Below are 109,256 nucleotides of genomic sequence, written 5' to 3'. Positions count from 1 at the left end.
AACCGGCCGTCGGCGGTCAGCGCGTCGGCGACGGTCGACAGCACGGCATCGTGGTCTGTCCCGGGAATCCAATGGAGTGCCGCATTCGAGAAGACGGCGTCGAACGACCCCGCTGGCGCGTACGCTCGGGCGTCGGCCTGCTCGAAGTCGAGCGATGGGTAGGCCTCGTGGGCCTGCCGGACCATCTCCGCCGAGGCGTCGATGCCGAGCGTCTCGGCGCCGGTGTCGGCGATGTCGGCCGTCAAATGGCCCGTCCCACAGCCGAGGTCGAGGATCCGATCACCCGGTTTCGGGTCCAGCAGGTCCAACATGTCACTGCCGTACTCGTAGACGAAGCCGTGGCCGTCGTCGTAGTCGTCGGGGTTCCAGTCGTTACCGTCGGTCATACACGGACGCACCGAGTCCGAATCGATAAACCTTCTCGACCCGTGATACCGCCACTCGTGACGCGACCGAACGGTCAGAAGCTACCCGTACACTGCATAGGGCGGCTACTTATACGCCAGCACGCGCTACGTTCGACCACGGAATGCTCCCCTCAATTCGGCGGAGTAGCGAACGGCGGACGACCCCGTTCGGGTCGGACGGACAGCGTGGCGACCGACTCGAATGTGAACTCTGCGGGGAAGAACACCAGTGTCTCGACCACTACGGTATCGTCGCGTGCCAGCGGTGCCGGGCACGACTCCTGCCGCGGCCGTCGCTGCTGTGATCAGTCGTCGTCTTCGGTCGTCGTCTTGTCGAGGTCCTTCTCGCCGAAGTAGATCTCTGCGCCGTCCTGTGCCACCTTCTCGGCCAGTACGGCACACTTGATGCGCATCGGGGAGATGTCGACCCCGAGCATGTCGACGACGTCGTCGCGGTCCAGTTCCTGCAGTTCGTCGACGGACATGCCGTGGAGCTTCTCGGTGAGCATCGACGCCGACGCCTGTGAGATGGCACAGCCGTCACCGCGGAAGACGACACGCTCGATCGTCTCTTCGTCCTCGCTGAGGACGACGTCCATTCGTATCTCGTCGCCGCACATCGGGTTTTCACCCACGTGTGTGAACGTCGGGTCCTCGAGTTCGCCGGTGTTGCGAGGGTTCTTGTAGTGGTCGAGAATCTGCTGCCGGTACATGTCTGAGCCGCCGATACCCATTGTTAGAAACAGGTACGGCATTCCGTCGGAAAAGCGTTCCGAGGCAGGTGTTCGCACAGAGAGCGGGCCTCGACGGACCGCCGTCTCCTGTGGGGCGTCCCGCCGCCGTCTCAGTGGAAACTCACGAACGGCGACCGGCGCCGTGTCTCCATCTCGGTATCGGAGTCCGACATATATAATTAATAGTGGGGGTGACTGCAATATATTCGGATGTTCGAGAACATCATCGAGGCATCGAAGCGGACGGTGTCTCGCGGGGAGGGTCCGGGGGGACCGACCGACGAGACGGTCGACGGGCTGTCAGAAACGCTCGTGGACGACGAGACGGCAGCGCACGTCCTGACGAGTTTGAACCCTATCCAGCGGATTCACGAGGGGCGGGCAGAGTCGATAGCGCCGCGACGCGACGGGCGGTCGTTCCTGTTGGCGACCGACCGACGCGTGCTCTTCGTGGCCGACGACGGTGCCCTCTCGTCGGTCGACATCGCCGTGCCGCTGGCCGAGGTCGACGCTGTCGTACACCGGTCCTCGCTGCTCGAATCCGCGCTCGTCGTCGAGACGGTCGACGAGGAGCGCATCTCCATCTCGCCGTCGGACGGGGACGCCGAGGCGGTGGGTGCCTACATAGAGCGAACCGCCGAGAGTTGGCGCGAGATGGGGGCGGCACTGGACAGCGCTCGCGAGACGCTCGAGACGTACCGTGACGAGACGGACCGTTACGAGGACCCTCTGCGGGCGTCCCAGCGGATTCGGGGGCGACTCGCGCTGGCCGACGACGCGCGCTCGCGCTACGCCGATACGCCGTCCGAGCGACTGGCCGAACACCTCCGATCGGTCGCCGCCGAGTTAGCTGACGCGCTCCACACCGAGGCCGAGCGACTGACAGACGGGGTCCACCCCGACGACGAGGGCGCGACTGCCGTCTACGAGCAGGCACGCGGCGTACTCGAACACGCTCGGCAGATCGCCGTCGAACACGCGGACGCCGACACGGAGACGTTCGACGAGTCGATGGTGCGTTTCGACGAGGCCATCGAGCGAAGCCGGTGGGTGTGGGGCGAGACCTGACGGCAGGCCGTTCAGATGTTCTCGTAGGGGCCGGCCTTCGACTCGGCCAGTCGCTCGAACTGTTCGGCGGAGAGGTCGACGTCGGCCGCACCGAGGTTCTCTTCGAGTTGCTCGACCGTGCGAGCGCCGACGAGCGGCACGGCCACGCTGTCGTGGTGCATGAGCCACGCGAGCGACACCTGTGCCGGGGTGGCGTCCACTTCGTCGGCGACGGCCCGTACCTCGTCGACGACGTGAAAGTTCTCGTCGGTGAGATACGACTCTTTCCAGTCCTCGCTCCGGCCGGCCGAGGCGTCGGTGTCGCGGTCAGCGCGGTCGTACTTCCCGGTCAGGACGCCCTGTCCCAGCGGGCTCCACGGACAGACGCCCAGTCCGTAGTGCGCACACATATCGAGGTAGTCGCCTTCGACCTCCCGGTTGACGAGGTTGTAGCGCGGCTGTGAGACGGTGAACGGTTCCAGCCCCTCGCGCTCGGCGAGTTCGTTGGCCTGCGCGACGCGCCACGCGTTGGGCTCGAACGTCGACGCCCCGAGGTAGTTCACCTTGCCGTCGTCGACGAGGCCGGTGAGCGTCCGCATCAGTTCGCGGGCCGGCGTGTCCTCGTCCCAGCGGTGGATGTACAACACGTCGAGGTAGTCCGTGCCCAGACGGTCGAGCATCAGGTCGATGTTCCGGCGGATGTGCTTGCGCCCGAGGCCGCGGCCGTTCGGGTCGTCCTCGCGGGTCGGCCAGTAGATTTTGGAGGCGAGGACGTACTCCTCGCGGTCACGCTCGGTCAGCCAGTCGCCGATCCAGTCCTCGCTGTCGCCGCCGCCGTACACGTCGGCGGTGTCGATGAACCGGCCGCCGGCCGCCTCGTAGGCGTCGAGCAGTTCGTGGGCGCGCTCCGCGCCGATTTCGAGCGTCCCGTCGGCTGTCTCCCGCCCGAACCGCCACGTCCCGAAGGAGAGTTCGCTGACCGAGAGCCCCGTCTCGCCCAGCCGCACGTAGTCGAGGTCGACGTCGTCGAGTGCCATGCCCGGGGTTCGTGCCTCGGCGGTTTGAATGGTCGGGCGGCGGCGCCGTTGACCGGTGTCACGCCCACTGTTCGAGGCCACTCCGAACCCCTAGACGAGCGAGTCGCCCGTCTGTCCGCCCACTGCTGTGTGCCGTCGCCTTACGCGAACAGCTGCCGGGCGTCGTCGATGGCGTCGATGAGTTTGTCGACTTCCTCGCGGGTGTTGTAGACGTAGAAGGAGGCCCGCGCGGAGGCCGCGACGCCCAACTTATCGTGGAGGGGCTGGGTGCAGTGGTCGCCGGCGCGGATGGCGACGGCCGAGTCGTTGAGGATCGAGGAGAGGTCGTGGGCGTGGACGTCCTGGAGGTTAAAGGAGACGAGGCCGCCGCGTTCGACGCCGGCGGGGGGGCCGAGGATGTCGATGTCGCCCTCGCCCTCCAGTTGTTCGATGGCGTACTGGGCGAGTTCGTTCTCGTGGCGGCGAATCGCCTCCATGCCGATGTCGTCCAGATAGTCACAGGCCTCCGCCAGCGCGATGCCCTGACAGATGACGGGCGTGCCGGCCTCGAACTTCCAGGGGAGGTCGTTCCACTTCGAGTCCTCGAAAGTGACCTTAGATATCATCATCCCGCCGTAGAGGTACGGCTCCATCTCTTCGAGGATGTGTTTCTTGCCGTAGAGGACGCCGATGCCGGTCGGACCGGCCATCTTGTGGCCCGAGAAGGCGAGGAAGTCGGCGTCGATGGCCTCCACGTCGACGGGCCGGTTGGGGACCGACTGGGCGGCGTCGACGAAGATGTAAGCGTCGTGATCGTGGGCGATGTCGGCGAGTTCGGAGACGGGGTTGACGGTCCCGAGGGTGTTCGAGACGTGGACGACGCTGACCATCGCCGTGTCGTCGGTGATGAGTTCGCGGGCGTGGTCCATGTCCAGCGTGCCGTCCTCCTGTACGCGGATGTACCGGCAGGTAGCGCCGGTCTTCTTCGCGATCTGCTGCCACGTCACGAGCGAGGCGTGGTGTTCCATCTCCGTCAGCACCACCTCGTCCTCGGGGCCGAGTTCGTTCAGGCCCCACGCGTAGGCGACGAGGTTCTCGCTCTCGGTGGTGTTTTTCGTGAAGACGATCTCCTCGCGCTCCCCGGAGGCGCCGATGAACTCGGCGACGCGGTCGTGGGCGTCCTCGTAGGCGATGGAGGCCTCCTGACTCAACTGGTGGAGTCCCCGGTGGACGTTCGCGTTCGTCGTCCGGTAGTAGTCAGCGATAGTCTCGACGACCGGTTCGGGCGTCTGCGTCGTCGCCGCGTTGTCGAGGTAGACGACCTGCTCGCCATCGAACTCCCGCTGGAGGATGGGGTACTCCTCGCGGATGGCCTCGACGTCGAGCGGCTCGATATCGGTCTGTCCCATTAACGGAACACACGGGCTGGACGGGCAACTTTCCTTCGGTTCGCCTAACCCTTCGTCGGCGAGCGCGTAGTCACCGTCTACTGTGTGGTTAGTTGCCACAATACAATGGTCGCTGTCGGTGTGGGACAGTGCACTATGGGGGACCCAGAGACGGACGAACAAGGACCGGTTACCCGCGTGCGTACCGACCGGGCCGAACACGGCCACGAGTGGCACGGCCGGCGCGACGGCGCCCACGAGCAACCGGAGATGCGCCGGCACGAACTCCCGGGGACGATTCCGGTCGGCGCGTACCGCATCTACCACCACGACGGCCGCTGGCGCTACGACGACGCCCCGCTCGCCACGGGTGGTGACACCGACCTGCTGGTCACCGACGAGTGGCTGACCTACGCCGTCGACGCGCGCGAGGCCGGGCCACACGACGTGACGCTACGGGTCGCCGCGGCCGACGGGTTCGGCGGTGGCGGCGTGGGCATCGCTGTCGACGGGAAGCCACGGACGCAGATCCGGTTCGACCCGACCGGTGGGTGGGACCGGTGGGGAGAGGTCACGGCCCGGGTGGATCTCTCGCGAGGCGCACAGACGATTCGGCTGGTCGTGCTGGAAGGCGGGTGGAAACTGGACAGAATCCGGGTGACGTAGGCGTCGGGACCCGCTCAGAGCCAGAGCAACTGCGCGTGGCGGGTGCCGTCGACGTCGAGGACGTTCGTCTCGTCGACGAACCCGTGTTCGACGGCCACGTGGACGCTTTCCTCGCCGACGATGTTGGCGACGCTACACCGGGCGAGACTGTCGATCACTTCCTCCTCGGAGACGCTGTCCCCGCCGTAGAACTCCTCGTCGACGGTCAGGGAGACGGGGCCGTCCTCGAACGTCTCGCCGATGATGTCCGGGTCACAGACCGAGACGAGCAGTCCCTCGTCGGTTTCGCGCTCGTTGAGTATCATTCCAGCAACTGCTCTTCGGCGTTCTCGCGCATCTCCTTGACCTCGTCGGCCAGTTCTTCGGCCTCCTCGTACTCGCCCAGTTCCTCGAGACCGCGGGCCTTCTCTTCCAGTACGTCGGCGTTGCGGAAGCCGAGTCTGATGGCGTTGTCGAAGGCTTCGACGGCGTCTTCGGCGAGGCCGCGTTCAAGCAGGAAGAAGCCGCGGTTGTACCACGCTTCGGCGAATCGGGGGTCGATTTCGACCGCCCGCTCTGCGTGTTCGAGCGCCTGTTCGGAGCGGCCCGACTCCCAGAGCGCGTACGCGAGGTTCGTCTCGGCGGTGGCGGCGTGTTCAGAGTCCTCCTCGGCGTTCAGTGCCTCCTTGTACGCGCCGATGGCGGCGTCCCACTCCTCCAGTTCGGCGTGGGCCGCGCCCTTGTTCGTCCAGGCCTCCTGTTCGAGGTGGTCGTCTTCGGTGTACTGGGCGACCCGCTCGAACGTCTCGGCGGCCTGTTCGTGGCGGTTGATGTGCATGTACTCGAGGCCGACGTCGAGCAGTTGCTCGGGGTCGACGGCGTCGTTCGAGACGTTCCGCCGGTCGAGCAGGTCCGTCACGACGCGGGAGTCGACGGGGTCGACCTTGTCGGGGTCCACCTCGAACTCCGGGGGTTCGAGGTCGAAGCCCTCGTAGGGGTCGTCGAACCCTTGCCCCTCGGAGAACTCGTGGTCCTCGGGCTCTCGGTCTGTCATAGGTTCCGATTGACGGTCAGGGCGGTTAAGGGCTACGTCCCGGACTCACTCCGGTCTGCCGGGCCGTCGTCGCCGTCGTTCGCCCGGTCCGACTCGGGGACGAAGACGAGGCTTCCGGCCAGATACAGGAGCGCGCCGAACGAGATGGCGACCCCGAACGGCGACGCCGTCGACCCGGCGAGGGCCGCAATCACGAGTCCGAGCATCGTCACCACGACGGCGGTACAGCGGCGGACGGTCCGACGGAGGAGGGTGACGTCGTCCATACCGGTCGGTGGGGGCCCAGCGAGTAAACCGTTCGGTCGCGACCACCCACGACGAAGTGGCCGGCCCGCGTACGGCCGAGTATGAGCAAACGGCTGTTCGTCAGCGTCGACCTCGACGGCCTCGAAGACGCCGTACGCGACGTACAGGGGCGCTTCGAGGGCGCGTCGGGGCTTCGGTTCACCGACCCCGGTCAGGTCCACGTGACGCTGAAGTTCCTCGGCGACACCGACCCCGACCGCGTCGACGACCTCACGGCCGAACTCGAACGGGCAGTCGCGGACAGCGGCGTCGGCCCCTTCGAGGCGCACTTCGGCGGTCTCGGCGTGTTCCCGTCGCTGGAGTACATCAGCGTCGTCTGGGTCGGCGTGCGCGCGGGCCACGGCGGCGCCGAACTGACGGCCCTCCACGAGGCCATCGAGGACCGCACCGTCGCCATGGGATTCGACCCGGAGGACCACGACTTCACGCCGCACGCGACCATCGCCCGGATGGACCACGCCGGCGGGAAAGAGCAGGTCCAGCGCGTCGTCGAGGACGAGGACCCCGACGTGGGACGGTTGCAGGTCGAAGAGATACGTCTCACCGAGAGCGTCCTGCGGTCGGACGGTCCCGAGTACAGTACTGTCTCGTCGGTAACACTATGACTGACCGACCCCGGCTCTAGGCCGACCGAAAAACAATCAGGTTCGTGATAATTGTTATGAGGACGACTCTCGTAGCTCCGGCATGGTCGCCTTCGAGAACGTCGCCTTCGTCTTCGTCGCGGGTCTCCTCACGGCGTTAGCGACGGGGCTGGGCGCGATTCCGTTCTTCCTCGTAGAGGAGTTTTCGGACCGCTGGAACGTGGTGCTGTGGGGACTCGCGTCGGGCATCATGGTCGCCGCGTCGCTGTTTGGCCTCGTCCGGGAGGGGCTTGCCTACGGAGGGGCGCTACTTCTGCTGCCCGGCGTCCTCGCTGGCGTCCTTCTCGTCGAAGGAGCGGACCGAGTGTTAGACGACGTCGACCACAACCCGAAGCAGTTCGAGCAGGCCGACTTCAAGAAACTCCTGCTCATCCTCGGCATCCTCACCGTCCACAGTTTTCCGGAGGGCGTCGCCGTCGGCGTCTCCTTTGCGGAACTCGGACTGGACGGCGTCACTCCGGGCGAGACGTTGCTGGTCGCGGGGACGGCCGTCCCGCTACTGGCCGTGTTCATGACCATCGCTATCTCCATCCACAACATCCCGGAGGGAACCGCTATCGCCATCCCGCTCCGGTCGCTCGGTATCAGCGAGTGGCGGATGGTCTGGTGGGCCGTCTTCTCCTCGCTCCCACAACCGCTGGGTGCAGTCATCGCCTACTATTTCGTCACGCTGGCCAAGCAGTTCCTCCCGTTCGGCTTCGGGTTCGCCGCGGGCGCGATGGTGTACCTCGTCGCCACCGAGTTCGTCCCCGAGGCACTGGAGTACGGTGAGAGCCTGCAGGGCGGCGGGAAGCGCGAACTGGTGGCCGGCGTCGCGACCGGCGCGCTCTCGATGATTCCGCTGGCACTCGTCTAGAGCGGCGAGCGCTTCCGGACGACTTTCAGGTCCACGAAGGCCGTCAGCGGGTCGTCGAACTCCTCGACGCGGGTCTCCATCCGGTAGTTCGAGTGGTCGACGGCGAAGTAGTACGGCCCGGCGGTATCGACGGACTCGCGGTTGCCGCCGTCCGTCGTCGACGCCTCGTAGAGGTCCGACCCGTCCTTTGGCAGTGCCGTCTGGCTGAACTTCGGGTGGCCGGGCGGCGTGCTGTCCGGTTCCCGGCCCTTGATGTAGGTGTCGTACTCGGTAAACGCCGCCTCGTCGGCGAAGAAGTAGACGTCAAACGGCGTCTTCGACCGAACGATGTACTCGATGGACCCGCCCGAGTCCGAGAGGTCGGGGATGTCCTCTTCGAGCCACGCACTCCCCGGGTCGACGGTGACGTCCTGCTGGATACTCACGATGACCTCGCCACCGCCCCCGAGACAGCCGGCTCCGACGGCGGCTAATCCTGCCCCAAACGCTCGTAGTACCGACCGGCGTTTCATCGACTGAGTGTCACTGATTTCACTACTTAATTCTACGCGCCCGCTTACAAGCCCTGATAACGCCGGGTTGCGTTCGAGTCCCGCCACACGGCGCGGCCGGAAAAGGAAGGAATTTAAGTCGTGGCGCGGAACACTCGGGACACCATGAGTAAGAAGTCGAAGGCCAAAAAGAAGCGCCTGGCCAAACTCGACAACCAGAACAGCCGCGTCCCGGCCTGGGTCATGCTCAAGACCGACCGGGAGGTCCAGCGCAACCACAAGCGTCGCCACTGGCGGCGGAACGACACTGACGAATAATGAGCGCGAGTGATTTCGAGGAGCGCGTCGTCACGATTCCGCTCCGAGACGCCCGAGCCGAACCGAAGCACAAGCGTGCCGACAAGGCGATGATACTCGTTCGCGAGCACCTGGCAAAGCACTTCTCCGTCGATGAGGACGCCGTCCGTATCGACCCCTCGATCAACGAGACGACGTGGGCCAAGGGCCGTTCGAATCCGCCGAGCAAGCTTCGCGTGCGCGCCGCCCGATTCGAGGAAGAGGGCGAAGCAGTCGTAGAAGCCGAGACCGCGGAATAACGTTGCTCCGCGCGGCATTCTCCGGATCGTCGTACGTCGGTGTCTTCGCCCGTGCGACCGACGACTGCGTGCTGGTCCGCCCCGACTTAGACGAATCGCTCTGTGCGGACCTCGGCGAGGAACTCGAAGTCCCGGTCGTCCAGACGACGGTCGGCCGCTCGGCCACCGTCGGCGCTCTTGCGACCGGGAACGAGAACGGGCTCCTCGTCTCCTCGCGGGTCCGTGAGACCGAAATCGAGCGCATTCAGGACGTCGTCGACGTCCCGGTGACGGAACTGCCGGGCCGCATCAACGCGGCCGGCAACGTCGTCTGCTGTAACGATTCGGGCGCGTACGTCCACCCGGACCTCTCCCGGGAGGCCGTTCAGGCGGTGCGAGACGGTCTCGGCGTTCCGGTCGAACGCGGCGTCATCGCCGGCGTCAACACCGTCGGCACCGCCGCCGTCGCCACCAACAGCGGCGTCCTCTGTCACCCGAAGGCGACCGACGGCGAACTGGACGCGCTCGAAGACCTGCTCGACGTACCCGCCGACATCGGCACCGTCAACTACGGCGGACCGCTCGTCGGATCGGGCCTCGTCGCCAACGACTACGGCTACGTCTGCGGGTCGGACACCTCCGGGCCGGAGTTGGGCCGTATCGACGCGGCGCTGGGATACATCGACTGACCGTTCGGCTCGCCGTTTCTCACGACGGGTGCTGGTGACTGAGTCGCTCTGCGACGACGCCCGGCACGGGCATCTCACAGTCCGAACAGACCCACGTGCGTCCCGTCCCACTCCGCTCCCGAGTCATGTCCTGCCGATAGCGGAGCGTCGCCCCACAGACGCACTCGTACGTCGTGGCCATGTGCGTTGCTTGGGCCGGGACCGGCTAAACTCGCTCGCCCCCTTCGTGTCAACTGTTAATATCTATCGGCGTGAACGTTCGCCCATGGTCCAGCGAGAGCCGTCTGCGACAGGCCGGAAAGTGCTCGTCTGCCGGAAATGTGAGTACAGGACGGACGTGCTTCGGCCGTCCTGTCCGGAGTGTGGCGGCGACATGATCGCCGCCGCCCGCGAGGAGTGACCGGTCGACTCACACCGACGCCAGCGTCACCGCGTTCGACGCGACGACGGCAAGCGACACGAGGGCAAACGCCGTGAGGACGGCCGTCGCCCGCCGGTCGTCGAACCACGCCCAGCAGACGACGACCACGACGAGCGCACTGAACTTCAGCAGGCCGACGCCGGGCGTGCCGTACGTCTCGATGAACGCCCGTGCGACGGCGTTGCCCTCCGTCAGACCCCGTTCGAGGCCGACCATCGTCGTCACGATGTCGAACAGCGACGCGAGGATGACGACCGCCCAGAGCACGGCGTGTGATTCCGAGAGCCGTCGCTCCAGTGGCAAACGACTGCTCGCGTCGCGCTCGAACGGTGAACGGTCGGGCTCCACCTGTCTCGTCCCGTTCGACGCTACATACGATAATAAAGGTCGACTGTCTCTGCGGGCGGCGTTCGCGAGACACACTGAGCGGTCGGGCAAAACGCGAGGAAAGGGAAGATACTTCCCTGTCCTGCCCGCACCGAATGGTATGAGCACGTACACTGTCCGCGGTAGCTTCCCGGCCCGCGACGGGCCCCAGGAGTTCGAGACAGAGGTCGAGGCACCGAACGAGAACGTCGCCGAGGAGCGCATCTTCAGCAACCTCGGCTCCCAGCACAACCTCAAGCGCACCCAGATCACCATCGACGAGGTGGCAGCATGATGGGTGGCGGTGGCGGCGGCGGTCAGATGCAGCAGATCTCCCAGGAAATCGAGCAGATGGACCAGGAGATCGAGGCGATCCAGAACGAAATTGAGAGTCTCCGACAGGAAAAGACCGAGGCCGACGAGGCCATCGAGGCCATCGAGACGCTCGAATCCGGATCGACGGTGCAGGTCCCGGTGGGCGGCGACGCCTACATCCGTGCGACCGTCGACGACATCGACGAAATCGTCGTCTCGCTGGGTGGCGGCTACGCCGCCGAACGCGACCAGGAGGGCGCCGTTAGCTCCCTCGAAACGAAAAAGGAGACGCTGGACGACCGCATCGAGGACCTCCAGTCCGAAATCGCCGAAGTCGAAACCGAAAAGGAGGAACTCGAACAGCAGGCCCAGCAGATGCAACAACAGCAGATGCAACAGATGATGCAACAGCAGCAAGAAGAGCAGAGCGACGAGTAAGGCCGCCATGTTCGACGGACTGAAGGACAAACTCAGCGGCTTCACCAGCGACGTCGAAGAGGACGTCGACGAGGAAGCCGTCGAGGAGGAACCCGCTGAGGACGACCCCGAGGCGGCGGTCGCCGACGAGCACGTTCCCGAGGGCGGGCCCGGCGAGGAGACGGTCGAACCGACGGCAGAGGCGGTCGCGTCACCCGAGACGACCGCAGACGTCGACACGGCGGCCGAGGAACCGCCGGGCGGCGTCGAACCCGCCGACTCGTCGCCCGAGAGCGACGCACCTGCCGAGGACGACGAACCGGACGAGAGCGAGGCGACCGACGACGGCGATAGCCGCAGTCTGACCGAGAAGGCCAAGATAATGGCCACCGGGAAGACGGTCATCGAGGAGGAGGACCTCCAGAAGCACCTCGACGACCTCGAACTGGCTCTGCTGTCGAGCGACGTCGAGATGAGCGTCGCCAACGAGATTCTGGCCGGCGTCGAGGAGAACCTCACCGGCCAGACCCGCCGCCGCCTGTCGAGTACCGGCAACCTCGTCCGGGACGCGCTTCGCGAGGCGCTGTACGACGTCATCAGCGTCGGCCAGTTCGACTTCGACGAGCGCGTCCAGCAGGCAGACAGTCCGGTCGTCATCGTCTTCACCGGCGTCAACGGCGTCGGGAAGACGACGACCATCGCGAAGATGGCGCAGTACTTCGAGGACCGTGGCATGTCGACGGTACTCGCCAACGGCGACACCTACCGGGCCGGCGCGAACGAGCAACTCCAGAAGCACGCCGAGAACCTCGGCAAGAAGATAATCACCCACGAACAGGGCTCGGACCCGACGGCAGTCGTCTACGACGCCGTCGAGTACGCGAAGGCCAACGACGTGGACGTGGTGCTGGGCGACACCGCCGGGCGTCTCCACACCTCGGACGACCTGATGGCCCAACTGGAGAAGATAGACCGGAACATCGACCCGGACATGACCATCTTCGTCGACGAGGCCGTCGCCGGACAGGACGCCGTCAATCGCGCCCGCGAGTTCAACGACGCGGCGGAAATCGACGGAGCGGTGCTGACGAAAGCCGACGCCGATCCGCAAGGCGGTGCGGCCATCTCCGTGGCCCACGTCACCGGCAAGCCGATTCTGTTCCTCGGGACGGGGCAGGACTACGACGACCTCGAACCGTTCGACCCCGAGCGAATCGTCGACAGCCTCTTCGACGAGTAGCCGCCGCGACGTATCGGCAATTCTTTCCACGACCGACGACGCTGAGCGTCAGGTAACAGCCGGCCCTCGCCCCTGATCGGCCGACGGCAGCGATGGCCGCTCTATCGAACCCCGGCAACATTATCCTCGTCGGGGGAGGTGGGGCCGTATTCGCCGCCAGGGGCGCGTTGATTGTGCGTGGTGTTGTGTACCATACCACGACCCCCAGAGGTGGACTTCCAATGAACACTGTCGAACGATGGAAACAGGAGAAACACCCACTCGACGTCGTCGAGGACGTCAAGCGGTACGCCGACGCGGAGATGAGCTTCGAGGAGATAGCGGCCGCGGCCGGCGACGGCGAGTGGGAGCGCCTGAAGTGGGCGGGGCTGTACGCCCACGGCCAGCAGGACGGGTACTTCATGCTACGGACGAAGGTCCCCGGCGGCCGTCTGACGCCCGAACAGGCCCGCGTCGTCGGCGAGGTGGCCGAGGAGTTCGCCACGGCACCCGAGGAACACGGCGGCGCCGACCAGAACGCGGTCTGGGGCGACGCCTTTCTGGACATCACGACCCGGCAGGACGTCCAGATGCACTGGATAGCAGTCGAGGACGTCCCCGAGATATGGGCCCGGTACGACGAGGTGGGACTGACGACGATTCAGGGCTGTGGCGACTCCGCGCGCAACGTCCTCGGGTGTCCCGCCGCCGGCCTGAACGACCACGAGTGCTTCGACGCCCAACCAGTCGTCGACGCCGTCTCGGCGTACTTCACCGAGAACCGCGAGTACGCCAACCTCCCGCGGAAGTTCAAGATGACCATCACCGGCTGTCGGGCCGACTGCGCCCAGTCCCAGATAAACGACGTGGGGATGACGCCCGCGAAACGCGAGGTGGACGGCGCGCCCCAGTACGGCTTTCACGTCAGGGTCGGCGGCGGCCTCTCGGACGGCCCCCGGATGGCCTCGGACCTCGACGTGTTCGTCCCGCCCGAGGACGCCGTGGAGTTCTGCCGGGCCGTCGCCCAGACGTTCAAGGAACTGGGCGACCGGTCGAATCGGGGCGTCTGCCGGATGCGCTACCTCGTCCAGCAGATGGGGGCCGAAACGTTCGAGGAAGCCGTCAGGGACCGCTGTACCGTCGACTTGCCGACCCGCGGGACCGACCTCACGGAGGGGTACCGCGGCGACCACGTCGGCGTCCACGACCAGCGCGAAGACGGCCTCAAGTACGTCGGCTTCAACGTCATCGCCGGGCGGATGGGCGGCGACGAGTTCGCCGCGGCGGCCGACGCCGCCGAGACGTACGGCACCGACGAGGCGTCGGTTCGGCTGGCGACCGACCAGAACTTCCTCGTCACCCACGTCCCCGAGACGCACGTCGGCGACCTGCTGAACGAACCGTTCGCCCGGAACTACCGGCCCGACCCGGGCCCGTTCTCCCGCGGTGCCGTGGGCTGTACCGGGTCGGAGTTTTGCAACTACGGCATCATCGAGACGAAACAGCGGGTTCGCCGGTGGGCGAAAGCGCTCGACAAACGAATCGACACGCCCGACGACCTCGACGTGGTCCGGATGCACATGTCCGGGTGTTCGGCCTCCTGCGCCCAGCCACAGATAGCCGACATCGGCTTCCGCGGCGAGACGGTCCAAATCGACGACCCCGAAGGGACGACCAACGAGGAGGGGGACAACGGCGAGGCGTCGGAGACGCCTCGTGCAGACGGCGAAGCCGTCGACATCGTCGAAGGGATGGACTTCGGCCTCGGCGGAAGTCTGGGATCGGACAACGAGTTCTTAGACTGGGTCGAACACGCCGTCCCCGCCGACGCCGTGATACCTGCTCTCGAAGAACTGTTCGAGCGGTACGCCGCCGAACGCGAGGACGGCGAGCGCTTCTATCAGTGGTGTCGCCGGGTCGAGAACGACCGTCTGCGGTCGATTATGCAGCGGGCAGACGCCACCGTCGTCGGTGGCGTGGCCCGCGAGGAGGTGGCCGACGATGACTGACGACGAGCGAGAGCGAGGGCAGGTCGCGCCGGCCGACGCCGCTCCGGAACTCATCGAAGGAGCGCCCTCCGACGAGTGTGACGACGACCGTGGCGAGCGCCGACTCGTCACCGACGGTGGGCGGGACACCGGGCCGTTGCCGGGCGTTCCGTCGACGGACTCGGCCGACGCCGGGTGTGGCTGTGGCGACTCGTGTGGCTGTGGCGGCCACGACGAGGCCGTCCGACCCGACGGCGGCGCCACAGCGAGCAACGTCGACGAACGCGGCAAACTCAAGCCCGTGGAGTTCACCGAACCCGCCGCGGGCGTCAGTCAGGACGTCGAGGACGGCCGACCCGACGAGCGCGTGAACGTCCCCGACGGCGTCGAGTTGGACACGCCGGGGTACGGCATCCGCGCCGAGATGAGCGACATCGAGGAACCCGACAGGAAGACGTGGTTCATGGAACTCGACGAGGCAGTCATTCAGAACGACCGGTGTATCCAGTGTGGCACCTGCGTCGCCGCCTGCCCCAGCGACTCCATCGGCATCGGCGAGGACGACCTGCCGAAACTTGTCAAGATGTGCACGGGGTGTTCGCTGTGCTGGGACATGTGCCCGCGCGGCGGCCTGCGCTACGAGCGCCAGTGGAAGATTACTGGCGGCGAGGACAACGTGAAGGGCGCCGGCGACCCCATCACGGAGTTCTCGGCGAAGGTCGAAGACGACTGGCGCGAGAACGCCCAAGACGGCGGTCTGGTCACGTCCGTACTCTGTCACCTGCTGGAGGCCGACGAGATAGACGGCGCGCTCATCGCCACCGAAAGCGACGAGGAGCCCTGGAAGGCCGAGTCGTTCCTCGCGACGACGCCCGAGGAGTGCATCGAGAACGCCGGGAGCTTCTACAACCAGACGCTGGCGCTGGGCAATCTGGACCTCTCGCAGTGGGCGCACAAACTCGGCGTCCCGCTCTCCGAGGCGTCGCTCGCGCTCGTCGGCACGCCGTGTGAAATCGAGGGCATCCGCGCCCTGCAGGACTTCGAGTGGGACTACGCGGCCCAGGAGGACGGCGTCCGGGCCATCGACTACACTATCGCCTTGATGTGTACGAAGAATTTCAACTACTACTCGCTCATCGGCGAGCAACTCGCGGAGAAACGGGACGTCCAGCCGGAGGATATCGGCAAACTGGACGTCCTCGACGGCGAGATGCGGGTGTACGACCACGACGGCGACCCCATCCTCGTCGAGGACGTCGAGGCGTTCCACGACGCCGCGCTCAAGGGGTGTGACGAGTGCGCCGACTTCACGGGCTACTGTGCGGACCTCACCGTCGGCTCCGTCGGGTCGAGCGACGAGTACTCCTCGGTCATCGTCCGGACCGAGCAGGGCCTCCGGGCCTGGGAGTTGACCGAACCGGACCTCGACTACCACGACTTAGAGGACCGCAGTGCCATCGGCGGCCTCCAGAGCTGGGACAAGAAGAAGGCCTTCGAGTCGCTGGAACGCCCGTTCGACCCCGACGCCCCGCGGTTCATCGACTACGCGGACCACGCCGAGCAGTACGGCACGGAACTGCACCCCCACGAGGCCGACCACTGAGCCGGGCGGCCCCGGTCCGGGGCGGCGTCAGTCGTCCGTCTCGCCCCCGCCCAGCGAGGGGCCGCCGGTGAAGACAAACTGGTGTTCGGATTCGGTCTCGAAGCGGTCGAGGACGTCGTACAGCGGTTTGACGTAGCGGACGAGTTCGTCGGCCCGCTGGCTGACCTCGTTGAGTTCGGCGGCCTGTTCCTCGGCGGCCCCGGCGACGTTCTCGGCTTCGGACATCGTGTGGTCGGTGGCGTCGGCCACCTCGTTGAGCGTCCCGGCGACGTCGCCGAGGCTGTCGCGGGCGCGCTCGATGTCGCCGTCCTCGAGAGCGACGACGGCCGCGTCGACCGTCTCGGTGGCCTCCTGCAGGCGCTCGCGCTGGCCGGTAGCGTCCTCGGAGATCTTCTGGATGGACTCGGCCACCTGTTCGGCTGCGTCCGTGACGCTGGCGGCGCTGGCTCCGACCACCTCCCCGGACTCTTCGACCTGTCCGGCGAAGCTCTTGAGTTGACCGGTCGTCTTCTCAAGTTCCGCAATCATCTCGTTGAAGTCAGTCGCGATGGCGTCCATCGCGTCGTGCTGGCCGTCGGTTTCCATGCGTTGGGTCAGGTCGCCGGCGGCGGCCTGTGCCATCACTTCGGAGTACGTGGCGGCCGTCTCCTGCAGATAGGCGTTCGTCTCGACGACCTCTTCGTGGGCGACTTCCGCGCGCTTGCGCTCGCGTTCGGCTTCGTCGATACGGTCCTGTAAGGCGTCTCGCATCGCCCCGAACCCGTCGTAGAGGCGCCCGACAGTGTCGATGCGGCCGGACTCGATTTCGACGTCGAGTTCGCCCGCCTGCATCCGTTCGGTCTTGCGAGTCAGGCGGTTGAGCGCGCTGGCAGTGTTGCGACCGAGGACGGCGCCGATGGCCCCGACTGCGGCGATGCCCAGCACCGTCGCCAGCAGGCCACGGTCGGCGACGCTCCGGACGGTGCCGTAGGCCGTCTGGACGTCGGTGTGGACGAGCACGACCCAGTCCGTGTCAAGCACTTGCGCGTAGCCGACGACGTACTCCTTGCCGGCCATGCTCGCGGAGCCATCGAGCGCCGCGTTCGCGGGCCCGGCCCGGAGCGCACCGGGATCGGCGGGGCCGCTCTCACGGGCCGCGGCCGGCGCGCCGTTGTCCTCGCCGTAGGGCTGGAGGAACAGGTCGGTGTTCAACTGGTGGAACAGGACGTCGTTCGAACCGTCGACCACGAGCGTGGTGCTACTGCCGGTGCCCGAGAGCGTCCCGGTGCGCTGTTGCAGCGGGACGGTGTATACCACCACGTCGCCGGCCCCGTTGTCTGCGGGCGTGACGTAGGCGATGCGTGGCTGTGGCGATTCGAGCGTCGGCGTGTCGGTGTAGGCCTCGGTGACGACCGTCCCGGACCCGCTGTCGAGGGCGGTCCTGACTGTCTCGTTCAGGATGTCGACGGACTCGCCACGGTAGTTCGACTTCGTCGAGGCGGCGACGACGCCCTCGTCGGTGTCGACGTAGTGGAGGTTCGGCTGGTCGTCCCCGTCGAACTCGCGTTCGCGTAGCTCTCGATCGAACTGCGACTGAATCGCCGAGACGTTTCCGGCCCGGACTGGCCGCGAGCGGGCCATCGTCTCGACGAACAACGAGTTCTGCGTGTTCCAATTCGAGAGGCTATCGGCCTCCTGCTTGGCCGTCGTCGCGTGTTCGTCGAGCACCTGCTGTTCGAACTCGGCGGTCATCTGCTGGGTACCGACGGCCCCGACGCTCCCCACGAGAACGCCGATACACAGCAGCGCGATGAAGAACTTGAGCGCGAAACTCCGGCGGACGAACGCCGGCGTCACCGACCGAACGACGCTCAGGATGTCGTCGTCGCTCATCCGCTCACCCGCCGAACTGCGTCTCTTCGCTCGGCTGAACGCCCCGATCTGGTTCCGACGCGACCCCACCGCGCCGACGCTGTTCCCCTGAGTGCTTCGCCATCCGTCACCATGGAGAAGATTTGTGAAATACTATTTCATAATTGTTTCCATACGTTCGGACAGTGAGCGCGAGTGCTGTCCGCTGTCGACGTCGCGACGAAAAAACGGCATCTGCGCGTCCGTCTCGGATCGTCTCGCGCTCCCCGTTCGCGTTCGAGGCTCCGACCACCGGGAGGTGGTTCGCTACTGCTTCGCGGTTCGTTCCGCTCACCGCGTCGCCTGAACGCAGTTCCTCCTTGCAGTCGGAACCACGCTACTCTCTGGCGGCCTCGACGGCTTCGACGAACTCGGCGGCGCTCTCCCGGACCTGCTCCATGTCGTCGTTTGCGATGGCCTCGTAGTCGACGAGCGCAGAGCCAGCGCCGACGGCGACGGCACCTGCATCGAAGTACTCCGCGACGTTGTCCGTGGAGACGCCGCCGGTCGGCATGATCGGGACGTCGCCGAGCGGTCCCTGGAGCGCGCCGATGTGGCCCGGGCCGACGGTCGAGGCGGGGAACATCTTCAGGATGTCAGCGCCGGCTTCCATCGCGTCGGCGGCCTCGGTGGGCGTCATCACGCCGGGGACGCAGACGACGCCCTCGCGGTTGCAGACGTCGACGACGTCCTCGTTGAGGTTGGGCGCGAGGACGAACTCCGCGCCGGCCTCGATGACGTTGCGCGCGGCGGCGGCGTCCATGACGGTGCCGGCGCCGATGACGGCGTCGGTGCCTTCGAGTTCCTTGTCGACGGCCGCGATCATGTCCGAACAGCGCTTGGCGTCGGCGGTGAGTTCGAGCGCTGTGACACCGCCCTCGTGGACGGCTTTCGCCACGTCGACCATCTTCTCCTCGGGAATACCACGGAGGACGGCCGTGACGCCGCTGTCTACGAGTTGCTGCTGGACTGCCTGTTTGTTCGTCATGAGAGGGTCTGGGCGGGGAGGGGGCAAAAGCGTAGGTGAAAGCCGTCAGCCGTCGGCGTCGTAGGGGAGCGCGATGTCCGTCTTCGGCGCGCCGACGCCCAGCACTTTCACGGACTCCGCCGCGTCCGCGGGATTGAACGCCCGATGGGGACTCTCCGGTTCGGCGACGAACACCTCGTCGGCGGGCACGACGAACTCCTCGTCAGGCGTCTCGACGCGGAGCGTCCCCGAAACGACGTAGAACAGCTCCTCGCGTTGCTGGTGGTAGTGGTAGGTCCGGGGCAACTGCTCGCCGGGCGCCATCTCGTAGGTGGCGGCGTGGAGCGTGTGGAGTTCGGCGGCGTCGGAGATGCCCCGTCGGTCACAGGGGTAGTCCTCGGTCTCGGGGAGGTCCTCGGGGTCGAGGTGATGATAGCCCATAGCGGTGGTGGGGACCCCGGCGAGCAAAAGGATGTGGTCACCCGAACAGCCAGACCAGCACCGACAATGTGCCAAGCGAGGCGAGCGTCGTCGTGAAGACGTTCAGCGACGCGAACGCCTCGTCGCCGCCGAGTTCGCTGGTGTAGACGTACGTCGAGACGGCCGTCGGGACGCCGAGCATCACGACGGCCGCGGCCAGCGCCGTCGGACCGAGACCGAGCGCGGAGAACACCAGCCACGCCAGGACGGGCATCCAGACGACTTTCATCGCGACGACGCCGACGCTCTCGTCCAGTGAGGACGGCGAGAGGTCCGTATCGAGGGTGCCGCCGACACAGACGAGCGCCAGCGGGAGTGCGAGCGTCGAGACGGCCTCCAGTCCCGTGAGGACCGTTGCCGGGACGCCGACGCCGGCCAGCGAGGCGAGGATGCCGGCGGCGAGGGCGACCAGCACCGGATTGGTCAGCAGTTCCCGGAGTTCTCCCGCGAGCGACGCCTCGCTGTCGTTGAACCGCACGAGCAGGAAGACGGTGATGGGGACGTGGGTCAGCGCGCCGACGCCGAGGACGACGCTGGCGACGGCGGCGGCCTCGCCTCCGAGCGTCGCGGCCACCAGCGGGAGGCCGAGAAAGCCCATGTTCCCGTGGTAGGACTGCACCATGGCGACGCTCCGGCGGGCGTCGCTGTCGTGGTCGCGGTGGACGACCCAGCCGACGGCCAGCGTCAGCGCGAGTACGAGCCAGAACCCGCCCAGCAGGGCCGGCGAGACGAGTTCGCCCAGCGGTCGGTCGTACGTCGAGGCGAACACGAGCGCCGGGAGGGCGACGTAGAAGGCGACCCCGGTCAGCAGGCTCGTCCGCTCCTCGTTCAGGACGCCGGCGCGGCGCAGTCCGACGCCGGCGGCGAGGAAGGCGAGCATGTACGCTAGCTGTCCGAGAACGGCCATACCGGTTCCAACCGGTTGGCCCTCTTGTCCCTTTCGTCCCCGCCGTGGCCCCGACTCCCGGTGACAACAAGCCTTTACCCGTGCGGTCGCGTACCTCGGCACAACAATGGTACTCGACGATCTTGGGAGTTCGCTCCGCGGAACTCTCGACGACCTCCGGGGGAAGTCCCGAATCTCCGAGGAAGATATCGAGGACGTCGTCAAAGAGATACAGCGGTCGCTGTTGCAGGCCGACGTCGACGTCTCGCTGGTGCAGGAGCTCTCACAGAACATCAAGACGCGCGCGCTCGAAGAGGAGCCACCGGCCGGCACCACCCCTCGTGACTGGGTGCTCCGCATCGTCTACGAGGAACTGGTCGACCTCGTCGGCGAGTCGACGGACCTCCCGCTGGAAGAACAGACGATCATGCTCGCCGGCCTCTACGGGTCGGGGAAGACCACGACGGCGGCGAAGATGGCGTGGTGGTTCTCGACGAAGGGGCTTCGACCGGCTATCATCCAGACGGACACCGATCGCCCCGGCGCGTACGACCAGGCCAAGGAGATGGCCGACCGCGCCGAGGTGGAGTTCTACGGCGACCCCGACGAGAACGACCCCGTGAAGATCGCCCGCGAGGGCCTCGACGCGACGCAGGACGCCGACGTGCGCATCGTCGACACGGCGGGTCGCGACGGGCTGAACGCGGAACTCATCGAGCAGATAGAGCGCATCGAAGCCGAGGTGAACCCGGACCGGAACCTCCTCGTGCTGGACGCGGCGATGGGTCAGAGCGCGAAGAGTCAGGCCGCGGACTTTCAGGAGGCCATCGGCATCGACGGCGTCATCATCACGAAACTCGACGGGACGGCGAAAGGTGGCGGGGCGCTCGCCGCCGTCGACGAGACGGACTCGACCATCGCCTTCCTCGGGTCCGGTGAGACGGTCAAGGACATCGAGCGCTTCGAGCCCTCGGGGTTCATCTCCCGACTGCTCGGGATGGGCGACCTGAAGCAACTGACCGAGCGCGTCGAGCGGGCGATGGAAGAGACGGGCGAGGACGAGGAAGACTGGGACCCCGAGGACATGTTGGAGGGGCAGTTCACCCTCAAGGACATGCGCAAGCAGATGGAGACGATGAACAACATGGGGCCGTTAGACCAGGTGATGGACATGATTCCGGGCCTCGGTGGGGGGCTGATGGACCAGTTGCCGGACAACGCCATGGACGTCACCCAAGAGCGAATGCGTGACTTCGAGGTCATCATGGACTCGATGACCGAGGAGGAACTGGTGAACCCCCGCGTCGTCGGCCAGTCCCGCACCGAACGCATCGCTCGCGGGTCCGGCAAGCCTGAAGAGCGTATCCGGGAACTGCTCCAGCAGCACAAGCAGATGGAACAGATGCTAAAGCAGTTCCAGGGCATGGGCGACGGCGACATGGAGCGCATGATGAAACAGATGCAACAGGGCGGTGGCGGCGGCGGTATGGGCGGCATGGGCGGCGGCGGTCCGGGTCCGTTCTGAGAGCGGCCTCGACCGGCGACTCGACGACGGTTACTCCTCGTTGTTCGCCCGTTTTCGAGCGGCTTCGCTCTCGTTGAACCCCGCTACCAGCGTCTCGAGCGCGGTCGACTGGACGCCGACGGCGGGGGCCGTCAGCGGCGAGACGCTGACCTCCCCGTCGACGAGTGCGCGACGGTCGGTGCCGACCGGGTAGCGCTCGCCGAGGTCGGTGTCGTTCGCGAAGGGATTCTCCCAGCCGACGGTGTCGGGCCAGACCACGTCCCGGAGGGCGATGTCGCCCTCGGTGCCGGTGTTGGCCTGTTCGTCCACGGGCGAGTCGGTGTCGTGTTCGACCTGCAGGTCGTAGTCGTGGGAGGGTTCGGTCGGCCGCATCGCCGGGTCGGTCACGTCGACGGGGACGTTGACGTTGAGGAAGTCCGCCGTCTCGAAGACCCCGCCCGAGAGCGCCCGGACGACGATTTCCGTGGCGATGCGGGCCGGGCGGTCGAAGTCGTAGGCCTCGGGTGGCGAGACGAAGAAGTCCTTGCAGTGGTACGCGGAGACGGCGACGCCGGGGACGCCCAGAAAGCCCGCTTCGACGCAGGCCCCGACGGTCCCCGACCGGCCGACGACGTAGTTGCCGGCGTTGGGGCCGTGGTTGCACCCCGACACCACGAGGTCGAACGACGCGTCGAGGCCGCGCAGGCCGTAAGCGACGCAGTCGGCGGGCGTGCCGTCGAGCGCGTAGCCCCACGGGTGGGACTCGCGAGCGGTCCGATGACTTCGGGTCCGACCGACGCCGCTCTGGTTCTCGGCGGGCGCGACGACCGTCACGTCCGCGACGGCAGTGAGTTCCTCGTAGAGGCTCGCAAGCCCCGGTGCGTCGATGCCATCGTCGTTCGTCAGGAGGACCCGTGGCTCGTCCATCGGGTGTGGATTCGCCCCTGCGAGCCTGAACGTGTCGGTCCGTGGACCGCCCAACCGCGAACACCGTTCTTTTTGCGAGTGGGGCCGGTTGAACCCTACTATGACCGTCCGCGAGGTCGCTATCGAAGCCTATCGGGAGTCGATCCCGGTGTTGCTGCTCAGCGCGGCGGGGGGGCTGTTCGCGGGCGTCGTCCTCGGGGGGATGGACGCGGAACTGGAACGGGTCGCGGGGTTGCTCGTCCTCGTGCCGGCGCTGCTGGCGACACGGGGGAACGTCTACGGATCGCTCGGCGCACGACTCGGCTCTGCGCTACATCAGGGGTTAGTCGAGCCCCGCTTCTCGCTGGCCGACGAGCGCGTGAACGCGGCGGTGGCGGCGGCACTGGCGAACGGCGTCCTCGTCAGCGGCGTGGCGGCGGTGCTGGCCGTCGCCTTGCTGGTGGCGCTCGGCCGCCCGTCGGCCCCGCTGATGACCCTCGTGGGCATCGCGCTGGTGGCCGGTTTCGTCTCCGGCGTTCTCCTCACTATCGCCGTCGTCTCCGTCGTCTTCGTCGGCTATCGGCGGGGCCTGAACCCGGACACGCTGGCCGGGCCGGTCGTGACGACGACCGGCGACGTCGTCGGTATCGCGACGCTGCTGGCGGCGACTCGGTTCGTCCTCGCGCTGGGGGGTGCCTGACGTGGCGGGGTCGGAGTGGCGAGTCAGGGGCATCGTCCGCCGTATGTTCCCGGTGCTGATCGTCCTGACCGCCATCGAACTCGGGAGCGGCCTCGTCCTCGACACCTTCGAGTCGGTGCTGTTGCGATACCCGTCGTTGCTCGTCCTCGTCCCCGTCACGATAGGGATGGCCGGGAACCTCGGGAGTATCCTCGCGGCCCGACTGTCGACGGCCTTTCACCTCGGCCTGTTGTCGTTCGACCCGACGGACGACCGACTGGCGGGCAACGCCGTCGCCACCGTGGCACTGGCAGTCACCGTCTTCCCGCTGGTCGGCGCTGGCGCGTGGGGCTTACAGAGCGCGCTCGGCGGGACCCGTCTCTCGTTGGTGTCGGTCGTGACCATCGCACTCGCAAGCGGCGTCACGCTGGCGGTGCTGGCTATCGCCGTCACCACGCTGACGACGTACGCGGCCTACCGGTTCGAACTGGACCCGGACGACGTGGTCATCCCCGTCGTGACGAACGTCTGTGACGTACTCGGCGTGCTGGTGCTGTTCGGCGTCGTGCGACTGTTAGTGACCTGAGCGCCGTCGTTCTCTGCCCCGACCGACGGACCTTTGCCACCTTCGACCCGATTGCCACCCGTGCTGTCGCTCGTCGCCGACCTGCTGACACACCCGGCCGCGGGCCTGCTGGCCGACGTCGCAGAGCGAGTGGTGCGCATCACCGTCTTCCTCTCGCTGGGCGTGTTCCTCGCGAACCTCGCGGTGGCGTTCGGCCTCGTCGACAAGATAGCGACCGTCTCGCGGTACCTGACCGGCCCGGCGAACCTCCCGGACGAGGTGGGGGCGGCCATCCTGACGACGACGGCCTCGCCCACCGCCGGGTACGGCATGCTCGCGGACTTCCGGGAGTCTGGCGTACTCGACGACCGCGCGACGCTCGTCGCCGTCACCATCAACACCTTCTTCGGGTTCGCCCAGCACATCGTCACCTTCTATGCGCCCATTTTGATTCCGATTCTCGGCGCGCGTGTCGGCGTCCTCTACGTTACCACGCGGGGCCTCGTGGCGCTGGCTATCACGCTGACCGGCATCGCGGCGGGGGCGCTCCTGCTGGACGAGTCGAACGTCGACGCGGCCGGGGTCCCGGCCGACCACGAAGCGAGTCCGGACGGCGGGCGGGACGGCGACGACACGGCGGACGGCCCGAAGACTCGCGAGGCGAAGGTCCGCGAGGCCTACGGTGAGACGGTCGCGAAGGTCCGGGACATCCTGCCGCGACTGGCCGCCATCTACGTCGTCGTCTCCCTGCTCGTGGCCTACTCCGAGGAACTGCTCGCGCTGTTCGGAGCGGGCGGGGCGAGCGTCGTCGGTGCCGCCAGCGACCTGACCGGACTGCTCGGCCTGCCGGGCGCGGCGGTGCCCGTCGTCGCGGCCTTCGCCCTCGATACGACGTCGGGGGCCGTCGTCATCGCACCGCTGATCGAAAACGGGACCTTCACCGCTCGAACGGCCGTGGCGACGATGCTCGTCGGCGGCATCGTCTCCTTCGCCGTCTCGACGTTCAAGCGCTCTATCCCGTTCCAGTACGGCATCTGGGGCCGGGAGTTCGGCTCGAAGGTCATCGCCGTCAACACGGGGCTGAAAATCGTCTGGATCGCGCTCGCGCTGGTCCTCTTGCTGGCCTAGTCGAACGTGTAGGCCATCATCACTTCGTCCACTTCCTCGTCGCCGACGGTGTAGTGGTTCCGGCGGATGCCCTCGGTGTGCCAGCCGTGGGCTTCGAGGAACGAGAGCGCGTTCTCGGAGACGGCCGGGACGCTGTTGTACAGTTTCCGGTAGCCGTTGGCCCGCGCCCACTCCATTCCACGCTCCATGAGTTGGCTGCCGATGCCGTGGTCGCGGTGGTCCTCGACGACGCCGACGGTCAACTGGGCCGTCTCCCGGAGTTTGTCCAGTTGCGGCAGGTCGAGGTGACACCAGCCGACCACCTCGTCGTCGACGGTGGCGACGAAGAACACGCGGGACTGGACGGTGTTGTGCCGGGTGACGGCGTCTTCGTACAGCAACTGCTCGGCGACGCTCTCGGCGACGACGTAGGTGCTCTCGGCGGAGACGTCGCGGATGGCCTCGACCAGTCCCTCGAAGTCGTCCGGTTGGGCGGGTCGGATCACGTAGCTGATACCGTCGTTCTGGTGCGTTTCGACGGAGCCGACGTCCAGCGCCAGCGCCAGCGTCCCGCCGTCGTCTTTCAGGTACCCCTTCGAGAGCAGGTGTTCTAGCGCCTCGTCGAACGTCTCGCTGTCCAACTCGGTCGCCGTCCGCGCCCGGTGCCGGGCCGCCGTCCCGTGTCGCTCGACGTACTGATACACCGTTCTGGCCGCACTCGTCTCGAACGTCGGCCGTTCGAATGCCTCCATACGTATGACACGTACCGGCGCGTGCTTAACGATTGCTACCAGTTAACACGACACGCACACTCACCCGGTCTCTGGGATGGGGTCCGAGATGACGACGGCGTCGCCTTCCACGACGCAGTCGCCGTCGGCGTCGTCGACGGCCGTCGCGAGTCGGAAGCGGTTCGCCTGCAACTGCTCGACCACCTCGCAGTGGGCCGTGACCCGCTCGCCGATGTCGACGGGGCCGCGGTAGCTGAGTTCTTGCGAGAGGTAGATTGTCATGCCCGGAAGGCGGGCGAGGGCGGCGCTGATGATGCCGGAGACGAGCGTCCCGTGGACGATGCGGCGGCCGAACCGACCCGCTTCGGCGAACGCGTCGTCGAGGTGGAGGCGGTTGGTGTCGCCGCTGACCTCCGCGAACCGCTCGACGTCTACCTCCGAGAGGGTCTTCGAGAAGCGGACGTGGTCGCCGACGTCGATGCCGTCGGCGGTGCCGTAGCTCTCGAACTCCCAGTCGTCGTTCTCGTACAGCGTGTCCGGCCGGGTGAACCGTCTGCGCTCCGGCTTCACCTCTCGCGACGGTTTCGGGTGTGCGAGGTGTGGGACGTACCGGGAGATGTCCGTCGTCGTGACGATGCCGACGAGTTCGCCGTCCTCGACGACGGGGAGTTTCTTGACACCGTGTGTGCGGAGGCGTTCGACCGCCGCCTCGATGTCGGCGTCGGGGCCGATGGTGACCAGCGCGGTTGCCATCACGTCGCCGACGGTCAGCGCGCGGGTGTCACCCTCCTCGGCGGTGACGGCGACGACATCGCTCTCGGTGATGATGCCGACGCAGTCGCCGTCTCGCTCGACGACGAGCGAGCCGATACCTTCGTCACGCAGGCGTCGCGCGGCTTCCACGACGGACTTGTCCGGGTCGATAGTCCGTGCCGGTGACTGCATGACCTCCCTGACGGGCAGTGGGACGAGCATCGTTCGAGACCTCTCAGTACAGGACCATAAACTCCGCCCGGCAGACTTGTGGTCGTGGCACGCGTCGCTCCGACGATGCGACGAGTCCCGTCCGGTGTCGTGGTCGCGTTGCTGGTCGTCCTCGCCGGGTGTACTGGGTTCGGTGTGCCTGCGGACTCCGCGAGGACTCCCGATTCGACCGCCGTGGGCGTCCCGAACGCCGGGCCACTCCCCGAGACGACGACCGACGTGTCGGTCACCGCCGTCGTCGACGGCGACACCATCCGCATCGAGTACGCCAACGGAACCAGAGACACCGTGCGGTTGGTCGGCGTCGACACGCCAGAGGTCACCGCCGAGAACGACCCCCCGGAGTTCGAGGGCGTGCCCGACACCGAGGCCGGGGCCAGTTGCCTCCGCGATGCGGGCGTCGCCGCCTCGAACTTCGCGAAAGAGCGCCTGCTGGGCGAGACGGTCGGTCTCGCGTTCGACCCCGACACCGACAGGCGGGGGTACTACGACCGACTGCTAGCGTACGTCGTCGTCGACGACCGACTGTTCAACTACCGTCTCGTCGCCACCGGTCGCGCCCGCGTCTACGACGAGAGTCCCTTCTCCCGGAAAGACCGCTTCCTCGCGGCCGAATCAGCCGCTCGCGAGGCCCGGAGCGGTCTCTGGGGCTGTGTCGACCCCGCCGCCGTCGACCGGACGACGCCGACGGTCACCGCGAGTGAGTCGGGACTGGCCGTCACCGATATCCACGCCGACGCCGACGGCAACGACAACGAGAACCTGAACGACGAGTACGTCGTCCTCGCGAACCGCGGCGACGCCCCGCTGTCCCTCACGGGATGGACCGTCGCGGACGAGGCCGGCCACGTCTACACCTTCCGGAACTACACGCTCGGGGCCGGGGAGAACGTCACCATCCACACGGGGAGCGGCACCGACACCCGGCGCGACCGCTACTGGGACCGGACGGGTGCGGTCTGGAACAACGGCGGCGATACGGTCGTCGTCCGGGACGCCGACGGTCGGATCGTCCTCGAACGCTCGTACTGAAAGCGGTCAGTCTCGTGGCTGTGCGTCTCGCTACTGCCCGGGGCGTCTCGTCGCCAGCGGCGACATCGGCCGGTCCGTGACGCCGCCGACCAGCGTCCCGGCCATCGCGGCGAACAGCGCCGCGAGGGTGAGGAACGCCGCGGCGAACGCGGCGGTCACGAGCGGGGTCGACCCCGCGATATCGGCCGCTACCAGCGTCATCAGGGCGAGTACGTGCCCGCCGAGCAGTCGTGTTTGCAGTGTCTTCATCGTGGATCTAGTTCGGCGCTGAAGGCGGTTAAGCCGCGCGAGACCCCTGTCTACGGGGCACACAGTCACACAGTCGCAGTAAGAGGCCCCTTCCCGCCGTCCCCACTCGCCGACGGCGGTACCGACCGGCAATATAAGCGCGTCGAGGGCCAACACGGGTGTATGGACGCCCGCCGGTACGCCCCGTCGCCGCGAGCGGTCGACTGGGGGCTGTTCGCGTCCGTCGTCGTCCTGCTGACGACGGGCGTGGCGACGATGTTCACCGGCACCCCGAGCACGGCGTGGGTCGTCGACCTCCACGCTATCGCGGGGGTCGTCCTCGTCTGCCTGCTCCCGGTGAAACTGTGGCGGGTCCGCCGGCGGGTCGCGCCCGACCGCCTGACGGGGCGACGGCTCTTCTCGCTCCTGCTGGCCGTCGACGCGGCGGCGGCGCTCGCGACCGGCGTCTGGTGGATATTCGGCGGGTCGCTCGATCTGGGACCGTGGGGTCTGTTTCACCTCCACGTCGGTCTCGGTCTCCTCGTCCCGCCGCTCCTGCTCGCACACCTGCGCTATCGCTTCCACTCGCCGTCGAGCGTGACGCGCCGCGGGCGGCGCGACGCCATCCGCTACGCCGGCCTCGTGACGGCGGGCGCGCTGGTCTGGCGGCTCCAGGGGCAGGTCAACGACGCGCTCGATACGGCGGGCGCCGACCGGCGCTACACCGGGTCCCGCGAGGAGGGGTCCGACGCGGGTAACCGGTTCCCGGTGACCAGTTGGGTCGCCGACGACCCGGACCCCGTCGACGCTGGCGACTGGCGACTGACGGTGACGGGCCGGGTCGAGAGCGAGCGGACGTACACGCTCGACGACGTTCCGACCGGCACGAGCGAGGACGCGGTTCTGGACTGTACGAGCGGGTGGTACTCCGGCCACGAGTGGCGGGGCGTCGGCGTCGGTGCCCTGCTGGACGCGGCCGACGTCGACGACGCCGCGAGGTGGGTGCAGTTCCGCTCGGTGACTGGCTACCGCTGGAGCCTCCCACTCGAAGCGGCCCGCGGCGCCCTGCTTGCGACGCACGTGGACGGCGAGCGGCTCTCGCACGGCCACGGCTTCCCGCTCCGACTCGTCGCGCCGGGGCGCCGGGGGTTCCAGTGGGTGAAGTGGGTCGAGGAGGTTCGGGTGACCCGCCGGCGGGAACTCGGCGAGTGGCTGGCGATATTCGTCAGCGGACTCTAGAGCAGCGCCCCGATGGTCGCCCAGAGGTCCGGCCCCTCCGCCTCGTAGTGGATGGGGACGAACCCGGCGGCTCGCCCGCCCTCTACGTCGGCTTCGTACTCGTCGCCGACCATGACGTACTCGTCGGCGGGCAGGCGCTCACGCAGGAGGTCGAACGGGGCCGCATCGGGCTTGTGCGCGCCGGCCTCGTAGGAGGCGACGACGACGTCGAACAGGTCGGTCAGGTCGTGGTGGTCGAGTTTCCCGATCTGCCACTCGCGGACGCCGTTCGTGATGACGGCGAGTTCGTTGTCCTCGGCGAGGCCTTCGAGACTGCTCCGAGCGGCGTCGGGGACCTCGGTCGCCGCGTAGTCGTTTTCCCGTAGCGTCTCGACCATCGCGTCGGGGTCGGCGTCGATGCCCGCCTCCGCGACGACGGCTGCCATCGCCGTCCGGTGGGGGTCCGGTTCGAGCGCGTCGAAGGCGCGCTGGTAGGCCGACCGCCCGACGGCTTCGAGGCCATCGTCGAGGGCGATACCGTGGGCGGCGAAGGTCGATTCCACCACCTCGCCGTACGGTCGCGTATAGTGGACCAGCGTCCCGTCGAGGTCGAAACAGAGGGCTGTCGTCATCCCTGATCGACGGGCCGACCGTCCTCCGTCGGCGGCGCGACGTAGTCGATGTAGCTTTCGGCGTCCGGTTCACGGACGGTCACCTCGACGTGGATGTCGCCCAGTTCCGAGGGGTCGCCGACGGCGAAGTTGACCCGGCCCTCGAAGGCCGCCTGTTTCTTCAGGTCGAAGGCGAAGGTCTCCCCCGAGAGCGAGTCGAAAAAGACCGAGCGCGCTGTGTCGAGAATCTCCGCGCGGTGGAGTTCCTCGGAGAACCCCTCCATCGTGTGTACCTCCGCGACGAGTTCGCCCTCGCGGTGGTCGGGGTCGGCCTCGGGGAACAGATTCCGAATCGCGTCGGCCACGCGGTCGGTCACCTCGGTGTCGTTGACCGGTGCGGTGATGCGGACGTCGACGCTGTACACTGCGCTCACGACTGGATCGCCTCCGGACCCTCCCGCAGCAGTGTGCGTACTTTCCGCTGGAAGGCCGCCAGCGACTCGGTGTTGTCGAGTTCGAGGTCGGCCATCTCCATGGCCTCGCCCATGCCAAAGCCCAGTTCGCGTTCGTCCCGGTCTTCGAGGGACTCGCCGCCGTCCTCGCGGCCGGCGTCACGGCCGCGCAGGTCCAGTCGCTCCGCGCGCAGTTCGAAGGGAGCGTCCACTTTCACGAGCAAGAAGTCCCCGCCGAAGGCGTCGCGGAACGCCTCGACTTCCACGTCCGAGCGGATGCCGTCGACGAGAACGGTGTCGCCGTCGGTGCGTTCGCGTTCGATGACCGGCAGCGACCGCTCGGCGATGGCGCCCGGCCCGTTCTCCTCGCGCAGGGCCGTCGCGACGTCGCCGTGGTGGGTCGCGGGGTCTAGCCCTCGGTCGCGGCACTCCTCGCGGATGACGTCGCCCATCGTCACGACCGGCACCCCCATGTCGGCGGCGACGTTGGCCGCCTCGCTCTTCCCACTGCCGGGTAGTCCGACGATACCGATGACTGTCATTGCCCTCGGTTTGTCGACAGCGGGCTAAAGACCTGCTGTTCTCGGTGTCGTCGCTTGCTGGTTCGTGGGACCGCTGCGACCAGCACTGCCAGCAACCCCCAGAGCGCGCCGTTCGCTCGCGTGCGTCGTCGTGGTCCGGGAGCGCGGCGCGCTCTCCTCAGCACGACGATCGCCGATTTTCGGCGACGACGAGACGTGGGAGTGCCGGCACCCGGGGCTTTCTGGCTCTCGGGAGTATCAAGCGACGCGATGCCAGCCGCTGTCTCGAAGCGGTAGTCGTCGGGTACTGCTCCTCACCGCTCGCGGACGACGACGAACTCCGCTAGGTCGCGCAGGTATTCCATCGACTGGGAGTCCGGGGCGTTCACTGTCGAGAGGGCGTCAAGCGCCGCGTCGGACTCCGCGCGGGCACGGTCGTTTGCCTCCTCGGTGGTCAGTTCGGTCACCTCGACCAGCGACGGGCGCTCCATCTCGGCGTCGTGGCCCGTTGGTTTGCCCAGCGTCTCGGCGTCGGCGGTGGCGTCTAAGACGTCGTCACGCATCTGGAAGGCCACGCCGACTCGTTCGGCGTACTCGCCCACCGCCTCGACGGTGTAGCCGTCGGCGTCGGCGGCGATAGCGCCCAGTTCCGCAGCGGCCCGAAACAGCGCGCCCGTCTTACGGCGGGCCAGTTGCATGTACTCCTCCTCGTTCGTGGGCTGGGCGACCAGTTCCGTCGCCTCGCCCTCGCCGAGTTCGACCATCGCCTCTGAGACGGTCTGCATCGCCCGTCCGTCGGCCGAAAAGAGGGCGAACGCTTCCCCCAGCAGGCCGTCTGAGGCGATGATGGCCGGGCCGTGGCCGAACTCCGCCCACGCCGCCGGGGTCCCGCGGCGCAACTCGGACTCGTCGATGATGTCGTCGATGACCAGCGAGGCGTTGTGGACGAGTTCGATGCCGACGGCGAAGTCGACGGCGTCGGCCGGTTCCCCACCCAGTGCCTCGCAGACGAGCACCGTCACTGTCGGTCGAACGCGTTTCCCACCCGAGAGCGCGACGTGACGGACCTCGTCGGCGAGTTCTTCTGGCTCGATGCCGTCCAGAACCGCTTCCAGTCGCTCCTCGACGCGGTCACGACGCCGCTCGAGATACTCCATTATGTACCAGTTAGAACCACCCGGAAAAGTACCTGACGACCCGCTTCCGGTGTCGTGTTCGCAGTACCCGCCCAGCGTCGACCTTGGACGGCCGTCTGCGGTCGATCTCGTCCGGGCGGCCCTCAAACACCGGGGCCGTCGAGAGCGACCGACTACAATCAGTAGCAATCCGGAAGCAACTCTTCGATCTGAGATAAGTACTCAGACTCTCGAAATATAGTCAGAAGAAATACAGCATTTCACATTTCATGACAATTCATGAACATCAGTATGCTTCGCATGTTACTTGGAAAGAAAGAATCTAATCCAGCGCTTCAATTAACCTATTCAGCTGTTATCGCGTTCGCTCTTGGGTTTGGATACTCTTTGAACAGCTTCGGTACAAGCTCCTTCGCTCCCCGAGGAGGGCCGGTGCCCCCAACAGTTACGACAATACTTGCGATCTCGTTAGCAGCGGGAGTAGCGTACTTTCACGGAGGTCTCCTTACCGGACTGGTAGGCTCGGTTATGGCCTTCTTCTCGACAGCAATAGTTGATGTCTCCCAATACTCAGGCTACACACTTTTAGAACGATTTCAATTCTTGTCACAATTGCTATTTCTCATTTTCTCGTGGGGCGTCTTGTTCGGTTGTCTTGGCTTTGTTGTTGGAGTTGTACTTAGATCGGTGAGAACCCGCCAGTAATCGAAACGGAGTGGGCGTTCGAGTAGGCGAACTATCTGAGAGGACCGCGCTCTCTCCAGTATGTCCCTACGCGTCATCGATCACGGCAGACCGTTCTGGCGTTCCACACTCGACTGGGCAGTTGTCTCGCTCGCTCGATTGACGTGACTGCTGTGTGCTGGGTTCGATGACGACCTCGGCGATAGGCTGCTAACAGCAAGAAACCCACCGACGAGACTCTGTCGAGACGCCCGAATCGCTACCCACCGAACTCTTCGATGAGTGCGGGCACGACGTCGAACAGGTCGTCCTGGATGCCGTAGTCGGCGATGTCGAAGATGGGCGCGTTGGGGTCGGTGTTGATGGCGACGATGGTATCGCTGCCTTTCATGCCGGCGACGTGCTGGACCGCTCCGGAGATGCCGATGGCGATGTACACGTCGGGCGTGACGACCGACCCTGACTGGCCGACCTGCCGGTCTTTTTCCAGCCAGTTGTTGTCGATGAGCGGTCGGGAGGCAGACACCGTCGCATCAAGCGTCTCTGCGAGGTCGAATATCATGTCGAGGTTCTCCTCCTCTTCGATACCGCGGCCCACCGAGACGAGGACGTCGGCGTCCGTGATGTCCACGTCGCCGCCGCCGACCTCTTCGAATCCGGTGACCGTCGACCTGACCGCCGACTCGTCGATGTCGGCGTCGAACGATTCGACGGTGGCGTCGCCGCTCCCCTCGGCGACCGGCCACTCGGCGGGCCGGACCGTCACCGCCGCGCGGTCGGCGTGGACGTCGATGGTCGTCTCGACTTTCGACCCGTACAGCTCACGGGTCGCGGTGAGTTCGTCGTCGTAGCCGAGATCGACCACGTCCGTCACCAGCGGCCAGTCCAGTCTGCTCGCGACCGCGGGCGCGTAGTCGAGGCCGTTGACGCTGTTCGGCATGACGAGCAGGTCGGGGTCGACGGCCTCGACCAGTTGGGTCACGACCTGTGTGTACACGTCGTGGTTGAACTCCTCGCCCTCGTCGACGGTGTGTATCGCGTCGACGCCCACGCGGTTCAGTCGCTCGGCGAACGCCTCGACGTCGCCACCGATGACGGCGGTGTGCAGTTCGCCGCCGGTCGCGTCGGCCAGTTCGCGGCCCGCGGTCAGCAGTTCCAGACTCACGTCGCGCAGTTCGCCCCGGCGGTGTTCCGCGACGGTGAGGACCGTCATCAGCTACCCACCCCCTTCTCACGGAGCAGACCAGCCAACTCGCTGGCCGTCTCCTCGGCACTGCCCTCGAACACCGTCGCCTCGCTCTCGCTCTCGGGTTCGTAGAGGTCCGTCTGCTCCAGCGAGCTCTCGACGTCCGCCGGCGTCAGGTCGAGGTCCGAGAGGGAGTACTCGGCCAGTTCCTTGCTCTGGGCCTGTCGGATGCCCCGAAGGCTGGCGTACCGTGGCTCGTTGATGCCGGTCTGTATCGTCAACACCGCGGGCAGTTCCACGTCGGTCAGTTCCTCGACGCTGCCCTCCAGTTCGCGGTGGACGTGTGCGACCCCCGCCTCCCAGTCGAGGTCGAGAGCGTTGACGACGGCCCCCCACTCGAAGCCGAGGTGTTCGGCGAGCGTGACGCCGGTCGCACCGAACCCGTCGTCGGCCGACTGCACGCCGGTGAGCACGAGGTCGGGGTCCTCCTCGGCGGCGACGGCGGCGATAAGCCGCGCCTTCGTCTCGGGGTCTAGCAGTCCCGCGTCGGCGAGTGCGTCGTCCCAGATCCGAATCGCGCGGTCCGCACCCTTCGCCAGCGCCTGCCGAATCGTGTCCTCGGTGTCTGCATCACCGATAGTCACGGCCACGACTTCGACGTCGTCGCCGGCCTCCTGTATCTGGACGGCCGCCTCGACGGCGTAGTCGTCCCACTCGTTGAGGTCGTACGTGACGTACCGGTCGTCGATACCGAGTCCGTCTATCTCGAACTCGTCGTCGACGTGGGCCACCTCCTTCACCGTGACAAGGATTTTCATACCACGCAGTGGGGTCGGACAGCGAATAAACGTTTCCGAACCAGAAACCACTACGGTGGGGTTTACGACGACTACTCGTCTATCTCGGTGACGTCCTCGTCGGGGAAGGAGATGAGGTTCTCCCGGCCGATGCGGAGTTTGTCGATGCGGTCGTCCTCGTCCATCGCCGAGAGCAACTGCGACACTTTCGCGTTCGACCACCCCGTCTCCTTGACGATGCGGGCCTGCTTCATCCGGCCCCCGTTCTGTTCGAGGAGGCGCTCGACGCGCTCCTCGTCGCTCAACAGGGTGACGTCGACCTCCGCTTCGTCTGCCTCGTCGACCGCCGCCTCGTCGGCCGACCCGTTCGTGGACGCCCCGGTAGCGACCTCGGCGTCGGGCCCCCCAGTATCGCCGCCTGTCGTGTTCGTCGCTCCGGCCGCCGGCACGTCGTCGTCGTCGTCGCGGTTCATGTACCCGACGGCCACGACGAGTCCGATGACCAGCATGAGGACGGCCCCTATCCACAGCGGCGGGTCGCCGAGTAACTCACCGTTCGGCGTCTCCTCGGATCCCGGAGCCGACGTCTCCTGGTCACCCGTGTAGACGATTTCGAGGTAGCCTGGTTCGAACGTTCGGGGGCCGACGAACCGGAGTTCGCCGTTCTGGACACCCATCGTCGGGGGTGAACTCTGGACGCCGTAGCCCGTCGGCGCCGAGATGACGAGCGTCTGGTTCGCGGTGAGGCTGTCGAACCACGTGCCACTGGGCGTGTCGAACGCGTCGTCGATGATAAGGCGGTCGTCTTCGACCGTCGCGAAGTTGCGCCAGGTGAACTCGAGTACGAGCGTCCCGCTGTCCGCGTTGACGACGTAGTCCCGGTTCATCCCGGTGATGTTCATCTCGCGGCCCGTCGCCGCCGTCGCGGCCTCGTTGGCCTCTCGGAACGCCGTTTCCCACCCCGTTTCGGCCTCACCGTCGACGTACCGTTTGGCGAGTTCTTCGAATGCCTCCGTGTCGTTCCGGTCTTCGAGCGCGTACGTGTCGGTAATCGTCCAGCGCGCGTCACCGTTCGACTGTAACTGGAGGTAGAACGTCGTGTTCTCGGTGACCGGCGTCGGCGTCTCGGTCGGCGACGTCTGGGCGACAGCGACGCCGTCCGACAGGGCCGGTGTCGCCACGGCTGACGCCGTCGCCAGCACCGCGACGAGGACGATGAGGAGGGCGGCAGATATCCGCGAGGACATTTCCACTCGTGGATGCTCAGTCCGTCGGCAAAACCCTTTCCATCCGCGAATAAAACGTCAGCTCCCTTTTTGAAAGGTTTCGCGCCTTCTCTGCCGTCTATCCTCGCTATGGCAATAGGGGGATTTTTGTACTCTCCGCATTAACCCGGTGGTGATGCGACTCCTCCCTGCCCTCCTCGTCGCACTGCTGCTTGCGAGTGCGACGGCAGCCCCCGCTGCTGGCTGGAACACGGCACCGGCGCAGTCGGTCTCGGACGCGTCCGTGTCTCCCCGCATAACGCCTATCGCCAACACGACGAACCATCTCACGATTCCACCCGACGAGATACAGGCGACCGGGTTCAACGAGACGGGTATCGACGTCGGGACGGCGGTCGCCTCCGGCTCCCGACAGCTACACCAACGACACGGAGCGTCGACGTTCGAAAAGCGGTTCCGCCGTGCCGACTCGGAGGCCGCGCGACGGCAACTCGTCCGCGGGACGCTGGCGGCCGCCGAACGCAGAACAGCGCAACTGCGACAGCGCCAGCAGACGGCTATCAGCCGCTACGCGGCGGGCGAGATCTCTGAGCGTGAACTCCTCCGAGTCCGCGTACTCGTCGACGCCGAATCACGTGCCCTGCTCGACACGCTCGACCGTATCTCGGCGGCCCAGCAACTCGAACCCGACTACTCGATGACCAGCGGCATGGAGGCCCGTCTGCGAAACATCGAGGGGGCGTTACAGCTACTGCACGGACCGGTCAGCAAGCGGGTGCGAGCGACCGTCACGGGCGCCAGCGACGCGAGCATCGTGTACGTCGAGGGCTCCTCGGAAGGCTACATGTTCGCGACCGTCGACGGCAGCGAGTACGTCCGTGAGACGTCCCTCGGCAGCGAGCGACAACCCACGCAACCGGACCAGTTCGCCGAGGGCGCCTCCGGGGACACGAACCGCCTCGACGTGGCTGACAACCGCGCCTCGGAACTGTACACCTGGCTCTACGAGCGACAGCGGCCGAGTTTCACCTACTACGGGACCTCCGGCATCTACGAACTGACCGCGAACCACCCCAACGGTCGACTTACCGCGTACCTCGACGGCGGGACGACGAACGTCTTCTACGAACTCCAGCACCGACAGTTGGCTACCGTACAGACCACGGAAACCCGACAGTCGGTCAACGAGTCGCTCCGTCTGGAGGTCCAACGAGCGTACTCGACCGGTCCCCTGTTCGTCGAGGTCACGAACAACGAGACCGGCGCTCCGGTAGATGCGACCGTCCACATCGACGGCCGCCGCGTCGGCACCGGTGGGACCGACGGCGTTCTCTGGACCGTCGAACCGCGCGGGGAGTACACGGTGACGGTGACGACGGCCAACGGCACCCGGACGTCGGTCACCGTACCCGAACGCTAACCGCCGGCGCGCGTCGTCGAACCGATGCCGACTCGGTACACGGCGTGGTACCGAGGGTCGTGTCTCGCCTCGCCCGCTACGGTACCGCCGTCGCTACGGCTTACTCCGGTACGTCGGCGATCGTGGTAATCGCACGCGGGCTACCCGGCCGGGACTGCTGGATGTGGTGCTCGAACCGCTCGAACCCGGCGGCCTCGAACATCCGGTCGGCCTCCGCCTCGTCGTAGAACAACATGATGGCGTCGGCCACCTTCTGGAAGAGCGAGGAGTTGGGGTAGTCCGGCCCGACGATGAGGACCGTGCCACCGGGTTTCGTGATGCGGCGACACTCCTCTAGCGCGTCGACGGGATTCGGCCAGTACTCGATAGAGCCCGACGACCAGACGACGTCGAAGGTATCGTCTTTGAACGGGAGCCGTTCGGCATCGCCCACGTGAAAGCGCACGTTCCCGCGCTTGCCGAACTTCTGGTAGGCTTTCGAGAGCTGGTGGGGGCTCTGGTCGAGACCGTACACGGTGTCGACGTGTTGAAGTAGCCCTTCGGTGGCGAAACCGGTGCCACAGCCGACGTCCAGGACGCGGTCCTCTGGGGCTACGTCCAGCATCTCGATGGCCTCGTCACGCATCCGCTCGTCCCAGATGAATGGGTTGATGGTGTCGTAGACCTTCGAGAGGTACTTATAGAACGTCCGCGCACGGGCTTTGTTCTCGAGGACTCCCATTACCCACTCGTTAGGGGTTCGCGGTCATAATTCCCCGGATTTCGGTCTGGGGCCACACGCCGCCCCGATTCGCCGGTTGCGAGAAACTCTCATGCAGGCGCGGAAACTTCGCAACTACCAAATAGCCGCTCTAGCAACGGGCACACGATTAGAGAATGCCACGGCCAGAAGTTCTAGACCGGATAAAGGAGGCCGAGCAGGAGGCCGACGACATCGTCGCTGAGGCCGAAGAGTACCGCGAAGAGCGGATCGCAGAGGCCCGAGAACGGGCCGACGAAATTCGCGAAGAGGCCGAGCAGGAGGCCGAGGCGACGGCCGAGGAGCGTCTCGAAGACGCTCGCGAGGACATCGAGGCCGAACGCGAGGAACTCATCGCCGAGGGTGAGGAGGCTCGCGCCGAACTCGAGGAACAGGCCGCCGGTCGCGAAGACGAGGTGGTCGACTACGTCACAGACCTCTTCGAGGAGGCGGTACATGCTCAGACCTGAGAAGATGTGCCGCGTCTCGGTGACGGGGTCGAAGCGTGTCATGGGGCAGGCCATCGAGGCGGTCCACGACCTCGATATGCTTCACGTCACCGAGTACGACGGGTCCTGGGACGGGTTCGAGCCCGGTGACCCCGTCAAGGGGGCCGACTCGGCCTCCGACCAGCTCGTCACCGTCCGGTCGCTGCAGTCCATCCTCGACGTCGACGAGGAGGACGCCGGACCGACGCGCCTCGTCACCGACGACGCGCTCGAAGAGGACCTAGAAGAGATCCGGACGCAGGTCAACGAACTCGACGACCGCCGTGACGACATCCGCGACGACCTCCGGGACGTCGAGGAACGCATCAGTACGATGGAGCCGTTCGTCACGCTCGGCATCGACCTCGACTTGCTTCGGGACTACGAGTCGCTTGCCGTCGCCGTCGGCGAAGGCGACGCAGACGAGGTGAAGATCGCGCTCGCGGACAGCGACGTCGACACGTTCGAGGTCCGGTCCGAGGACGACGTCGTCGCCGTCTTCGCTCAGACCGACGAGAGTACGCTCCAGGACACCCTCGTCGGCGCGACCTTCTCGGGACTCGAGATACCCGATGGCGACGGTGACCCGACGGAGTACTTAGAAGAACTGCAACACCAGAAACAGAAGCTCGAGTCCAAGCTCGGCACCGTCGAGGACGAACTCGACGACCTTCGACTCGACTACGCGGGCTTCCTACTGGCCGCAGAAGAGAAGCTCTCCATCGAGGTCCAGAAGGCCGAGGCGCCGCTGACCTTCGCGACGACGGAGAACGCCTTCATCGCCGAGGGCTGGATTCCCAACGAGCGCTACAGCGAGTTCGAGAGCGCAGTCGAGGCCGACGTTTCGGAAGCGGTCGACATCGAGAAGCTCGAAATCGCCGAGTACGACGAGGGCCACGTCCACTCCCGCGAGGAGGTCGAACACGAGGGTGGCAACGGTGGGGTCGAAGAAGACGAGGAAGCGACCATCACAGAGGCCGGCGACACCTCCCAGGAGGCCGTCGCCGACGGCGGACTGGTCACGATGGACAACGACCAGCCGCCCGTCATCCAGGACAACCCCGGCGTCGTCCGACCGTTCGAGGACCTCGTCGAGGTCGTCAACCGGCCGAAGTACAGCGAGTTCGACCCGACGGTCGTCTTCTTCCTGACGTTCCCGGCGTTCTACGGGTTCATGATCGGCGACCTCGGGTACGGTCTGCTGTACTTCCTCGCGGGGTACTTCCTGTACTCGAACGTCGAGAGCGACGTCTTGAAGAGTCTCGGCGGCGTCGCGATGTGGGCCGGCGGGTTCACTGCGCTGTTCGGCGTCCTCTACGGCGAGTTCTTCGGCTTGCACCAGCTCGGTGAAATCGTCTGGGGCGGCAACCCGCCGATCCACAAGGGACTCCAGCCGGTCTACGGTGACTACGCCATCGCGTGGCTGACCATCAGCCTGCTCGCTGGCATGCTCCATCTCGCTATCGGCTGGACGTTCGACTTCGTGAAGAACCTCGGCCACGGGCTCTGGGACGCCGTCACCGAGAGCGGGTCGTGGCTCCTGATGCTGTTCGGCCTGTGGGCGTGGGTGTTCTCCGGCGCCAACGGCGCCGCACCGAACTTCCTCTACACCGCAGAGGAGGGTATCTTCGCCGGGCACCCGTTCGCGCTCGGGTTCGCCGGCCTGCCGGCTATCAACCTGTTCACGATTCCGGGGCTCGGCGCGCCATTCTCGGCGTGGCTGATCCTGTTCTTCGCCGGCCTCGTGCTGCTGGCACTCGCCGACCCCATCGAAGTCGTCGAGTTCCTGAACGTGTTCGTGAACGTCCTGTCGTACACCCGACTCGCCGCAGTGTTGCTCGCGAAGGCCGGGATGGCCTTCGTGGTCAACCTGCTGTTCTTCGGCGTGTACGTCGTCGAGACGGGGCACGGTGCCGAATGGCACTTCGGTATCAATCACTCACCGGCCCATATGCTCGCGGAAGGGACCTATCACGGCCACGAGGTCACCGAAGTGATGTTCGGCGGCCTGATGCACTCGGGCATCGCCGGCGTCGTCGGCGGCCTCCTCGTCCTCGTGCTGGGTCACGTCCTCGTCCTCGTGCTGGGTGTCACCAGCGCGGGTCTACAGGGTGTGCGTCTCGAGTACGTCGAGTTCTTCGGCAAGTTCTTCGAGGGCGGCGGCAAGGCCTACAGCCCGTTCGGTTACGAGCGGAACTACACGACCGACGACTGAGCGGCCGACACCGTTCCTGACGACGCCTTTTTTGACGACGAGCTCCCACGAGGGTAGCGATAGCTCCGGTTCGACACGAGCGACGGCTGGTACCAGCTCACAACCACCGCGTCTACAGCCGCTAAATCGCCCGAATAGCCTATTGACGAAGTGTTTTGGGAAGCTTTATGAACTACGTGGAGTCACATACGCCTGTTCGGACACGAGCAATCTCAGAGAGGACTTCAACAACATGATTGAAAACATCGCACTCGTTGTCAACGCTGTACTGCAGGAAGGTACCACCGGCGCCGCACCGGCCATCCCGGCTGGTGCCGCCGCGGCCCTCGCCGTCGGGCTGGCCGCGCTGGGCTCCGGATACGCAGAGCGCGGTATCGGTGCCGCCGCAGTCGGTGCCATCGCAGAGGACGACAGCATGTTCGGTCGTGGCCTCATCCTGACGGTCCTGCCGGAGACACTCGTCATCCTCGCGCTGGTCGTCGTCTTCATCCTCGGTTAACCACCCACCCCCTTTTCCAACAATGAGCCTTGATACAGTCGTAGAGGACATCCGAGACGAGGCCCGCGCGCGTGCAGACGAGATACGCGAAGCGGCCGACGAGCGTGCCGAGGAGATCATCTCCGAGGCCGAGGCCGACGCCGACCAGATCCGAGAGGAGCGCGAGGCAGAAGTCGACCGCGAGATCGAGCAGGAACGCGAGCAGCGTCTCTCCTCGGCGAAGCTCGAGGCCAAGCAGGCCCGACTCGGCGCCCGTCGCGACGTCCTTCAGGACGTCCGCGAGGACGTCGAACAGGCCATCGCCGACCTCGAAGGCGACCGCCGCGAAGAGCTGACGCGGTCGCTCATCTCGGCGGCAGTCGAGGAGTTCGACGACGATAGCCTCCAGGTCTACGGCCGCGCCGACGACCAGGACCTCATCGAGGATATCCTCACCGACTACGACGACGCAGAGTTCGCCGGGGAATACGATTGTCTCGGCGGTGTGGTTGTCGAGAGCGAGGCCTCCCGCGTCCGTGTGAACAACACGTTCGACTCCGTGCTGGAGAGCGTCTGGGAGGACAACCTGAAAGCAATCAGCGACCGCCTCTTCGAAGCACAATGAGCAGCCAAGGGACGGCAAAACGCGGCCGGAGCTCGAATTACGAGTACGTCATCGCTCGGGTTCGCTCCCGTCGTGCCTCGCTGTTCGACGACGACGACTACCGCAAACTGGTCCGCATGGGAACGGGCGAGATCGCCCGATTCATGGAGGAGACCGAGTACGAGTCCGAGATGAACGCCCTCGGGTCGCGGTACTCCGGCGTCGACCTCGTCGAGTACGCGCTCAACCGCAACCTCGCGAAGCACTTCGACGACCTGCTCCGCTGGTCGGAAGGCGCGCTGTACGACTACATCGCCCGATACCTGCGGAAGTTCGACGTCTGGAACGTCAAGACGGTCATCCGTGGCCTCTACGCCGACTCGGACGCGACCGAGGTCGAAGACGACCTCATCCGTGCCGGCGAGTTCAGTGAGCGCCGAATCGACCAGTTGCTGAACGCCGGCTCCATCGAAGAAGTCGTCGAGCAACTCGATGACACCATCTTCGGCGACTCGCTGGCCGAGGCCTACGAGGTGTACGAGGAGAGCAACGTCCTCGTGCCACTGGAAAACGCCGTCGACCGCGCTTTCTACGAGATGATGCTGGACGGGCTTCCGGACAACCCGGAGATAGACAGCCCGACCGGTCTCTACGTCGAGTTCCTCGAAGCCGAAGTCGACTTCCGGAACCTCCGGAACGCCCTTCGGCTGGCACGGAGCGGCGCCGACATCGACCCCTCCGAGTACTACATCGAGGGGGGCAAGCTGTTCGACGAACAGTCGCTCGCACAGCTCGCGTCGAACTTCGACGGACTCGTCGCCGCCGTCCGTGAGAGCACGTACGGTGACGACCTCGATCAGGCGCTCGGCGCGCTCGAAGACGCCGAGAACCTCATCGAGTTCGAGCGTGCGCTGGACGCGGCGCTATTGGAGTACGCCGACCGACTCTCGAATCGCTACCCGTTGTCGGTCTGCCCGGTGCTGTCGTACATCCTCGCGAAGGAGCGAGAGGTCGACAACATCCGTGCCATCGCACGCGGCCGGGAGGCCGGGCTCGAACCCGACGAAATCGAACAGGAACTGGTGATACTATGAGCCAGGAGATAGCCGTTATCGGGAGCCCGGAGTTCACGACGGGGTTCCGACTGGCAGGCGTCCGCAAGTTCGCGGACGTTCCCGCCGAAGAGAAAGACGAGCATCTGGACGACGCCGTAGAGGAGATACTCACGGACGACGACGTCGGCATCGTCGTGATGCACGACGACGACCTGGAACACCTCTCTCGCGGCGTCCGAAAGAACGCCGAGACGAGTGTCGAGCCCGTGCTGGTGACACTCGGCGGTGGCACCGGCAGCGGCGGGCTGCGTGAACAGATCAAACGAGCCATCGGTATCGACCTGATGGACGAAGACTAACTATGAGTCAAGCAACAGAATCCGACGTCCGCGAGGACGGTATCATCGAAAGTGTCTCGGGACCGGTCGTAACGGCTCGAGACCTCGACGCCCGGATGAACGACGTCGTTTACGTCGGTTCGGAAGGGTTGATGGGCGAGGTCATCGAGATCGAAGGCAACATCACCACCATCCAGGTGTACGAGGAGACCTCCGGCGTCTCCCCGGGTGAACCGGTCGAAGGGACCGGTGCACCCCTCTCCGTGGACCTCGGGCCGGGCATGCTCGACGCCATCTACGACGGCGTCCAGCGCCCGCTCGACGTCCTCGAAGAGAAGATGGGCTCGGCGTACCTCGACCGTGGTGTCGACGCGCCGGGTATCGACTTAGAGAAGACCTGGGAGTTCGAGCCGACCGTCGAGGCCGGCGACACGGTCGAGTCCGGCGACATCGTCGGGACCGTCCCCGAGACGCCCAGCATCGACCACAAAGTGATGGTCCCGCCCGACTACGAGGGCGGCGAAGTCACCTCGGCCGAGTCCGGCAACTTCACCGTCGAGGAGACGGTCGTCGAACTGGACAACGGCGAGGAGATCCAGATGCGTCAGGAGTGGCCGGTCCGCAGTCAGCGCCCGGCCGAGGAAAAGGAGACGCCGACCGAACCCCTCATCTCCGGGCAGCGCGTGCTGGACGGCCTGTTCCCCATCGCGAAGGGCGGTACGGCCGCCATCCCCGGTCCGTTCGGGTCGGGCAAGACGGTCACCCAGCACCAGCTCGCCAAATGGGCCGACGCGGACATCGTCGTCTACGTCGGCTGTGGCGAGCGTGGCAACGAGATGACGGAGGTCATCGAGGACTTCCCGGAACTGGAAGACCCCATCACGGGCAACGCCCTGATGGACCGCACCTGCCTCATCGCGAACACGTCGAACATGCCCGTCGCGGCGCGTGAATCCTGCGTGTACACGGGGATCACCATCGCGGAGTACTTCCGCGACATGGGGTACGACGTGGCGCTGATGGCCGACTCCACCTCCCGGTGGGCCGAGGCCATGCGTGAGATCTCCTCGCGGCTGGAGGAGATGCCCGGTGAGGAGGGGTACCCCGCGTACCTCTCCGCTCGCCTGAGCGAGTTCTACGAGCGCGCCGGCTACTTCCAGAACATCAACGACACCGAGGGGTCGGTCTCGGTCATCGGGGCCGTCTCCCCGCCGGGCGGGGACTTCTCGGAACCGGTCACCCAGAACACGCTACGTATCGTCAAGACGTTCTGGGCGCTGGACGCCGACCTCGCCGAACGCCGGCACTTCCCGTCTATCAACTGGAACGAGTCGTACTCCCTCTATCGGGACCAGCTCGACCCGTGGTTCGTCGAGAACGTCCGCGACGACTGGCCGGAGACGCGCCAGTGGGCCATCGACACGCTGGACGAGGAAGCGGAACTGCAGGAGATCGTCCAGCTCGTCGGGAAGGACGCGCTGCCCGAGGACCAGCAGCTCACGCTGGAAATCGCCCGCTACCTGCGCGAGGCGTGGCTCCAGCAGAACGCGTTCCACCCGACGGACACCTACTGTGAGCCCGAGAAGACCTACCGCATCATGGACGCCATCAAGACGTACAACGACGCGGCCTTCGACGCGCTCGAAGCCGGCGTCCCCGTCGAGGAGATCACCGATATCGACGCCGCACCGCGGCTCAACCGTATCGGCGTCCAGGAAGACTACAACGAGTATATCGACGACCTAGAGGACGACATCACCTCCGAGATCCGGGAGATGTACTAACAATGAAAGAGTATCAGACAATCACAGAGATCAGCGGACCGCTGGTCTTCGTCGAGACCGACGAACCGGTCGGCTACGACGAGATCGTGGAGATCGAGACCGGCGACGGCCAGACCCGCCGTGGCCAGGTGCTCGAATCCGCGAGCGACTACGTCGCCATCCAGGTGTTCGAGGGCACGGAGGGTATCGACCGCAACGCCTCCGTTCGCTTCCTCGGCGAGACGATGAAGATGCCCGTCACCGAGGACCTCCTCGGGCGGGTCATGGACGGGACCGGCCAGCCTATCGACGGCGGGCCCGAGATCGTCCCCGACGAACGGCAGGACATCGTCGGCGCAGCCATCAACCCCTATTCGCGTGAGTACCCCGAGGAGTTCATCCAGACGGGCGTGTCGGCCATCGACGGCATGAACACGCTCGTCCGCGGGCAGAAACTGCCCATCTTCTCGGCGTCGGGGCTGCCCCACAACGACCTCGCACTCCAGATCGCCCGTCAGGCGAGCGTGCCTGAAGAGGAAGAGGGCGACGACGAGGACGGCTCCGAGTTCGCCGTCATCTTCGGCGCGATGGGTATCACGGCCGAGGAGGCCAACGAGTTCATGGACGACTTCGAGCGCACCGGTGCGCTGGAACGCTCTGTCGTCTTCATGAACCTCGCGGACGACCCGGCCGTCGAGCGGACGATTACGCCGCGACTCGCGCTCACCACGGCCGAGTACCTGGCCTTCGAGAAGGACTACCACGTACTGGTCATCCTGACGGACATGACCAACTACTGTGAGGCACTGCGCGAAATCGGTGCCGCGCGTGAGGAGGTCCCCGGCCGACGTGGCTACCCCGGATACATGTACACGGACCTGGCCCAGCTCTACGAGCGGGCCGGTCGTATCGAGGGTCGGGAGGGCTCTGTCACCCAGATTCCCATCCTGACGATGCCCGGCGACGACGACACCCACCCGATTCCGGACCTGACCGGATACATCACGGAGGGCCAGATCTACATCGACCGCGACCTCAACAGCCAGGGCGTCCAGCCGCCGATCAACGTCCTGCCCAGCCTGTCGCGGCTGATGGACGACGGCATCGGCGAGGGCCTGACCCGCGCCGACCACGCCGACGTCAAAGACCAGATCTTCGCCGCGTACGCGGAAGGTGAGGACCTGCGCGACCTCGTGAACATCGTCGGTCGCGAGGCGCTGTCGGACCTCGACAACAAGTACCTCGACTTCGCAGACCGCTTCGAGGACGAGTTCGTCGACCAGGGCTTCGACGAGAACCGCGACATCGACGAGACGCTCGAACTCGGCTGGGACCTGCTCTCGATGCTCCCGAAGGATGCGCTCAACCGCATCGACGAGGAGCTAATCGAAGAGCACTACCGCGAGGAAGAAACAGCGGAAGTCGCCGCGGACTGAGCCGGTCACCGCTCGGCACGGTCGCGGGTACCGTGTCCAGACCGGACAGTTTTTTCCGCCGTGTCGACAGGCTGCCGAGGGTGGTTGCTGGTCGACGTAATATCTGCCGGATTCTGCCTAACTGTTTGGGTACGCTAAACTTCACTTGTGCAGCCGAAACTACAACTGCATTATGCCACAACCAGGAGGCGAATCGGTATGGCTCTGGCTCGGTACTGCAGGCATGTTCCTCGGCATGCTGTACTTCATCGGTCGAGGGTGGGGTGAGACCGACGACCGACGACAGAAGTTCTACATCGCGACGATACTGATAACGGCGATAGCGTTCGTCAACTACCTCGCGATGGCACTCGGGTTCGGGCTGACGATAATCGAGTTGCCAAACGACCCCGAAGCGCCCATCTACTGGGCACGGTACACGGACTGGTTGTTCACGACACCGCTGTTGCTGTACGACCTCGGACTGCTCGCCGGGGCCGACCGCAACACCATCGCGACGCTGGTCAGTCTCGACGTGCTGATGATCGGGACCGGCGTCGTCGCGACGCTGTCGGCCGGGAGCGGCGTGCTCTCGCCCGGCGCCGAACGGCTGGTCTGGTGGGGTATCAGCACGGCGTTCCTGCTCGTGTTGCTGTATTTCCTGTTCAGTTCGCTGTCCGGTCGGGTCGGCGACTTACCGAGCGACACACAGAGTACGTTCCGAACGTTGCGGAACCTCGTGACCGTGGTCTGGCTGATATACCCCGTGTGGTGGCTGATCGGCACCGAGGGCCTCGGCCTCGTCGGCATCGGAATCGAGACGGCCGGGTTCATGGTCATCGACCTCGTCGCGAAGGTCGGGTTCGGGTTCATCCTGTTGCGGAGCCACAGCGTGCTAGACGGCGCCGCCGAGCGCGCACCGACCGGTGCGACGCCCGCCGACGACTAGGGAGGCCGAGCGTAACGAGGCCGCTCCCCTGTGAGTGGAGTGACACTCCGCATCGCAGGTAGCGGGGGTGGCGATACGCGTCGCCCGACCGCCTCCGCACGACGAATCGCGCCGTCGTTCGGGGGTGGATCGACCACAGTGGTTGTGCAGTGTCCGTCGAAAGCTCACACCCCCGTTTTCACAGCTATCCCCGGGGAGCCACTGCTGTCGGCCCGGGACGACTGAAAACGGTTAACTGGCTCGGCCCGAAACGGCCCGGTAATGGCGAAGGACGTCAAACCCACCCGGAAGAACTTGATGCAGATAGAGGACCGCATCGAGCTCTCCGAGCGTGGGCACGACACGCTGGAGAAGAAGCGTGACGGCCTCATCATGGAGTTCATGGACATCCTCGACCAGGCACAGGACGTCCGTGACGACCTCGACGACTCGTACGACCGCGCACAGCGTGCCATCAACATGGCCCGTGCGATGGAGGGTGACGTCGCCGTCCGGGGCGCGGCGGCCGCGCTGAAAGAGCACCCCGAACTGACCACCCAGTCGAAGAACATCATGGGCGTCGTCGTGCCACAGATCGACTCGAAGGGCGTCCGTAAGTCCCTCGACGAACGCGGGTACGGCGTGATGGGGACCTCCGCCCGCATCGACGAGGCCGCCGAGGCCTACGAGGAACTGCTGGAGAACATCATCCTCGCGGCCGAGGTCGAGACGGCGATGAAGAAGATGCTCGAAGAGATCGAGACCACCAAGCGCCGTGTCAACGCGCTGGAGTTCAAACTCCTCCCGGACCTTCACGACAACAAGGAGTACATCGAGCAGAAACTCGAAGAGCAAGAGCGCGAGGAGATCTTCCGGATGAAGAAGATCAAGGCAAAGAAAGAGGAAGAGGAAGCCGCACTCGCCGCCGAGGAAGCCGAAGACGAGGAAGTCGAGCCGCTGGCGGCAGACGACTGACTCGCCGCTCTCTCCCGGCCGGTACGACTATCCACACGCCGTCCGTCTGTTCTCTATGTCCTGTGCCGAGTGTGGCGGCGAGACGCTCGCCGTTCCGGTTCCCGACGAACTCCGCGAGTACCTCCCCGGTGGCGCTGCGGGTGCGACCATCTGTCGGACCTGTTTAGCGATGGGGCCGACCGAGTCCCCGCCCGAGTCGACCCCCGATCTGACGGTCCTCGACGACGCGATGCCCAGCGACGCCGCGGCCGCCGTGCCGATGGTGCTGTTGCTCGGTCTGCTGGACTCGCTGGCGTTGCATCGACAGGAGATAACGGCGTTGCTCGAACGCGTCGAACGGGCCGGGACGGACCCGCTGCTGGTCGTCGACCGACTGGCCGAGAGCTACGGCGACGACGCGCACGTCGACCTCGCGCGCCGCCGCCACCAACTCGAACAGCTCCTCTGACAGTCTCCTCACTAGTAAGGGACAACGAGTTAGTAGCGACCGCGGTTGGTTTCGAACGCAGTATCCGAGCGTGTGTATCCGTTTCCGGACGGATGGCCCCCACTACGCCACCCCGTCCACCTCGTTCCCCACTCTGACCCACCGACCAGCGCCGTGGCCGTCGCGTCTCAGTTCGTGTCGGCACTACTGGACAGGACGGCGACGATGCCGTCGCCACTGACCGACCCCGAGACGGTACCGGTACGCTCGTCGACGGTCACGTTCGATAGCCGGGTCCAGTTTCCACCCGTCCACTGCCAGAGTGCGACGCGCCCGTCCGTCTCGCTCACTGCCTGTCGGTCGTAGCCGAGACGGACGTCGGCCGTGGCGTTGTGTCCCTCGTACGTCTCGATACGGACGCTGTCGCTGACCACCGTCGCGTTCACGGGCGGGGCGGGTGGCGACGACGCCACGGCTATCCGTTCGACGCCGCTCGTCCAGTCCACCGTCGTTCGGGCGCTGAGACGGGCGTTCTCGGCGGCGACACCGCCGAACGAACTCTCGCTCAGGTAGGCGCTGCCGGCGTTGTCCCGAATCGTCACGTCCCGGAGCGTGTCCTCGCTCGCGGGGTTGCTCAGTACGCCGGGACCGAGGTTACCGACCACTGTCGCGTTCTCGACGACGTTCCGGTAACTGTCGGCGAACTCGATTCCGGGGCCGCCGTTGGCGGTCACGCGCGCGTCGGTCAGTCGGTTCCGGGCGACGGACGTCGAGAAGGAGACGCCCTCGTCGTCGTTGTCGACCGCGGTGACGCGGCGGAACGTGCCGTTCGTCACCTCCTGTGCGAGATACAGGCCGGTGTCGTCGTTCCCGGCGACGACGAGGTCCGTGGCGCGGACGTCGGCCGTCTCCCAGAGCAGGACGCCGTCGGACCCACCGCTTGCAGTAACGTTACGGAGCGTCGACCGGTCGGCGTCCAGCAGACGCACTCCAACGCGGTTGTCGGCCGCGGTGACGTTCTCCAGCGTCGCCCGTGGACCGTCGCGGGCGAAGACGCCGAGGCCGACGCCGGTCTGCCAGCCACGGACGCGCAGGTCTCGGACGGTGACGTTGGACAGTTCGGGACCCCGGCGTCGCTGATCGACCGTCCCGTTGAACACGAGGACGCCGGTGCTGTCGGGCGCTCCACTTCCCGTGACGGCGTGGCCGTTCCCGTCGATAGTCACGTCGCCCGACCGGACGTACAGGCACACGCCCGTTTCGGCTGCGAGGTCCCTCGTGAGTTCGTACCGACCGGGGTCGTCGAGGACTGTACACGACGAAATCGGCGTGCCACCGCCGGGCGACGACTGGGCGAGCGTCGTGCCAGCCAGCACGAGGCCGACGCACAGTCCCAGTCCGACCAGCACGGCAGTGTGTGACCCTGCGGCTGTCGTTGACATACCGCCCGGTTAGCCAGCGACCGTATTGTTATCGAGACACCACTCCGAATAGGCGGGTCTTGGGACCGAGCGGTGGTCCCTACTCGTGACAGTCCGGCCGGTAATCGGTGCTTAGTCGGCCAGAACACGGGTCGACGACGGCAAGAGCAGACAGGACTGGCGGCTATCGGGGCTTACACGCCCGTCGAGTATCGCAAGAGGCCCGCGACGCCGCCGAAGGCGGTCAGGAGCTGTTCGCCCTTCTCGAAGTCGGTCGAGATGAACATCGTCTCGGTCCCGCGCTGTTCGGCCAGTTCCATCAGGTGGTCGATGGCGTCTTCGCGCTCGCCCGCTTCGGCGTCGACAGTGGCCGAACATCGCGTACACTCGTGGTCGGACGTGGCCTTGCTGCTGTCTATGAGGTCGTACTCGTCGTGGCCGTTCTCGCAGGTGTAGGCGACGACGTCCTTCCGGAGGTCCTCGGAGATGAGGAGCGTCTCGACGGCGCCCATGTTGAGGTTCTGCCGGGTCTGATCGAACCCGTAGGTGGCCTTATCGCCGTCGTGGAGTTGCTTGAAGAACTCCTCCATGACCTGCTTGTCCTCCAGCATCTCGTGTTGGGCCAGCACCTCGTCGGCGGCGTCGACGAGGTCGTAGAGGCCGGACTCGTCGGTGTAGGCCACGTCGAACTTCCCCAGCACCATGTCCTGGAGTTCGTGGTGGAGGTAGTCACCGTCGAGGAACTCGTCTTTCGTCGGCGAGGGGCCGCCGACGAGGACGCCGTCCATCTCGTGACGGTCGGGGACGAACAGTTCGTTGGCCATCCCCGCCACCTCCTGATAGAAGTTGTCGATGGCTTCGAGGCGGAGGCGGGCGAATCGCTGGGCCGACTGGCCACCTTTTCGCTGCTTGCCCGGCACCAGCGACGAGGCGGACTTGACGGGTTCGACCCGTTTGCCCTTCAGCCACCCGACGTTGGCCTCGCGCCGGTCCAGCACAACGAGGCCGAACAGGCCCTTGTCGGCCAGCATATCCTCCAGCGGCCCGGTGAGGAAGTTCGAGTCACAGTGATAGCGGAACGACTGGATGGGGTCCGGCGGACTCTCTAGCACCTTCGTCACCATGTCGGTGCGGCCGCCCCCGGTATCGATGGCACCGGAGAACAGCACCATCCCGTTCTCCGGCGCCGTGTCGTAGTAGCGCAGGCGGTCCTTGATAGAGGTCAAGGCGTCCTGCACCGCGGTGCGGGTGTCCTTCGACTTGATGTTCGAGGCCTCGGAGTGCTCTTGGGTGACGTGGGCGACGACGTCGCTCAGCAGCTTGTCCTCGGGAACGTAGATAGAGACGAGCTGTGTTCCTGACCCCTGATACCCCTTGAGCTCCTCGATTACCTTCCGGAACTCGTACTTCTGTTTGTCCGACTGCTCCTGTCCTTCCTGCTGCTCGCTCATTACACTGTTTTCGCCGACGTTGCGTAAGAACCTGTTGACAGCGAGAGCTACGGTCGACGGAGCCTCGCCACTCTGCCCGACTCACCCATGACACACGGAGACAGGGACAGCCGGGTTTATATAACTCCCCGTACAGAGGACACACAACCAGATTATGGCGGGGTACGTGTGTACGATTGCGGGCGGGAAAGGCGGGGTCGGGAAGACGACGACCGCGGTCAACGTCGGCGCTGGCTTACAGGAACTCGGGTACGACGTGGCCGTCGTCGACGCTGACCTCGGGATGGCTAACCTCGGTGCGATGCTGTCTGTCGAACCCGAAAAGAGCCTCCACGAGATTCTGGCGGGCAACGCCGCGGTCAGCGAGGCGCTCACCGACGCCGCGGGCGGCCTGACGGTCATCCCCGGCGAGCAGTCCTTAGAGGCCTTCGCCGATGCGGACCCGGCGAAGCTCCGGAAGGTCATCAAGACGTTGCGCAACGCCTACGATGTGGTCCTCATCGACACCGGTGCGGGCCTGAGCCACGAGGTGGCGGTCCCGCTGGGGCTAGCCGACGGCATCGTCCTCGTGACCACGCCGGACGACGTCGCCGTCGGTGATACGGTCAAGACTGCGGAACTGGCCGAGCGTATCGACGGCGAGGTCATCGGCGCCATCATCAACCGCGTCACCCGCCACACCGACGTCGCCGATATCGCCGACCGGTTTGCGTTCCCGCTGCTCGCCGTCGTCCCCGACGACCCGCAGGCGACGACGGACGAACCGCTGGTGCTCAACCGGCCAGAGAGCCCCGCCGCCGACGCCTACCTCCGCCTGACCGACGCGCTCGAAGGCCTCTTTTTCGAGGGTGCGACCGTCGAGGAGGACGTCGACACCATCGTCGACGACAGTTGGTTCGTCGACGAGGAGGAGGTCACAGATGCGGACGCGGACGAAGAGGAGTCCGGCGGCGTCTTCGGCCTGTTCAACTAGGGTTTCTGATCGGTTTCGACCCCGCTCACATCGAGGTCGGTGCCGCGACACCGACGGCATCGAGGGCGTTCGCGACCGTGTGGCGCGTGCTGGCGACGAGCGCAAGCCGTGCTGCGCGGGTCTCCTCGTCGGCGTCGAGTACCGGACACTCCCGGTAGAACGCGTTGAACGTCTCGGCGAGGTCACGGGTGTACGTGGCGACGGTGTGGGGTTGGAGGTCCTCGGCGGCTTCGTCGATGACCGCCGGGAACCGAGCGATGACCCGCAGGAGGGCTCGTTCTTCCGGTTCGTCGAGGTGGTCGAACGAGGCCGTCCGTTCGTCGGCGCCGGTCTCGTCTAGAATCCCACAGCAGCGGGCGTGGATGTACTGGACGTAGGGGGCGGACTGGGCCTCGAAGTCCAGCGCGCGGTCCCACTCGAAGGTGATACCCTTCGTCGGCTGTTTCGAGACGATGTCATAGCGGACCGCGCCGATGCCGACCTGATGGGCGATGCGTTCGATATCGTCCTCGTCCAGTTCGCCACGACTCCGGTCGTCGAGCCGCGATTCGACCTCCTCGCGGGCCCGGGCGATGGCCTCGTCGAGCAGGTCGTCTAAATCGATGCCGGTTCCCTCCCGGGTACTCATCCCGCCTTCGGGGAGGTTGACCCACGAGTAGAACACCTGCCGGAGCTGGTCGGTGTCGTTGCCCAGCAGTTCGAGGGCAGCCGAAAGCTGGTCGGCCTGCAGTTTGTGGTCCTCGCCCAGCACCGTGACGGCGCGGTCGTAGTTGTCGAACTTCCACTCGTGATGGGCGAGGTCACGGGTGGTGTACAGAGACGTGTCGTCAGAGCGGAGAAAGACGAGGTTCTTCTCGAAGTCGGGGAGGTCGAGTTGCCACGCGTCCTCCTCGTAGACGGCGCAGTCGAGTTCTTTCAGGCGGTCGACCAACTCGTCGGTGCTGCCGTCGCGCATGAACCGCGTCTCTTTGACGAACTCGTCGAACTCGGCGGGGAGGCGGCCGAGCGTCGTCTGCATCCCGCCCAGCACGGTGTCGACGACTTCGGCGACGCGCTCGTACGTCGTCTCGTCGCCCGCCTCGAGACCCTGCAGGATGGCCTGTATCTCGGCCTCGGCCGTCTCTACCTCGTCCGGATCGCCGTCTTCGAGGAACGAGTTGCCCTTCCGGTAGTAGCGGACCATCTCGTACTCGGGGGAGTCACGCTCGGGTTCGGGGAGATCGGACTCGTCGAACGTCTCGTAGGCCCACGTGAACACCGCTATCTGTCGGCCGGCGTCGTTGACGTAGTAATGGCGGTCGACGTCGTAGCCGGCGTAGTCCAGCACACGGGCGACGGCGTCGCCGATGATGGGGTTCCGGGCCCGGCCGACGTGGACGGGGCCGGTCGGGTTCGCGGAGGTGTGTTCGACGACGACGCTCGTCTCGCGGTTCGGGAGGCGACCGAAGTCGTCGTCCGTCGCCGCATCGAGGGTCTCCGCGAAGTAGGCGTCGCTCGGGAGGAAGTTAACGTACGGCCCCTGTGTCGTGACCGCGCTGACGTACGTCAGCGAGCCGACGTCGATGGCGTCGGCGACGTCGGCCGCGACTTTCGGCGGCGGCGCACCGATCTCACCGGCGAGGCGGAACGCCGCGCTCGAAGCGAGGACGGCGTCGACGTCTTCCGGGGGCTCCTCGACACCGAGGTCCGCCGTCGGGAGGTCGAGCGTCTCCAGTGCGGTTTCGAGGGCGTCCTCGACCTCCGCACGCATCTGTAGAAACATATCGGGTGTATCGGAGGGGCCGATTTAGCCTTAACGAAGCGGAGGCGGTGCGGTTCAGCGGCCGACAGCGGACGCCGTGGGCGCCCGCGTCAGCCCAGTAACTGCGGTGCGGCGATGATGAACACGAGGCTGCCGATCATCGCGAGCGAGATGCCCAGCGTGGTCGTCGTCACGATCCGCCGCCGGTTCGAAATCGGAAGGCGGGAGACGACCGACTCCGAGCAGACGCGCAGGATGTGCCCGCCGTCGAGCGGATACGTGGGGACGAGGTTGAACTGGCCGGCGACGAGGTTTATCCACCCTGTCCAGAACAGGAGGTTCGCAAGCAGGAACACGCCCTCGGTGCCCAGAACGCTCAGCGGGCCGGAGACGGTAAAGAAGTTCGTCGCGATACCGGTAAAGCCCGCGAAGTTGTACTGGAAGCCCAGTGCGGCGGTCGCAAAGGGCAGGGCGATGGACGCGCCGACGAGTTGGGGGAACGAGAGCGAGTCGAACCGGGTCTCTTCGGCCGGGTTCCCACCGATGAGTGCGAGGAAGGTGTTCGCGGGGTAGGCCTGAATTCCGAAGTCGTTGCTGGTAAAGCCGCTCGTCCCCCGGGCGACGTACTGGACGCCGATGCCGGGGTCTAAGTCGCTGCGCTCCGTCAGCGTGATCTCGTAGACCTGCCGTTCGCCGCCTGCGTAGCCGGTGATGCGAACCTGCTCGCCGGGTTCGGACCCCGAGAGCGAGCGGAAGACGGCGCTGGCGTTGGGCGTCCGCTGGCCGTCGACGCTGGTGATGTAGAGCGGCTGGTCGGTCGGTGCGCCCTCGGCGGCGAGCGGCCCGTCGTCAGAGACGACCGCGTACCCGCCGACCGGCGTCGTGACCGTCTCGCCGTCGTCGAGCGTGAACGTCGCGACGCTCCGGTTCTCGGTCGCCGCCCGGAACTGCGTCGTCGTCCTGACTTCCGTGCCGTTGACCGCGACTATCGTCTGGTTGATGCCGAGGGGGCTCCCTTCGACGGCGCTGTTTACCACCACCGACCGGGTGACTGTTCTGGTCTCGCCGTTTCGCAGTCCGACGTCGACCGTTCCGCCGGCGTCTTCGAGCCGCCGATCCAGGTCGCTGCTGTTCGCGACCGGTTGGCCGTCGACGGTCGTGATGACGGCACCGCTGTCGATGCCGGCCTCGTCGGCCGGCGACTGAGGGAGCGTCCCGCCGATGGGGACGCCACCGACGACGGAGATTGCGCCGACGACGGGACCGAACAACAGCGCCAGACAGAGGAGGGCCACGGCGAAGTTGTTCGTCACGCCGGCGACGTACATCCGCGCCTGCGCCCCGCGGTCAGCCGTCTGGACGTCCTCTTCGTCAGGTTCGACGAACGCACCTAGCGGGACGAGCGCGATCGTCGCGATGCCCATCGACTCGATGTCGATGTCGCCGACCCGACACAGCAGGCCGTGGCCGCCCTCGTGGACGACCAGCGTGATGACGAAGCCAGCGAGTATCTCCGGGGCGACCGACAGGGGGAGAAAGTCGTTGACGCCCGGGATGACGAGGACGTTTCGGGGTTCGGTGAGTTGTGAGGGCTGTGGGTTGACCACGGCTTGATACGCACCGAGGACGACCAGCAGGAACGACCCGACCATCACGACCAGCGCGACGCCGAACCCGAGGTTGGTCCAGGCCCGCCAGAACCGTTTGGGTCTGGCCAGTCGCTCTAAGAGGATCTTCCCACTCTGTGTGTGAATCGTCGTTATCGGACCGCTAAAGCGGATGAAATCGGGAACCACACCGCGGGCCTTCAGTGCCATCGCAACCAGCGTGTAGGCGACGACGCCGACGAGGACCCACGTGAGCGTACTCACCATGTACCGGAACGTGGGGCCAGCAAAGCAAGAGGGTTCGGGTTCGGCCGCTTTCACTCGGGACATCGCGCTCGCCTGCGGCGACCGCCTGACCCCGAAAACGGCTATGAAAAACGCGCTCACTCGCTTCGCTCGCGCCGGATGCTCGGACAGAGAACGTACACAACACGACTGTGAGCGTCGTGCTATCGCTGAACGAAAATAAAGGGTCGGTCGGCGACCCACTCTGCGGCGTCTATTTCGGAGCGAATCGATTCCTGAAGCCGGTCCGTCTCCGCAGCGGCGTACGAGAACCCGTTCGACTGGAACTTCTCGATCCAGTACTCTCGTGGCGCTTCGTTTACGTGGTGGGTCCCGCGGTGTCCGGGTGGGGCGGCAGTGAAGACCACGCGCGGCGCCGCTGCCGTGACGGTCTCGACGAGGGTGTCGGCGAAGCGCGACGGGATGTGTTCGGCGGTCTCGATACACAGCGCCAGATCGTACCGGTCCTCGAACTCCAGCGGCTCGCGGAGGTCGTGGATGGTGAGCGCGTCGGCCGGTATCTCGGCGTGGTCTCGGGCTTGTGAACAGCCTTCGACGCCGTGGACTGTGGCGCCATGGGCCTGAAACCCAGTCAGGTACCGGCCGAGTCCACACCCGAGGTCTATCACGGAGTCAGGCTCGTATGCCTCGTACAGGACGTCGGCGACAGCGTGGGCTTCCTCGGTCGGCGTGTTGGAGACCAAGCGAAGCCAGCGGTCGCCAAAGCCGTAGATAACGTCGGGCGTGGCAATGCCGAGTTTGTCAGCCTTGGCAAGCGTCCATTTGCCGAGTGTGGTGATGAACGAGCGCACGCTATGACGTTCGAATCGACGTATATCACTATACGTCGCTTACCCGATGTCGTCCGCCTCGATTCAACAGACGGCGGTGGGGAAAGGTCGTCACTCGGCGGTCGTCCGTAACCGTAAGCGTCTCTTTATCAGTTGTCGAGTTTTTCGGAGCGGGTTTTGCCGACCCTGCCTGCTTGTCGCGTTCATCGTCCTCGGGAAACTGTCCCTCTCGATATATCGATGGTCGCTCCATGCAGCAAGCCGTCGAGAATGTCGCCGCTCAGTTGTCAATACCTCGGGGAGCGAACCGAGCAGGCGGTGAGCGAGGTGGCTGGGGAGGAAGTCACGCCTCGCGTCGCAACCGCTTTACGACGAAGTCCCGGTCGAGTTTCGCGATGAACGGTCCGAGTTGCGGGCCTTCGGTGTCGTCGAACAGCAGGCGGTAGCCCGCCGCGAAGAACTCGCCGACGTCGACGTCGTGGCGCTTGGCCGTCTCGTATATCTCGCCCTGAATCGCCTCGCCGTCGTGGCCTTCCGCGACGAAGTCCGCGAGGTCGTCGAGCGCGGCCGCGGTGGCGTCGTCGAACTCGGCGTCGGGCAGTTCGGCCCGCTTGAGTTCGTAGTCGAACTCGTTGCTCGTCCGCCGGGCCCAGTTGCGGGCGCGTTCGACGCGGGCCAGCGCGCCGTCGACGGCCCACTCGGGGGCGTCGTCGGGGATGTGCCCCTCCTTGCGGGCGATGTCCTCGCGGAGTCCGGGGTCGTCGGTCATCCCCAGCACCGCGGCGAAGGTGTAGGGGATGCGGACCCGGTCCTCGCGGGGCTCGTCGACGACCATCGGGTAGGCACGCTCAGCGAGCGCTTTCTCCGTCTCGTCACGCGGGTCGACTTCGCCGAAGTAGACGGTCTCGAAGCGGTCGAAGTCGTCGACCAGCCGATCCACGTTCGCGACCGAGAAGTCCCGCTGTTTCCGTGGGTTCTTCGTGAAGAAGTACTTGAACACCTCGGGCTCCAGAATCTCCAGCACCTCGTCGACGGTGACGACGTTTCCCGAGGAGGAAGAGAGCGGTTCGCCCTCCAGCGTAAACCACTCGTACACCATCGGAACGGGGGGGTCGACGTCCAGTACGTTCCGGGCGATGTCCTCGCCGGAGGGCCACGACCCCTCGGCGTGGTCCTTCCCGAACGGTTCGAAGTCGACGCCCAGAATCTCCCACTGGGCGGGCCACTCGAAGCGCCACGGGAGTTTGCCGTCACGCAGGCCGGCGACGCCCTCGTGACCACAGCCCTCGATAGTCTGGTCGCCGGCCTCGACGTCCGCACAGACGTAGTGGACCTCGCCGGCATCGAGGTCGACCTCGGTGACGCCCTCGGTGAGTTTCCCGCACGCTTCACACTGCGGGACGAACGGGACGTAGTCCTCGTCGACCTTGTTCTGGTACTCCGAGAGCACCTCGCGGGCGCGGTCCGCGCGTTCGAGGACGCGTCGGGTGACCGCTTCGAACTCGCCGTCTGCGTACAGTTCGGTGTTCGAGACGAACTCGACGTCGACGCCGACGAGTTCGGCGCTCTTTTTCAGCAGGTTCGTAAAGTGCGCGCCGTAGGAGTCACAGCACCCGAACGGGTCCGGGATGTCCGTGTACGGTTTCCCGAGGTTCCGGCCGAGCGCACCCGCGTCGACCTCGCCGAGACCGACGACGTTCCAGTCTAAGTCCGCGAGTTTCCGGGGGACTTTCCGGAGTCGGTCCTTGTCGTCGGCGGTGAACACCTGTCGGACCTCGTGACCCCGGTCACGTAGGGCCTCGGCGACGAAGTAACCCCGCATTATCTCGTTGAAGTGCCCGATGTGTGGCACGCCCGAGGGCGAGACGCCCCCCTTGATGACGATGGGGTCCTCCGGGTCGCGGGCCTCGACGGCGTCGGCGACCGAGTCGGCCCAGAAGGCCCGTTCGGAACTCCGTCCGACCTCGTAGGGGTCGAGTACCGTCTCAGTCATCGTCCGGGAGGATAGTGGTGCCGTCGTAGTCGTCGTCCAGTACGGCCCGTTCGACTGCGGTGGGGTCGCTGCCGTCGACCACCGCGGCGGTTATCGACGAGCGTTTGAGCACTTTCGTCGCCAGCAGGTCGATTGGGGCGTTCGACCCGGCAGCCCCGAGCGACTCCCCGCGGGCGACCAGTTCGACGAGGTCGGAGGCTCGAATCTCGTCGTAGCGCTCGGCGTCGGGGTCCTCGTTGGGGTCGGCGTCGAACACGCCGGGGACCGACGTGGCGAAGACGAGGCGGTCGGCGTCGACGTACTCAGCAAGCGCCGCGGCCACGGCGTCGGTGGTCTGGCCGGGGACGACGCCACCCATGACGGCGACGGCATCGCGGTGGAGCGTCGTCGCTGCTTCCTCGTAGTCGGTCGGAATCGTCGGCGCGGCGATGTCGCCGTCGAGCGCCGAGAGGAGGAGTCGAGCGTTCAGCCGCGTCGTGTCGATACCGAGTTGGTCTAGTTCGCCCTCGTTCGCGCCCAGCGAGCGGGCGGCCCCGATGTACTGGCGAGCGACGGGGCCGCCGCCGACGACGACGCCGAGCGTCTGGTCCGCGGCGGCCAGCGACTCGACGACGTCGGCGTACGCGGCGACCCGGTCTGCATCGAGGTCCGGGACGAGGACGCTTCCACCGATAGAGACGACTGTCTTCATTGCCTCGCCGTAGCCGCGATGCGTTCTTAAGGGTTATCAAGCCCGCTCATCCGATGTACACCGCCGGATGGCAGACGCCTGTCAGACATAATATGAGCAAAATACGCCGTCAAATGGCCCCAAATCCGCTGATAATGGGGGGGTTCGAACCGCTCGCTGTGCCCGTCTACACTGTCGCGTTTACGGATCGAGAGGCGATAATAAAACGTCTAAGAGTTTTTGAAACCGTCGTAAAATGTGTATTTCACACCGATTTGAGCTGAAAGGCCCCGAAGCGACGCGAAGCTTCCTTTCTTTATATACTCCCTCCGATACAAGGCGTAGTCGAGGTGACACAGATGAGCGCTACTGCAACGCCCTCCGGTGAGGAAGAGCCCTCCAAAGAACAGCGTCTCAAGTCCTTCCTCGCAGAGAAGGCCGCCGACGGCGAGATGTACTTCAAGAGCAAGTTCATCGCGGACGAAGTCGATCTCTCCCCGAAAGAGATCGGTGCGCTGATGGTGAAACTCAAGGACAGCGCCACGGAGATCGAGGTCGAGAAGTGGTCGTACACGAGCGCGACCACCTGGCGCGTCGAACCCGCGTAACGTCGCTGTCTGGTGTCTGCCCGACCCCAGCTACGGTCCCCCTGTTCTCCATCCGCGGGCACGGCATATTTGTGCCCGCACGCTGTATTGCGATGTGATGAGTCGCCCTGCCGACGAACCCCCGTCGCCCGCCGACTTGTCGGGTGCGTTCCACGTCGCTGCCGTCCGTCAGGACGGTGAGACGGTCCGATACTTCGGTGACCCACTGGTCCCGCCCGACGCCGTCGTCGACGAACTCGGGCCACTCTTCTCCCGGCGGGGGTTCGACCTCCGACTCGAACGACAGTCCGCGACGGGCACGACCGACGGCGGGCACGACCTCGTCTCCGCACCGCCACAGCCCTACGCGCTGGTCGCGGAACCGACCACCACGGGCCCCGACGGCGTCCCGTGGCTCAACGTCGGGCTATTGCTCGTGACCATCGCCTCGTCGCTGTACGTCGGCGCGAGCAGTTGGTACTACATCCCCGTCCTCGAACAGCCACTCCGCATCTTCGAGGCGTGGCCGTTCGTCGCCGCGATGCTCGGCGTGCTGGGTATCCACGAACTCGGCCACTACGCCGCCGCCCGCTACTACGGTGTGGACGTGACGCTCCCGTACTTCATCCCGTTCCCGTCCTTGCTCGGGACGCTGGGCGCGGTCATCAACATCCGCGGGCAGATTCCCGACCGGCGGGCGCTGTTCGACATCGGCGTCGCCGGGCCGCTGGCGGGGTTGGTCGCGACGGTGGTCGTCACCGTCGTCGGGCTCACGTTAGAGCCTATCACCGTTCCACAGAGCGTCTTAGACGGCGGCGCGCAGTACGCGTTCCGCTTTCACGACCCCCTGCTCATGCAAGGCTTACAGGGGTTCGTCGACGTCATGGGCTGGGGCGTCGAGTACGGTCCCAACGAGTCGGTTCACCCGGTCGTCTTCGCCGGGTGGGCCGGGATGTTCTTCACCTTCCTGAACCTCCTGCCCGTGGGCCAACTCGATGGGGGACACATCGTCCGCGCCATCGTCGGGCAGCGACAGGAGACCATCGCCGCGGCGGTGCCGGGCGCCCTGTTCGCGCTGGCTGGCTTCCTCTATCTCACGCGAGACGCCCCGCCAATCGGGTTCGGAGTCTGGTCGCTGTGGGCGTTCTGGGGACTGTTCGCCACCGGACTGGCGTACGCCGGCCCGGCGCGGCCGACGGTCGACGAACCGCTCGACCGGCGGCGCATCCTCCTCGGTATCGCGACGTTCGCACTCGGCGTGGCCTGTTTCACGCCCGTCCCGTTCGAAATCGTGGCCGCGTGAGCCGTCGGGAATGCCCTCCGTTTCTATCGCCTGAACTCCCTCAGCGCTCGATTTAAACGATCTGGTGGTCTCTGATGCTGTCTCGACGTCGAGCGACGACGCCGTGGGCCGGAGACAGCGACCTGAAGGACATAACGGTATGCTAAGCGGACACAACGGTCGGCGGTTTATACGGAGTCCCAGCCCGTAGCCGGGACTGGCGTATGAGCTCTCACCGCTGTGGCACCCCCGCTGACGATCCGAGTACCGACAGCGAGGCGGCCGAACTAACCCACGAAGAGCGTGCGACCGCCGCCGCCAGAGCCGTCGAACAGGTCGCGACGGCGCTGGCTGCCGACCGCTAGTGCGAGTAGCCCCGGTCCGGTAGCGAGGTGCCGTCAAGCGTCACGGCCCCGTCGGTGACGGTGCCGATACGGTGTAGCGGACAGGGCACGGCCTCGCGCGCGACCGCGAGGTCGGCCTCTGGCACCGTACACACCAGTTCGAAGTCCTCGCCGAAGAACACGCCCAGTTCGCGGCGTTCTTCGGCGTCGTCGGCCACCGCGTCGACCGCGTCGTCTATCGGGAGCGGTCCCGAGAGGTCCGCCCCGCAGTCGCTCGCCGCACAGAGCTGGTGGACCGACCGCGCCAGACCGTCGCTCGAATCCATCATCGCCGTCGCGTACTGCCGGAGCGCGACGCCCGCACGCACGCGGGGTTCGAATCGGAACAGGTCGTTGGCCCGCTCGACTTCGCCACGTTCGAACAGCCACACGGCGGCGCCCGACCGACCCAGCGTCCCGGTGACACACAGGGCGTCGCCCGGGGACGCGCCCGACCGGAAGACCGGGTCGTCGGTGTCGCCGAGCGCCGTCGTCGCCACGGTGAACTCGTCGTGGCCGTCTAGGTCGCCGCCGACGTACTCGGCACCGACCGCCTCGCAGACGTCCGCGGCCCCGTCGACGAACGCCGTCAGTTCGTCAGCGTCGAACTCGGGCGCCGCGTAGACGGCCACCGCCGCCGTCGCCTCGGCACCCATCGATGCGACGTCCGACAGCGACGCGCCGACGGCCCGCCACCCGGCGGTGTAGCGGGTCGTCCCTCCGGGGAAGTCCGTCCGTTCGTGGAGCATATCGGTGGTGACGACCTGTCCGTCGACGACGGCGCAGTCGTCGCCCGCGGCCGAAAGCCGGTCGCCGATGAGCGCGAGAGCGGCCTGCTCGTCCATACGTGGGGTGTCGTGGTCGGGGGGCAAAACGCACGGGGATGTCGGACCGTCGCTCCCGGTCGGTACGTTGAAAGCCGAGACGTGCGACGGACCCCCTATGGACGGCAACCGGTGGGCGACGATTGCGGGGTTTGCGGGGGCGCTGCTCGTCCTCGGCGTCCTCGTCTGGGTCGTCGGCGTCGACCGGACGCTGGCCGCGCTCCTCATGGCCGACCCCGGGGCGCTGGCCGTCGTCGTCGGTATCGCCGCCGTCTGGCTGACGTCCTGGGGACTGGCGCTCTGGGCAGTCCTCCGGGCGCTCGGGTCCGAGGTACCCGCCCACACTGCCATACTCGTCTACGCGGCGGCCGTCTTCTCGAACAACGTCACGCCGTTCGGACAGGCCGGCGGCGAACCGCTCTCGGCGCTGCTCATCTCCTCGGCGGCCGACAGCGAGTACGAGACGGGGTTGGCCGCCATCGCCAGCGTCGACACCGTCCACTTCGTCCCCTCCGTCGGGTACGCCATCGTCGGGTTCACCTTCGTCGCTGCCGGCGCCGTGCGACTCGGTCGGAATCTCGTGTTCGCCGCCGTCGCCGTCGCCGTCCTCGCCGTCGGATTGCCCGTCGCGGCCTACATGGGGTGGCGCTACCGCTACGAACTCGAAGCCGCCGTCGTCAACCTGTTCACGCCGCTCGTCAAACTGTTCGGCCGGGTGGTGCCCCGTCGCTCGCCGCCGACGGCGGCGGTCATCGAGACGCGCATCGAGAGCTTCTTCGCGGCCATCGACCGCATCGCCACCGACCGGGAGACGCTGCTCCAGACGCTCGGCTTCTCCGCGCTCGGGTGGGCGTGTCTGGCCGCGTCGCTGTGGACGTCGCTGTACGCCGTCGGCCACGCCGTCCCGGTGGCGACGGTGTTGCTCGTCGTGCCCGTCGGGAGCATCGCGAGCATGGTCCCGCTCCCCGGCGGGTCCGGTGCTATCGAGACGGTGCTGGTGACGCTGCTGGTCTCGACGGTGCCGCCGCTCTCCGGTCCGGCGGCCGCGTCGGCAGTCCTCATCCACCGCAGCGCGACGTACCTGCTCCCGACGCTGGTGGGTGCTGGCGTCGCGAGCGCCCTCGGTGCGGACCGTGCGGCGGCCAGCGCCGGGGAGTGAACCGTTCACGCCCGGAGACGCGAACGATGCGCTTAAATGACGCCGACGGAAAGCAAGTGCCAATGACGACACTCTACGACGCGCCCGCCGAGGATCTCATCGAGGCCCTCACCGAGAAGCTCGAAGACGAGGACGACATCGAGGCCCCCGAGTGGGTGGCCGTCGCCAAGACCGGCGTCGACCGCGAACTGCCGCCCGAACAGGCGGACTTCTGGGCACGCCGCGCCGCCAGCCTCCTCCGGAAGGTCGCCGTCGACGGCCCCGTCGGCGTCAACAGCCTCCGTTCTGAGTACGGCACCTCGAAGCAGGGCACCACGCGCTACCGCGTTCGACCCCACCAGAAGTCGAAGGGCTCGGGCAACATCATCCGCACCGCGCTCCAGCAACTCGAAGACGCCGGCTACGTCGAGACCAGCGAGAACGACGGCCGCCGCGTCACCGGTGACGGGCAGGCGCTGCTGGACGACACGGCCGGCGAGGTCATCCAGGACCTCGACCGTCCGGAACTCGAACGCTACGCGTAGACGCCGCTCTCTCCTGTTTGGCGGTCCGAAATCGTTTTCCGGCAGTCGCCGGTAGTTTCTGGTACTCATGAGTGGTGACCCCAGCGAGGAAGAGCTAGAGGAACTCCGCAAGAAGAAGATGGAACAGCTCAAAGAACAACAGCAGGGCGAAGGCGACGCCGAGGCCCAGCAGGCCGCCCAAGAGCAGGCCGAAGCCCAGAAGAAGGCGCTGTTGCGCCAGCACCTCACCGACGGTGCGCGAAAACGGCTCAACACCGTCAAGATGTCGAAGCCACAGGTCGGCGAACAGGTCGAACAGCAGGTGGTCGCGCTCGCCCGGAGCGGTCGCATTCAGGACCAGATTGACGAAGAGCAGATGAAGGAACTCCTCTCGGAACTCACGCCCGACTCGAAGAGCTTCGACATCAAGCGCCGGTAGATGCACTGTGGACTGCTGTACAGCGCCGGCAAGGACTCGACGCTAGCGGCGTTGCTTCTCGACCCGTTTTACGACGTGACACTGGTCAGCGGGACGTTCGGCGTCGTCGACCCGGACCCGGCCCGTGCGTCGGCCGCGGCGGTCGGGTTCGCCCACGAGACGGTCGAACTGGACCCCGACGTGGCCCACGCCGCCGTCGACCGGATGTACGAGGACGGCTACCCGCGCAACGGCATCCAGCAGGTCCACGAACACGCCGTCGAACGGGTGGCCGACGGGGCGTGGACCGACTCGCTCGACGCCGTCGCAGACGGCACGCGCCGGGACGACCGGGTGCCGACCGTCGACCGACCGCTGGCCCAGAGCGTCGAGGACCGGTTCGACGTGGACTACCTCGCACCGCTCGCCGGCGTCGGTCGCGGCGCCATCGACGCGATGGCCGCCCAGTCGCTCGATGTGGAGTCCGGACCGAGCGCACAGATACCGAAAGCCGACTACGAGGTGGAGTTGCGGGCGCTGTTGGCCGAGTCGTACGGCGACTCCGCCGTCGACGACGTGTTTCCCGATCACACGCAGTCGCGGGTCGTCGGGTTGCGGTGAGCGGTCTGAGCGCTGGCTTCACTCACTTCGTTCGCTCAGTCCGGAACGGACAGGTTCAAGCGCGCCCTGCCTGTACGCGGGTGTATGTACGACCGCGTCAAGGGTTTTCGCGACTTCTATCCCGAGGAGATGGCGGCGCGCCGGTGGGCCATGGACACCATCGAGGACGTGGCAACGCGCTACGGCTTCCGGGAGATCGGGACGCCCGCGCTCGAACCGACGGAGATGTACACGGACAAGAGCGGCGAGGAGATCGTCGAGGAACTGTACAGCTTCGAAGACAAGGGCGGCCGCAGCGTCGCGCTGACGCCGGAACTCACCCCGACCGTCGCCCGGATGTTCGTCGAGAAGCAACAGGCCCTCTCGAAACCGGTCAAGTGGGTCTCGACACGCCCGTTCTGGCGCTACGAACAGGTCCAGCAGGGCCGCTTCCGCGAGTTCTACCAGACCAACGTCGACATCTTCGGCTCCTCTGACCCCGCCGCCGACGCCGAGGTGCTGGCCGTCGCCGTCGACATGCTCACCGACCTCGGTCTGACCAGCGAGGACTTCCAGATTCGCGTCTCCCACCGCGACATCCTCGCCGGCCTGCTCGACTCCTTCGACGCCGAGGTGGACACCCGCGAGGCCATCCGCGCCGTCGACAAGCGGTCGAAAGTCGACCACGAGGCGTACCTCGATGCGCTCGTCGAGGCCGGCCTGAGCTACGGACAGGCCGACTCCTTCGACGAGATGCTTCAGAGCGGCGAGGACGAACTGGACTCGCTGGCCGACATCACCGGTTCCGAGGCCGTCGCCGAGGCTACCCAGAACCTGCGGGCCGTCCTCGACGCCGCGGCGGACTTCGGGGTGCGAGACCACCTCACGCTGTCGCTGACGACCGCCCGCGGACTGGACTACTACACGGGCGTCGTCTTCGAGTGTTTCGACTCGACCGGCGAAGTCTCCCGGTCGGTGTTCGGCGGCGGCCGCTACGACGACCTCATCGAGGGGTTCGGCGGCCAACCGACCCCAGCCGTCGGGTTCGCGCCGGGTCACGCGACGCTACAACTGCTGTGTCAGCGGGCCGGGGTCTGGCCCGAGGAAGGGCTGTCGACGGACTACTACGTCCTGCAAGTGGGTGAGACGCGGGCGACGGCCGCTCGCATCGCCCGTGACCTGCGGGAACTCGGTCACGTCGTCGAGACGGACGTCGCTGACCGCTCGTTCGGCGCACAGATGGGCTACGCCGACGGCATCAACGCCGAGACGGTAGTCATCGTCGGCGAGCAGGACCTCGAAAACGACGAGGTGACGCTCAAAGAGATGGACGAAGGCGAACAGGTAGCCGTCCCCGTCGACGAGTTCCCCGGCGAGTACGACCGGCCGACGTTCCAGGACTTCGCGGAGTGACGGCCTAGTTTTTAGTCGATCGGAGTGCGGTATCTCCGTATGCCGCCGACCCTCCCGAAGAAGAAGTTCGCCGGCGTCGTCGCCGTCCTGACGTTCGGGCTGACGGCGCTGTTCCCGATTGCCGGGCTCCCGAAGTTGGCCGCAGCGACGGCCATCCTCGGATTTCTCGTCGTGTTGCCGCTCGTCGGTATCCTCGGCGCCGACTTCCCGCTCGTCGAGAGCGACGCGACCAGCCAGGCCCGTTCGTCCGAACCTGAGCCAACCGAATCGCCGATAGAACGGCTCCGCGACCGCTACGCTCGCGGGGAAGTTTCTGACGAGGAGTTCGAGCGACGGCTCGAACGCCTGCTGGAGACGGAAGACCTCGCGGCGACAGTGGTCGACGACCGGGCGGCGGAACCCGAACTGACCTAGAGCGGGCGTTCCATCTCGTGTTCGGCCCGGTCGCGCAGGCGGGTCTCGAACCCGACCTTGTCGTACAGTTTCATCGCGACGTGGTTGGTCCGTGAGACGGCCAGCCAGACGTGGTCTAAGTCGTTCTCCTGTCCGTAGCCGAGCAGTACCTCGATGAGTCGGGTGCCGATGCCCGCCGACTGATACTCCGGATGGACGAAGATGGCCAGTTCCGAGGAGTCCCGTGACGGGACGAGGACGGCGTGGCCGACGGCGTCCTCGCCGTGCCAGACGACGACGTTCAGCCCTTCGTCGAGCAGCGTCTCGACCCAGTCGCGTATCTGTGTCTCCCCTCGCGGCGGGACTCCCTGTGCGCGGGAATCTGCGTCGAACTGTGTGTACATCGCCACCAGCGGGTCCGGCCCGTCAGCGTACGCCTCTATGTCCACCGTCCGACCGTTCTGGTCGGTGAACGTGACCGGCGGACGTGGGAACTGACGGATCTCTTCGGCGGACGGAGCCATTATGATCGGCCTACGGCGTGGACGGTCCTAAACCCGTCTATCGTTCCCGCCGACCGGGAGTCGGGCCGCACAAGTGCTTGCTCGACGAAATCCACCCATGCGCGCGTATCGGGTCGCCTACGACGGCCGGCCGTACAACGGGTTCCAGCGCCAACCCGACGTCCCCACCGTCGAGGACGAACTGCTGGACGCGCTGGACCGACTCGGCGTCCGCGAACGAAGCGCAGGGCCGCCAGAGGGGTACGCGGCGGCGGGCCGGACCGACGCCGGCGTCTCCGCCGTCGCACAGACCGTCGCCTTCGAGGCCCCCGGCTGGCTCTCCCCGGCGGCGTTCAACAGCGAACTGCCGGCGAGCGTCCGCGCGTGGGCCAGCGCCGACGTGCCCGAGGGCTTCCACGCGACTCACGACGCGAGCGAACGGACCTACGCCTACCATCTCTACGCGCCCGACGCCGACGAGGGACGGGCACGGGACGCGTTCGCGGCGCTCCGTGGCGACCACGACTTCCACAACCTCACGCCGGACGACGAGGGAACCGTCAGGACTCTCGACGGCGACCTCGCCCGTGACGGCGACTACCTCGTCTTCGAACTCCGAGCGGGCGGCTTCTGCCGGCAGTTGGTCCGGCGGGTCGTCGGCCTCGTCGCCGAAATCGCCCGCGGCGAATCGCCGCCATCGAAGGTCGACCGGGTACTCGGCAGCGACCCGCTCTCCGGCCCCGGGGGCGTCGCCCCGGCACCGGCGTATCCACTCGTCCTGACCGACGTGACGTATCCGGCCGTCTCGTTCGCGCCCGACCCCGACGCGCGGTCCAGCGCCCGCGAGGTGTTCGCCGACCTGCGGGCCGAGCGCCAGACCGCGGCGAGAATCGCCGGAACCGTCCTCGACGGCCTGCCGTAGCCCGGAAAGGCTTACTTCGGCGCCTCGCTTAGGCCGGGTCATGAGTTCGGTACCCGCACGCAGCGACATCGACGAGAGCTACAAGTGGGACCTCGAATCCCTCTTCGCGACGGACGAGGACTGGGAGGCCGCCTACCAGGAGGCAGAGGCCCTCATCGAGGACCTCGACGCCTACGAGGGGCGGGCGACCGAGGACGCCGCGACCCTGCTGGCGACCTTGGAGACCTACGAAGAACTGATGCGAACCGTCTCGAACGTCGCCTCCTACGCCCGGATGCGCAAGGACGAGGACACGACCGACGACACGTATCAGGCGCTGACCGCACGCTCGCAGTCGCTCTCCTCGGACGCCAGCAGCGCCGCCTCGTTCCTCGAACCGGAACTGCAGGCGTTGGAGTGGGAGGACATCGAGGCGATGATGGTCGACGAACCCGAGCTCGAAGCCTACGAGCACTACTTCGACGACGTCCTGCGGATGAAAGAACACACCCGCTCGGCCGAAGTCGAGAACCTGCTGGCCGAACTGGGCGAGGTCACGGGCGCGCCGGGCGAGGTGTACAACATGCTGGCCAACGCCGACATGGAGTTCCCCACGGTGGAGGACCCCGACGGCGACGACCAGCCCATCACGCTCAACAACTTCACGACGCTCCAGAAGCACCCCGACCGAGACTTCCGACAGCGGGTGTACGAGGCCTTCTACGACGAGTGGGAGGGGGTCCGCAACGCCGTCGGCACGGCCTACAAGAACGCCGTCAAGACCGACGTGAAGATGGCCCGCGCCCGCAACTACGACACCGCCCGCGAGGCCGCGCTGAACGGGCCGAACGTCCCCGTCGAGGTGTACGACACGCTGGTCGACGCCGTCCACGACAACCTCGATACGCTCCACCACCACGCCGAACTCAAACGCGAGGCCGTCGGCGCCGACGAGTTGCGGATGTGGGACCTCTACACCCCGCTCGTACAGGAGGAATCCCCCAAAATCGAGTACGAGCAGGCCTGTGAGTACGTCACCGAGGCCGTCGCACCGCTGGGCGAGGACTACCAGTCCCGACTGGCCGAGGGCTTAGAGTCGCGGTGGGTCGACGTCTACGAGACGAAACACAAGCAGTCGGGCGCGTACTCCGGCGGTACCTACGACTCCCAGCCGTTCATCCTGCTGAACTATCAGGACGACGTCGAGTCGATGTACACGCTGGCCCACGAACTCGGCCACTCGATGCACTCTGAGTACACTAGCGAGGAGCAACCGTTCGTGTATTCGGGCTACGAGATTTTCGTCGCCGAAGTCGCCAGCACGGTCAACGAGACGCTGCTGACCCACCACCTGCTGGAGACCGTCGAGGACGAGCGACTGCGCCGGCACGTCCTCAACGAGTACCTCGAACGATTCCGGTCGACGCTGTACCGACAGACCATGTTCGCGGAGTTCGAGCACAAGACCCACGAGATGGCCGAAGAGGGCGACCCCCTGACGCCCGATAGGCTGGACGACCTCTACGCCGACCTCAAGGGCGAGTACTACGCCCCCGCCGAACTGGACGACCGCATCGCCCGCGAGTGGATGCGCATCCCCCACTTCTACCGGGCGTTCTACGTCTACCAGTACGCGACCGGGATTTCGGCCGCGGTCGCGCTGGTCGACGGGATTCTGGAGGAGGGCGAACCCGCCGCCGAGCGCTACGTCGACTTCCTCCGCAGTGGCTCCCGGGAGTACCCGCTCGAACTCCTGCGCGACGCCGGCGTCGACATGGCGAGTCCCGACCCGGTGAACGCGGCGCTCTCGACGTACGGCGAGTACTTAGACGAGTTCGAGCGCCTGCTCTAGTCGGTCTTCGCCGAACGCGACGGCGGGTCGGCGACCGCTGGAGCGTATAAATACGTTTCACTCAGTATACCACCCAAAGGCACTTTGTGTCTCAACCGTGTAGTACCGCCCAGCCAAATGTCGCGTAGTCCCTCGCTTCCGGAGCGGCCACGGTTGGACCTCGACCCCGACATGACGCCCGAAGAGCGTCTGGCGGCACTCCGGGACCACTTCGAAGACATCGTCCGCGTCAACGAACAACTCACCGACCAACTGAACAGCGCCCGCGACCGTCGGGAGGACCTCACCGACGAGGTCGACCAGCTAGAGCGGGAGAACGAGACGCTGAAGACCTCCTCGCTGTACATCGCAACGGCCGAGGAACTCACCGACGACGGCGTCGTCGTCAAACAGCACGGCAACAACCAAGAGGTTCTGACCGAAGTCTCTCCCTCTATCCGCGACTCGCTGGAGGCCGGCGACCGCGTCGCCATCAACGACTCCTTCTCGGTCAAGGAGATTCTCGACCCCGAGACCGACGCCCGGGCGCAGGCCATGCAGGTCGACGGGTCGCCGGACGTGTCCTACGACGACATCGGCGGCCTCGAAGAGCAGATTCGGGAGGTCCGCGAGGCCGTCGAAGAGCCGCTGGTCAACGCCCAGCAGTTCCGGGACGTCGGCATCGAACCGCCCAGCGGCGTCTTGCTCCACGGCCCGCCCGGGACGGGCAAGACGATGCTCGCGAAGGCCGTCGCCAACGAGACCGACGCCACCTTCATCAAGATGGCCGGGTCCGAACTCGTCCGGAAGTTCATCGGCGAGGGCGCCCGCCTCGTCCGTGACCTCTTCGAACTGGCCAGCGAGCGCCAGCCGGCCATCATCTTCATCGACGAGATAGACGCCATCGCCGCCAAGCGGACCGAATCGAAGACGAGCGGCGACGCCGAGGTCCAGCGGACGATGATGCAACTGCTCTCGGAGATGGACGGCTTCGACGACCGGGGAGAGATCCGCATCATCGCCGCCACCAACCGCTTCGACATGCTCGACCGCGCCATCCTCCGGCCCGGCCGGTTCGACCGCCTCATCGAGGTGCCCAACCCCGACGTCGCGGGCCGCGAGCGCATCCTGGATATTCACACGGAGGACATGAACCTCTCCGAGGATGTCGACCTGCGGGCGATGGCCCGCCAGACGGACGGCCTCTCCGGCGCGGAGCTGGCTTCGATGGCGACCGAAGCCGGGATGTTCGCCATCCGCGACGAACGGACCACGGTCGAACAGCGGGACTTCCGCGACGCACTCGAAAAGATCGATCAGGGCGGGGAGACGGGCAGCCAGCCGGTCGCCTTCGCCTGAGCCACTTCGTACTGCGTCGGGTGGCCCACGGCCACCGGGACGCGCGGCGACTACCACACGTCCGCTTCGTCACTCGTCGCTAGCGCCACGCGAGGCGACGTAGCCTCGTCCGCGGAAGGTGAACCGTCTCGTTTGCTCGTCGTGACCGAGCACGCTGTCGACGACGTGGGCGTCCGTGTGGACCACCACTCGCTCCACGTCGCCCGTGAGGAAGGGGAGGGCGTTCCGGAGGCCGCGTCCGTCGCCGCCGAACTGGCTGGGTCGCATCACCTGTTCGGCGACGACGCGTTCGCCGCCGGCATCGGCGTACTGGAGCGTGAACGCCGCGTCGGGCGGGTGGTCGTCGTCGCCGTACCGCTCGGTCGTGACCGTGACCGTCGACCCGTCGCGCTCGGTGGTGGCGTCCGCCGTGGGTACCACCGTCGCTGGCTCGCCGACGAGTTCGACCAGCGCGCCGCTCTCCGGTTCGGGGTGGCCGTAGCCGGCGACGACGGCGTACTCGCCGCCGCCGAGATACCCGCGCGTGAGGCCGCCGTGACAGTCCTGTCCAGTGGGGACTGCCTCACCGTTGAACGCTCGGAGCGGCCACTGTTTCCGACCGCCCGAGGGCAGGAGTCGGCAGTCGGAGGTGTGTAGCCACGGCCCGACGTGGAACCACTCGCCGTCGACGAGTTTGTACAGGTTCCAGTGACCACACTGTAGTCGCTCGTGGCTGTGGTTGACCACCTCGAAGTCGACGAGGCCGTCGAGTTCGACGCGCTCGGTCGAGGGGCGGACGAACGCGACGGTGTCGGCGTCGGCCTCGTGGTACCACTGCACGCCGCCGTCGCCGGGGAACTCGGGGAGCGACCGTCCGGCAAAGCGCGACTCGGCCGCCGGACCGGGACTGGCCGTGTCCCAGACGGTCAGCGTCGCCTCGTCGTCGAACTCGTAGGTGCCGGTCGGTCGGCCGGACATCTCCGGTGACCCGACCACCTCGTACTCCAGTCGGACCCACTCACCGGGGGCCATCCGGTAGGTCTCGGTCATCCACGGGCCGACGGCTTCGACGCGCCAGTACCCCGTCTCGTCGCGGACGACCGTCGGGACCGTCGCCGCCAGTTCGTTGTTCTCGGTCGGCGCGAGGTGGAGGCTGGCCTCGTGGTCGTAGCCACGCGGTTGCCGGGCGTGGACCCGGCCGACGACGGGCAGCCACTGAATCCGGAAGGTGTTCTCGAAGTCGTTGCCGTTTCTGAGCCATCCCCGGATACGGGCCGGATGCTCGGCCGTCGCGGTGCGGTCGAACCACAGGGCGACGCGTCCGCCATCGTCCACGCGGACGTACGGCGAGAGCGCGTAGGTCCGTGGCCCGGTCTCCAACTCGACCACGTGCGATGGCTCCTCGGGCCGCGGTGGCTCGCCGGTCCGCCGGTCCGCTTCGGTGTCCGTCTGTGGCTGTGAGTGAACGGGCGTGTCGGTCGCCGACGGGTCGACCGGGGTGTGTGTCGCATCACTGCCGCCGTCACCGAACGAACATCCGGCCAGTCCGGTTACGCCGGCCGCGAGCGAGGCGAGGAGGGCGCGTCGTCGCATAGTCTCGGGGTCGTCCCCTCGTAGTAAACGCTTTCTGGAGGGTCAGCCACGGTTTGAGCGACGGGTCGCCGCGCGATTTAAGCCGCCCCGCCCGGTAGCGGGTCGCGTGCACGAGCGCGGCCACACACGACGGGCGTTCCTCGCGGGCGTCGGCACCGCCGTCGCCGGGTCGCTGGCTGGCTGTCAGTCCGGGTTCGACCCGCTGGCCTCCACGTCGCTGGACGAGTTCGCGGCGACCCAGTTCCGGCAGGGGCTGTTGAATCAGGGCTACACCGACAGGGCGATTCCGGCGAGCGTCGAGAAAGCGTGGGAACTCCCGACCAACCACGGCGACCACACTGCGGCGAAGGGGAGTCCGGTGCTGGCCCCATCCGGCGATCTCGTCGTCGCCGACGACACCGGCCGGGTGCGGGCCGTCTCGACCGACGGCGAGGTTCGGTGGGCGACGACCATCACGCAGGCCGGCCGCGGGAGCCACGGCACGGCCGCCATCGCCAACGAGACGGCCTACGTCGGGGCGTACGACGGCGCGCTGTCGGCGCTCGATTTGGCGACCGGAAAGCGGCGCTGGCGGACCGACCTCGGCGACGCCATCGGTGCGAGTCCGACCTACTACAACGGCGTGCTGTACGTCGCCGTCGAACACGCCGCCCCCAGCGGCAGCGTCGCGGCCGTCGACGCCGCCACCGGGAGCGTGCAGTGGCGCGACTCCCGGCCGACGAACCACCCCCACTCGACGGTGGCGCTGGACCGCGAGGGCGGCCGTCTGCTGTTCGGGTCGAACGACGGCCACGTCTACGCGTGGTCGTTCCCCGACCTCGAACGCGCGTGGACCCACGACACCGGCGGCGACGTGAAAGCGCCCATCGCCGTCGCCGACGGTCTGGCGATCGTCCCCTCGTGGGCCGGCACTGTCACCGCGCTGGACGTGGAAGACGGCGCCGTCGAGTGGGAGTTCGAGGCCGACGCGGACCTGATGTGTGCGCCGGCCGTCGATTCGGGCACCGTCTACGTCGGCAGTCACGACGACAACCTCTACGCCATCGCGCTGGACAGCGGCGAGGAGCGGTGGCGATTCGACACCGGCGGGTGGGTCATCGGGAGCGCGGTCGCCACGCCCGACCACGTCCTCGTCGGGTCATACACCAGTACGCTGTACGCGCTAGACCGGGAGAGCGGTGACGTGGCGTGGGCCGTCGACAACCGCGGCCACGTCACGAGCGCGCCGTTGGTAACCGACGACGCGGTATACTACACGGAACGGGCGGTCGACGGCGAGGCCGACCGACCGGGCTCTCTCTACAAACTGACCGCTTAGTCGTCTTCGGCGACCGTCGCCGCCCCACCGGCGGCCGGCCGTCGTCTCGTCGCCGTCTCGAAGTCGGAGAGGGCGCGTTGCAACGCCTGTGACTGACTCGCCAGACGATCGATGTCGTCGGTTGCGTCGTCTAGCTCTGCCATCTGCTCGTCGGTCGCCGTCGCCGCCTGTTCGGCCCGCTTGGCCGTCTGTTCGGACACCTCGGCGACGTCTTCGAGCATCGTGACGACCTCCTGACTGGTCGCCGCCTGTTCGTCCGTCGCCCGGTTCACTTCCTGAATGCCCGCGTTGACGTCCTCGACTTCTTCGGTTAGTTCGTCCATCGCCGCTAGTGCCGACTCGACGGTCTCGGCCCCGTTCGCGACCCGTTCGTTGGTCGCTCGCATCTCGGCGGCCGTCTCGTCGGCCTGCTCGGTCACGTCGGAGATGATGTCTTCGATGCGGTCGGTCGCGGTCTGCGTCTGGGTCGCGAGGTCTTTGACCTCGTCTGCGACGACCGCGAACCCGTCGCCGTCGCCGTCGGCGTGTGCGGCCTCGATAGATGCGTTGATTGCTAACACGTCGGTCTGGCTGGCGATGTCGTCGATGAGGCCGACGATATCACGTATCTCGTCGATCTGCTCTTCGAGGGCCGCCGTCGACTCGACCATCTCCGCCATCGTCCGCTCGATGTCTCGGAGTTCTGCGGTGGCTTCGCCGGCCAACTCGCTTCCGTCCTCGCCGCGGTCGGTGGCGCTCTGTGCCGTCGACGCCATCTCGTCGGCCGAGGACGCGATCTCCTCGACGGTCGCCGAGAGGTCGTTCATCTCGGCGGTGACGGTTTCGAGGTTCCGGTTTTGCTCGTCGGCCTCGCTGGCGATGTCGTCGGTCGTCCGGGTCACGTCGCGACTCGTCTCACGGGCGCTCGAGACGTGCGTGCTGGTCTCGTCGCTGGCAGCGGCGACGGTCCCGGAGAACGACTGGACCTCTTCGATTGTCGCGGCCAGCGCTTCGACCATCCCGTTGAACGACTCGGCGATGCGGGCCATGGCGTCCGCCTCGGCGTCGGTGTCCATCCGCCGAGTGAGGTCACCGTCGGCCGTCGCGGCCATGACCTCGCTGTACTCGTCGGCGCGGTCGCGCAGTTGTTCGACGAGTTTCTCGGCCTCCGTCTGTGCTTGTTCGGCGGCCTCCTGTGCGTCCTCTGCCTCCGTCTGTGCCAGTTCGGCCTCCTCGATTCGGCTACTCAGGGAGTCTCTGACCTCGCGGAGAGCGACGCTCAGGTCGCCGAGTTCGTCCCGGCGGTCCATCTCGACGTCCGCGTCGAAGTTCTCGGCGGCCAGTTCCTTCGCGCTGGCAGTCAGTTGGTTGGACGTCTTGATGAGTTCCCCACCGACGATGATGGTGCCTGCCGACATCACCGGGACCGTAATCGCCCACGCGGTCAGCGCGGTCGTGAGGTCGCCACTGCTGACCGTGACTGCAACGACCACGCCGATACCACTCAGGACTGCCCAGAGCCCCTGACTAACGAGTACTTCGTACAGCATTCGTTCTTGCACCCGCCGAGGCATCAGTCCGACGAGCGTCCGGACTATCCGCGAAATCATTATCCGGACAACAGATGTTTGCGCATAAATAGATTCGCGCCGTGATATCAAGCGTGAAAATCCCCTCGCTACTCGACTGTCACGCCGGGTGGCCGACTCGGTTCGCGGCCGCTCAGTCCGATTCGGCGGTGGCGTCGTGACTCGCCGTCGCCTGTACGTCGGCACCGTCGGCGTGGAACGCACCGAGCGTGTTGTAGAGGCCGCGTTCGTAGATGTCCGGGTCCTTGCTGATGCCGATGTGTGACCCGATCTTCGCGTCGGCCCAGTACGCGCTGTGGGGGCCCTCGAACAGGCGCATGAGCAGTCGCGGGTCGACGTCCATCTTCACCCACCCGTCGTCGTAGTCGTCGGTGTCGAGGTCCCGCGTGTAGTCGAATCCGCTGCCGTCCATCGACAGTTCCAGACAGACGCCGTCGACCAGCGGAATCAGCACCGTCGTGTCCGTCTCGTAGCCGATGCGGGCGCGTTTCCCTTCCATGTTCTCGTAGGCGAGTGGCACGTACGCCCGGAACTCGTCGAGGGTGGGCATCGGGTCGGCCTCGTAGTCGAATTCGCGGGGTGCCAGTTCCTCCTCGATGTACCGCTGTTTCGCCGCGGGGTCGGCCGGTTCGAACGGGGCCGACCGCTCGCCCGTCGTCACGTCGACGTACTCGCCGGAGTTGAGGAAGACGCACTCGTGGGCGTCGTCGGTGTTCGCCTCGAAGAAGGCCTTCGCGTCCTCGCGCGGCGGGTTGGCGGTGTACTCGTTGAGGTGCGCGAGGTTACCCGCGAGGACGTACTCGCCCGCGAAGGGCATGTAGTAGGTCGGTTCGAACAGGTCGATGAAGTTCAGCGCGAGTTCGTGTTTCTCTTGGATGACCCGGTCGCGCTCGGCGATCTTCTCCTCGTGGTCGTAGTTGGTCACCGCCTGCGGGTAGAACTGCGCGGCGCTGTACTGGTGACACAGCATGTCCACCTCGCCGTAGTCGGCCTTGATCTTCTCGCAACTGGGTTCGGCGATGGGGTAGGGGCAGTCGTTCGTGTTGACGAGCGTCTCCTCGCCGTCGTCGATGACCGCCATCGAGTCCACCTGCGTCGACCCGGTCTGGTCGGCCTCGGTGTCGTACCACGTGCATCCGAAGAAGTTCCCACAGCGCTCGGGGTCACAGCCGTCGGCCGCGAGGACGTTGATGTGAGTGTCCCCACCGAGGTGGGTCCGCTCGTCGTGCGAGAGTTCGACCGCCTCGAAGCCGAGGTCCTCGACGGCCTCTCTGAGGTAGTCCCAGCGGTAGTCGTGGATGAGGACCGGAATGTCCGTGTCCATTCGTTCGAGGCTCTCCGGGTGGAAGTGGTCCGGGTGGACGTGGGAGACGTAGATGTAGTCGACGTGGTCGAAGTCTTCCGGTTCGAAGTCTGGCTCCGGGTAATGGGCCCACGACCCGTAGTACGCGCCGTCGATGAGCCACGGATCACAGAGCACGTCCACGTCGCCGGTCTCGACCAACACCGCCGCCGATTCCAGATAGGTCACTCGCATGGCGGAGAGGCACGGCTGAACCGACCATTGTTATCACTGTATTGTCCGGAATAACCTCGGGCTATCGTTGTGGAACACCGAGTCAACCGGGAGTAAGGTGCGTACAAGACGAGGCTGTCGACGCTCTGTTCGACCAATCCTGTGGTACCGGTGGCTGGAAACGAAACGCCTTACCCGGCGCGTCGTCGATGCAGAGTCATGAGCACGATTCGGGTGGTGTGGGGGACCGCTACCGGGCCGACCGCGCTGTCGTCGTACGACGCGGCGCTGGCCGAGGCGGGCGTCCACAACTACAACCTCGTGACGCTCTCGTCGGTCATCCCCGAGGGACCGGCCATCGAGGTGGTCGAGACCGCACCGGACCTCGGCCCGCCGGGCGAGGCGCTGGAAGTCGTCCAGTCGGCGGCGACGGCCGCGCCGGGCGAACGGGCCGCGGCCGGCGTCGGGTGGGCCCGCAGCGAGGGCGGCCCGGGCATCTTCTACGAGGTGGACGGCACCGACCCCGACGCCGTCCGGACCGAGATTCGAGAGGGTCTCGCCGCCGGGCGTGACCTCCGCGAGTGGGACTTCGTCGAGGAGTCGGTCCACGTCGAATCGGTCGCCCCCGAGGAGACGTACGCAAGCGCCGTCGTGCTGGCGACCTACGGCGAGAGTCACCCCGTCGTCTGAACGCCGCGCTGTCGGCCGTATCTGACTAGTCACGGGGTTTTTAGTACCCTACCGCCTAAGTGGAGCAGAACGTCCATGTATGGGAATTCGCCGCTCGGTGGCGACACGGAGAAAGTGACGCTCACGCCGGAGCAACGCCAGACGCTTCGCGAGGACCTCGCGGGCGTCGCCGCCCGGACGCGGGAACTACTGCCGGGCGAGTACGTCGTCGGGTCCGAGATAAGCGACGGCCAGACGGGACCACGAGCGACCATCGCCGTCCAGCCACCGGTGGGGTCGGTCGTCAGCGCCGACTACGCACCAGAAGACCCGGAGAGCGCGACCATCACCGACGCAGAACGCGACGACCTCGCACAGGGTATCGCCGCCTCCGCCGCCCTGCAGGTCAAGCAAGTGATGGGCGAGGAGACGACGCCGACGGCGCAGTGACCTTCTAGACCGCTTTCGTCGAACCGGGCGGGTTGTAAAACAGCGCGTAGCCGATGGACCCGCTGGCCGGCAGCGACCCGGCCGCGAGCGCGGCGACGACGCTGAGGGACGTGAGGACGGCACCGACGGCTGCTAGAAGCATCGAGAGTGCGATACTCGCGAGGACGAGGTCGGCCGTGGACAGCGTGGGGGCGGCACCGAGCATCGTGTCTGTCCGGACATACGCCAGCTAATTAAATATTATTACTAGCGTCGTCGCTGCACTGTCTGGGGGGTTACCTGGAAAAAACCTCCCGGGAAGCACTTGATTTGCTGAGCGAGATGCCACAAATACTCGGGGAGATCGGCCTCAAACCGGCCAATCTCCCCGATCGCTCGACGCTAATCAAGTGGTTTGATAGAATCAAGACAGCGCTCTGGCGAGTTGCTGTGTCTGTCGGCGCAGGAGGACGAGTCATCCGGTCACGCCGCCATCGACGCGACGTTCTTCGACCGCGAAAACGCTAGCAAACATTACTGCCGTCGGACGAATTACCGAGTGCAGACGCTCAAAGCGACAGCGCTCGTCGACACAAAAAGCCAAGCGATTCTGGACGTTCACTGTACGACTGAGAAACGCCACGACACACAGTTCGGCTGCCGACAAAGGCTACGATTGGATAGAGTTACGCGACAAACTCCGCGAAGAGGGCGTGAGACCGCTGATCAAACATCGTGAGTACCGGCCCATCGATCACGCGCACGCTCGGCGACGCCGTACGTGCGCGAACTTGGTACGGAGAATTTCGAGGGCTCGTCCTGATGTGTGCGGTTCACAACATCCAGTAGTCTCTGAAACCATGAAATCAAGCTACGTCTGGCGATTCACCACGGCCGATGAGAAAGGGTCGTCGTACACTGGTGCCACGTCCTCGTTTCTTTCGCAAAGATACCTCGGTAAGCCGCCGCAGTCACGCGGTTTTGATCATCTAGAGACGGACGATCGCACACCACCGTCCCGGCACACCTTATTCGTTACAGCAAACGAGATGATTCACAGTGTGGTTTCAGTAACGATTACTGATTCATTAGAATCGTGGAGTATTCGGGCACTGGATGGGTCAATATTGGTATAGGTAACAGTCGCTTCATACGAAAGAGATCCATTACAATCTCTCGTTTGGGTTTCAGCATCAGCCGTATATATTCTCGTGAGTATTTCTGACTCTTCGGAAGACGCATATGTCGTGGCTCGGATGGACTCGGTGCTATCTACAGAGGGAATCGTACCTTCTATCCGGATGGTGTTCTCCTCGGCCTCGACCACACGTGCATTGTTCTGTTCGCCCGTACACCTGTCTCCCACGTTTGTTATATTTGTCTCAGCTCTCGTAGGCTGCCCCCTCCTTCCGCCTAAACTGCACCCTGAGATCACTGCTACAGTAGGGACAGATGTTAGAAAGACACGCCGGTTCATGTCACACATCCGTTATGCGGTGCTGTATAAAAATTCTCACATTGACAGTTGAGGAGTGGTAACCCTATCGCGAAAGAAGAGGCCGAGATTGAGTGAGTTGGTGAGTCAATAGACCCTATCAACCAATTACTTCCCCCAGAAGGGGTCCCGATTGCGGTGTTTCTCTACGTACATCGAGAGCGCTTCGCGTTCGTCGACGGAGATGTCTTCGGCGAGTTCCTGTTCGAGAATCTTCGCGTGTTTCTCGGGAATCTCGACCCAGAGGTCGTCGCCTTCCTCGATTTGCCGGCCGACTGTCGGGCCGTCGATGGAGACGGCCATGCGCTCGCCGGTGCGGGCCGAATCGACGTCCTCGCCCTCGTCCTGTATGGTCTTGAGGTGGCCGACCCGTTTGGCCTCGCCGCCGTCCCACTTGACGACGTTGACGTTCCGGCGGAGTTCGCCCGACAGTATCTCGACGCCGACGACGGCCGGGTCGGACTGTCGGAAGGTGTGGTCCTGCAGGATGCGGAACTTCGCAGGGCGCGTGATGTTCTCCAGAATCTGCTCTTGCTGGGCTTCCTCGATGGCTGTGACGTGGTCGTCGTAGCGCTCGACGAGTTGGTAGATGACGTCGTCCTCGAACAGTTCGACGTCCTCCTGTTCGGCGAGGTCACGGGCGTCGTCTAGTACGTCGACGGAGAACGCGAGGATGGCCCGGTGGGTCGGTTCGTTGGCCGTCTCGGCGACCCGGATGTCCCGCGGCGCGACGGCGCCGACTTCCGCGCGCATGATGGGTATCTCCTCCTCGGCGAGCGTACTCGAAATCGCCTCCAGCGACCCGAGCGTGTCGGCCTTGACGACGACGCCTTCCTCCTGTGTCGTCACCTCTATCTCGGCGAGTTCCTCCTCGACTTCGGCGATGACTTCGCTCCGCTCGCGGTTCCGGACGACGCGAATCGGCGCGCCGGCCATGGCGTCGTCTAACTCCGGGGCGGCTATCTTCACGCCGTCGGCGGCCGTGACTTCGTCGACCTGTTCGAACTGCGCCTCCGTCCGAATCTCTTCGAGGGGGCGGGGTCGCAAGAGCGCGCGAACGTCGGTGACGATGGGGCCTTGCAGGCCACCGACGACGATGGTGTCGTCTGCCCGGATGGTGCCGTCGTAGATGATGGCGTCCAGCGTCGTCCCGAAGCCCTGCGTATCTTTGACTTCGAGGACGGTGCCGACGCCGGGGCCGGAGGTGTCTATCTCCATCTCCTCTTTCATGTAGCGCTGGGAGAGGCCCATCATCACCGTCAGGAGGTCCGGGACGCCCTCGCCCGTCTCCGCGGAGACGGGGACGACGCCGATGTTGGCCTGAAAGTCCTGTACGCGCCAGTACATGTCGGCGGAGAAGCCGTTGTCCGAGAGTTCGCCGATGATCTCGTACAGTTTCTGGTTCAGATCGGAGGTGACTCGCTCGGACTGGGCGTCCATCGTCGCCTGCACGGGCGTGTTCTCGTTGGGGTTCCAGCCCGGGACGGTGTCTATCTTGTTCGCGGCGACGATGAACGGGGTTTGGGTGCGCTTGAGGATGTCGATGGCCTCCAGCGTCTGTGGCTGGAAGCCGTCGTTGACGTCGACGACGAGGATGGCGATGTCCGCGAGCGCCCCGCCGCGCGAGCGGAGCGTCGAGAAGGAGTGGTGTCCGGGTGTGTCGATGAACAGCAGGCCCGGCAGGTCGAAGTCCGTCGGGTCGACGAGTTCCCCGGCTATCTCCGAGATGACGTCGAGTGGCACCGCAGTGGCACCGATGTGCTGTGTGATTGCGCCCGATTCCCCGGCGGTCACGGCGGACCCGCGGATGCGGTCCAGCAGGCTGGTCTTCCCGTGGTCGACGTGGCCCAGTACCGCGACGATGGGTGTCCGGAGAGTGTGGTCCGTCTCTGTTGTGGCGTCCTGATCAGACATAGATGGCCCCAGAAGTTATCGGAACGAGTCGGTGACAGTAGTTAAGTTCGTCGTCATCGGCCGCACGGGCCGTGAGACGCGCTCACTCGGTGACGGTAAAGGATCCGGTCATGCCGACGCTGCGGTGGGGCGCACAGTAGTATTCGTACTCTCCTGCCGTCTCGAACGTGTACGTGTAAGTGTATCCCGTATCGAAGGTCTGGCCCGCGTCGCCCGGCGTTCCGGTCCAGTCGCTGCCGTCCGGCGTCGTCGCCGGCTTGACGTTGTGGTTGCTACTTCGCCACTCCCAGCGGACGGTACTGCCGACTGGGACGGCGAACGTCTCCGGGTCGAAGACGAAGTCTCCGGGACCGACGAGGACTCGCTGGGCCGCATCGACCGGCGTGGCCGTCTCGGTTGCTGTCGGTGTGTCGGTGGGCGTCGCCGTTTGGGTCGGTGTGGGCGTGGCCGTCTCGGTTGCCGTCGGTGTGGCGGTCGCCGTCGTCGTGTCCGTCGCCGTCGCCGTCGACTGCGGTGTCTCGCCGCCGCCGTCGCCACCGCACCCGGCGAGCGACCCGGTGACGCCCGCGGCGAGCGCCGCGAGAAACCGCCGTCTACTCTCGGTCATGTCCCCCACTGCGGCCGCTGGTCGTAAAACACTACGCCGTCGTCTGACGGCCCGTGGCGTTTATATCATTTCGCTCAGAAGGAGACGTATGGCCGAGATACTCGCCGAGAACCTCTCGGGGAAAGACGTCATGGGTAGCGACGGGGCGGAACTGGGAAGCCTCTACAACATCACGATGGATCTCTCCTCGGGGTCGCTGAAACACCTCGTCATCGACCCCGCGGAGTCGGTCCGGAACACCGACTTCGAGTACAGCGATCAGGGCCGCCTGCTGGTCCCGGTCGACCGCGTGAAGGCAGTCAAAGACCACATGATCGTCAAACGGTAGATGTACGTTCTCGATTCGTCGGCGTTTATCAACGAGTATCACACTGACGAGCAGATAGCGACGATTCCGCTCGTCAAAGAGGAGCTAGAGGGGGAGGCGGCCTTTCGCTTCGACGCGCTCGAAGGGTCGGGCATGCACCTCCACATCCCCGAACAGGACACCGTAGAGCGCATCGAACGCGCGGCCCGTGAGACGGGCGACCTCGCGGAACTCTCGGAGACGGACGTCCGCCTCGTCGCCGCCGCCTTCGAACTCGACGCCAGACTGGTAACCGACGACTACGCGATGCAGAACGTCGCCGAGAAACTGGACGTCGCCGTCGAAGTCATCGCTCGCGACGGCATCTCCGAACAGCGCGAGTGGCTGTTCCAGTGTGCTGGCTGTGGGAGAGAGTTCGACGAGAACCACGACCGCTGTCCCATCTGCGGGAGTTCGCTCTCCCGGAAGAACCCCGCCTGAGTCGTCGCTCAGACCGTCGACTCTTCGACGTCTTCTAGCCCGAGGTCGATGAGTTGCTTGAGGACTTCCTCCTCGGTGATGCCGTAGCGGCGGGCCAGCACCTGAATCGCCCGGGCTTGGCCGTCGTCGCACACGACCGTGAACCGGGATGACATGCCACTACGTCTACGGGCTGAGCGCATAAATACCCGTCAGACACCCGTCACACGGCGAGTACGGCGGTCCTACTCTACACCGGCAGCGACGTCCCGGTCGTCGCGAGGTAGTAGTTCAGGACGAACAGCCCCGCGTTCCAGAGGCCGTGGGCCAGCGCCGGGACGACGATGGACTCCGTGTATTCATAGACCGTGCCGAGGACCACTCCCAGCGCACCCGCGGTGAGGACGTACGTCCACGCGCTTCCGGAACTGATGGCGAAGGCGTGGCCGAGGCCAAACAGCAGACTGGCGAGGAGGATACCCGGAACGACCCCGAACGACCGGCGAAAGAGGCCCTGAACGACGCCGCGGAAGACGAGTTCCTCGCCCGGCCCGACCAGCAAGAGCGCGACCGGGACCATGTAGAGGAACAGCGGCGGGTTCTCCCGGCCCGCTTCGATGACGCTGTTCTGGCCGGACTCGACGCTGGTTCCGAACACCGTCTCGACGACGGTACTGAGCACGTCGACGACGACGCCCATCACTATCGCGCCGAGGAAGATGCCGGCGACGCCGACGAGGACCCACCCGGCGTCTCTGAGCGTCGGCGACCGGACGTGCAAGAGCGATCGTTCGTTCCGCAGTCTGAGGAAGCCCAGCGCCGCCACGACGAACCCGACGAACGACACGGCGTTGACCGCCGCGTACAGGGCCGCGGGCGTCCCAGCGGCGTCCAACGGGATCGAGACGCCGAACAGCGCCGCTCCGACCTGTCCCAGAAGCCCCGCGAGGAGGAACGCCGCCGCGACGACGGCCAGCGCTCGGACGCCGTTCAGGACGACTGTGCGGCCGTCGGCCACGGAGACGTACGGGGGAGTGAGTGCCATAGCGAGCGTTGCCGTGGGGTAGTCGTCGGGTCCACAAGACCCCACCGATTGGGTGCGTGACGCGGGCCCACCGACCCCGCTAGCCCGTCCGGTCGTCGATGTGGTGGACGGCGCTCGGCGAGAGCAGTCGACCGGTGGGCAGTTTCACCCAGCCGTTGGCGAGCACTCGCACCGCCCCCTCGTGGAGGACCGTCTCTTGTGCCATGTCCGCGTACACGACGGCGTCTTCGCACTCCTGTACGACGTCGTCGAGGGCGTCGCCCCAGACGGGTTCGTCCGAGATGACCATACCGTGTCGTCTCCCCGATGGGACAAAACAGTGTCGCGGGGCCGGGCTCTGCTCACCCCGTCGTCGCTGGTACTTCGAGGCTCGCGGGGCCTCACCTACTCGATGACGTAGCTCGGCCGGTCGGCCACCGTCCGCGTCTCCTCGGTGTCATCGCCGGCCAGCAGCCCACGAGCGGCCCGCTTGCCCCACTCGACGGCCGGTTGCGTGAACGTCTCCACGTCGGCGAGTTCGCCGACGAGGACGCAGGCGGCCTCCATGGCATAGAGCAGTTCGCCCAGAGTGGCGGCGTCGAGGCGGTCGAGTTCGAGTTCGACGGCCGGGCGTCCGGCCGCCGAGAGGCTGGCGACCGTGGCGTCGTACTCGGCGTCTAACAGTTCGCCGAGGTCCGCGCCGGCCAGATACGAGAGCGACTCGTGGCCCGGGTCCGGGACGGGCACGTCGGCCCGTTCGCGCGGGCGGACGACGGTGACCATCTTGTCGCGCGGGCCGGCCCGATACAGTTGGAGTTGGGAGTGCTGGTCGGTCGCGCCCAGCGCACGCGCCGGCGTCTGGCCGCGGCCGTCCTTCCCGAGGCTCTCGGCCCACAGTTGGGCGAACCACTCGGCGAAGTACTCCAGCCGTTCGGCGTAGGGCATGACGGCGTTGACGCTCGCGCCCCGCTCTTCGAGGGCGTAGGCGACGGCGCCGTAGGCGTACGCCGGGGTGTCGTACAGCGACGGCCCGAGGTCGTCGGCCACGTCACCGGCCCCCGACAGCAGGCTCTCGACGTCGAGGTCCATGATGGCGGCCGGCACCAGTCCGACAGTCGACAGCGCGGCGAAGCGGCCGGGCACGCCGTCGGGCAGGGGGAGCGTCGGTAAGTCCTCCTCGTCGGCGAGTTCCCGGAGCGGTCCGGACTCGCCCGTCGTGGCGACGGTCCGCTCGGTCCAGTCGACGCCGCGGTCCTCGTAGGCCTGCCGGACGACGAGGAAGTTCGCCAGCGTCTCCGCGGTGGTGCCGGACTTCGAGACGACGCTGATGGCCGTCTCTTCGAGCGGCAGGTCCGCGAGCGTTCGCTCGACGTGTTCGGGGTCGACGTTGTCGAGGACGACGTGGCGGTCGGGGTCCGCTGCCAGCGCCGCGGTGATCGTCTTTGCGCCCAGCGCCGAGCCACCGATGCCGACGGTGACGACGTACTCGGCGTCGGCGACGGGTTCGACGGCGTCCCGAATCTGCTGTGGGTCGGTGCGGTCGGGGAGGTTCAGCGCGGCGTAGCCGAACTCGTCGGCCGCGCGGCCGTCGGCGATGGTCTCGTGGGCCGCGGCGACCCGCTCGTCGAGTGCGTCGAGGGCGTCCTCGTCCACGCCGGGGTCGGCGACGGACCCGAGCGCAGCGCCGATGTCTACGTGCATACGCGACCGGTCGCCGGCCTCGTACATATGTCCCGGGGAGTCGCCGTCGAGCGGGGCGTTTAACCGCTCGGTCCCCCAAGGACGGCCGATGACAGACGCGACGCCCGCCGACCACGTCGAGGGGACCCAGGGGTCGTACGACGGGCTTCCCGGCGCGTTCGTCTACGCCGTCCGCACGAGCGAGTCGTGGCTGTTCAAGGGCTACGTCCTGCTGGCGCTCCTCCTGACGGTGGCCATCGCCCTCGTGTTCGTCTTCGGCCTCATCTCGATACTGGCCCAGACCAGCACCGTCCGCGGCGGGACGTTCACCTTCTCCCGGTCGTTCTTCCTGTTCGTCGGTTTGCTCGTCGTCGCGCCCTTGCTGGCACCGGTGTTGCTCGTCGCCCGCCGGCACCGGCGCTCGGCGTCGTCGGTGACCTACGACCGGGGACTGGCGCTGTCGGCGCTCCTGTTCGTCGCGTCGCTGTACGTCGGTCTGGTGATTTCGGTTCCATCCCAGTTACAGGAACCGACCGGGAGCGCCCTCGTCGCGGCGCTGTATGGCCTCCCGCAGATAGCGGGGCTGGCGCCGCCGCTGGTCGCCGTCGGCGTGATGTACGTCGTCCACAGACTACTGCGGTGAGCCCGGGTCGAAACCCGGAAGAACGCCGATAGCCTATCCTCGCCCATGAGTACGAAAGAGGGCACCTTCCTCGTCACGCACGCCGACGACGAGTCGGCGACGCTGCGCGACGTGGCCGACTCGCAGGTACTGACGCTGTCGGAGAACCCGGGACTGGACGCCGGCAGCGTCGTCGACGCCACCGTCGAACCGGAACCGCCAATGGAGGTGACCTACACCGTCGTCGAACTCGACGCCGAGCGCACCATCCCCGTCGAACGCGTCGAGTTCGAACCGACGGCACAGGCCACGGACATCGCCGCCGACCAGCCAGTCGGCGACTTGACGACCCGCGAGCGGGCCGGCGAGGGTGAGATTCACGTCCTGACCGTACCCGAGGAGGACACCGAGGACGCGGCCACGGAGGTCGTCGAGGACGAGGCGACCGTCTCTCGGGCCGCCCGCCTCGGCGTCGACCGGGTCGAGGTCAGGACCGCCGCGGGCGTCGTCAGCGTCCGGTACCTGCCCGACTGAGCGGGCCGACTCGGCTTCTCGGGCCGCTCGGCACCACGGTCTCGCTTGCGGTATCCGCCCGCCGTCGGTCCGGCCTCGCAGATTGAGAAGGCTTATTCGGAGTCGTGCCACACCCACGGCCATGGTCGAGTTCGAGGTCCCGGAAGTCGACTACACCCAGTACTCCAACCGCCAACTGGTGGCGGTCCCGCTGGTGGTGCTGGCGGTGGCGCTCATCGTCCTCGCGGGCTGGTGGGCCATGACCGGGTCGCCGGTCGCGCTCGGTGTCGACTTCACGGGCGGGTCGGAGGTTCGGATAGAAACGACGCTCTCACAGCAGGAGATACGCCAATCGTTCGACGAACCGGTCGTCTCGGTACAGGGTATCGAGCGAGCGACGGATGACGATAACGTGGGGAATCAGTACGTCGTCACGTTCGATTCGTCGGACATCGGCGCTATCCGTGATACAGTCGATTCGAACGAGCAGATGGAGCGACTACAGAGTGGCACCACCTCGCCGCTGTTCGGCGCGGAGAACCAGCGGCTTGCCGTCCTCGGTGTCGGCGTCGCCTTCCTCGGGATGAGTCTGCTCGCCTTCGCCTTCTTCCGGACTTTCGTGCCGAGCATCGCCATCGTCGTCTCGGCGTTCTCGGACATCGTCATCCCCGTCGCCATCATGAATCTGGTCGGTATCAAACTCTCGCTGGGGACGGTCGCGGCGCTCCTGATGCTCATCGGGTACTCCGTGGACTCGGACATCCTGCTGAACAACCACGTCCTCCGTCGCTCGGGCGGGTTCTACGAGTCCACCTACCGGGCGATGCGGACCGGTGTGACGATGACGCTGACCTCCATCGCCGCGATGGCCGTCATGGCCGTCACCGCGACGCTGTTCGGTATCGAGTTGATGGCCTCCATCGGTATCGTCCTCGTGTTGGGGCTGACCGCCGACCTGATGAACACCTACATGCTCAACGTCACGCTGCTTCGCTGGTACAAATACGAGGGGGTCAACCGATGAGTACCCTCCGCGAGAACTGGCGAATCGCCCTGCTCGTCGTCCTCCTGCTTGGCAGTGCCGTCGCGCTGTTCGTCCCCGGTGGCGTGCCGGGGACGACGCCCGAGGAGGGGGCCGGCAACGCCTCGAAGGTGAGCAACCTCCAGTACGGTATCCAACTCTCCGGCGGAACGCGTATCCGTGCCCCCATCGTCGGCACGACGGCAGAGGGTATCGACGTGGCGCCGAACCAGACGGCCGCGCTCGCACAGAACGTCTCGAACGAACTCGGTGTCGACCCCATCGACGTCGAAGTGCGGCCGGGACAGCGAGGGGAGAACGGCACCGTCGAAGTATTCACGCGAAACGTCACCGACGACGAACTCCGGGCCGCCATCGAGTCCGAGGGGTATCAGGCCTCGAACATACGACCGGGCGTGACACAGGCCACCCGCGAGGAGATGGTCGAGAGCGTCACCGACAAGATTCGGACCTCCTCGCTCAGTGGTGGGAGCGTCCAAGAGGTCAGCGCACCGGGTAGTCCGCGGAGTTACATCAGCATCACCGCCCCGGATCGGGAACCCGAGGAACTCATCGATATCCTCGAAGAACGGGGCGTCGTCCGAATGTACGCCGTCTACCCCGCGGACAACGGAACCTACGTCCGTGAGCAGGTCCTCTCACAGAACGAGTTCGCCGGCGTGGCGTCGGACAACACGCAGACATACGGTCCGGTCGCCAGAGTCACCGTCGAGCGCAGCACCGCAGAGCGGTTCAGTGGGGACATGGTCGACGCCGGGTTCGGCCAGGCGCGCAACTGCGGCAACTACAACCACAGCGACATCCAGCAGACCGAAGGGCGCTGTCTCGTCGCGACGCTCAACGGCGAACCGTTCTACGCCCGCGGTGTCGCACCCGGACTCGCGGAGTCGTTCCAGCAGAACACGTTCAAAGACGATCCGGTGTTCGTCCTCCCGGCCGACGACATGGACATGGCCCGCGAGATCGAACTGAACCTGAAGGCCGGCCGACTGCCGGCGCCGCTGAACTTCGCGGACTCGGACCAACTCTCGCTGTCGCCGGCACTGGCCGAGCAGTTCCAGCAGAACTCCGTCGTCACTGGATTGCTCGCCGTCGTCGCCGTCAGTCTGGTCGTCTACATCCGCTACGGTCGACCGGAGGTGGCCTTCCCGATGATCGTGACGGCGCTCTCGGAGGTGTTCATCCTCCTCGGGTTCGTCGCGCTGGTCCAGTACCCGCTGAACCTCTCGCACCTTGCGGGGTTCATCGCCGTCATCGGGACGGGGGTGGACGACCTCATCATCATCGCCGACGAGATACTCCAGCAGGGGAAAGTCGAGACGGGCCGGGTGTTCCAGAGTCGCTTCCGCAAGGCGTTCTGGGTCATCGGCGCCGCCGCGGCGACGACTATCGTCGCCATGAGCCCGCTGATGGTGCTCTCGCTGGGTGACCTCTCCGGGTTCGCCATCATCACCATCGTCGGCGTCCTCATCGGCGTCCTCGTCACCCGTCCGGCCTACGGTGACATCCTCCGGAACCTCGTGCTGGACGAGGACTGAACGCCGGCGTCGTCGGCCTCTCTCGGCCGCCTCGTACCCACCCACCCTCGTTTCACGTCGTCGTAGCGATATTCCTTGGTACTTAGTGACAAATCCATTTAGATTGACTTATCATCCCTCCCAGCGTACATTCACTTCCCGTTGGAACGCGGGGACACACTGGACGACGTATCTCAGACTGTCCGTTCTGGACGGAACGGGATGCGTTGGGGGCAAGAACCGAGCAGTCCGTCACAGGATTCCGAGGTCACCGCTCCGAAGGAGAACCGCCACAGCCCATCGCCGGCCCGGCCGGCAGGGTCGGTAGGAAGGCCAAGTACCGGACGTCACGTAAGTGACGCTCGGGAACCCAGCACGTCGGCAAAGGCTGGTGCGAGCCCAGCTAAAGTCCGCAAGGACAAGGCCGGTGCAAGCCCGGCTAAACGCTGACACGAGTGCTGGACGGGCCGCAGGGGCTGTCGAAAACATCTCCCGTCCAGGTCCAAGCCGCGTTCGCGGGATTTTCTCTATCAGAACTCGCCGAGCGTCGCCTGTTCGGCCGCCGCGAGGACGTCCTCGCAGGTCGACCACGACGCTCGCGCGCAGTCGGGCAGTGTTCCGTGTTCGTCGACGTAGTCCGCGAGGAACGCTCGCGTCGTCGGGTCGCTCGGATATCCGGACCCGACAGCACCGTACGCCGCAGAGAGCGCCGTGACGTGTGCGTCGCGGGCCACTTTCGCCACGATAGAGGCCGCGCCCACCAGCGGGTCCGTCTCGTCGGCGCCGTGTTCGGCGTCGACGGTCACCGTCGCGTCGACGCGGCCGGCCACGCGGCGACCGAACCGCTCGGCGTCGGTGTCACCGGCGTCGACGGTTCCCGACAGGCCGTCCGTGGCGACGCCGGCGAGGGCCTCGCCGTGGGCGGCGACGGTCAGCGTGTTCATGTCCGTCTCCGGGTCGTCGATGCGCTCGACCGGGATCTCGGCGACAGCGACGGCGTCGGCCACCTTGCGTATCGACTCGTCCAGTCGCTCACGACGGTCCGGCGCGATGCCCTTCGAGTCGCCCACGCCGTCCGGGAGCGCCGCCGGGTCGGCCCGGACCGCGGCGGCGAACATCGACCCCAGTACGGGCCCCTTCCCGGCCTCGTCGACGCCGAATCGCATGACTGGTCGGTCTGAGGGCGCGAGGATAGTCGTTGCGGTCGCTCCGAACCGACCGAAGCCGTCGGTAGCCCACAACTATTCGCAAGATTGACATTCGTGAGCGTATTCCCGACCGACGATGGTCGAACTGGACCGCGTCTACCGGGCACTCGCTGCCGAAGAGCGCCGTCTCGCGCTCGCATGTCTCGACCACCACCGGCAGTTGACGCTGCCCGACCTCGCGGAACTGGTCGTCGAACGCCAGTACGATACGGGCGTCGCGGCACTGTCGGGCGAACAACTCCGCGATACGTACTTTCGGCTCTATCACACGCACATCCCTCTTCTTGAGGAGTGCGGACTGGTCCAGTACAGTCAGGAAGACGACCTCGTGGCCGCGACTGACCGGCTTCAGACGGCGCTGGACTCCGTCGAGGAGAACGTCGAGCGCCTGCAGTCGTTTCCGACGGACAGTATCGGCGACTGACTACTCTTTGAGGAACTCGGCCTTCGCGAACGGTTCGTCCTCTCCCTCCACGTCGACGACGTCCAGCGCGGTCACCACGGCATCGACCCCCAGCAGACCCGAGAGACTCGGTTCCGTTCGCCCCTCGTCGCTGGAGACCAGTTCCTTCACGTAGAGGCCACCCTCGCCGTGGATGCGGATGTCGGCGTGGGTCTCGTCGACCAGTTCGCCGCTGGCGGCGTACACGTCGCGGGTGCGCGTGAGGTCCGCGCGGCGGTGGGCCACCCGCTGTGGCGTCTCCTGTTCGACGGTCGTCCCTTCGAGTTCGTCGAGCGCCTCCCGCAAAGCGTCCTCCGTCACGGGTTCCTCGAACTCGACGTCCATCCGGTAGGTCTTCGAGGCGTCCAGTTCCTTGACGCGTTCGACCATCTCGTGGGTCGCCAGTCGGAGGCCCTCTACCTCGACTTTGCCGTCGGCGAACTCGTTGACGTCCGCTTCGAGCGCGTCGGTGTCGACGTCGCGAGTGCGGGGTTCGTCGACCTCGATGACGAACGGGCGGCCGGATTCGAGCATCAGGGCGTCGACGTCCTCGCGGCCGGCACCGTGGAACGTCGCGCCGGACCCTTTCATCGCCTCTTGCACGACGGGGGCCGTCAGTTGCTCGACGCTCTCGTCGTAGCGGTAGCCGGTGCCGTCACAGCCGTCACAGGGCTGGCCCTGCCAGCGGCCGGTGCCGTTGCAGTCGTTGCAGGGCCACTTCGTCTGGGGGATGTCCCGCGCCAGTTTGCGATAGCGGCCGTAGACGAACGCGGAGTTGACGCGCGCCTCGACTTCGTCCGTCGAGAGGTCGAGCGTAAACTGGACCTCCGGTCGGCCAAAGTCGACCTCGGCGCCGGTCAGGTCGCCGATTCGCTTGCCCACCTCGCGGTTGAGTTCCGTCTTCAGCGCCTCGCCGGCGTCCTCGTCCAGCCCCACGTCCTCGCGCAAGAGCGCGTCGTTCTCCTCCAGTAACGGCGGGACTTTCGTCCCGACCTGATACGTCGAAAAGTCATAGCCCCGCGCGGCGGTGGCGGCCTGTTGGGCCCACCACTCGATGCGGTCACACTCTCCCTCACAGACCCAGCAGTCCGCGCCGGCCTCGAAGTCGTCGTCGGCTTCGAGCGCGAGCGTCACCCGTAGCGCGTGGCCCCGTTCGGCGTTGGTCAGCCCGAAACTCCGGTCGGCAAAGAGCCGTCCGAGACAGGCGTCACAGAGTGGCCCGGTGTCCAGCGCGGCCTGCGCGTCCTCCAGTACAGTCATTGTCTGTGCGACGCGGCCGGTCCGTAACTGCGTTTCGACCTCTCCGCCGCCGTCGTTCTTACGAACGGTGCTGTGACTCACAGCCAGAAAGCCCCGGCGCGCTGAACTCGGGAGCCTCGTTGCGCGCTTCCGTCGCTCGCGTTACTCGCTCCGTCCAGTGCTTACTTCGTCTGCCATCGTTCAGCGCGCCGCCCCTTTCAGTCCGACCCCAGTGGTTGTCTCACCGGCAGCACCCTGCGCCCGTCTCAGCGCTCGTCGCGGCCGCCGTCGGCGGTGTACTCCGTCGACTCTCGGGCGAACAGTTCGCCTGGAACGTCCGTCACGGACACCGAGACGTCCCGCTGTGGGAACGGAATCTCGACGCCAGCGTCTCGAAACCGCTCGTAGACGGCCTTGTTGAGGTTGTGGATGGCGCGCGCGTTCAGCGCCGGGTTCGACACCCAGCACAGGAGTTCGAAGTTCAGCGCGGACTCGCCGAACTCGCGGAAGCGGACTCTCGGTTTGGGTCGGTCGAGAACTAGATCCTCTGTCCCGGCTACCGCCAGCAGTATCTCCTCGACGGCGTCGACGTCCGTCCCGTAGGCGACGCCGATGGGAACGCGGATGCGACGCTTTTGCTTCGGGGTGGACTCGTTGACGATGGCGGCGCTGGAGAGTTTCGAGTTGGGGACGGTGACGAGGATGTCGTCGCGGGTCCGGATGACCGTCGAGCGCACGGAGATGTCCTCGACGCGGCCGCGTTCGCCGGTCTCCAGCACGACGTAGTCGCCGATCTTGTAGGTCCCGTCCAGATACAGCGACAGCGACCCGAAGAAGTTCGCCAGTGTGTCACGGGCGGCCAGTCCGACGATGATACCGATGAGGCCGGCCGACGCCAGTAGCGGCGTCGGATTGATCTCCCAGAGGACGAGCAAGAGCAAGACGCTGACACCGGCGACCACCGCGCTCCAGACGTTCTGGAGGATGGGGACGACCTGTCGGTCGATGTAGCGCGTGTCCGTGGCGGCGTTCGAGGCTTTTCGCCCGACCCGCATCAGCGTCACCGCCCAGACGACGATGATGACCGAGAGCGTCCCGGCCTCGAGCGGCACCGCGAGGTCCGGTGAGACGTCGTACACCTGCGTCCCGACGTAGACGCCGGCGACGCTCAGCGTGACATAGAGCGCCGAGTGAACCCCGCGGAGGACGATGTCGTCGACCTCGCCGTCGATACGGGCGGTCACCCGCTTGAGGTAACGGTCGCCGACGACGCGGACGAGGAATCCGAGAACGAGGCCGGCGATAATCAGTACGGCGAACCCCTGCCACGCGGGAAACGAGGCAAGGAGGTCAGTGACTCCACCCAGTTGCATACCACCTGTTGGACGGCAGCGGTATATATACTGGTGACGCCACACGCTGGAACAGAAGACCGAACCACCTTTGCTCGCGGCTGACCGCCCCGTAACCGTGCATCCGATTCTCGTCGCCGTCCTGTTGGGTCTGTTGCAGGGGATTCTAGAGTGGATTCCCGTCTCCAGTGAGGGCGGTGTCGCCCTCGCGTCGACGGCGCTCGCGGGACTCGACCCGGGCGACGCCACTCGGCTGGCGCTCTTCTTGCACGCTGGCACTGCCGTCGCCGCCGTCGCGTACTACCGCGGTGAACTCAGGGACGTGCTGGACTCGCTGACTGCCCTCTCCCGGCGTCCCTTCGCCGACGAGACGGCGGACCTCTCCTTTCTCGTCCTCGCGACGCTGTCGACCGGCGTCACCGGCCTCCCGGCGTATCTCGCGCTCGACGCCGCCGTCTCCGAACTCGAAGGCGGCCTGTTTCTGGCGCTCGTGGGCGGACTGCTCGTGTTGACCGGTCTCGTCCAGCGATCCGCCGCCGCGCTGTCGCTGGGCGAGCGCACCCGGCCGGACTGGGTCGACGCCATCCTCGTCGGCGGGTTGCAGGGGCTTGCCATCCTGCCGGGCGTCTCCCGTTCCGGGACCACCGTCAGCGCCCTCCTCTTGCGCGGCCACGACGGTGAGTCTTCCTTGCGGTTTTCCTTTCTCCTCTCGATTCCGGCCGCGCTCGCGGCCAACGCCCTCGTCCTCGCCGACACGGGCCTTCCGTCGATAACGCCGGTCGAAGCCGTCGTCGCCCTCGCGGTCAGCGCCGTCGCCGGCTATCTCACCGTCGACGCGCTGGTCCGACTGGTCCGAGAAGTCCCGTTCTGGGCGGTGTGTACGGTGTTCGGCGGCCTCGGCGTCGTCGGTGGCCTGCTGGTGGCGCTGTGACGCTCAGTTCGGTATCACCGCTCCGTCGGAGTCGGCCTCTACGTCGACGTCGGTGACGTGGAGCGCAGTGGGGTCTAGCGTAAGTCGCACGTTCTCGTCGTCGGTAAGCGTGGCAGGATCGAGGCGGAGCGTGACGGCCGTCTCGTCGGGCAGTGTCACTGTCGCCCGGACGTGGTCGCCCTGATAGGTGCGCTCGGTGACCGCCACCGGAATCTCGCCGTCGGAGTCCGCACGGAACGCCTCGGGTCGGGCGACAACAGTAGCCGGTCCCTCCGGCGCGCCCGCCGCGGGAACGCGCTCGAAGCCGAGATCCAGCGTCCCGTCGCTGACGACGCCATCGAGGACGTTGGCAGTACCGACGAAGTCGGCGACGAACGCGTTTGCGGGCCGTTCGTACACCTCGCGTGGGGTGCCGACTTGCTCGACGTGACCGTCGTTCATCACGGCGATGCGGTCACACATCGACATCGCCTCCGCTTGGTCGTGCGTGACGTACAGCGCCGTGACGCCTAGCTCGTCCAGGAGTTCGCCGAGTTCGTTGCGGAGTCGACGCTTGAGTTTCGCGTCGAGGCCGGTCATGGGTTCGTCCAGTAAGAGGACGCGCGGTTCGATAGCGAGCGCACGAGCGAGGCCGACGCGCTGTTGCTGGCCCCCGGAGAGGGTCTGTGGGTCCCGGTCACTAAGCCCGCCGATACCGAGGAGTTCGAGTAGTTCCTCGGCCCGCGCTCGGCGCTTGGCGGGGTCGACGCCGCGCATCTTCAGGCCGAAGGCGACGTTCTCGCCGACGGTCATGTTATCAAAGAGGGCGTACGTCTGGAACACCAGACCGATGTTGCGGTCCTCGGGCGGGACGTGGGTTACGTCCTCGTCGTCGAAGGCGACGGTGCCCTCCGTGGGCGTCTCGAAGCCGGCGACAGTCCGCAGGGTGGTGGTCTTCCCGCACCCCGATGGACCGAGGAGACCGAGTATCTCGCCGTCCGGAACGGTCAGAGAGACGTTCTCGACGGCGACCGTGTCGTCATACACTTTATGAACCGAATCGATGGTGACGCGTGCCATTCAGGTACCTCTCGTGTCGAAGCCGCGGGTTCCGAACGCCTGCAACAGCAGCGTGATGGCCACGACGATGCAGAAGAACATCGACACCGCGGCGGCGGCCTTGGTGAACGTGCTGTTCGAGATGTGACGCTGCAGGAACAGCGCCAGCGGTTGGGTGCCTTTCGCCCACACGACGTAGGAGAAGTTGAACTCCGCAGCGGCGAGCGTCCAGCAGATGATGGCCCCCGAGACGATGCCCGACCGCGCGTTCGGGACGACGACGGTGAGGAAGGTCCGGGGCCACGATGCCCCGAGCGAGCGGGCCGACTCCTCCAACTGGCGAAGCGGCATCGACTCGAACTCGCTCTGGACGGCCATCACCATGAAGGGTGCCTTCAGCAGGGAGTAGCCGACGATGAGGCCGAAACTCGTCCCCGAGAGGACGGGATAGGCCCGCAGGAAGGCCACCCCGAGGATGACGCCGGGGACCAGCGGCAGGACCGACACCGCGTTGACCCACTCCTTACCCCGGAACTCGTACCGAGAGACGGCGTAGGCGATGGGGACGCCGACGACGAGATTGATCAGCACGCCTCCCAGCGCCAACCCGACGCTGAACAACAGTTCGGCGGGGGCCATCAGCGTCAGGCCGTCGCCGACGGGGAGTACCACCAGCGGGTCCCATCCCATGCTTCGTTGTGAGCCGATGCTGTCGGCGAGGCCCAGCACTTCGGCCCAGTTGCGGAACGTCACGAACCCAGCGGGGAAGACCCCCGTCCACTCGCGGGCGAACGACCCGACGATGGTGAGCGCGACGGGCGCGATGAGGAACGTCACCGTCACCAACAGGACCAGCGTGACGGCGGGTCGTCCGAACCGTCGGGAGAGGGCCGTCACAGCCCCACCTCCGCACTGGTGTAGCGCAGTCCCAGTGCCGTAAAGCCAAAGACGAAGACGAAGTACACCGTCGCCATCGCGCCGGCGACGGGGAACGCACCCGCCGAGAGTTCGCGGTCGAGTTGGAGCGTCCACACCAACAGCGTCTGGATGACGATGAGCGTCCCGAAGATGGCCAGTCCCGTGCGGAAGGTGAGGATGAGCGCGCCCGTGATGCCCGGCCGAATCTGCGGGAACGTGACGTACCGGAACGTCTGCAACGGCGTCGCACCGAGCGCCTGTGCGGCCTCTTCGGCGGCCTCCTCGACTTCGGCGTAGGTGCCACGGAGGATGAGCGTCGCCCGCGGGACCATCGAGTAGACGAACGCCAGAAACAGGCCGGGGACGCTGACGGCGACGGCCACGTCCGTCGGGTTCGCGCCCGCGAACGTCGCTACGACGTTCGTGAGGACGCCGTTGTTGCCGAACAGGACGAGCATCATGAACGCGGCGACGATACCGGGCAGGCTAATCGGGAACGACACCAGCGTGACGAACAGGCCCTCCCCGGGCAAGTCGTACTTCTCTAGAGCGTGGGCGATGGGCACCGCCAGTGCGACGGAGACCAGCGTCGTCAGCGCGGCGAACCACAGCGTGTTGAACGCGACGCGCCGGTAGTACGGGTCGGTAACCAGCGTGCGGTAGGCCGACAGCGTGAAGCCGACCGTCTCGAAGCGCTCGACGGAGACGCTGATGCGAACGACCTCTAGCAGCGGGTAGACGCCAGCGACGACCAGCAAGACCGCGAAGGGCGCACAGAGGGCGGCGATGCGGCGGCGTTCCCGGTCCCGTTCCGTCGTCGGGACGGCGACCGACCCGAGGTCCTCGACGGCACCGCGAACGGCGGGGAGGACGTCGGCGATGCGACCGGACGTGGACATCTAGAGGTTCGCGCCGCGGGTGATCTCTTGGATGATGGACTGCTGTTGGTCGACCAGTTTGTCGTAGTCGACCTGAAACTCCGTGCGGTCGTACTCCGAAGAGTCGATGAACTCGTCGGGCAGTTCCATCTCGGCGGAGCGGATCGGACGGACGTAGGCGTCGAGGAAGTGCTGTTGCCCCTCCAGCGAGAGGACGTAGTCCATGAACACCTTGCCGGCCTCGGGGTTGGGGGCGTTCTGCAACAGCGCGTAGCCGTAGGGCATGTTGAGCGCGCCGGCGTTCCCGTTCTCGCCGCTCAGCAGGGCGACGCCGACGTTCTCCTCGGCCACTTCGTCGTTGTTGTACTTCAGGTCCAGTCCGGAGTAGTCATACCGCACGAACGTGGCGTACTCGCCCCGGGAGAACTGCGCGAGGAAGTTGTCGGTGAACTCCGCGCCGCCCTCCTGAATCTGCTTGTAGTAGTCGATGACCGGCTGGAGGTTCTCCATCGACCCGCCGCGGGCGTTGTTCACAGACAGCGCCGCCGCCAGCCCGACGGCGGCTTGGGGCGTCTGGAGCGCGAGGTCCTGCGTGATTTCGGGCTGGAGCAGGTCCGCCCACGTCGTCGGCTCGTCGAGGCCTCGCTCCTCGTAGATGTCCTTGCGGTAGGTTACTGCCGTCGTCACGCGCCGGGTCGCGGTGACGTGACCGTCGTCGGTCTTCAGGGCGCTCGGGACCTTCTCCCACCCCGCCGGTTTGTAGGCCTGCGTGAAGCCGTCGTTGCGGGCGACGATACCGTAGGTGTACCCGCCGTTGTATCCGGAGTGGGTCATGTTGTTCGAGTGCGACCGCATGTGTTGCAGCGCCTCCCCGGAGGAGCGGTCGTCGTCGTGGACCGCGGAGCCGTACGTTTCCTCGAAGGCGGACATCACCGAGGGCCAGTTCATCCACCCGGACTGCACGCAATAGAAGTACAGCATGTCGGGAAAGGTAGCGGCACTGACCGTCGTCCGGAAGTCACCGTGGCCGACTTCGTAAGAGCGTTGCCCGCCGGACTCACCGCCGCCCGTACTGTCGGAACTGCCGTCACCGATGCAGCCTGCGAGACTGGCCGCCGCCGTCGTACCTGCACCGAGGAGGACTTGCCGTCGTGTCTTTCGCATTTCGGATGGAACCGACGAGGGTATTTGAAAAACGGTTGCTAATATCGTTCAGAGGGATATTGACGTAGCGTACCACTCCGGAGACATTCGTATGTGGCGTTGGACGGGTGTCCCGCCGAGCGCGGTGCTGGAACTTATATAGGTGCCGGCGACAACTCACGGACGACTGCGGCCATGAGTGGTGACGAACGGAAGATCATCGACACGTCCGGCGACTACCAGTACGTCGTCCGGGACGGCGACCCGGTCGCCGACCCGCAGTGGCGCTCCTGCCGGCTCATCGTCACCAACAAACGGCTGGTGCTTGCGACCAACGACGGCAAACAACCGATTCCCCACTCGAAGATCTCGTTCGTGGACGACGAATCGACGGTCCCCGACGGGGTGCCGGCCGACGCCACCGCGCTGAAAGTGGGTGGGAACGTCCTGCTGGTCGACGCGACGTCTCTCGACGACTTCGCGTTCGAGTACTGCCGGGCGACGCTCCACGGCGCGGTCATCCTCGCGCGCCACCCGGCCGTCGTCGGCGGCGTCATTCAGGACGACGCCGAGTGGAGCAAAGCCCGCTTCCGGTTGGACGACGAGGAGGTCCGCCTGCAGTTCCCCGGCGGCGGGTCGACCGTCTTCGACATCGAGGACGTCGGGACCATCGAGACCAGCGAGAGTACGGTCATGGGCGAGGCGCGTACCGTCGTCGAAGTCGAGCACACCGACGAACAGGACCGGAGCGTCGAGACGCACTTCTCCGGGATGCCCCACCACACGGACGCTCTCGGACGACTGTTCTCACAGGTCGTCGAGCGCCGCTCGGACGACTACGAACTCACCGAGATGGAGAGTCAGGTGTTGATGGCGCTGTACTCCGGCGTCTCGCCCTTCGAGATGGCCGACTTCGTCGGGACGACCCCCGACGACGTCGAGGAAATATACCAGAAACTGCTCGACGTCGGCGCGGTGGACAAGGTCCGGACACGGACGGAGGTCAGCCTGAACGCACAGGGACGGAACATGGCGAGCGAAGCGATGAGCGGGGAGTAGCGAGGGGCACGAACGCAGTGAGTGGCCCTCGAAGCGACGCGGTGATCGACGGGAACCGCGGAGCAGTAGGGGGCGGCCGAGCGTCGGAGGAGTCGCCAATTGCGAGCGGGGAGATGCGACTCGCGAGCGGTAGAACTCTCCTGAACGACCGGTAAGACGCTCCTACGGCCACCGAAACGGGTTGGAGCGTGCTGATGATTAACGCACTGTGACGCGTAGGTTCGGTACCGCCCGCTCCGAAGTGGTGACGCGCGAGGCGACCGGTCGTATCGGGCAGGGCACGGACCAATGTCGCCACGGACACGCACCACAGCGAATCACGACCGGGGAGACGGACAGACTACCGACCTCCCGACGGCCTCCCGGGCGAGCGGAACGACGGAGAGGTGCCGATGGAGTCGCTGAACCTCCCCGGCATCGGACCGGCCGTCGAGCGGCGCGTCGCGGCCGTCGACGCCGAGACGCTGACACCGATTGTCCGGCGAGTGCTCGACGACGTGACGGCGGCGGTGACCGACTGGCGACGGGTGCAGATGCGTGGCGGGTCCGGTGGCGGGCACTTCGGAACGGCGCTGTTTCGGTTCGCGGGGACGGCGGCGACTCGGACGGGTGTGAGGGAGTGGTCGGTCGTCCTCAAGGTCCTCGCCGAGCGTCCCGGGGAGACGCCGGCCGGCCACCCGTACTGGAAGCGCGAGGCAGAAGCCTACCGTTCGGACCTCCTCGAAGACGCGCGGGGGCGACTCGTCCCGGCCGAACTGTACCGCGTCGACGAGTTCGACGGCGAGGCCGTCTGGCTCTGGCTCGAAGACCTGACCGACGAGTACGGCGGCGACTGGCCGCTCGAACAGTACCGCCGGGCCGCCAGACACCTCGGGCAGTTCGACGGGGCCTTTGTCGGCGAGACGGACCGCATCGACGAGCCGTGGGTCACTGAGCGAACGTTCGAGTTCGAGACGACTGCCGGCGTCGTCGCACTGGTCGACCGGGTGCCCGACGACCCGATCGTCAGCCAGCACTTCCCGACGAGCGACGACCGACAGCGACTGTTCGCGGCGTGGCGCGACCGTGAGCGGTTCCTCGACGCCCGAGCGAACCTGCCCCGGACCTTCTGTCACTTCGACGCGTTCGGCCGGAACCTCTTCGCGACGACGACTGCCGACGGCACGCCGCAGACGGTGGCCATCGACTGGGACCAGTGCGGGATGGCGCGGGTGGGTGACGACGCCGGTGCGCTCGTCCTCCTGACGCTGCTGTTCGTAGACTGGCCGGTCACGCGGGCCGACGAACTCGAACGCGCGGTGCTGGATGGCTACAGAGCGGGACTCGCCGACGCTGGCTGGGACGGCCCCGACGCCGTCGTCACACGAGGGTACCGACTCCACCTCGTCAACCGGTGGCTGGAGTGGCTCGGCGCTATCAGAGTCTCGCTCGACGACGGCCTCCACGACTGGATCGCCGACGTCGTCGGGGAACCGTTCGAGGACGTCCTCGCCGCGAACCGCGACGTACACCGGTTCGTGCTCGACGCCGTCGACGACGTGGACCTCGCCGAGTCGCCGTCGGCGGGGCGCTCTTGAGGCGACTGCCGCACCCGCGACTCTCCGTCGCGGTCGGCGTCTCAGAAACCGTGTGTCGTACCGCGGGAGGCTACTCGTCGCCCCCGCGGACGGCCTCCAGCGAGGCGAAGAAGCCGAAGTACGCCACGACGCCGCCCAACAGCGTGAGGTAGTAGAGCCACTGCGGACCGCCCGGCAGGAGGTCGAAGACGACGGTGACGACGGTCACCCACGCGATGGCGAACACGAGATCGACGAACATTCCGGAGCGGTGCTCACGGACGTGCTCGCCGACGGTTTCGAGCAGGCGTTTCCCCGAGGCCATAGACATCGGTCAGGCCTCCGCGCCCTCCTCGTGCTCGTCGACCACCAGCACGGGGACGTGCGTCGAGCGCAGAACGCGCTCGGTGACGCTCCCGAGCAGGGCCCGGCGGACGCCCGACCGGCCGTGACTGCCCATCACGACGAGGTCGATGCCCTTCGCGTCGGCGTAGCCGGCGATGACCTCGTGTGGCGCGCCGACCCGGACCTCCTCGTGGACTTCGATGCCGTGGTCCGCGGCGGCCGCCGCGACGATGCCGGTGGCCTCGTTGGCTTTCTCCTCTAGTTCGGTCATCTCGCCGAAGTTGCCTTGCTTGATGCGATCGACTTGCTCGGTGCCGAGACCGAAGTTCACCGCGTCGATGTCGACGACGTACAGCGCGTGCAGTTTCGCGCCGTACTTCTCTGCGAGGTCGACGGCGTGGTCGACCGCCACGTTCGCCGTGTCGCTTCCGTCCGTCGGGATGAGGATGTTCTCGTACATTGTTAGTCGTCAGCGGGCGTCTCGCCGCCGCTGCTGGAGACGATGTCTTCGGCGGTCTGTTGCTGGCCCATCGGTTCGGGGCTGTGACACTGCCGGACCATCCGCTTGGTCTCCATCGGCGGTTCCGGCGTCGCAAGCGAGACGGCGATGGTCACGATGAACACCAGCGGCGTCCCGACCAGCGCGGCGCCGATGGGTGGGACGTACTGTGCGTAGATGGGGACGAGCGCCTGCCCGGAGCCGCCGGCGATGTCCGCGAGGAAGCCGACGTAGGCCGGCAGGACGCTGTTGATAATCGACGTGATCCACAGCATGAGGCCGACGGACATCCCCGCCAGCGCCCCCTGTCGGTTAGTGTTCTCCCACCACAGACCGAGGAAGAACATCGGGAACAGCACGGTCCCCGCGAGCGAGAACGCGTACGCGACGAGTTCGCCGATGAGCGCCGGCGGGTTGAACGCGGTCACGGTGACCAGCGCGCCGACGACGACGATGGTCGCGCGGCCGATGAGGACCTGTTGGCGCTGGGTCGCGTCGGGGTTGATGAGCTCGGCGTAGATGTCGTGGGCGACGGCCGAGGAAGCCGTGATGAACAGGCCCGCGGTCGTCGCGATCGCGGCAGCCATCGCGCCGGCGGCGACGAGGCCGACGAACCACGTCGGGAGGTCGGCGAACTGCGCCGCCAGCACGACGATGACGTCACCCTCCGCGCCGGACATCGCTTGCTCGCCGGTGAAGACGGCTTCCGGCGAGATGTCGTTCACGGCGGCGAACAGGTCGACGCCGAAGGCGGCCATCGCGGGCGCGGCCCAGTACAGCAGGAGGATGAAGAACAGCCCCCAGACCGTGGACCACCGAGCGGTCCGCTCGCTCTTGACCGTGTAGAACCGCACGAGGACGTGCGGGAGGCCACAGGTGCCGAAGATGAGCGAGAACGCCGTCGCGATCCAGAGATAGTAGGTGTTCCCGCCCGTGAACGGTTCGGAGAACTGCCGAGCGAGTTCGCTAAAGAGCGCACCGTACTCGATTTGCGGGAGCACCGTCGAGTACCCCTGGGTGAAGCCGACGGCGTAGACGCCCGCGAGGAACGCGACGATGAGGATGACGTACTGGACGGCCATGTTCTTCGTCGCGCCAAGCATCCCCGAGAGGGCGAGGTAGCCGACGGTGATGGTCATCATCACGACGATCATCGGGACGATGTCCAGCCCGAAGACGTACTGGCCGACCAGTCCCATGCCGCGGGCCTGTCCGACCGAGTAGACGTACGCGATGAGCAGCGTCGTAAAGGCCGCCAGCGCGCGGGCCGTCGGCGAGTTGAAGCGGTCGGCCACGAAGTCCGGCGCGGTGTACTTCCCGAATCGGCGCATTTGCGCCGCGAGGAAGATGAGGAGGACGAAGTAGCCGGTGGTCCAGCCGACGATGAACGCCAGCCCGTAGAAGCCGGCCAGCGCGACCAGTCCTGCGAGTCCGAGATACGACGCCGCCGACATCCAGTTGGCGCCGATAGCCATCCCGTTCTCGATGTTCCCGATGCCGCGGCCGGCGACCCACATCCCCTCGGTGTCGGCCACTTTGAACACGTAGCCGATGACGAGGAAGGAGGCCATCATCAGGAAGACGATGATGGCCGGCACGAGTTTGAACGAGATGTCGAGCGCCTCGGCCTGTAACGGCACCGTCATCGCTCGACACCTCCGTCGGTGGCCGTCGCTTCGCCGGCCTCGCCGCTCTCACCCTCTTCGGGTTCGGCGGTGCTGTGGTCGATACCGTACTTCTCGTCCAGTTTGTCTCGCTGGCGGGCGTAGACGGCCGCGAGGATGAGCGCGCCGGTCGGCGCGCCGAACGCGACGAGGAAGTAGTGCAGCGGGAAGCCGATGACCGGCATCGTCGTCGTCATCGCGCCGGGGGCGATGGCGGTCAGCGTCACCGGCCCGAAGACGATGAGCGCCCAGACGATGAAACTCGTCCAGACGATTTTGAGGTGGTCCCGCATGAACGCCGTGCTGGGGCTCAGCAGGTTCACCTCCTCGTCGAGGTAGTTCGTGTTCTGGTGTGCCTGTGCGGCTTGCGTGGCGGTGCCGCCGTCCGTCTGGACTGACGGCCGCCCGTCCGAGTCGTGGGTGTCTCTGTCTGCCATAGTTGTGTCCGTGGTTTCGCTGTGGGGGGTGGTCTGCTGGAAAAGCGGTGCTGCTCAGTCGCTGCCGACCTTCGACTGGATGTCGCTTACCACGTCCGGGTTGCGGAGCGTGCTGGTGTCACCCAGTTCTTCGCCGTTGGCGATGTCTTCGAGGAGTCTGCGCATGATTTTCCCGGACCGAGTCTTGGGGAGTTCAGGGGTGAAGATGACCTGTTCGGGCCGGGCGATGGGGCCGATGGCGTCCTCGACGCCCTCGATTATCTCTCCGCGCAGTTCGTCGGTCTCCTCGTAGCCGTCCTCGGTGATGACGTAGGCGTAGACGGCCTCGCCCTTGATCTCGTGTTTGCCGCCGACGACGGCGGCCTCTGCGACCCCTTCGACGCCGACGATGGCGCTCTCTATCTCCATCGTCCCGAGGCGGTGGCCCGAGACGTTGAGTACGTCGTCGACGCGGCCCAGCACGGTGATGTAGCCGTCTTGGTCGATCTTCGCGCCGTCTTCGGGGAAGTACACCCAGTCGGCCGGGTCGTCGCTATCGATGTCGGAGTACTCGCGCCAGTACTCGTCGATGAACCGCTCGTCGTTGTTGTACAGGGTCCGGAGCATCCCGGGCCACGGTTTGTTGACGACGAGGTAGCCGGCCTGTCCCGCCTCGACGGGACTGCCGCTCACGTCGACGATGTCGGCGCTGATGCCCGGCAACGGCGGGCCGGCGGACCCGGGTTTCATGTCGCCGACGCCGGGCAGTGTGGTCAGCATCATGCCGCCCGTCTCGGTCTGCCACCACGTGTCGACGACCGGACAGGACTCGTCGCCGATGTGCTTGTAGTACCACTTCCACGCCCGGGGGTTGATTGGTTCGCCGACGGTGCCAAGCAGTCGCAGGCTGGAGAGGTCGTGGCTGTCGGGGTACTCCTCGCCCCACTTCATGAAGGCCCGAATCGCGGTCGGCGCGGTGTACAGTTGGGTCGCCTCGTACTCCTCGATGATCTCCCAGAGGCGGTCCTTGTCGGGGTAGTCGGGGGTCCCCTCGTACATCATCGTCGTCGTGCCGAGTGCGAGTGGCCCGTAGACGATGTAGGAGTGGCCGGTGATCCAGCCGATGTCGGCAGAACAGAAGTAGGTGTCCTCGGGTTTGACGTCGAGTACGGCCTGAGAGGTCCACGCGGCGTAGGAGAGATAGCCACCGGTGGTGTGTTTTACACCCTTCGGTTCGCCCGTCGTGCCCGAGGTGTACATGAGAAAGAGCATGTCCTCGGCGTCACGGGAGACTGGGTCGACCGTCTCGCCCTCGTGGTCGGCAACGAGGTCGTCGAAGGCCACCTGGTTGTCGGCGTAGTCGTGGTCGAAGTCGTCACCGTCACGAAGTCGCTCGGCGACGGCGACTGTCTCGACGTCGTGGTCGACGCCCGCTAAGCCCTCGTTGGCCTTCGAGAGGTGGTCGAGGGGGTCGCCGCGGCGGTAGTAGCCGTCACAGGTGACCAGATACTCGGAGTCGGCGGCGTTCATCCGCGTCGCCAGCGCGTCGGCGGAGAACCCGGCGAACACCACCGAGTGCGGCGCACCGATGCGGGCACAGGCCAGCATCGCGATGGGCAACTGCGGTATCATCGGCATGTACATCGTGACGACGTCGTCCTCGGAGACGCCCTCCGCCCGGAGCGCGGCCGCGAACTCGTTGACCTCGCGGTGGAGGTCCTCGTACGTGTACGTGATGTTGTCTTCCTCGACCGGTTCGCCGACCCACTCGATGGCCGCCTCGTCGCCTCGCTCGTCCAGATGTCGGTCCAGACAGTTCGCCGAGGCGTTCAGCGACCCGTCGGTGAACCACTCGTAGAACGGCGGGTTCGAGTCGTCGAGTACCTGGTCGTAGTCCGCCTCCCAGTCCAGCAACTCGGCGGCCTGCTCCCAGCACTCGGGCCAGTTCTCCTCGAACTCCTCGTAGATGCCGGGGTCCGAGACGTTCGCCTGTTCGACGAACGACGCCGGGGGCTCGAAGACCTCCTGTTCTTCGAGTCGCGCTTCGAGTTGAACGTCATCATCTGACATGGTCTATCACCCACAATCAACGGGTCACTGATAAACGGGGGGTCTAACTGTCTGAATACTTGGTTGACACTTGTTCGCCAAGTGCCGTCGGTGGCTCGGTGGGCGTATCGGCGAAAAACGCCGTCAGAAGCTTTTGCTGGGCCTTTCTGAGGTGGTTGTGGAACGTCGGTGCCGAGACGTCCAGCGACTCGGCGAGTTCTTCGGCGGTGGTCCCGCGGGGCCACTCGAAGTAGCCGCTGTGGTAGGCGGCCGCCAGCACCGTCGACTGTCGCTCGGAGAGGCGGTCCGAGAGACGTTCGCGAAACCCCGTATCGGTCTCGGCGGGCCGCTCCGTCTCACGCTTGGCAGTCAGCGACGTCTCCGGGTATGCCTCGACGACGGCGTCGACTACCTCCCGGAGGTTGCTGTCGCCCGGCAGTTCCACCTCGATGGTCGCGGTGCCGTTCTCGGCGGTGAGCGTCCGGACGCGGGCGCCGTTCTCGACCAAATCGAGCGTCGGCGCGGCCGTCACGACGACTTCGAGGAGTGCGCCGTCGCCGTAGTCCTCGATGAGGCGCGCGTCGGCGATGTCGGGGTCCTCGGCCGCATACGAGAGCGCGGGCCCCGCGGGCGCGCCGTCGACCACCAGATAGTACAGCAGGGAGCGGCCGCCGACGGGGACGACCCCAGAGAGTTCGAGCGAGCAGTCGAGTGCGCGGGTCAGCGACACGGTGAACGCGCCGCCGTCGGTACACTCGAAGGCCAGTTCCGTGACCGTATCCGCGAGCAGGAGGCGCTTGCGCTCGACGGCGGCCAGCGCCGCCCCGACCTGTGCGCCCAGCGCTGCAAGCAGGTCCTGTTCGGCGTCGACGACGTGGACGGTCGTCCCGATGGCCAACACGCCCGCGGCGTCGTCGTCCCGGATGATAGGGACGAGCGCCATCGGCCCCTCGCCGTCCTCGACTACGCGGACCTCGTGGCTGTCCATCGCGGTCGCCGCGGCGTCCCCCCGTCCCTGCAGGTGGTCGTCGATGCGACTGTCGCGGATACCGGCGGCCGTCCGCGGCGTCAACCCGTCGCCGGTCCGTTCGGCCACCCACGCAAAGCGAAACCCCTCTGTGTCCGCCAGTCGGTCACACACTGTCTGCTCTATCTCCTCGACGGTGGCCGCGACGGCCAGCGACTCGCCGACGTCGGCGGCGACTTTGATGGTCCGGCGGAGGCGGGCCGGCGTCGGGACGTCTTCGGCGCCTTCGATAGCCCGAATCACCGCCTCCCGGTTCGGGTCGTCGAGCAGCGGTTCCAACCGTGCGAGGCGGTCCCACCCGCCGAGCGCACAGACGACCTGTGGCGGCACGCCCTCCGAGAGCATGGTCGCCGCGAACCGCCAGCGCAGGTCGCGCGAGGAGACGTCCCCGAGGCGCGGCGCGGTCTCGGCGGCGCGGTCGGCCACCTCGCCGACGAGCATCTGCAGGCGACGGGCCGAGACCGACAGGAGCGGTTCGTCCGCCGCTCTGTCGGCCGCGCTGGCGAACTTCCGCATGTCGTGTTCGACGGCGGCCGGCAGGTACGCCTCCCGGTCGACGCCGTCGTCGTCACGCACGCGCAAGAAGAAGTGGGACTCGGTACTCGTCACGTCGGCCAGTCGGACCCGAGTCATCTCCGCCGGGCGCAGGCCCACCTCCGCCCCGAACCGCAAGACGAGGTCCTCTCGGTGGGTTTCGGCGGCGCGCCGTAGCTGTTCGTATCCACGCGCACCGAGAACGTCCGTCCGCTCTGCCATGTCGTTTCGTCTCTTCGGAGACGAGCGAAATAAGTGTGCGGGCCGCCGAGTCGCCAGAACTTGCCACGGAGTGGTACGTGGCCGTCTATAGATCGAGCTGTCGTGCCGAAATATTTCGGAAATATCTGTGAGAGCGAAACAGCACTCACCGATCGGGCGTCGCCGACTGCAACTCCCCGAGTATCTCGGGGTTTCGGAGCGCGCTGGTGTCGCCCAGTTCCTCGTCGTTGGCCACGGCGGTCAGCAGGCGTCGCATCACCTTCCCCGACCGGGTCTTCGGCAGGTCGGGCGTAAACACCACCGTCTCCGGGGTGGCGACGCCGCCGATGGCGTCTTCGACGGCCGACTCGATGCGCCCGCGCAGGTCCGCCTCGGTGTAGCCTCCCTCCGGCGAGACGTAGGCGTAGAGCGCGGTGCCGGCCGTCTCGTGGGAGGCGCCGACGACGGCGGCCTCCGCGACGCCTTCGACGCCGGTGATGGCCGACTCCAGTTCCATCGTGCTGAAGCGCCGCCCGGCGACGTTGATGGCGTCGTCGACGCGCCCGAGGACGGTGACGTAGCCGTTGACGTCGACCGACGC

117 protein-coding genes and 1 pseudogene (2 of these 118 running past the window's edge) are annotated in these 109,256 nt (G+C 66.3%); 58 read left to right on the top strand and 60 right to left on the bottom strand.

Annotation, left to right across the window (positions count from 1 at the left end; translation table 11 throughout):
- Both NDI85_RS12650 and sufU read right to left on the bottom strand, forming a co-directional pair.
- Positions 1-386: the 5' portion of a methyltransferase domain-containing protein gene (locus tag NDI85_RS12650; RefSeq protein WP_310915966.1), read on the bottom strand. 382 nt of this gene lie to the left of the window's left edge; 386 of the gene's 768 nt are visible here — the first part of the coding sequence; the start codon lies at positions 384-386; its stop codon lies beyond the left edge, outside the window.
- A 326-nt stretch (positions 387-712) separates the two neighbouring features.
- The gene (sufU, locus tag NDI85_RS12645; RefSeq protein ID WP_188995928.1) at positions 713-1,141 is read right to left on the bottom strand and encodes a Fe-S cluster assembly sulfur transfer protein SufU; all 429 of its coding nucleotides are present in this window, start codon (positions 1,139-1,141) and stop codon (positions 713-715) included.
- 210 nt (positions 1,142-1,351) lie between these two features.
- Here sufU and NDI85_RS12640 point away from each other — a divergent pair, with 210 nt between their 5' ends.
- Positions 1,352-2,209: a hypothetical protein gene (locus NDI85_RS12640; RefSeq protein WP_310915965.1), complete on the top strand. Its 858-nt coding sequence runs from the start codon at positions 1,352-1,354 to the stop codon at positions 2,207-2,209.
- Between the two features lie 11 nt (positions 2,210-2,220).
- Here the strand turns inward: NDI85_RS12640 and NDI85_RS12635 are convergent, their stop codons facing one another.
- Both NDI85_RS12635 and NDI85_RS12630 read right to left on the bottom strand, forming a co-directional pair.
- On the bottom strand, positions 2,221-3,225 hold the full coding sequence (locus NDI85_RS12635; protein ID WP_188995932.1) for an aldo/keto reductase: 1,005 nt from the start codon (positions 3,223-3,225) through the stop codon (positions 2,221-2,223).
- A 140-nt stretch (positions 3,226-3,365) separates the two neighbouring features.
- Positions 3,366-4,613 (bottom strand): SufS family cysteine desulfurase, encoded by a 1,248-nt coding sequence (locus NDI85_RS12630; protein ID WP_310915964.1) that lies wholly within the window; start codon positions 4,611-4,613, stop codon positions 3,366-3,368.
- Between the two features lie 135 nt (positions 4,614-4,748).
- On the opposite strand from NDI85_RS12630, the gene NDI85_RS12625 reads away from it, so the two are divergent.
- Positions 4,749-5,258 (top strand): carbohydrate-binding protein, encoded by a 510-nt coding sequence (locus tag NDI85_RS12625; RefSeq protein WP_310915963.1) that lies wholly within the window; start codon positions 4,749-4,751, stop codon positions 5,256-5,258.
- A gap of 14 nt (positions 5,259-5,272) precedes the next feature.
- Here the strand turns inward: NDI85_RS12625 and NDI85_RS12620 are convergent, their stop codons facing one another.
- From NDI85_RS12620 to NDI85_RS12610, 3 genes are read right to left on the bottom strand one after another with little or no spacing between them, the layout of a single operon-like run.
- Positions 5,273-5,563, bottom strand: coding sequence for a DUF424 domain-containing protein (locus NDI85_RS12620; RefSeq protein WP_166966689.1), 291 nt, complete (start codon positions 5,561-5,563; stop codon positions 5,273-5,275).
- Positions 5,560-6,291 (bottom strand): tetratricopeptide repeat protein, encoded by a 732-nt coding sequence (locus NDI85_RS12615; RefSeq protein ID WP_188995938.1) that lies wholly within the window; start codon positions 6,289-6,291, stop codon positions 5,560-5,562. The genes NDI85_RS12620 and NDI85_RS12615 overlap by 4 nt, the downstream gene beginning before the upstream one ends.
- Before the next feature lie 32 nt (positions 6,292-6,323).
- Positions 6,324-6,557, bottom strand: a complete 234-nt coding sequence (locus NDI85_RS12610) for a hypothetical protein (protein WP_310915962.1) — start codon at positions 6,555-6,557, stop codon at positions 6,324-6,326.
- 81 nt (positions 6,558-6,638) lie between these two features.
- Between NDI85_RS12610 and thpR the strand changes: the two genes are divergently transcribed.
- Complete coding sequence (thpR, locus tag NDI85_RS12605) at positions 6,639-7,202, top strand: RNA 2',3'-cyclic phosphodiesterase (protein ID WP_310915961.1); 564 nt, start codon at positions 6,639-6,641, stop codon at positions 7,200-7,202.
- Between the two features lie 82 nt (positions 7,203-7,284).
- Positions 7,285-8,097, top strand: coding sequence for a ZIP family metal transporter (locus tag NDI85_RS12600; RefSeq protein ID WP_188995943.1), 813 nt, complete (start codon positions 7,285-7,287; stop codon positions 8,095-8,097).
- Here NDI85_RS12600 and NDI85_RS12595 read toward each other — a convergent pair.
- Positions 8,094-8,609 (bottom strand): hypothetical protein, encoded by a 516-nt coding sequence (locus NDI85_RS12595; protein ID WP_188995945.1) that lies wholly within the window; start codon positions 8,607-8,609, stop codon positions 8,094-8,096. The two genes, NDI85_RS12600 and NDI85_RS12595, sit on opposite strands and share 4 nt — an antisense overlap.
- A 144-nt stretch (positions 8,610-8,753) precedes the next feature.
- Here NDI85_RS12595 and NDI85_RS12590 point away from each other — a divergent pair, with 144 nt between their 5' ends.
- Genes NDI85_RS12590 through NDI85_RS12580 form a run of 3 tightly spaced genes read left to right on the top strand, consistent with a single transcriptional unit; the run spans position 8,754 to position 9,852 of the window.
- Positions 8,754-8,906, top strand: a complete 153-nt coding sequence (locus tag NDI85_RS12590) for a 50S ribosomal protein L39e (RefSeq protein ID WP_166966678.1) — start codon at positions 8,754-8,756, stop codon at positions 8,904-8,906.
- Positions 8,906-9,184, top strand: coding sequence for a 50S ribosomal protein L31e (locus NDI85_RS12585; RefSeq protein ID WP_188995947.1), 279 nt, complete (start codon positions 8,906-8,908; stop codon positions 9,182-9,184). Before NDI85_RS12590 ends, NDI85_RS12585 begins: the two co-directional genes overlap by 1 nt.
- Positions 9,185-9,186: 2 nt before the next feature.
- Positions 9,187-9,852 carry a translation initiation factor IF-6 gene (locus NDI85_RS12580; RefSeq protein ID WP_166966674.1) on the top strand — a complete coding sequence of 222 codons (666 nt, stop codon included), beginning with the start codon at positions 9,187-9,189 and terminating at the stop codon, positions 9,850-9,852.
- Positions 9,853-9,871: 19 nt separating this feature from the next.
- Here the strand turns inward: NDI85_RS12580 and NDI85_RS12575 are convergent, their stop codons facing one another.
- Positions 9,872-10,033: a hypothetical protein gene (locus NDI85_RS12575; protein ID WP_188995951.1), complete on the bottom strand. Its 162-nt coding sequence runs from the start codon at positions 10,031-10,033 to the stop codon at positions 9,872-9,874.
- An 84-nt stretch (positions 10,034-10,117) separates the two neighbouring features.
- On the opposite strand from NDI85_RS12575, the gene NDI85_RS12570 reads away from it, so the two are divergent.
- A complete protein-coding gene (locus tag NDI85_RS12570) occupies positions 10,118-10,252 on the top strand; it encodes a zinc ribbon-containing protein (protein ID WP_227015661.1) in 135 nt (44 codons plus the stop codon).
- A 9-nt stretch (positions 10,253-10,261) separates the two neighbouring features.
- On the opposite strand, the gene NDI85_RS12565 is transcribed toward NDI85_RS12570, so the two are convergent.
- Positions 10,262-10,621 carry a DUF5658 family protein gene (locus NDI85_RS12565; RefSeq protein ID WP_310915959.1) on the bottom strand — a complete coding sequence of 120 codons (360 nt, stop codon included), beginning with the start codon at positions 10,619-10,621 and terminating at the stop codon, positions 10,262-10,264.
- 139 nt (positions 10,622-10,760) lie between these two features.
- On the opposite strand from NDI85_RS12565, the gene rpl18a reads away from it, so the two are divergent.
- The 5 genes from rpl18a to NDI85_RS12540 all read left to right on the top strand — a co-directional run bounded on the left by rpl18a (position 10,761) and on the right by NDI85_RS12540 (position 16,181).
- Positions 10,761-10,934, top strand: a complete 174-nt coding sequence (gene rpl18a / locus NDI85_RS12560) for a 50S ribosomal protein L18Ae (RefSeq protein ID WP_188995955.1) — start codon at positions 10,761-10,763, stop codon at positions 10,932-10,934.
- Complete coding sequence (gene pfdA, locus NDI85_RS12555) at positions 10,931-11,392, top strand: prefoldin subunit alpha (RefSeq protein ID WP_188995957.1); 462 nt, start codon at positions 10,931-10,933, stop codon at positions 11,390-11,392. The genes rpl18a and pfdA overlap by 4 nt, the downstream gene beginning before the upstream one ends.
- A 7-nt stretch (positions 11,393-11,399) precedes the next feature.
- Positions 11,400-12,611: a signal recognition particle-docking protein FtsY gene (gene ftsY / locus NDI85_RS12550; protein WP_310915958.1), complete on the top strand. Its 1,212-nt coding sequence runs from the start codon at positions 11,400-11,402 to the stop codon at positions 12,609-12,611.
- A 221-nt stretch (positions 12,612-12,832) separates the two neighbouring features.
- The gene (locus tag NDI85_RS12545; protein WP_310915957.1) at positions 12,833-14,599 is read left to right on the top strand and encodes a ferredoxin--nitrite reductase; all 1,767 of its coding nucleotides are present in this window, start codon (positions 12,833-12,835) and stop codon (positions 14,597-14,599) included.
- Positions 14,592-16,181 (top strand): Coenzyme F420 hydrogenase/dehydrogenase, beta subunit C-terminal domain, encoded by a 1,590-nt coding sequence (locus NDI85_RS12540; RefSeq protein WP_310915956.1) that lies wholly within the window; start codon positions 14,592-14,594, stop codon positions 16,179-16,181. Before NDI85_RS12545 ends, NDI85_RS12540 begins: the two co-directional genes overlap by 8 nt.
- Before the next feature lie 27 nt (positions 16,182-16,208).
- Here NDI85_RS12540 and NDI85_RS12535 read toward each other — a convergent pair whose 3' ends face one another.
- The 4 genes from NDI85_RS12535 to NDI85_RS12520 all read right to left on the bottom strand — a co-directional run bounded on the left by NDI85_RS12535 (position 16,209) and on the right by NDI85_RS12520 (position 20,425).
- Positions 16,209-18,053 carry a methyl-accepting chemotaxis protein gene (locus NDI85_RS12535; RefSeq protein WP_310915955.1) on the bottom strand — a complete coding sequence of 615 codons (1,845 nt, stop codon included), beginning with the start codon at positions 18,051-18,053 and terminating at the stop codon, positions 16,209-16,211.
- A 355-nt stretch (positions 18,054-18,408) separates the two neighbouring features.
- A complete protein-coding gene (locus NDI85_RS12530) occupies positions 18,409-19,059 on the bottom strand; it encodes a bifunctional 4-hydroxy-2-oxoglutarate aldolase/2-dehydro-3-deoxy-phosphogluconate aldolase (protein WP_188995968.1) in 651 nt (216 codons plus the stop codon).
- A gap of 45 nt (positions 19,060-19,104) precedes the next feature.
- Positions 19,105-19,479 (bottom strand): cupin domain-containing protein, encoded by a 375-nt coding sequence (locus NDI85_RS12525; protein WP_310915954.1) that lies wholly within the window; start codon positions 19,477-19,479, stop codon positions 19,105-19,107.
- Between the two features lie 37 nt (positions 19,480-19,516).
- On the bottom strand, positions 19,517-20,425 hold the full coding sequence (locus tag NDI85_RS12520) for an AEC family transporter (protein ID WP_188995972.1): 909 nt from the start codon (positions 20,423-20,425) through the stop codon (positions 19,517-19,519).
- 106 nt (positions 20,426-20,531) lie between these two features.
- Between NDI85_RS12520 and NDI85_RS12515 the strand changes: the two genes are divergently transcribed.
- Positions 20,532-21,929 carry a signal recognition particle protein Srp54 gene (locus NDI85_RS12515; protein ID WP_188995974.1) on the top strand — a complete coding sequence of 466 codons (1,398 nt, stop codon included), beginning with the start codon at positions 20,532-20,534 and terminating at the stop codon, positions 21,927-21,929.
- 30 nt (positions 21,930-21,959) lie between these two features.
- Here the strand turns inward: NDI85_RS12515 and surE are convergent, their stop codons facing one another.
- Positions 21,960-22,835 (bottom strand): 5'/3'-nucleotidase SurE, encoded by an 876-nt coding sequence (gene surE / locus NDI85_RS12510; protein ID WP_188995976.1) that lies wholly within the window; start codon positions 22,833-22,835, stop codon positions 21,960-21,962.
- Between the two features lie 100 nt (positions 22,836-22,935).
- Between surE and NDI85_RS12505 the strand changes: the two genes are divergently transcribed.
- From NDI85_RS12505 to NDI85_RS12495, 3 genes are read left to right on the top strand one after another with little or no spacing between them, the layout of a single operon-like run.
- On the top strand, positions 22,936-23,514 hold the full coding sequence (locus NDI85_RS12505) for a magnesium transporter (protein ID WP_166966652.1): 579 nt from the start codon (positions 22,936-22,938) through the stop codon (positions 23,512-23,514).
- A gap of 43 nt (positions 23,515-23,557) precedes the next feature.
- A complete protein-coding gene (locus NDI85_RS12500) occupies positions 23,558-24,079 on the top strand; it encodes a magnesium transporter (RefSeq protein ID WP_396275526.1) in 522 nt (173 codons plus the stop codon).
- Positions 24,080-24,139: 60 nt separating this feature from the next.
- Positions 24,140-25,186, top strand: coding sequence for a nucleoside recognition protein (locus NDI85_RS12495; protein WP_310915952.1), 1,047 nt, complete (start codon positions 24,140-24,142; stop codon positions 25,184-25,186).
- On the opposite strand, the gene NDI85_RS12490 is transcribed toward NDI85_RS12495, so the two are convergent.
- Both NDI85_RS12490 and NDI85_RS12485 read right to left on the bottom strand, forming a co-directional pair.
- Positions 25,183-25,917, bottom strand: a complete 735-nt coding sequence (locus tag NDI85_RS12490) for a GNAT family N-acetyltransferase (RefSeq protein WP_188995982.1) — start codon at positions 25,915-25,917, stop codon at positions 25,183-25,185. The two genes, NDI85_RS12495 and NDI85_RS12490, sit on opposite strands and share 4 nt — an antisense overlap.
- Before the next feature lie 60 nt (positions 25,918-25,977).
- Positions 25,978-26,871, bottom strand: a complete 894-nt coding sequence (locus tag NDI85_RS12485) for a CBS domain-containing protein (protein ID WP_188995984.1) — start codon at positions 26,869-26,871, stop codon at positions 25,978-25,980.
- A gap of 75 nt (positions 26,872-26,946) precedes the next feature.
- Here NDI85_RS12485 and NDI85_RS12480 point away from each other — a divergent pair, with 75 nt between their 5' ends.
- Positions 26,947-27,912 (top strand): lamin tail domain-containing protein, encoded by a 966-nt coding sequence (locus NDI85_RS12480; protein WP_310915951.1) that lies wholly within the window; start codon positions 26,947-26,949, stop codon positions 27,910-27,912.
- Between the two features lie 30 nt (positions 27,913-27,942).
- On the opposite strand, the gene NDI85_RS12475 is transcribed toward NDI85_RS12480, so the two are convergent.
- On the bottom strand, positions 27,943-28,161 hold the full coding sequence (locus tag NDI85_RS12475) for a hypothetical protein (protein WP_310915950.1): 219 nt from the start codon (positions 28,159-28,161) through the stop codon (positions 27,943-27,945).
- A 162-nt stretch (positions 28,162-28,323) separates the two neighbouring features.
- On the opposite strand from NDI85_RS12475, the gene NDI85_RS12470 reads away from it, so the two are divergent.
- The gene (locus NDI85_RS12470) at positions 28,324-29,379 is read left to right on the top strand and encodes a molybdopterin-dependent oxidoreductase (protein ID WP_310915949.1); all 1,056 of its coding nucleotides are present in this window, start codon (positions 28,324-28,326) and stop codon (positions 29,377-29,379) included.
- On the opposite strand, the gene NDI85_RS12465 is transcribed toward NDI85_RS12470, so the two are convergent.
- The 7 genes from NDI85_RS12465 to NDI85_RS12435 all read right to left on the bottom strand — a co-directional run bounded on the left by NDI85_RS12465 (position 29,376) and on the right by NDI85_RS12435 (position 35,992).
- Positions 29,376-29,990 (bottom strand): HAD family hydrolase, encoded by a 615-nt coding sequence (locus NDI85_RS12465; protein ID WP_310915948.1) that lies wholly within the window; start codon positions 29,988-29,990, stop codon positions 29,376-29,378. The two genes, NDI85_RS12470 and NDI85_RS12465, sit on opposite strands and share 4 nt — an antisense overlap.
- Entirely contained in the window at positions 29,987-30,403 is a 417-nt protein-coding gene (locus NDI85_RS12460) for an RNA-binding domain-containing protein (protein WP_188995994.1), read from the bottom strand. Before NDI85_RS12460 ends, NDI85_RS12465 begins: the two co-directional genes overlap by 4 nt.
- Entirely contained in the window at positions 30,400-30,963 is a 564-nt protein-coding gene (locus tag NDI85_RS12455) for an AAA family ATPase (RefSeq protein ID WP_188995996.1), read from the bottom strand. The genes NDI85_RS12460 and NDI85_RS12455 overlap by 4 nt, the downstream gene beginning before the upstream one ends.
- Before the next feature lie 293 nt (positions 30,964-31,256).
- Complete coding sequence (locus tag NDI85_RS12450; protein WP_166966630.1) at positions 31,257-32,099, bottom strand: polyprenyl synthetase family protein; 843 nt, start codon at positions 32,097-32,099, stop codon at positions 31,257-31,259.
- Between the two features lie 922 nt (positions 32,100-33,021).
- Positions 33,022-33,975 carry an electron transfer flavoprotein subunit alpha/FixB family protein gene (locus NDI85_RS12445; protein WP_188996000.1) on the bottom strand — a complete coding sequence of 318 codons (954 nt, stop codon included), beginning with the start codon at positions 33,973-33,975 and terminating at the stop codon, positions 33,022-33,024.
- Positions 33,975-34,766, bottom strand: coding sequence for an electron transfer flavoprotein subunit beta/FixA family protein (locus tag NDI85_RS12440; protein ID WP_310915947.1), 792 nt, complete (start codon positions 34,764-34,766; stop codon positions 33,975-33,977). The genes NDI85_RS12445 and NDI85_RS12440 overlap by 1 nt, the downstream gene beginning before the upstream one ends.
- A 71-nt stretch (positions 34,767-34,837) precedes the next feature.
- Positions 34,838-35,992 carry a hypothetical protein gene (locus NDI85_RS12435; RefSeq protein ID WP_188996004.1) on the bottom strand — a complete coding sequence of 385 codons (1,155 nt, stop codon included), beginning with the start codon at positions 35,990-35,992 and terminating at the stop codon, positions 34,838-34,840.
- Between the two features lie 154 nt (positions 35,993-36,146).
- Here NDI85_RS12435 and NDI85_RS12430 point away from each other — a divergent pair, with 154 nt between their 5' ends.
- Positions 36,147-37,391: a hypothetical protein gene (locus NDI85_RS12430; RefSeq protein ID WP_188996006.1), complete on the top strand. Its 1,245-nt coding sequence runs from the start codon at positions 36,147-36,149 to the stop codon at positions 37,389-37,391.
- 100 nt (positions 37,392-37,491) lie between these two features.
- Here NDI85_RS12430 and NDI85_RS12425 read toward each other — a convergent pair whose 3' ends face one another.
- Positions 37,492-38,112, bottom strand: coding sequence for a methyltransferase domain-containing protein (locus tag NDI85_RS12425; RefSeq protein WP_310915946.1), 621 nt, complete (start codon positions 38,110-38,112; stop codon positions 37,492-37,494).
- A gap of 155 nt (positions 38,113-38,267) precedes the next feature.
- On the opposite strand from NDI85_RS12425, the gene ahaH reads away from it, so the two are divergent.
- From ahaH to NDI85_RS12370, 11 genes are all read left to right on the top strand, one after another.
- Positions 38,268-38,600 (top strand): ATP synthase archaeal subunit H, encoded by a 333-nt coding sequence (gene ahaH / locus NDI85_RS12420; protein ID WP_188996010.1) that lies wholly within the window; start codon positions 38,268-38,270, stop codon positions 38,598-38,600.
- Positions 38,587-40,833 carry a V-type ATP synthase subunit I gene (locus NDI85_RS12415; protein WP_188996012.1) on the top strand — a complete coding sequence of 749 codons (2,247 nt, stop codon included), beginning with the start codon at positions 38,587-38,589 and terminating at the stop codon, positions 40,831-40,833. The genes ahaH and NDI85_RS12415 overlap by 14 nt, the downstream gene beginning before the upstream one ends.
- A 232-nt stretch (positions 40,834-41,065) precedes the next feature.
- Entirely contained in the window at positions 41,066-41,332 is a 267-nt protein-coding gene (locus NDI85_RS12410) for a F0F1 ATP synthase subunit C (RefSeq protein WP_188996014.1), read from the top strand.
- 22 nt (positions 41,333-41,354) lie between these two features.
- Positions 41,355-41,936: a V-type ATP synthase subunit E gene (locus NDI85_RS12405; RefSeq protein ID WP_310915945.1), complete on the top strand. Its 582-nt coding sequence runs from the start codon at positions 41,355-41,357 to the stop codon at positions 41,934-41,936.
- On the top strand, positions 41,933-43,009 hold the full coding sequence (locus NDI85_RS12400; RefSeq protein ID WP_188996018.1) for a V-type ATP synthase subunit C: 1,077 nt from the start codon (positions 41,933-41,935) through the stop codon (positions 43,007-43,009). Before NDI85_RS12405 ends, NDI85_RS12400 begins: the two co-directional genes overlap by 4 nt.
- Entirely contained in the window at positions 43,006-43,329 is a 324-nt protein-coding gene (locus NDI85_RS12395) for a V-type ATP synthase subunit F (RefSeq protein ID WP_188996019.1), read from the top strand. Before NDI85_RS12400 ends, NDI85_RS12395 begins: the two co-directional genes overlap by 4 nt.
- Positions 43,330-43,331: 2 nt before the next feature.
- Positions 43,332-45,092, top strand: a complete 1,761-nt coding sequence (locus NDI85_RS12390) for an ATP synthase subunit A (protein ID WP_188996022.1) — start codon at positions 43,332-43,334, stop codon at positions 45,090-45,092.
- Between the two features lie 2 nt (positions 45,093-45,094).
- Positions 45,095-46,507 carry an ATP synthase subunit B gene (locus tag NDI85_RS12385; RefSeq protein ID WP_188996024.1) on the top strand — a complete coding sequence of 471 codons (1,413 nt, stop codon included), beginning with the start codon at positions 45,095-45,097 and terminating at the stop codon, positions 46,505-46,507.
- Between the two features lie 172 nt (positions 46,508-46,679).
- Positions 46,680-47,435, top strand: coding sequence for a bacteriorhodopsin (locus tag NDI85_RS12380; protein ID WP_166966599.1), 756 nt, complete (start codon positions 46,680-46,682; stop codon positions 47,433-47,435).
- A 261-nt stretch (positions 47,436-47,696) separates the two neighbouring features.
- Positions 47,697-48,389 carry a V-type ATP synthase subunit D gene (locus NDI85_RS12375; RefSeq protein WP_188996028.1) on the top strand — a complete coding sequence of 231 codons (693 nt, stop codon included), beginning with the start codon at positions 47,697-47,699 and terminating at the stop codon, positions 48,387-48,389.
- Positions 48,390-48,444: 55 nt separating this feature from the next.
- Entirely contained in the window at positions 48,445-48,837 is a 393-nt protein-coding gene (locus NDI85_RS12370; protein WP_188996030.1) for a DUF6276 family protein, read from the top strand.
- Positions 48,838-49,004: 167 nt separating this feature from the next.
- Here the strand turns inward: NDI85_RS12370 and NDI85_RS12365 are convergent, their stop codons facing one another.
- Together NDI85_RS12365 and prf1 are read right to left on the bottom strand one after the other, a co-directional pair.
- Complete coding sequence (locus NDI85_RS12365) at positions 49,005-50,258, bottom strand: right-handed parallel beta-helix repeat-containing protein (protein WP_310915944.1); 1,254 nt, start codon at positions 50,256-50,258, stop codon at positions 49,005-49,007.
- 173 nt (positions 50,259-50,431) lie between these two features.
- Positions 50,432-51,688, bottom strand: coding sequence for a peptide chain release factor aRF-1 (gene prf1 / locus NDI85_RS12360; protein ID WP_310915943.1), 1,257 nt, complete (start codon positions 51,686-51,688; stop codon positions 50,432-50,434).
- A 154-nt stretch (positions 51,689-51,842) separates the two neighbouring features.
- Between prf1 and NDI85_RS12355 the strand changes: the two genes are divergently transcribed.
- Positions 51,843-52,661 (top strand): AAA family ATPase, encoded by an 819-nt coding sequence (locus NDI85_RS12355; RefSeq protein ID WP_188996036.1) that lies wholly within the window; start codon positions 51,843-51,845, stop codon positions 52,659-52,661.
- 25 nt (positions 52,662-52,686) lie between these two features.
- On the opposite strand, the gene argS is transcribed toward NDI85_RS12355, so the two are convergent.
- The 5 genes from argS to pyrH all read right to left on the bottom strand — a co-directional run bounded on the left by argS (position 52,687) and on the right by pyrH (position 59,769).
- The gene (gene argS / locus NDI85_RS12350; protein ID WP_310915942.1) at positions 52,687-54,423 is read right to left on the bottom strand and encodes an arginine--tRNA ligase; all 1,737 of its coding nucleotides are present in this window, start codon (positions 54,421-54,423) and stop codon (positions 52,687-52,689) included.
- A gap of 89 nt (positions 54,424-54,512) precedes the next feature.
- Positions 54,513-56,276, bottom strand: coding sequence for a site-2 protease family protein (locus NDI85_RS12345; RefSeq protein ID WP_188996040.1), 1,764 nt, complete (start codon positions 56,274-56,276; stop codon positions 54,513-54,515).
- A 182-nt stretch (positions 56,277-56,458) separates the two neighbouring features.
- Positions 56,459-57,106, bottom strand: a complete 648-nt coding sequence (locus NDI85_RS12340; RefSeq protein WP_310915941.1) for a methyltransferase domain-containing protein — start codon at positions 57,104-57,106, stop codon at positions 56,459-56,461.
- 322 nt (positions 57,107-57,428) lie between these two features.
- Positions 57,429-59,078 carry a lysine--tRNA ligase gene (lysS, locus tag NDI85_RS12335; RefSeq protein ID WP_310915940.1) on the bottom strand — a complete coding sequence of 550 codons (1,650 nt, stop codon included), beginning with the start codon at positions 59,076-59,078 and terminating at the stop codon, positions 57,429-57,431.
- Entirely contained in the window at positions 59,071-59,769 is a 699-nt protein-coding gene (gene pyrH, locus NDI85_RS12330) for a UMP kinase (RefSeq protein ID WP_188996046.1), read from the bottom strand. Before pyrH ends, lysS begins: the two co-directional genes overlap by 8 nt.
- Positions 59,770-60,107: 338 nt before the next feature.
- On the opposite strand from pyrH, the gene NDI85_RS12325 reads away from it, so the two are divergent.
- From NDI85_RS12325 to NDI85_RS12315, 3 genes are all read left to right on the top strand, one after another.
- Positions 60,108-60,356, top strand: a complete 249-nt coding sequence (locus NDI85_RS12325) for a hypothetical protein (protein WP_166966572.1) — start codon at positions 60,108-60,110, stop codon at positions 60,354-60,356.
- A 97-nt stretch (positions 60,357-60,453) separates the two neighbouring features.
- Positions 60,454-61,638, top strand: a complete 1,185-nt coding sequence (locus NDI85_RS12320; RefSeq protein WP_188996048.1) for a site-2 protease family protein — start codon at positions 60,454-60,456, stop codon at positions 61,636-61,638.
- A 203-nt stretch (positions 61,639-61,841) separates the two neighbouring features.
- Positions 61,842-61,982 (top strand): hypothetical protein, encoded by a 141-nt coding sequence (locus tag NDI85_RS12315; RefSeq protein WP_166966569.1) that lies wholly within the window; start codon positions 61,842-61,844, stop codon positions 61,980-61,982.
- On the opposite strand, the gene thiL is transcribed toward NDI85_RS12315, so the two are convergent.
- Positions 61,979-62,845, bottom strand: a complete 867-nt coding sequence (gene thiL, locus NDI85_RS12310; protein ID WP_310915939.1) for a thiamine-phosphate kinase — start codon at positions 62,843-62,845, stop codon at positions 61,979-61,981. The genes NDI85_RS12315 and thiL overlap by 4 nt on opposite strands.
- A 97-nt stretch (positions 62,846-62,942) precedes the next feature.
- On the opposite strand from thiL, the gene NDI85_RS12305 reads away from it, so the two are divergent.
- The 6 genes from NDI85_RS12305 to NDI85_RS12280 all read left to right on the top strand — a co-directional run bounded on the left by NDI85_RS12305 (position 62,943) and on the right by NDI85_RS12280 (position 67,331).
- Positions 62,943-63,983, top strand: coding sequence for a lysylphosphatidylglycerol synthase transmembrane domain-containing protein (locus NDI85_RS12305; RefSeq protein WP_188996052.1), 1,041 nt, complete (start codon positions 62,943-62,945; stop codon positions 63,981-63,983).
- A gap of 62 nt (positions 63,984-64,045) precedes the next feature.
- On the top strand, positions 64,046-64,507 hold the full coding sequence (locus NDI85_RS12300; protein ID WP_188996054.1) for a 30S ribosomal protein S19e: 462 nt from the start codon (positions 64,046-64,048) through the stop codon (positions 64,505-64,507).
- Positions 64,508-64,574: 67 nt separating this feature from the next.
- Entirely contained in the window at positions 64,575-64,925 is a 351-nt protein-coding gene (locus NDI85_RS12295; protein ID WP_166966562.1) for a DNA-binding protein, read from the top strand.
- Entirely contained in the window at positions 64,926-65,525 is a 600-nt protein-coding gene (locus NDI85_RS12290; protein WP_310915938.1) for an alpha hydrolase, read from the top strand. It begins immediately after the preceding gene.
- Positions 65,526-65,609: 84 nt separating this feature from the next.
- Entirely contained in the window at positions 65,610-66,917 is a 1,308-nt protein-coding gene (hisS, locus tag NDI85_RS12285) for a histidine--tRNA ligase (protein WP_310915937.1), read from the top strand.
- Positions 66,918-66,956: 39 nt separating this feature from the next.
- Positions 66,957-67,331, top strand: coding sequence for an SHOCT domain-containing protein (locus tag NDI85_RS12280; protein ID WP_310915936.1), 375 nt, complete (start codon positions 66,957-66,959; stop codon positions 67,329-67,331).
- Here NDI85_RS12280 and NDI85_RS12275 read toward each other — a convergent pair.
- Entirely contained in the window at positions 67,328-67,834 is a 507-nt protein-coding gene (locus NDI85_RS12275; RefSeq protein ID WP_310915934.1) for a GNAT family N-acetyltransferase, read from the bottom strand. The two genes, NDI85_RS12280 and NDI85_RS12275, sit on opposite strands and share 4 nt — an antisense overlap.
- 97 nt (positions 67,835-67,931) lie before the next feature.
- Here NDI85_RS12275 and truA point away from each other — a divergent pair, with 97 nt between their 5' ends.
- The 3 genes from truA to NDI85_RS12260 all read left to right on the top strand — a co-directional run bounded on the left by truA (position 67,932) and on the right by NDI85_RS12260 (position 71,904).
- Positions 67,932-68,735, top strand: coding sequence for a tRNA pseudouridine(38-40) synthase TruA (gene truA, locus NDI85_RS12270; protein WP_310915933.1), 804 nt, complete (start codon positions 67,932-67,934; stop codon positions 68,733-68,735).
- A 40-nt stretch (positions 68,736-68,775) separates the two neighbouring features.
- On the top strand, positions 68,776-70,566 hold the full coding sequence (gene pepF / locus NDI85_RS12265; protein WP_310915932.1) for an oligoendopeptidase F: 1,791 nt from the start codon (positions 68,776-68,778) through the stop codon (positions 70,564-70,566).
- Positions 70,567-70,683: 117 nt separating this feature from the next.
- A complete protein-coding gene (locus tag NDI85_RS12260) occupies positions 70,684-71,904 on the top strand; it encodes a proteasome-activating nucleotidase Pan2 (protein WP_310915931.1) in 1,221 nt (406 codons plus the stop codon).
- A 69-nt stretch (positions 71,905-71,973) separates the two neighbouring features.
- On the opposite strand, the gene NDI85_RS12255 is transcribed toward NDI85_RS12260, so the two are convergent.
- On the bottom strand, positions 71,974-73,476 hold the full coding sequence (locus tag NDI85_RS12255) for a hypothetical protein (protein ID WP_310915930.1): 1,503 nt from the start codon (positions 73,474-73,476) through the stop codon (positions 71,974-71,976).
- 106 nt (positions 73,477-73,582) lie between these two features.
- Here NDI85_RS12255 and NDI85_RS12250 point away from each other — a divergent pair, with 106 nt between their 5' ends.
- The gene (locus NDI85_RS12250) at positions 73,583-74,794 is read left to right on the top strand and encodes a PQQ-binding-like beta-propeller repeat protein (RefSeq protein ID WP_310915929.1); all 1,212 of its coding nucleotides are present in this window, start codon (positions 73,583-73,585) and stop codon (positions 74,792-74,794) included.
- On the opposite strand, the gene NDI85_RS12245 is transcribed toward NDI85_RS12250, so the two are convergent.
- The gene (locus tag NDI85_RS12245; RefSeq protein ID WP_310915928.1) at positions 74,791-76,383 is read right to left on the bottom strand and encodes a methyl-accepting chemotaxis protein; all 1,593 of its coding nucleotides are present in this window, start codon (positions 76,381-76,383) and stop codon (positions 74,791-74,793) included. The genes NDI85_RS12250 and NDI85_RS12245 overlap by 4 nt on opposite strands.
- A gap of 112 nt (positions 76,384-76,495) precedes the next feature.
- Positions 76,496-77,899: an MBL fold metallo-hydrolase gene (locus tag NDI85_RS12240; RefSeq protein WP_310915927.1), complete on the bottom strand. Its 1,404-nt coding sequence runs from the start codon at positions 77,897-77,899 to the stop codon at positions 76,496-76,498.
- Positions 77,900-78,097: 198 nt separating this feature from the next.
- Between NDI85_RS12240 and NDI85_RS12235 the strand changes: the two genes are divergently transcribed.
- Together NDI85_RS12235 and NDI85_RS12230 are read left to right on the top strand one after the other, a co-directional pair.
- A complete protein-coding gene (locus NDI85_RS12235) occupies positions 78,098-78,568 on the top strand; it encodes a pyruvoyl-dependent arginine decarboxylase (RefSeq protein ID WP_188996081.1) in 471 nt (156 codons plus the stop codon).
- Positions 78,569-78,643: 75 nt separating this feature from the next.
- Positions 78,644-78,997: a DUF5811 family protein gene (locus NDI85_RS12230; RefSeq protein ID WP_166966538.1), complete on the top strand. Its 354-nt coding sequence runs from the start codon at positions 78,644-78,646 to the stop codon at positions 78,995-78,997.
- Between the two features lie 4 nt (positions 78,998-79,001).
- Here NDI85_RS12230 and NDI85_RS12225 read toward each other — a convergent pair whose 3' ends face one another.
- Positions 79,002-79,202 (bottom strand): hypothetical protein, encoded by a 201-nt coding sequence (locus NDI85_RS12225; protein ID WP_188996085.1) that lies wholly within the window; start codon positions 79,200-79,202, stop codon positions 79,002-79,004.
- 50 nt (positions 79,203-79,252) lie between these two features.
- Here NDI85_RS12225 and NDI85_RS12220 point away from each other — a divergent pair.
- A pseudogene (locus tag NDI85_RS12220) lies at positions 79,253-79,825 on the top strand (transposase); the annotation flags it as partial.
- 205 nt (positions 79,826-80,030) lie between these two features.
- Here NDI85_RS12220 and NDI85_RS12215 read toward each other — a convergent pair.
- The 3 genes from NDI85_RS12215 to NDI85_RS12205 all read right to left on the bottom strand — a co-directional run bounded on the left by NDI85_RS12215 (position 80,031) and on the right by NDI85_RS12205 (position 82,992).
- Positions 80,031-80,453 carry a hypothetical protein gene (locus NDI85_RS12215; RefSeq protein ID WP_310915926.1) on the bottom strand — a complete coding sequence of 141 codons (423 nt, stop codon included), beginning with the start codon at positions 80,451-80,453 and terminating at the stop codon, positions 80,031-80,033.
- A 126-nt stretch (positions 80,454-80,579) separates the two neighbouring features.
- Positions 80,580-82,385, bottom strand: a complete 1,806-nt coding sequence (gene infB / locus NDI85_RS12210; protein ID WP_188996098.1) for a translation initiation factor IF-2 — start codon at positions 82,383-82,385, stop codon at positions 80,580-80,582.
- An 82-nt stretch (positions 82,386-82,467) separates the two neighbouring features.
- Entirely contained in the window at positions 82,468-82,992 is a 525-nt protein-coding gene (locus NDI85_RS12205) for a plastocyanin/azurin family copper-binding protein (protein ID WP_310915925.1), read from the bottom strand.
- A gap of 88 nt (positions 82,993-83,080) precedes the next feature.
- Between NDI85_RS12205 and NDI85_RS12200 the strand changes: the two genes are divergently transcribed.
- On the top strand, positions 83,081-83,320 hold the full coding sequence (locus tag NDI85_RS12200; RefSeq protein WP_166966530.1) for a PRC-barrel domain-containing protein: 240 nt from the start codon (positions 83,081-83,083) through the stop codon (positions 83,318-83,320).
- A complete protein-coding gene (locus tag NDI85_RS12195; protein ID WP_310915924.1) occupies positions 83,321-83,779 on the top strand; it encodes an NOB1 family endonuclease in 459 nt (152 codons plus the stop codon).
- Between the two features lie 8 nt (positions 83,780-83,787).
- Here the strand turns inward: NDI85_RS12195 and NDI85_RS12190 are convergent, their stop codons facing one another.
- The 4 genes from NDI85_RS12190 to NDI85_RS12175 all read right to left on the bottom strand — a co-directional run bounded on the left by NDI85_RS12190 (position 83,788) and on the right by NDI85_RS12175 (position 86,483).
- The gene (locus tag NDI85_RS12190) at positions 83,788-83,934 is read right to left on the bottom strand and encodes a CopG family transcriptional regulator (RefSeq protein ID WP_166966525.1); all 147 of its coding nucleotides are present in this window, start codon (positions 83,932-83,934) and stop codon (positions 83,788-83,790) included.
- Positions 83,935-84,008: 74 nt separating this feature from the next.
- Complete coding sequence (locus tag NDI85_RS12185) at positions 84,009-84,803, bottom strand: CPBP family intramembrane glutamic endopeptidase (RefSeq protein ID WP_188996104.1); 795 nt, start codon at positions 84,801-84,803, stop codon at positions 84,009-84,011.
- 79 nt (positions 84,804-84,882) lie between these two features.
- Positions 84,883-85,092 carry a hypothetical protein gene (locus NDI85_RS12180; protein ID WP_166966521.1) on the bottom strand — a complete coding sequence of 70 codons (210 nt, stop codon included), beginning with the start codon at positions 85,090-85,092 and terminating at the stop codon, positions 84,883-84,885.
- A gap of 95 nt (positions 85,093-85,187) precedes the next feature.
- Positions 85,188-86,483: a glucose-6-phosphate isomerase gene (locus NDI85_RS12175; protein WP_310915923.1), complete on the bottom strand. Its 1,296-nt coding sequence runs from the start codon at positions 86,481-86,483 to the stop codon at positions 85,188-85,190.
- Positions 86,484-86,571: 88 nt separating this feature from the next.
- On the opposite strand from NDI85_RS12175, the gene NDI85_RS12170 reads away from it, so the two are divergent.
- The 4 genes from NDI85_RS12170 to NDI85_RS12155 all read left to right on the top strand — a co-directional run bounded on the left by NDI85_RS12170 (position 86,572) and on the right by NDI85_RS12155 (position 90,177).
- A complete protein-coding gene (locus tag NDI85_RS12170) occupies positions 86,572-87,105 on the top strand; it encodes a hypothetical protein (RefSeq protein ID WP_310915922.1) in 534 nt (177 codons plus the stop codon).
- Positions 87,106-87,150: 45 nt separating this feature from the next.
- Positions 87,151-87,618, top strand: coding sequence for a DUF5812 family protein (locus NDI85_RS12165; RefSeq protein ID WP_310915921.1), 468 nt, complete (start codon positions 87,151-87,153; stop codon positions 87,616-87,618).
- A 121-nt stretch (positions 87,619-87,739) separates the two neighbouring features.
- Positions 87,740-88,621, top strand: coding sequence for a protein translocase subunit SecF (gene secF, locus NDI85_RS12160; RefSeq protein WP_188996112.1), 882 nt, complete (start codon positions 87,740-87,742; stop codon positions 88,619-88,621).
- Positions 88,618-90,177, top strand: a complete 1,560-nt coding sequence (locus NDI85_RS12155; RefSeq protein WP_310915920.1) for a preprotein translocase subunit SecD — start codon at positions 88,618-88,620, stop codon at positions 90,175-90,177. The genes secF and NDI85_RS12155 overlap by 4 nt, the downstream gene beginning before the upstream one ends.
- Positions 90,178-90,686: 509 nt before the next feature.
- Here the strand turns inward: NDI85_RS12155 and rnhB are convergent.
- Positions 90,687-91,322, bottom strand: coding sequence for a ribonuclease HII (rnhB, locus tag NDI85_RS12150; RefSeq protein ID WP_310915919.1), 636 nt, complete (start codon positions 91,320-91,322; stop codon positions 90,687-90,689).
- 118 nt (positions 91,323-91,440) lie between these two features.
- Here rnhB and NDI85_RS12145 point away from each other — a divergent pair, with 118 nt between their 5' ends.
- Positions 91,441-91,788 (top strand): hypothetical protein, encoded by a 348-nt coding sequence (locus tag NDI85_RS12145; protein ID WP_310915918.1) that lies wholly within the window; start codon positions 91,441-91,443, stop codon positions 91,786-91,788.
- Here NDI85_RS12145 and NDI85_RS12140 read toward each other — a convergent pair whose 3' ends face one another.
- Positions 91,789-93,066: a tRNA pseudouridine(54/55) synthase Pus10 gene (locus NDI85_RS12140; protein ID WP_310915916.1), complete on the bottom strand. Its 1,278-nt coding sequence runs from the start codon at positions 93,064-93,066 to the stop codon at positions 91,789-91,791.
- Positions 93,067-93,311: 245 nt separating this feature from the next.
- Positions 93,312-94,418 (bottom strand): mechanosensitive ion channel family protein, encoded by a 1,107-nt coding sequence (locus tag NDI85_RS12135; protein ID WP_310915915.1) that lies wholly within the window; start codon positions 94,416-94,418, stop codon positions 93,312-93,314.
- 97 nt (positions 94,419-94,515) lie between these two features.
- Here NDI85_RS12135 and NDI85_RS12130 point away from each other — a divergent pair, with 97 nt between their 5' ends.
- Positions 94,516-95,328 (top strand): undecaprenyl-diphosphate phosphatase, encoded by an 813-nt coding sequence (locus NDI85_RS12130; RefSeq protein ID WP_310915914.1) that lies wholly within the window; start codon positions 94,516-94,518, stop codon positions 95,326-95,328.
- Between the two features lie 3 nt (positions 95,329-95,331).
- Here the strand turns inward: NDI85_RS12130 and NDI85_RS12125 are convergent, their stop codons facing one another.
- Genes NDI85_RS12125 through NDI85_RS12110 form a run of 4 tightly spaced genes read right to left on the bottom strand, consistent with a single transcriptional unit; the run spans position 95,332 to position 99,326 of the window.
- Entirely contained in the window at positions 95,332-96,387 is a 1,056-nt protein-coding gene (locus tag NDI85_RS12125; protein WP_310915913.1) for an ABC transporter ATP-binding protein, read from the bottom strand.
- Positions 96,388-97,263, bottom strand: a complete 876-nt coding sequence (locus NDI85_RS12120) for an ABC transporter permease (RefSeq protein ID WP_188996129.1) — start codon at positions 97,261-97,263, stop codon at positions 96,388-96,390.
- A complete protein-coding gene (locus NDI85_RS12115) occupies positions 97,260-98,183 on the bottom strand; it encodes an ABC transporter permease (RefSeq protein WP_188996131.1) in 924 nt (307 codons plus the stop codon). Before NDI85_RS12115 ends, NDI85_RS12120 begins: the two co-directional genes overlap by 4 nt.
- Positions 98,184-99,326, bottom strand: a complete 1,143-nt coding sequence (locus NDI85_RS12110) for an extracellular solute-binding protein (protein WP_310915912.1) — start codon at positions 99,324-99,326, stop codon at positions 98,184-98,186. It abuts the gene before it with no gap.
- A 174-nt stretch (positions 99,327-99,500) separates the two neighbouring features.
- On the opposite strand from NDI85_RS12110, the gene NDI85_RS12105 reads away from it, so the two are divergent.
- Positions 99,501-100,364, top strand: coding sequence for a CheF family chemotaxis protein (locus NDI85_RS12105; RefSeq protein WP_188996135.1), 864 nt, complete (start codon positions 99,501-99,503; stop codon positions 100,362-100,364).
- A 392-nt stretch (positions 100,365-100,756) separates the two neighbouring features.
- Entirely contained in the window at positions 100,757-101,941 is a 1,185-nt protein-coding gene (locus NDI85_RS12100; protein WP_310915911.1) for a hypothetical protein, read from the top strand.
- Between the two features lie 70 nt (positions 101,942-102,011).
- On the opposite strand, the gene NDI85_RS12095 is transcribed toward NDI85_RS12100, so the two are convergent.
- The 7 genes from NDI85_RS12095 to NDI85_RS12065 form a co-directional block, all read right to left on the bottom strand.
- On the bottom strand, positions 102,012-102,251 hold the full coding sequence (locus NDI85_RS12095; protein WP_229783089.1) for a hypothetical protein: 240 nt from the start codon (positions 102,249-102,251) through the stop codon (positions 102,012-102,014).
- Between the two features lie 3 nt (positions 102,252-102,254).
- The gene (locus NDI85_RS12090) at positions 102,255-102,725 is read right to left on the bottom strand and encodes a universal stress protein (protein ID WP_310915910.1); all 471 of its coding nucleotides are present in this window, start codon (positions 102,723-102,725) and stop codon (positions 102,255-102,257) included.
- Between the two features lie 2 nt (positions 102,726-102,727).
- A complete protein-coding gene (locus tag NDI85_RS12085) occupies positions 102,728-104,410 on the bottom strand; it encodes a sodium:solute symporter family transporter (protein WP_310915909.1) in 1,683 nt (560 codons plus the stop codon).
- A complete protein-coding gene (locus NDI85_RS12080; RefSeq protein ID WP_310915908.1) occupies positions 104,407-104,865 on the bottom strand; it encodes a DUF4212 domain-containing protein in 459 nt (152 codons plus the stop codon). The genes NDI85_RS12085 and NDI85_RS12080 overlap by 4 nt, the downstream gene beginning before the upstream one ends.
- Before the next feature lie 54 nt (positions 104,866-104,919).
- Complete coding sequence (gene acs, locus NDI85_RS12075; RefSeq protein WP_310915907.1) at positions 104,920-106,914, bottom strand: acetate--CoA ligase; 1,995 nt, start codon at positions 106,912-106,914, stop codon at positions 104,920-104,922.
- 43 nt (positions 106,915-106,957) lie between these two features.
- The gene (locus NDI85_RS12070; protein ID WP_310915906.1) at positions 106,958-108,676 is read right to left on the bottom strand and encodes a bacterio-opsin activator domain-containing protein; all 1,719 of its coding nucleotides are present in this window, start codon (positions 108,674-108,676) and stop codon (positions 106,958-106,960) included.
- A 145-nt stretch (positions 108,677-108,821) separates the two neighbouring features.
- Positions 108,822-109,256 carry the final stretch of an acetate--CoA ligase gene (locus tag NDI85_RS12065; protein WP_310915905.1) on the bottom strand. The gene runs 1,509 nt beyond the window's last position, so only the last 435 of its 1,944 coding nucleotides appear in the window; its start codon lies beyond the right edge, outside the window; the stop codon is at positions 108,822-108,824.

Source organism: Haloarcula sp. S1AR25-4 (assembly GCF_031624555.1).
Lineage (GTDB): Archaea > Halobacteriota > Halobacteria > Halobacteriales > Haloarculaceae > Haloarcula > Haloarcula pellucida.
Note: the sequence above shows the minus strand (reverse complement) of the source record. Positions and strands in the feature narration are given on the sequence as shown.

Excerpts from the sequence above, each read along its gene's own strand:
- sufU (WP_188995928.1), bottom strand. The coding sequence starts at position 1,141 with ATGGGTATCGGCGGCTCAGACATGTACCGGCAGCAGATTCTCGACCAC.
- NDI85_RS12640 (WP_310915965.1), top strand. The coding sequence starts at position 1,352 with ATGTTCGAGAACATCATCGAGGCATCGAAGCGGACGGTGTCTCGCGGG.
- NDI85_RS12635 (WP_188995932.1), bottom strand. The coding sequence starts at position 3,225 with ATGGCACTCGACGACGTCGACCTCGACTACGTGCGGCTGGGCGAGACG.
- NDI85_RS12630 (WP_310915964.1), bottom strand. The coding sequence starts at position 4,613 with ATGGGACAGACCGATATCGAGCCGCTCGACGTCGAGGCCATCCGCGAG.
- NDI85_RS12625 (WP_310915963.1), top strand. The coding sequence starts at position 4,749 with ATGGGGGACCCAGAGACGGACGAACAAGGACCGGTTACCCGCGTGCGT.
- NDI85_RS12620 (WP_166966689.1), bottom strand. The coding sequence starts at position 5,563 with ATGATACTCAACGAGCGCGAAACCGACGAGGGACTGCTCGTCTCGGTC.
- NDI85_RS12615 (WP_188995938.1), bottom strand. The coding sequence starts at position 6,291 with ATGACAGACCGAGAGCCCGAGGACCACGAGTTCTCCGAGGGGCAAGGG.
- NDI85_RS12610 (WP_310915962.1), bottom strand. The coding sequence starts at position 6,557 with ATGGACGACGTCACCCTCCTCCGTCGGACCGTCCGCCGCTGTACCGCC.
- thpR (WP_310915961.1), top strand. The coding sequence starts at position 6,639 with ATGAGCAAACGGCTGTTCGTCAGCGTCGACCTCGACGGCCTCGAAGAC.
- NDI85_RS12600 (WP_188995943.1), top strand. The coding sequence starts at position 7,285 with ATGGTCGCCTTCGAGAACGTCGCCTTCGTCTTCGTCGCGGGTCTCCTC.
- NDI85_RS12595 (WP_188995945.1), bottom strand. The coding sequence starts at position 8,609 with ATGAAACGCCGGTCGGTACTACGAGCGTTTGGGGCAGGATTAGCCGCC.
- NDI85_RS12590 (WP_166966678.1), top strand. The coding sequence starts at position 8,754 with ATGAGTAAGAAGTCGAAGGCCAAAAAGAAGCGCCTGGCCAAACTCGAC.
- NDI85_RS12585 (WP_188995947.1), top strand. The coding sequence starts at position 8,906 with ATGAGCGCGAGTGATTTCGAGGAGCGCGTCGTCACGATTCCGCTCCGA.
- NDI85_RS12575 (WP_188995951.1), bottom strand. The coding sequence starts at position 10,033 with ATGGCCACGACGTACGAGTGCGTCTGTGGGGCGACGCTCCGCTATCGG.
- NDI85_RS12570 (WP_227015661.1), top strand. The coding sequence starts at position 10,118 with ATGGTCCAGCGAGAGCCGTCTGCGACAGGCCGGAAAGTGCTCGTCTGC.
- rpl18a (WP_188995955.1), top strand. The coding sequence starts at position 10,761 with ATGAGCACGTACACTGTCCGCGGTAGCTTCCCGGCCCGCGACGGGCCC.
- pfdA (WP_188995957.1), top strand. The coding sequence starts at position 10,931 with ATGATGGGTGGCGGTGGCGGCGGCGGTCAGATGCAGCAGATCTCCCAG.
- ftsY (WP_310915958.1), top strand. The coding sequence starts at position 11,400 with ATGTTCGACGGACTGAAGGACAAACTCAGCGGCTTCACCAGCGACGTC.
- NDI85_RS12545 (WP_310915957.1), top strand. The coding sequence starts at position 12,833 with ATGAACACTGTCGAACGATGGAAACAGGAGAAACACCCACTCGACGTC.
- NDI85_RS12540 (WP_310915956.1), top strand. The coding sequence starts at position 14,592 with ATGACTGACGACGAGCGAGAGCGAGGGCAGGTCGCGCCGGCCGACGCC.
- NDI85_RS12535 (WP_310915955.1), bottom strand. The coding sequence starts at position 18,053 with ATGAGCGACGACGACATCCTGAGCGTCGTTCGGTCGGTGACGCCGGCG.
- NDI85_RS12530 (WP_188995968.1), bottom strand. The coding sequence starts at position 19,059 with ATGACGAACAAACAGGCAGTCCAGCAGCAACTCGTAGACAGCGGCGTC.
- NDI85_RS12525 (WP_310915954.1), bottom strand. The coding sequence starts at position 19,479 with ATGGGCTATCATCACCTCGACCCCGAGGACCTCCCCGAGACCGAGGAC.
- NDI85_RS12520 (WP_188995972.1), bottom strand. The coding sequence starts at position 20,425 with ATGGCCGTTCTCGGACAGCTAGCGTACATGCTCGCCTTCCTCGCCGCC.
- NDI85_RS12515 (WP_188995974.1), top strand. The coding sequence starts at position 20,532 with ATGGTACTCGACGATCTTGGGAGTTCGCTCCGCGGAACTCTCGACGAC.
- surE (WP_188995976.1), bottom strand. The coding sequence starts at position 22,835 with ATGGACGAGCCACGGGTCCTCCTGACGAACGACGATGGCATCGACGCA.
- NDI85_RS12505 (WP_166966652.1), top strand. The coding sequence starts at position 22,936 with ATGACCGTCCGCGAGGTCGCTATCGAAGCCTATCGGGAGTCGATCCCG.
- NDI85_RS12500 (WP_396275526.1), top strand. The coding sequence starts at position 23,558 with ATGTTCCCGGTGCTGATCGTCCTGACCGCCATCGAACTCGGGAGCGGC.
- NDI85_RS12490 (WP_188995982.1), bottom strand. The coding sequence starts at position 25,917 with ATGGAGGCATTCGAACGGCCGACGTTCGAGACGAGTGCGGCCAGAACG.
- NDI85_RS12485 (WP_188995984.1), bottom strand. The coding sequence starts at position 26,871 with ATGCTCGTCCCACTGCCCGTCAGGGAGGTCATGCAGTCACCGGCACGG.
- NDI85_RS12480 (WP_310915951.1), top strand. The coding sequence starts at position 26,947 with ATGCGACGAGTCCCGTCCGGTGTCGTGGTCGCGTTGCTGGTCGTCCTC.
- NDI85_RS12475 (WP_310915950.1), bottom strand. The coding sequence starts at position 28,161 with ATGAAGACACTGCAAACACGACTGCTCGGCGGGCACGTACTCGCCCTG.
- NDI85_RS12470 (WP_310915949.1), top strand. The coding sequence starts at position 28,324 with ATGGACGCCCGCCGGTACGCCCCGTCGCCGCGAGCGGTCGACTGGGGG.
- NDI85_RS12465 (WP_310915948.1), bottom strand. The coding sequence starts at position 29,990 with ATGACGACAGCCCTCTGTTTCGACCTCGACGGGACGCTGGTCCACTAT.
- NDI85_RS12455 (WP_188995996.1), bottom strand. The coding sequence starts at position 30,963 with ATGACAGTCATCGGTATCGTCGGACTACCCGGCAGTGGGAAGAGCGAG.
- NDI85_RS12450 (WP_166966630.1), bottom strand. The coding sequence starts at position 32,099 with ATGGAGTATCTCGAGCGGCGTCGTGACCGCGTCGAGGAGCGACTGGAA.
- NDI85_RS12445 (WP_188996000.1), bottom strand. The coding sequence starts at position 33,975 with ATGACGGTCCTCACCGTCGCGGAACACCGCCGGGGCGAACTGCGCGAC.
- NDI85_RS12440 (WP_310915947.1), bottom strand. The coding sequence starts at position 34,766 with ATGAAAATCCTTGTCACGGTGAAGGAGGTGGCCCACGTCGACGACGAG.
- NDI85_RS12435 (WP_188996004.1), bottom strand. The coding sequence starts at position 35,992 with ATGTCCTCGCGGATATCTGCCGCCCTCCTCATCGTCCTCGTCGCGGTG.
- NDI85_RS12430 (WP_188996006.1), top strand. The coding sequence starts at position 36,147 with ATGCGACTCCTCCCTGCCCTCCTCGTCGCACTGCTGCTTGCGAGTGCG.
- NDI85_RS12425 (WP_310915946.1), bottom strand. The coding sequence starts at position 38,112 with ATGGGAGTCCTCGAGAACAAAGCCCGTGCGCGGACGTTCTATAAGTAC.
- ahaH (WP_188996010.1), top strand. The coding sequence starts at position 38,268 with ATGCCACGGCCAGAAGTTCTAGACCGGATAAAGGAGGCCGAGCAGGAG.
- NDI85_RS12415 (WP_188996012.1), top strand. The coding sequence starts at position 38,587 with ATGCTCAGACCTGAGAAGATGTGCCGCGTCTCGGTGACGGGGTCGAAG.
- NDI85_RS12410 (WP_188996014.1), top strand. The coding sequence starts at position 41,066 with ATGATTGAAAACATCGCACTCGTTGTCAACGCTGTACTGCAGGAAGGT.
- NDI85_RS12405 (WP_310915945.1), top strand. The coding sequence starts at position 41,355 with ATGAGCCTTGATACAGTCGTAGAGGACATCCGAGACGAGGCCCGCGCG.
- NDI85_RS12400 (WP_188996018.1), top strand. The coding sequence starts at position 41,933 with ATGAGCAGCCAAGGGACGGCAAAACGCGGCCGGAGCTCGAATTACGAG.
- NDI85_RS12395 (WP_188996019.1), top strand. The coding sequence starts at position 43,006 with ATGAGCCAGGAGATAGCCGTTATCGGGAGCCCGGAGTTCACGACGGGG.
- NDI85_RS12390 (WP_188996022.1), top strand. The coding sequence starts at position 43,332 with ATGAGTCAAGCAACAGAATCCGACGTCCGCGAGGACGGTATCATCGAA.
- NDI85_RS12385 (WP_188996024.1), top strand. The coding sequence starts at position 45,095 with ATGAAAGAGTATCAGACAATCACAGAGATCAGCGGACCGCTGGTCTTC.
- NDI85_RS12380 (WP_166966599.1), top strand. The coding sequence starts at position 46,680 with ATGCCACAACCAGGAGGCGAATCGGTATGGCTCTGGCTCGGTACTGCA.
- NDI85_RS12375 (WP_188996028.1), top strand. The coding sequence starts at position 47,697 with ATGGCGAAGGACGTCAAACCCACCCGGAAGAACTTGATGCAGATAGAG.
- NDI85_RS12370 (WP_188996030.1), top strand. The coding sequence starts at position 48,445 with ATGTCCTGTGCCGAGTGTGGCGGCGAGACGCTCGCCGTTCCGGTTCCC.
- NDI85_RS12365 (WP_310915944.1), bottom strand. The coding sequence starts at position 50,258 with ATGTCAACGACAGCCGCAGGGTCACACACTGCCGTGCTGGTCGGACTG.
- prf1 (WP_310915943.1), bottom strand. The coding sequence starts at position 51,688 with ATGAGCGAGCAGCAGGAAGGACAGGAGCAGTCGGACAAACAGAAGTAC.
- NDI85_RS12355 (WP_188996036.1), top strand. The coding sequence starts at position 51,843 with ATGGCGGGGTACGTGTGTACGATTGCGGGCGGGAAAGGCGGGGTCGGG.
- argS (WP_310915942.1), bottom strand. The coding sequence starts at position 54,423 with ATGTTTCTACAGATGCGTGCGGAGGTCGAGGACGCCCTCGAAACCGCA.
- NDI85_RS12345 (WP_188996040.1), bottom strand. The coding sequence starts at position 56,276 with ATGGTGAGTACGCTCACGTGGGTCCTCGTCGGCGTCGTCGCCTACACG.
- lysS (WP_310915940.1), bottom strand. The coding sequence starts at position 59,078 with ATGACTGAGACGGTACTCGACCCCTACGAGGTCGGACGGAGTTCCGAA.
- pyrH (WP_188996046.1), bottom strand. The coding sequence starts at position 59,769 with ATGAAGACAGTCGTCTCTATCGGTGGAAGCGTCCTCGTCCCGGACCTC.
- NDI85_RS12325 (WP_166966572.1), top strand. The coding sequence starts at position 60,108 with ATGAGCGCTACTGCAACGCCCTCCGGTGAGGAAGAGCCCTCCAAAGAA.
- NDI85_RS12320 (WP_188996048.1), top strand. The coding sequence starts at position 60,454 with ATGAGTCGCCCTGCCGACGAACCCCCGTCGCCCGCCGACTTGTCGGGT.
- NDI85_RS12315 (WP_166966569.1), top strand. The coding sequence starts at position 61,842 with ATGAGCTCTCACCGCTGTGGCACCCCCGCTGACGATCCGAGTACCGAC.
- thiL (WP_310915939.1), bottom strand. The coding sequence starts at position 62,845 with ATGGACGAGCAGGCCGCTCTCGCGCTCATCGGCGACCGGCTTTCGGCC.
- NDI85_RS12305 (WP_188996052.1), top strand. The coding sequence starts at position 62,943 with ATGGACGGCAACCGGTGGGCGACGATTGCGGGGTTTGCGGGGGCGCTG.
- NDI85_RS12300 (WP_188996054.1), top strand. The coding sequence starts at position 64,046 with ATGACGACACTCTACGACGCGCCCGCCGAGGATCTCATCGAGGCCCTC.
- NDI85_RS12295 (WP_166966562.1), top strand. The coding sequence starts at position 64,575 with ATGAGTGGTGACCCCAGCGAGGAAGAGCTAGAGGAACTCCGCAAGAAG.
- NDI85_RS12290 (WP_310915938.1), top strand. The coding sequence starts at position 64,926 with ATGCACTGTGGACTGCTGTACAGCGCCGGCAAGGACTCGACGCTAGCG.
- hisS (WP_310915937.1), top strand. The coding sequence starts at position 65,610 with ATGTACGACCGCGTCAAGGGTTTTCGCGACTTCTATCCCGAGGAGATG.
- NDI85_RS12280 (WP_310915936.1), top strand. The coding sequence starts at position 66,957 with ATGCCGCCGACCCTCCCGAAGAAGAAGTTCGCCGGCGTCGTCGCCGTC.
- NDI85_RS12275 (WP_310915934.1), bottom strand. The coding sequence starts at position 67,834 with ATGGCTCCGTCCGCCGAAGAGATCCGTCAGTTCCCACGTCCGCCGGTC.
- truA (WP_310915933.1), top strand. The coding sequence starts at position 67,932 with ATGCGCGCGTATCGGGTCGCCTACGACGGCCGGCCGTACAACGGGTTC.
- pepF (WP_310915932.1), top strand. The coding sequence starts at position 68,776 with ATGAGTTCGGTACCCGCACGCAGCGACATCGACGAGAGCTACAAGTGG.
- NDI85_RS12260 (WP_310915931.1), top strand. The coding sequence starts at position 70,684 with ATGTCGCGTAGTCCCTCGCTTCCGGAGCGGCCACGGTTGGACCTCGAC.
- NDI85_RS12255 (WP_310915930.1), bottom strand. The coding sequence starts at position 73,476 with ATGCGACGACGCGCCCTCCTCGCCTCGCTCGCGGCCGGCGTAACCGGA.
- NDI85_RS12245 (WP_310915928.1), bottom strand. The coding sequence starts at position 76,383 with ATGATTTCGCGGATAGTCCGGACGCTCGTCGGACTGATGCCTCGGCGG.
- NDI85_RS12240 (WP_310915927.1), bottom strand. The coding sequence starts at position 77,899 with ATGCGAGTGACCTATCTGGAATCGGCGGCGGTGTTGGTCGAGACCGGC.
- NDI85_RS12235 (WP_188996081.1), top strand. The coding sequence starts at position 78,098 with ATGAGCACGATTCGGGTGGTGTGGGGGACCGCTACCGGGCCGACCGCG.
- NDI85_RS12230 (WP_166966538.1), top strand. The coding sequence starts at position 78,644 with ATGTATGGGAATTCGCCGCTCGGTGGCGACACGGAGAAAGTGACGCTC.
- NDI85_RS12225 (WP_188996085.1), bottom strand. The coding sequence starts at position 79,202 with ATGCTCGGTGCCGCCCCCACGCTGTCCACGGCCGACCTCGTCCTCGCG.
- NDI85_RS12215 (WP_310915926.1), bottom strand. The coding sequence starts at position 80,453 with ATGAACCGGCGTGTCTTTCTAACATCTGTCCCTACTGTAGCAGTGATC.
- infB (WP_188996098.1), bottom strand. The coding sequence starts at position 82,385 with ATGTCTGATCAGGACGCCACAACAGAGACGGACCACACTCTCCGGACA.
- NDI85_RS12205 (WP_310915925.1), bottom strand. The coding sequence starts at position 82,992 with ATGACCGAGAGTAGACGGCGGTTTCTCGCGGCGCTCGCCGCGGGCGTC.
- NDI85_RS12200 (WP_166966530.1), top strand. The coding sequence starts at position 83,081 with ATGGCCGAGATACTCGCCGAGAACCTCTCGGGGAAAGACGTCATGGGT.
- NDI85_RS12195 (WP_310915924.1), top strand. The coding sequence starts at position 83,321 with ATGTACGTTCTCGATTCGTCGGCGTTTATCAACGAGTATCACACTGAC.
- NDI85_RS12190 (WP_166966525.1), bottom strand. The coding sequence starts at position 83,934 with ATGTCATCCCGGTTCACGGTCGTGTGCGACGACGGCCAAGCCCGGGCG.
- NDI85_RS12185 (WP_188996104.1), bottom strand. The coding sequence starts at position 84,803 with ATGGCACTCACTCCCCCGTACGTCTCCGTGGCCGACGGCCGCACAGTC.
- NDI85_RS12180 (WP_166966521.1), bottom strand. The coding sequence starts at position 85,092 with ATGGTCATCTCGGACGAACCCGTCTGGGGCGACGCCCTCGACGACGTC.
- NDI85_RS12175 (WP_310915923.1), bottom strand. The coding sequence starts at position 86,483 with ATGCACGTAGACATCGGCGCTGCGCTCGGGTCCGTCGCCGACCCCGGC.
- NDI85_RS12170 (WP_310915922.1), top strand. The coding sequence starts at position 86,572 with ATGACAGACGCGACGCCCGCCGACCACGTCGAGGGGACCCAGGGGTCG.
- NDI85_RS12165 (WP_310915921.1), top strand. The coding sequence starts at position 87,151 with ATGAGTACGAAAGAGGGCACCTTCCTCGTCACGCACGCCGACGACGAG.
- secF (WP_188996112.1), top strand. The coding sequence starts at position 87,740 with ATGGTCGAGTTCGAGGTCCCGGAAGTCGACTACACCCAGTACTCCAAC.
- NDI85_RS12155 (WP_310915920.1), top strand. The coding sequence starts at position 88,618 with ATGAGTACCCTCCGCGAGAACTGGCGAATCGCCCTGCTCGTCGTCCTC.
- rnhB (WP_310915919.1), bottom strand. The coding sequence starts at position 91,322 with ATGCGATTCGGCGTCGACGAGGCCGGGAAGGGGCCCGTACTGGGGTCG.
- NDI85_RS12145 (WP_310915918.1), top strand. The coding sequence starts at position 91,441 with ATGGTCGAACTGGACCGCGTCTACCGGGCACTCGCTGCCGAAGAGCGC.
- NDI85_RS12140 (WP_310915916.1), bottom strand. The coding sequence starts at position 93,066 with ATGACTGTACTGGAGGACGCGCAGGCCGCGCTGGACACCGGGCCACTC.
- NDI85_RS12135 (WP_310915915.1), bottom strand. The coding sequence starts at position 94,418 with ATGCAACTGGGTGGAGTCACTGACCTCCTTGCCTCGTTTCCCGCGTGG.
- NDI85_RS12125 (WP_310915913.1), bottom strand. The coding sequence starts at position 96,387 with ATGGCACGCGTCACCATCGATTCGGTTCATAAAGTGTATGACGACACG.
- NDI85_RS12115 (WP_188996131.1), bottom strand. The coding sequence starts at position 98,183 with ATGTCCACGTCCGGTCGCATCGCCGACGTCCTCCCCGCCGTTCGCGGT.
- NDI85_RS12110 (WP_310915912.1), bottom strand. The coding sequence starts at position 99,326 with ATGCGAAAGACACGACGGCAAGTCCTCCTCGGTGCAGGTACGACGGCG.
- NDI85_RS12105 (WP_188996135.1), top strand. The coding sequence starts at position 99,501 with ATGAGTGGTGACGAACGGAAGATCATCGACACGTCCGGCGACTACCAG.
- NDI85_RS12100 (WP_310915911.1), top strand. The coding sequence starts at position 100,757 with ATGGAGTCGCTGAACCTCCCCGGCATCGGACCGGCCGTCGAGCGGCGC.
- NDI85_RS12095 (WP_229783089.1), bottom strand. The coding sequence starts at position 102,251 with ATGTCTATGGCCTCGGGGAAACGCCTGCTCGAAACCGTCGGCGAGCAC.
- NDI85_RS12090 (WP_310915910.1), bottom strand. The coding sequence starts at position 102,725 with ATGTACGAGAACATCCTCATCCCGACGGACGGAAGCGACACGGCGAAC.
- NDI85_RS12085 (WP_310915909.1), bottom strand. The coding sequence starts at position 104,410 with ATGACGGTGCCGTTACAGGCCGAGGCGCTCGACATCTCGTTCAAACTC.
- NDI85_RS12080 (WP_310915908.1), bottom strand. The coding sequence starts at position 104,865 with ATGGCAGACAGAGACACCCACGACTCGGACGGGCGGCCGTCAGTCCAG.
- acs (WP_310915907.1), bottom strand. The coding sequence starts at position 106,914 with ATGTCAGATGATGACGTTCAACTCGAAGCGCGACTCGAAGAACAGGAG.
- NDI85_RS12070 (WP_310915906.1), bottom strand. The coding sequence starts at position 108,676 with ATGGCAGAGCGGACGGACGTTCTCGGTGCGCGTGGATACGAACAGCTA.